The sequence below is a fragment of the Mesorhizobium sp. AA22 genome (assembly GCF_001672375.2).
Taxonomy (GTDB): Bacteria; Pseudomonadota; Alphaproteobacteria; order Rhizobiales; family Rhizobiaceae; genus Mesorhizobium; species Mesorhizobium wenxiniae.
Map to the genome: position 1 here is coordinate 4,158,741 of NZ_CP048406.1, position 111,918 is coordinate 4,270,658.

The following is a 111,918-nucleotide window of genomic DNA, read 5'->3' on the forward strand; positions in this document are numbered from 1 at the left end:
AAAGGCAAGGGAGAACACTCGATGTCCATCAATCTGAAGGCTACGAATCCAACTACCAAGAACCCGCTTTCCGTCCTGAAGAGCCGTTTTCACGCCGCGTGTGCTGCGACAGCACTGCTGCTGGCGACGGACAGCCTCGCCCAGGCTGCCGATCTCAATGCCTTGATCTGGTGCGATCACGCCGATCCGGCACTGCTGCAGTCTTTCGAGGAGGCCAACGGCGTCAAGGTCAATGTCAAGGAGTTCGAAGGCACCGGCGCCGGCATGGCGATCGTCGAACAGTCGCAGCCCGGCGACTGGGATGTGATGGTGATCGACAGCATCGACGTACCGCGCGGCGTCGAAAAAAGCCTGTTCGAGCCGTTGCCGGAAGACAAACTGCCGCTGGCCGACCTCTTTCCCCAGGTGAAGATGGACAGCTCCACCGTGGTCGACGGCAAGCGCTACGCCATCACCGAAAAATTCGGCTACAACACGATCGGCTACAACAAGACCAAGGTCGATCCGGCCGACATGCAGTCGATGGCTGCGCTGACCAGCGATAAGTACAAGGGCAAGATCGCCATCTACGACTACTATCTGCCGGTCATTGGCATGGCCGCACTGGCAATCGGCAAGAAGACCGCCGAGCTGACCGAAGCCGACCTTCCCGCCATCAAGGAAGAGCTGCTGAAGATGAAGGCCAACGCCAAGCTGGTCGGCGAGGTGACTGCCAGCCAGACCGCGCTGGCAACCGGCGAGGTCGACATTCTGGTCGGCGGCGGCGAATGGGTGACGGCCGGGCTGGCCAAGGAGAACCCTGCCCTCGATTTCTCAATCCCGAAAGAAGGTGCTGTGCTGTGGTCGCAGTCGCTGGCGATGTTCAAGGATTCCAAAAACAAGGATATGGCGCTGAAATTCATCCAGTACATCATGAGCCCTGAAGGCCAGGCGCGGCTCTCCACCTCGGCCTGCTATTGGGGCATGCCGGCGAACACCAAGGCGGCTCTGACCGATGAGCAGAAGAAGATCCTGCGCTTCGACGAGCAGCCGGATTTCCTGGCCCGCGCCCAGCCCTATCCGGCGCCGAATGCCGATCTCGACAAGAAGATGCAGGACGTCTGGACCGAAATGCTGCAGGCGCAATGACCGGTCGCCGGTCATGAACTCTGCCACGAACAGTGGACGTGCCCTGCCCTGGGCGCTGGTCACGCCGGCGCTCGGCTGGACGCTGCTGTTCTTCGTGCTGCCTTTCCTGGCCATGGCGCTTTCCAGCCTGACGGCGCATGATGGCGGCGGCTTCACCCTGTCAAACTACAGCCAGTTCTTCAACAATCCGGCCTATTGGCAGGCGATGGTGAACTCGCTGCAGGTCACCGCCATCGTCACCCTGATCTCGGTGCTGCTCGCCTACCCCTTCGCCTGGATCCTGGCCGAACAGGTGCCGGCGCGCTGGCAGCGGCTGGCGCTGATGCTGGCGGTGCTGCCGTTCTGGACTTCCTATGTCGTGCGCTCCTACTCCTGGCTGCTGGTGCTGGCGCAGAACGGCGTGATCAACCGCGCGCTGACCGGCTCAGGCCTGTTTGCGGAACCGGTGCAACTGGCCAACACACGGCTGGCCACGATCATCGGCTTCGTCCATTTCTTCGTCATGCTTTTGACGCTGACGATCTTCGCCAATCTGAAGCAGCTCAGTCCCAGCTACCGCAAAGCTGCCGCCGATCTCGGCGCCGGGCCGGTGCGCACGTTCCTGCATGTCGTCCTGCCGCTGACGTTGCCCGGCATGATGGTCGGCGCTTTTCTCACCTTCGTGCTGTGCATCGGCGACTACATCACACCGCAGATCCTCGGCGGCAACAACGAACTTTTGATGCCGCAGCTGGTGATGATGCAGATCGGCCGGCGCGGCGACTTTCCGCTCGCCTCGGCGCTGTCGATCATTCTGATGGCCGTGGTTACCATTGCCTATCTCGCCTGCGCCCGCTGGCTGAAGATCGAGCGGGCCTGACCATGCGCTCATCCACTGTGGCCAAAGCCATTCGCATCCTGTCCGGCCTCTACGCCATAGCCATCTATGGCTTCATTTTCCTGCCGGTGGTCGTGCTGGTGCTGTTTTCGCTGCAGGCGACGTCGTTTCCGATCCCGCCCTTCACGGGGCCGTCGCTGCGCTGGTACGACGCCGTGCTCGCCGACACCCGGCTGACTTCGGCGCTGGTCAATTCGCTTCTAGTCGCAGCCATCTCCTCAGCTGTCGCCGTCACGCTGGGTTTCCTCTCCGCCTGGGGTTTTGCACGCTTCGTCCTGCCCGGCTCAGGCCTGCTGCGCGGGCTGATCACGCTGCCGCTGACGGTGAGCTATCTCATCATCGGCATGGGACTGCTGGTGCTGTTCAACTGGGCCGGCGTGCCAAAATCGCTGCTTGCCGCCGGCACCGGCCATGTCGTGATCAACCTGCCGCTGTGCTTTGCCATCATCTACAGCCAGATGGGCGACCACCAGATCAACATCGAGCGCGCCGCGCGCGACCTCGGCGCGCCCGAGTGGAAGGTGCTGCTGCTGATCACAGTGCCGGTGATGGCGCCGGCGATCTTCGCCGGTTTCTTCCTGTCGATGACCTTCTCCTGGGACGAATTCGTGATTTCCTTCCTGCTGACGCGTTTCGACACGACGCTGCCGGTCGAGATCTGGAACCTGCTGCGCTCAGGCCTCAATCCCAAGACCAACGCCGTCGGCTCGCTGGTCTTCGCCGTCTCCATCGTGCTGGTGGTAATGTTCGAACTGATGCTGTTGCGGAGAAAGCCGGCATGACCGCGCCGCTGGTCGATATATGCTCTGTCTCGCATCGCTTCGGTCAGCAGACGGTGCTGAAGAACGTGTCGCTGCAAATCGAGCCGGGCAGCTACACGATCCTGCTCGGGCCGTCGGGCTCGGGCAAGACGACGCTGCTGTCCATTCTCGGCGGCTTCGTCACGCCGAGCGAAGGCAAAGTGCTGATTCGCGGCGAGGACTGCACCGCCGTGCCACCTGCCAAACGCCCGACGACCACGGTGTTCCAGGACTATGCGCTGTTTCCGCATATGAGCGTCGGCGGCAATGTCGGCTTCGGCCTGCGCATGCAAGGCATCGATGCCGCGACGCGGAACTCGCGGGCGCGCGAGGCACTGGCGCTGGTCGGGCTGGCCACCGCTTTCGACAAGAAGCCGCACCAGCTTTCCGGCGGCCAGCGGCAGCGCGTCGCATTGGCCCGCGCCCTGGTGGTCGAGCCGGCCGTGCTGCTGCTCGATGAGCCGCTCGGCGCGCTCGACCTCAAATTGCGCCGGCAGATGCAGGACGAGCTAAAAGCGATCCAGAAGCGGGTCGGCACCGCCTTCATCCATGTCACCCACGACCAGGAAGAGGCAATGGCACTGGCCGACCATTGCGTGGTGATGAATGATGGGCGCATCGAGGACGAAGGGCCGCCAGAGCGCGTCTATGCGCGGCCGGCGACGCGCTTTTCCGCGACCTTCATGGGCGAAAGCACGCTGATATCCGGAGCGGTGACGGCGGCTAAGGACGGAACAATCACTGTCGCTACGCAGGTCGGACCGCTTTCGCTGACCGGCGCATTGCCGGCCGGGACGACTGTCACTCTCGCCGTCCGTCCGGAACACCTTGTTCTCGGCGCGGCCGGCGGCGCTGTAGGGCTCGGCACGGCCAAGGTGAGCGACGTTGTGTTTCAAGGGAGCTTCAAGCGCGTGCTCGCCGTTTCTGCGCAGGACCCGGCGCTGCACTTCATCGCCAAGGTTGCCGCCGCTGCGGCCGTCCAGCCAGGCGACATGGTTGCCGTTTCGTGCGACGCTGGCGACATCATCCTTCTGGCGAGTTGAGCCATGGGCGCGCTTCCGGTCATCGACGCTCCGAATTGGTATGAAACCATCCGCATGGGCGATGGCGTGACGCTGATCCACGAGCCGTGGATCAAGCCGTTCTTCCGCTGCAACATCTGGCATGTGCGCGGTCGCGACCGCGATCTCCTGTTCGACACCGGCCTCGGCCATTTCAGCCTGCGGCGTCACGTGCCGCTGGTGACGGAGCGAAGGATCATTTGCGTTGCCAGCCACACGCATTTCGACCATATCGGCTGCCATCACGAATTTCCGGACCGCTGCGTGCATCGGGCCGAGGCAGAAATCCTCGCCGATCCGCGCAATGAATGGACGGTTGCCGACCGCTACGCTACCGACGCAATGTTCGATGGAATGCCGCTAGGCTGGGACGCCGCGCGCTACCGGATCCTGCCGGCGCCGGCCGATCGCTTGCTCGGGCAAGGCGATGTCGTCGATCTCGGCGACCGTGCCTTCGAGGGAATCCACACCCCGGGTCATTCGCCCGGCGGCATCGCGCTCCACGAGAGGAAGACCGGCATCCTGCTTTCCGGCGACATCGTCTATGACGGCCCGCTGATCGACGATGTCTATCATTCCGCCGTCGACGACTATGTCGAAACGCTGCTACGGATGCGCGAGCTCGATGTCGCGGTCGTGCATGGCGGTCACTTCCCGAGCTTCGGCAAGGCACGCTACCACCAGCTTATCGACGAGTATCTCGCACAAAAGCGGCAGGCCGGCTGTCATCTGCTGCAGGCGCGATAAGCACCGGTGTATCGCATCGCGAGAAGTGCTTGACGAATTCACAACGCCCTTTGCGGGCACGGCGTGCCGGCGGCATCGCCGCAGCGTGAAGCCGTGGGTTGGGGTCTCAAACTCGTCTCTTCCGACTGGCGCACCAGTTGGGCAAAGGCAAGAGCAAAACTTCCCAGCATCAGGAGGATGATAATCAGGCGTGTTACGGGCAATAGATCGGTCCGACTGGCTGGCCCCCACGCCGCCCATCCACTGCCGGCTAACATGATCGATCGGGCTTTACGAGAGTTTAATCCCCGTCTTAACCATCACATTCGCTTGTCACCCGATACGATGCGCGAGCGCCTGACCAGCGCTCTTCCCGGCGCTGTGTCTGGGGCAGCCCATGCCTCCCTTTGCAGATTTGCCGTCCCATGCTAACCCGGCGCTGGCGCGGCCCAAGCAACCGGTCGCCACCAACCGGTCGCCATCCACATCGCCAATGGGGAGCCATGAGCAAAGCCGCCAGCCGTTTCGCCTTCGTCTCGTCCGACACCGCCGACGCCAAGGCGGCGCTGGAGAGCCTTTCGGAGCGCTATGGCCAGACGTCCATCGAGGATGCAGAGATCGTCGTCGCCCTCGGCGGTGACGGATTCCTGTTGCAGACCTTGCGCGACACGATGAGCACGGGAAAAAAAGTCTACGGCATGAACCGTGGCACCATTGGCTTTCTGATGAACGAGTATCGCGCCAGCGGTTTGACCGGGCGCATCGCGGCGGCCGTTGCCGAAACGATCCGTCCGCTGGAGATGCAAGCGGTGACGGCAGAGGGCGAAACGATTTCAGCGCTGGCGATCAATGAGGTTGCGCTGTGGCGCCAGTCCTACCAGACGGCCAAGATCCGGATCACAGTCGACGGGCAAGTGCGGCTCGAGGAATTGAACTGCGATGGCGTGATGATCGCGACGCCGGCCGGCTCGACCGCCTACAATCTGTCCGCGCACGGGCCGATCCTGCCGCTCGACGCGCCGCTGCTGGCATTGACCCCGGTCAGTCCGTTTCGCCCGCGCCGCTGGCGCGGCGCGCTGCTTTCCAACAAGGCGACGGTTCGTTTCGACATTCTGGAGGCGGAAAAGCGGCCGGTGAACGCCGCCGCCGACCACACCGAAGTGAAGGCCGTAACCTCGGTGACGGTGCGAGAATCGCCAACGGTGACGGCGACGCTGCTGTTCGATCCGAGCCACTCGTGGAACGAGCGTATTCTTGCCGAACAGTTCCGTTACTGAGCCGGTACAGCGACGGGCAGCTCGATTAAGAACCGCGATTAAGGTTACGACTTCACAATCACACCATTCCCGCCCGTTTCTGTTGACAAATCGTGGGCTTGCGCCTACCTGCAATACCAATCTTGCAGGCGCGCGGCGCTTGCCGCGACTGCTTATGTTGCGCCCCCGAACCAGCCAAAGACAGCCAAACTTGTCCTCAGACGCCCAGATCGCTCAAGAAGCGTTGACCTTCACAGACCTCGGCCTGTCGCCGAAGGTCCTTTCCGCAGTCACCGATGCCGGTTACACCGAACCGACGCCGATCCAGGCCGGCGCCATACCGCACGCCTTGCTCGGCAAGGATATTTTGGGCATCGCCCAGACCGGCACCGGCAAGACGGCCTCGTTCGTGCTGCCGATGCTGACCCGGCTTGAAAAGGGCCGGGCCCGCGCCCGCATGCCGCGCACGCTGATCCTCGAGCCGACGCGCGAGCTTGCCGCGCAGGTCGAAGAGAATTTCATCAGATACGGCAAGAACCACAAGCTCAACATCGCGCTGCTGATCGGCGGCGTGTCGTTCGACGAGCAGGACAAGAAGCTGGAGCGCGGCGCCGACGTGCTGATCGCGACGCCCGGCCGCCTGCTCGACCACCGCGAGCGCGGAAAGCTTCTGCTCAACGGCGTCGAGATCCTGGTCATCGATGAGGCCGATCGCATGCTCGATATGGGCTTCATTCCCGACATCGAGCGCATCTGCGAGATGATCCCGTTCACGAGGCAGACGCTGTTCTTCTCGGCGACGATGCCGCCTGAGATCACCAAGCTCACCGAGAAATTCCTGCACGCGCCGGTGCGCGTCGAGGTTTCGAAGGCCGCGTCCGCCGCCACAAACATCATCCAGCGGCTGGTGAAATCCGGCTCGAAACCCTGGGACAAGCGCGAGACGCTGCGCAATCTGATAAGGGCCGAGGATGCGGAGCTGAAGAACGCCATCATCTTCTGCAACCGCAAGATCGAGGTCTCGGAGCTTTTCCGCTCGCTGCTGAAATATGATTTCGACGCCGGCGCGCTGCATGGCGACATGGACCAGCGCGCGCGCATGCAGATGCTGGCCAATTTCCGTGACGGCAAACTGCGCTACCTCGTTGCGTCGGACGTTGCGGCGCGCGGCCTCGACATCCCCGATGTCAGCCACGTCTTCAATTACGACGTGCCGATCCATGCCGAGGACTATGTCCACCGCATCGGCCGCACCGGCCGCGCCGGACGCTCGGGCAAATCCTTCACCATCGCCACCAAGTCCGACACCAAATACGTCGACGCGATCGAACGGCTGATCGGCAACAAGATCGAGTGGCATGACGGCGATCTCTCGACGGTCGTCGCCAGCGAGGGCGGAGAGGACGATGCTCCCCGCCGTGGCCGCGGCGTCCCGCGCCGCGCCGGCCGCAAGGACGATGACCGCAAGGACAGGGGCGAACGCAAGCCACGCGAACGCCACGCCAAGCAAAGCGAAGCTGCAGCACCGGCTGTGGCGCGCGAGGAACAGGCAGTGGCGGCCGAGACCGCGGTCGCCGATGCCGGTGAGCGACGCGCGCGCAAGGAAGCGATCCGCTCGGAAAATAGCGAGCGCCAAGCTTCGCCCGAACGTAAGGCTTCGCCCGATCGCAATCGCAACGAACAGCGTGCGCCGGAACGTGGCGACACCAGGCCGCAGCGCGACGGCAATCGCCCTGCCCGCCATCGCCAGGAAGACAATGACGCGACCGTCGGATTCGGCGACGACATGCCCGCCTTCATGCGCATCGTCGCCAAGGTCTGATCAGATACCAGTCCGCCTTAAATCCAGAATACCTAAACGGAAACGGCCCCTTGCGGGGCCGTCTTCATGTTCGGGTTCGTATCTGAACATGATCTTTTCGAACCCGAAGGTCCGGGATCATGGTCCAGCTCAGGTGAGCGGTGAAAGCTGAATTTCGACGCGGCGGTTCTGAGCACGGCCGGCGGCCGTCGCATTGGAAGCGATCGGACGCGTCTTGCCGAAGCCGGTGACGGCGAAGCGGCGGGAATCGACGCCCTGCCCGGACAGATAGTTGGCAACGGCCAGCGCGCGGCGCTGCGACAGGTCGAAATTGTGCTCGTCGCCACCGGTCGAGTCGGTGTGGCCGAACACGTCGACGGTGGTCTGCCGGAACTTGTTCAGCACAAGTGCGACCGAATTCAGCACTTGATAGAAGCCGGGCTTCACCGCGTCCTGGTCGACGTTGAAGGTGATGTCGGACGGCATGTTGAGGATGATCTGGTCGCCGGTGCGGGTGACGCTGACGCCGGAGCCCTGAAGCTGCCGGCGCAGTTCGGCCTCGTTCTGGTCCATCGTGGCGCCGATGGCGCCGCCGGCGAGCGCGCCGACGCCAGCGCCGATCAGCGCATTACGGCGATCGTTGCCGCCGGCAAGCAGGCCGAGCCCCGCACCAGCCAGCGCGCCGATGCCGGCGCCGGCCGCAGTGTTGGAAACTTTCTGCTCTCCGGTGTACGGATCGGTTGTGGTGCAGGCACTCACGAGCACAGCCGTCGCCACGGCGACGAGCACAGTCTTTTTCATGGGTAGTCCCTCTCCAAGCGTCGCGCCGACGGCGCGCCATATCAGCCCTTCCGGGCTCGTTGTAACATGAAATGCGGCGAAAAGCGGAACGGGAAAAGCGGCTGCCTGTGGCTTTTCCCGGGTGAATTCCACGGCCGCAATATTGCGCGATTTTGATCGGCTACCAGAGATTATCGGTTACCAGAGATTTTTGCCGTCGATGACAACGACCTCGACTTGGCCGAGGTCGAAATCGTCGAACAGACGCGAGTTCACGCTGATCTTCGGGTTGTCGAAATCCGGCTTGCCGGTCGACCAGTCCGGCGTTTCGGTAAAGGTGCCGCAGCCGCAGGTGGCGCAGAAACCGTGTTTGATCGTTTTCGACCCCCACCGGTAGAACGAGACATTCTTGAGCGGGCTGGTGAGCTTGAATTGTGATGGCGTGTAGTATGCCCACAACGAGCCGCGCTTCGAGCAGAAGGAGCAGGTGCATTGCGTTACGGTTTGCGGCGCTTCCGAAACTTCGAACGTCGTCGCCCTGCAGTGGCAGCTTGCCTTTATGGTCATGAACGCCTCCCTCACGATTGCCTGCCGCCCGCACGGCAAGACAAACATAGAGAGACGTTCCCGACAACTGCCTGTCAGCAGGTGCCCGCGTCGGACGCGTGGCGCGCTTCAATCTTTTTGATGCCTGTCGTTATCCCAAAACCGCTGCGCATCCTGGGTCAGGCCATGGCTCAGGCCCTTCGGCAAGCTTTTGGGCGACAAGCATTAAAACGAAGACGGTGGCACGAACAGGCAGATGGTCTTTCCGTCGTTCGCGCCGGCGACCGAGCACCAGTGATATTCGCCATCGGGCGAATTCTTGATCCGCGCATCGCTGTAGGCCACGACCTCACCTGTCCCCTTGATGACATAGCCCTCCGGACGTTCGCTGATCGACGTCTGCGAGACCGCGCGGCAATCGTAACCAGAACAACAGGAGAATGGGTAACTCCAGCCTTGCGGCCTCGCTGCAGTCGGCGTGGCGTCGTGCGCCAAAGCCGGCGCTGCAGATGCAATGATGGCGGCCGTCAGAGCCACCACCGCAATGATTGAATTCAGGAGGCGGCGCGCCGTCTGGACGGCTGAGGCCGATCGAGTGTTGAGAGCGGGCATGGGCGCAGTTCCTATCACCGAGTTATCAAGCGTTTCGCTTGCCCGTTCCCAGAACGTGTCTTCCCAGTGGCCGGATCGTCAGGTCGCAGATACGCCGCGTCCGGCCATAAATGCTTTTTCCCCCAGCCTTAGATGCTGGGCTGATTCCTTTGTTGGCGCAAGAAATTGCTGTGCAAACCGAGCGCCGACATCTGCAGCCGGAACCAGCCTGCCGGGGTGACGAGAGTGACTTCATCAACCCCGGCAGATGGGATCGCAGATAACGAGATTCAGCTCGCAGTGGTTCCGGGCTAGGCGCCGGCAGGCTTGCAACATCTAGCCCGAAGGAAGAAGTCGTTGTGGAAAATTGGATGAAAAAACAAAGTTGTAAAGCGACCGCTCAATTAGAATGAGAGCCTGTTACTCTAGCGTGATGTTCCTGCTGCTTGGGGCGTAGGAGCTTTAGTCGATATCGGCCACCACTTCGCCGGCGCCGCCCTCGATGCGCTGCGACAGCGACGCCTCCATGAAATCGTCGAGGTCGCCATCCAGCACGCTCGACGGGCTTGTGCTCTCGACGCCTGTGCGAAGATCCTTCACCAGCTGATAGGGCTGCAGAACGTAGGAGCGGATCTGGTGGCCCCAGCCGATATCGCTCTTCGACGCTTCGGTGGCGTTCGCCACCGCCTCGCGCTTCTTCAGCTCCTCCTCGTAGAGCCGCGAGCGCAGCATCTCCCAGGCCTTCGCCTTGTTCTTGTGCTGGGAGCGCTCGGCCTGGCAGGCGACCGCGATGCCGGTTGCGAGATGAGTGATGCGGACCGCCGAATCGGTGGTGTTGACGTGCTGACCGCCCGATCCGGACGAACGATAGGTGTCGATGCGGACATCCGATTCGGAAACGTCGATCTCGATCGTATCGTCGATCACGGGATAGACCCAAACGCTGGCAAAGGACGTGTGGCGGCGCGCATTGCTGTCGTAGGGCGAAATACGCACGAGACGGTGAACGCCGGATTCCGTCTTCAGCCAACCATAGGCATTGTGGCCCTTGATCAGCAGTGTGGCGGACTTGATGCCGGCCTCTTCGCCGTCATGCACTTCGAGCACCTCGACCTTGAAGCGCCGCCGCTCGGCCCAACGCGTGTACATGCGCAGAAGCATCGAGGCCCAGTCCTGGCTTTCGGTGCCGCCGGCGCCGGCATGGACTTCGAGATAACTGTCGTTGGCATCCGCCTCGCCCGAAAGCAGCGTCTCGATCTGGCGGGCCTTTGCTTCGCCGCGCATCGAGCGGATCGCCGCTTCCGCCTCGGCGACAACGCTCTCGTCGCCCTCTTCCTCGCCAAGCTCGATCAGGCCGATATTGTCCTCCAGCGCCTGGGTGAGGCCTTTGACCGCGGCGATGCCTTCCTCGAGGCCCTGGCGCTCACGCATCAGCTTCTGTGCCTCCAGCGGTTCGTTCCAGAGACTGGAATCCTCGGCACGCACATTAAGGTACTCAAGCCGCTTTAAGGCTTGATCCCAGTCAAAGATGCCTCCTCAGCAGGGTTATCGCCTGCCTGATTTCGTCGACAATGTTCTGCGTTTCCGAGCGCATGGCTAGTCGTTTTGTCCTGTGCTGAAAATGGGGCGCTGTTGCCTAAACAGAGCTGGGTTGGCGCGATACATAGGGACGGCACCGCCACCTGTAAAGCGAAATGGGCCGGCTTGAACGCCGGCCCAGAACACCATGTCCTATGTCAATATAACCCGCCGCCGCCGGACTGGATGGCTTGGTTGGCCTGTGGCGACAGCGCGCCGCCGGAGGCGTTGGAGCCGTCCGCACCCATGCCGATCACCCAATAGCTGTCGGCGGGGCCGGTGCCCGGCTTGAAAGCTTCGATAAAGGCGCCAGGGTCGCCTGGGTTGGCAGCCATGCCGGTCTTGCGATTGATGGCGATCAGCTTCATGCCTTCGGGAACCTGGAAATCGACATTGGGCGTGCCGTCCAGCGCCACGCGCATGAAGTCCTTGAAGATCGGCGCGGCGAGGCCGCCGCCGGTCGCGCCCTTGCCAAGACCTTTCGGCTGATCGTAGCCCATATAGAGGCCGACAACGAGATTGGGCGTATAGCCGATGAACCAGGTATCCTTCTCGTCGTTTGTCGTTCCGGTCTTGCCGGCGATGTGGCGGCCGAGTTCGGCGACCGTGGCGCCGGTACCGCGCTCGACGACGCCCTCCATCATCGAGGTGATCTGATAGGCGGTCATCGGATCGAGCACCTGCTCGGAATTGTCGATCAGTTCCGGCTCAGGCTGGTTCTGCCATTCGGCGGCGTTGCAATTTTCGCAGCCGCGTTCGTCCTGCCTGTACACCGTCTTGCCGTAGCGATCCTGGATGCGGTCGATCAGCGTCGGCTTGATCGACTTGCCACCGTTGGCCATGATCGAATAAGCCGACACCATGCGCATCACGGTGGTCTCGCCCGAACCCAGCGCCATCGGCAGATATGGCGCCAGACGGTCATAGACGCCGAAGCGCTCGGCATATTCGGCGACCAGCTTCATGCCCATGTCGTTGGCCAGCCGCACAGTCATCAGATTGCGCGACCTCTCGATGCCGGACCGCAACGTCGCCGGGCCAGCTGTCCTTCCATCGTAGTTCTTCGGCGTCCAGGTCGTGTTGCCGCTCTTGATGGTGATCGGGCCGTCCATGATCACCGAAGCCGGCGTATAGCCATTGTCGAGGGCGGCCGAATAGACGATCGGCTTGAACGACGAACCCGGCTGCCGCATGGCCTGCGTGGCACGGTTGAATTCGGATTGCGAGTAGGAGAACCCGCCGACCATGGCCAGAACACGGCCGGTATGCGGATCCATGGCGATCATGCCACCTTCCACCTCGGGGGCCTGGCGTAGAATATAGGCCCCGTCCGTACCCTCTTTCTTCTGCACGAAGATAACGTCGCCCGGCTTCAGCACGTCCGCCGGCGATTTGGCCTTGACGGTCTTGCCGTCGACCACATGGCGCATGGCGAAGCTCATGTCGTCGCGGCTGACTGTGCCTTCGATGCGATCCTTAACGAGTTCGCCCGAGATCTGCCGGGTCGGCCGAAGGCCGATGGACAGGCCGCTTTCCGAGCTGTCGAGCACGACGGCGAGCGACCATTCGGGCACGTCATCCAGTCCCTTGACTTCGCTCAAAGGCACGCCCCAGTCGCCGGATACGCTGATGGTCTTCACCGGCCCGCGATAGCCGCGCAGCGTATCGAACTTCATCAGACCGTTCTGCATGGCTTTACGGGCGATGAGCTGCATCTTGGGATCGAGCGTCGTACGGACGGACAGGCCGCCCTCGTAGAGCGCATTCTCGCCGTAGCGCGCGCTGATCTGGCGACGCACTTCCTCGGTGAAGTATTCGCCGGCGAACAGATAGGTGCCGGAGCGGCGTGGCTTGACGCCGAGCGGCTCGGCCTTGGCCTTGGCGCCTTCCTCCTGCGTGACGTAGCCGTTGTCGACCATCTGGTCGATGACCCAGTTGCGGCGCTCGATGGCGCGATCGGCATATTTGAAGGGGTGATAGTTGGAGGGACCCTTCGGCAAAGCCGCCAGATAGGCCGCCTCCGCCACGGTGAGTTCATTCACCGCCTTGTCGAAATAAGTGAGCGCTGCGCCGGCGACGCCATAAGCGCCGAGCCCGAAGAAAATCTCGTTAAGGTAGAGCTCGAGAATACGATCCTTCGAATAGGCCTGCTCTATGCGGAAGGCGAGGATCATCTCCTTGATCTTGCGCTCGTAGGTCTGGTCCGAGGACAAAAGGAAGTTTTTCGCCACCTGCTGGGTGATCGTCGAGGCGCCGACCTGGCGCTTGCCCGAGCCGAAATTCTGCAGATTGACCATGACTGCGCGGCCAAGACCGGTCACGTCGATGCCGGGGTGATTGTAGAAATTCTTGTCCTCGGCAGACAGGAAGGCCGCCTTGACACGATCCGGCACCGCCTGGATCGGCAAATACAGGCGCCGCTCGCGGGCATATTCGGCCATCAGCGCACCGTCGGATGCATGGATGCGGGTCGTCACTGGCGGTTCATACTTGGCCAGCACCTCGTAGTCGGGCAGATCCTTCGACAAATGGCTGATATAGATCGCCACGCCCGCCGCGACCAAAAGGGCCAGCGCGGTGCCGATGCCGAAGAAATAGCCAATGAGACGAATCATGCCCGCTCCAGTCCTTGGTTCGGGAATTTCCTAAACGAAGCCGCCTTTCGCGCAAGCTTTCGAGACGATCCCGACCGGTAATCGAAAACCCATGTCGCCACCATGTGGGCAAAATGCGGCAGCCTGGAATTTCGGCTTCGAATGGCCAAAATATAAGTGCAAAGTGTTGTCGTCGTGCAACGCTGCCTCTGGTTGTGGCGAGGGCCGGCGTCTCAGCCTCCGGTTCCGGCTCCGGCCTTGGTTGAAGCGAACAGGGCGATCGCATTGGTTATGCTCTGGGCCGCCTTGCCGCGCCAATCGGCGCTGAGCAGTTGCGCCTCGTCCTTGGCGTTCGACAGATAGCCGAGTTCGACCAGCACGGAGGGGACATCCGGCGCCTTCAACACTTTGAAGCTGGCCGAACGCTGCGGATTGTTGATGAGGCCGACACTGGTGGAAAGCTGGCCGACCAAAGTCTGGGCGAAACTCATCGAGAAACTATGCGTCTCGCGGCGAATCAGGTCGATCAGGATGTCGGTCACTTCCTTGTTGTCGTCCTTGATTTCCATGCCGGCAAATTGGTCGGAAAGGTTTTCACGGTCGGCGAGCGCCTGCGCTTCCGGGTCGGAAGCCTTGTCGGAGACCGTGTAGACGGTTGCGCCGCGAAGGCCCTTGACCCTGATCGTGTCGGCGTGGATCGAAATGAGCAGATCGGCCTCGTGCTGGCGGGCTATGCGCACGCGGTCGTCCAGCCGCAGGAATTGATCTGTCTCGCGCGTCATAAACACGTCGTATTTGCCGACTGCGGCAAGTCTTTCCCGCAATTCGGTGGCGAAGGCGAGCGTGACGTTCTTCTCGACCGTGCCGTTCAGGCCCTCAGCGCCGCCGTCGATGCCGCCATGGCCTGGATCGATGACGACGGTGAAGCGATGGCCTGGATTGGAGACCGGGCCGGTGCCGACCCTGCCACCCTTGTCGGAGGAGACCGTCGAGCCGGTGGTCAGCGCCTGATTGGCAAGAGCGGCGTCGAACTCCCGCGCGGACGCCGCCGACATCTCGATAGCGATGCGGTAGCCGCTGCTGTCATCGTTCTTGAGCACGTCGAGCCTGTCGACGGCGAACGGGCCCTTGCCGGTGAGAATCAGCCGCGACACCCCCTCGCCGAGATCGCCGTAGCGCACGCTCCTGACCAGGCCGCGCGCCTTTACATCCTTGGCATTGATGGCGAATTTCGTGCTTGGCAGGTCGACGACCAGACGGTGGGGGCCGCGCAGCAGAAACCATTTGACGTCGGGTTCGCGATCGAAATTCATGACGATGCGCATCTTGGTGGCGTCACCTGCCATTTTGTAGCTCGTCACCGCGAGCGGTGCGTCGGCAGCAAAGGAAACCGGCGAAAAGGCCAGGCAAGCGACAACCACCAACAGCAGACAAGCAGCGCGGAAGTAGGCAGCGTAGAAGAAAGTGCCTCCGGCGCGACCACTCCAGTGCATGAAGACTGCCAGTCCCATCTCTTTCCAGTCGCTCCGGTTTGGCGCCAGGCGCCCAATCTTGTTTGTCGGAGTGTCGGCGTCTTGTCGAATGCCGGTTAGGCCGCGAACTCAATTAACGATTGGTATCCAGAGAAGGTTAACCAAGCCTTTTCATGCAAAGGTTAAGCTGTGCTTCCGTTGCGGAACTGCTTTTTGCCGGCATCGGAAATCGGGGTTGCCTTCCAACCCGCCAAATCATAAAAGCGATGGTGGATCACTGCAATCCTGGAACCGTCCTTCTCCGCAGCTTCCTGCTACAGCTCAGATGAACGACGACTCCTTTCGCTTCAGACGAAAAAGGTATCAGGTGATCGCGACGAATTTCGCAGGTGCGAGCCCGTGGCGGGGGAAGCGCCTGCGTGAGGAAAACGGCCGGGATTGTCCCGCGCCGGCTCTGTATGAGCAAACAAGCTGGTCCGGTTTTCCCGGGCTTTGGTTCAAAAAGGTTCTGCTGGTTACGATGGCTTCAAGCGCAATCATGGAAAGGTCCGCAGCAAACCGCGCCATTATGGCTGCGGGCGGCACCGCCATGGCGCTCAGGCAGCGGCCGGCGGACATTCAATTGCCCGGCACCCATGTTCATCCACACTCACAGCGGCGGGCGTTGCCCCGCAAGCTGCGGCTGACGGCTGCCGGGGGGAAACGAAATAATGCCCAACAAGATGCTGATAGACGCCTCCCACCCGGAGGAAACACGTGTTGTCGTCGTTCGCGGTAACCGTATTGAAGAATTCGACTTTGAATCCCAGGACAAGAAGCAGCTCAAAGGAAATATCTACCTCGCCCGCGTAACGCGCGTCGAACCCTCGCTTCAGGCAGCCTTTGTCGAATATGGCGGCAACCGTCACGGTTTCCTCGCCTTCAGTGAAATTCATCCCGACTACTACCAGATTCCGGTCGCCGACCGTCAGGCGCTGTTGCGCGCAGAAGCGCAGGAGGCTGAAGACGAGGACGATGAGGATGGCGAAGGCGACGACCGCCAGAGCCGCGATCGCGGCCGGCGTGGACGCCGGCGCGGCGGCAAGAGCCGCGACCGGGGCGAGCACAAGCGTGATGCAGGTGCGGCCGATTCTGACGATTCTGTCGAGTCCAATGACAGCGGTTCCAATGAGGGCGGCGAACACGGCGAGGATGCGGTCGCGGATAACGCCGATGCCGTTTCGGAAAATGTCGACACGCCGTCCGATACTTCGGAACATGGCGAGGATGTCGCCAGTCATGCTGAGGCGAGTCATAATGAGACGAGCCATAACGAGACTGGGCCTTCCGAAGGCGGTCCAAATTCCCTCGCCGCCAGCATCGAAGCGGATGTGATTTCCGAAGCCGTGCCGCAGGCGGAGACGGCCGGCGAAGCCACGTCCACCGACAATGATCGCGGCATGCTGGAAGAGGTGCAGTCCTCGCATCCGGAGGACCATGAGGTCGAATCGGTCGGCGCCGAGGATGCGCTGGAAGAAGCGCGCAACCGCCGCAAGCCGGTGCGCCGCCAGTACAAGATCCAGGAAGTGATCAAGCGCCGCCAGATCCTCCTTGTGCAGGTCGTGAAAGAAGAGCGCGGCAACAAGGGCGCAGCGCTCACCACCTACCTGTCGCTTGCCGGCCGCTATTCGGTGCTGATGCCGAACACGGCGCGCGGCGGCGGCATCTCGCGCAAGATCACCAACGCACAGGACCGCAAGCGGCTGAAGGAGGTCGTCGCCGATCTCGAAGTGCCGCAGGGCATGGGCGTCATCCTGCGCACAGCCGGCGAAAGCCGTACCAAAGCCGAGATCAAGCGCGACTACGAATATCTGATGCGGCTTTGGGAAAACGTCCGCAATCTGACGCTGCAGTCCACGGCCCCTGCCCTGGTCTACGAAGAAGGCAGCCTGATCAAGCGCTCGGTGCGCGACCTCTACAACAAGGACATCGACGAGATCCTGGTCTCCGGCGAAGAGGGCTATCGCGAGGCCAAGGACTTCATGCGCATGCTGATGCCGAGCCACGCCAAGGTCGTGCAGCCGTTCCGCGACACGACGCCGATCTTCGTGCGCAATGGCATCGAAGCGCAGCTCGACCGCATGCTGCAGCCGCAGGTGACGCTGAAGAGCGGCGGCTACATCATCATCAACCAGACCGAGGCGCTGGTCGCCATCGACGTCAATTCGGGCCGCTCCACCAAGGAGCACTCGATCGAGGACACAGCGCTTCACACCAATCTGGAAGCGGCCGAGGAAGTCGCACGGCAGCTGAGGCTGCGCGATCTCGCCGGCCTGATCGTCATCGACTTCATCGACATGGAGGAGAACCGCAACAACCGCTCCGTCGAGAAGCGGCTGAAGGATCACCTCAAGAACGATCGCGCCCGCATTCAGGTCGGCCGCATCTCGCATTTCGGTCTGATGGAGATGTCGCGCCAGCGCATCCGTGCCAGCGTGCTGGAATCGACGATGAAGCCTTGCCCGCATTGCGGCGGTACCGGCCATGTGCGGTCCGATTCGTCTGTCGCGCTGATGGTTGTGCGGGCGATCGAGGAATTCCTCCTCAAGGATTCGCGCAGCCACATCACGGTGCGGACGCCGGCGGCGACCGCGCTCTATGTGCTCAACCACAAGCGCGGCACGCTGGTGGAACTCGAAAGCCGCTTCGGCCTGACCATCACCGTCGAAGCCGACGACACGGTCGGTGCCCAGCACTATGCGATCTTCCGCGGCGCGCTGGCTGAAAAGCCTGAAGGCTTCGTCGAGGTGCGCACCTTGCCCGCCTACGTCGAGCCGGAAGAGCCCGCCGACGAAACCGTCATCGAGGAGGAGGAAGACGAGGCCGTTGCACCGGCGGAGCAACCGCGCCAAGCTCAGCAGCCGCAGCAGCCAAGGCCAAGCGAGGATGGCGAAGGCCGCGACCGCAAGCGCCGCAAGCGCCGCAGACGGCGCGGCGGCAAGGATCGCGACCGCGAGCATGGCGCCCCCGTGGAAGGCGCGTCCCTCTCGGCCACAACCGATGGCGTCTCCGAAGCCTCAAGCGATGAAGGCGCTGAAGCAGACCACGAGGACCAGGTCGGCGTCACCGCGGTGGAAGCGTCGGATGACAGTCAAGAGCCTGATGAACGTCGGGGGCCGGATGAAGGTCAGGGCAAGAAGCGCCGGCGCGGCAAGCGCGGCGGCAAGCGCAATCGCCGTGAAGACGGCGAAGGCGAGGTCGATGCAGGCATTGCAGAATCGGCTGACGGCCCCGAAGGCGAAGTCTTGGAGGGCGCAACCGTCTCCAGCGAGCCGGTAGCAGCAATGCCGGTCGAAGAGCCTGTGGGCCTTGCTCCGGCCAATGACGACATGCCGAGCGCCGAAAAATCGAAGAAGCCGCGCCGCGCCGCCAAGCCGAAGAAGGCTGCGGCGGACGTCGTCGTCGAGACGCCGGTAGCCGAGCCGGAAACCTCTGCCAAGGCTCCCGCACCTGTTCCGGAGGAAACAGCCGTGGCCACCGTCGACGAGGAACCGAAGGTCCGCCCATCGCGACGCAAGCCTGTACCGGTAGATGCGCCGGTTGAGCCGATCGTGTCTTCGACTGTTGCCGAAGAGGAAAAGACCGAGGAAAAGCCGAAGCGTGCCGGCTGGTGGCAGCGGAAAGGTTTCTTCTAAGCTTTTCGGTGGTTTAGCCTGATCTTTTGACCAAGGAATCCCGCGCTGTCTTGTCGATAGCGCGGGATTTTTCTTATCTGAAGCGCCACAAGCTTTATGGCGCGAAGACCGACCAGTTCATCATCTTCGCCAGCCTTTCCAGCGCAATCGACCCCAGCCTGGAATTGCCGTTGGCGTTAAGGCCGGGCGCCCATACGGCGAGCGAGGCCACGCCCGGCACGATCGCCAGAATGCCGCCGCCGACGCCGCTCTTGCCGGGGATGCCGACGCGAAAGGCGAAATCGCCGGAGCCGTCATAATGACCGCAGGTCAGCATCATCGCGCCGATGCGGCGGGCGCGCTCGGCTGACACAACGGAATGGCCGGTCGCCGGGTTCTTGCCGCCGTTGGCGAGGAAGCGACCGGCCAACGCCAGTTGCCGGCAGCTCATCGCGATGGCGCAATGGTGGAAATAGACGCCCAGCGCCAGATCCGGCGCGTGGTTCAGATTGCCGAAGGATTTCATGTAGTTGGCAAGCGCCAAATTCCGAAAACCGGTAGCGCGTTCCGAAGCCGCGACCTCGCGGTCGATGATGATGGTCTCGTCGTCGGCCAGGAACTGGATGAAGCGCAGGATCTCGCCGATCGCCTCGCGCGGCTGATGGCCGGCGAGCAGAATGTCGGAAATGACGATGGCGCCGGCATTGATGAACGGATTGCGCGGAATGCCGTTCTCATGCTCGAGCTGGACGATCGAGTTGAACGGGTTGCCCGAAGGTTCGCGCCCGACACGCTGCCACAGCGCGTCGCCGACATTGCCGAGCGCCAATGTCAGCGTGAACACCTTCGAAATGCTCTGGATCGAAAACGGCTCATCGGCGTCGCCCGCCATCAGCACGCGACCGTCATTGGTCACGGCGGCAATGCCGAACTTCTTCGGATCGACTTTGCCGAGTTGCGGAATATAGGTCGCGACTTCGCCGCGATCCGTGCGCTCCGCCATTTCGGCGGCAATTTCAGTTAAAGCCTGTTCGAGTCCCGGCATGGCGCTACTTCAGCCAGCGTTCGAGGCGCATGATCGCCTCGACCATCTCATCGTGGCTGCCGGCGTAGGAAAAGCGCATGGTTCGATGGCCTTGGAGCGGATCGAAATCGCGGCCGGGCGTCGCCGCCACATGCGCCTCGGCCAGCATCTTGCGCGCAAAGGCCATGCTGTCGTTGGTGTGCCTGGTGACATCGCAGAAGGCGTAGAACGCCCCGTCCATCGGTGCCGCCAGCGCAAAGCCGAGTTCGGGCAGGCGTTTCATCAAAAGCTCGCGATTCCACGCATAGCGCGCCTTCACTGCCTCCAATTCCCCGGTCGCCTTGAATGCCTCGATCGCGGCGATCTGGGACAGTTCCGGCGGTGAGATATAGAGACTCTGGGCGACCCGCTCGACTGGCCGCACCAATGGTTGCGGCAGCACCATCCAGCCGATCCGCCAACCGGTCATGCAGTAATATTTCGAGAAGGAATTGATCACCGTCACGTCCTGGCCGTAGGCAAGCGCCGTCGTGTCCGGCGCAGCGTAAGCCAGCCGGTGATAGATCTCGTCGGAGATCACGGCGATGCCGAGCTCTTGCGCCGTCGTCACCAGCGCCGACAGCTCGTCGGCGGGGATAACCGCGCCGGTCGGATTGGCCGGACTGGCGAACAACACGCCCTTCAGCTTCTTTTCGCGATGCGCGGCCTTCAGATGTTCGGCGTGGAGATAGGCATCACCGTTGAGCTCGATCTCGACGATCTCGATACCGAGCGCGGCCATGATGTTGCGATAGGCCGGATAGCCAGGCGCGGCGATGGCGACACGATCGCCTGGATCGAACATTGCCAGAAAGGCCAGGTTGAAGGCGGCCGACGATCCGGTGGTGACGGCGATCCGGCCGGGTGAAACGGCAAGCCCGTAGTGGTCAGCATAGTGCTGCGCGATCGCCTCGCGCAGGCCCGCAAGACCCAATGCATCGGTGTAGCCGATGCGCCCCATCTTCAATGCGTTTGTCGCCGCTTGCCTGACCCCGGTCGGCGCCGGGTCGGACGGCTGGCCAACAGCCATGGAAACAACCGGCACGCCCTTTGCCTTCAGCCGATTCGCTTCCGCCAGAATGTCCATGGCGTGGAACGGCTCGACGTCGCCGCGACGCGAAAGCGATACAACCATTTGACCTCATTCCTTGCCGGCTGCGGGCGCCGAGCTCTGGCGTCCGCGCCGCACAAATGCCCGATTGATGTGAGGATCACAAGTTCGGTAAAGTTTCAGTGCCGACTTTTCATCCTCCGCCCGCTCGTCTACCAGTGGACCTGCCATGTTGAGCCGACCCAAATCGACGATAGCCAGGGCAGCACGCGCCTTCGCGACGCTTTCGCTTGCCGCGACGGTCGCTGTGACCAGCACCGTCAGCGCCTTCGCGCAAAACGTGCCGGTGGTGCGCGATGCCGAGATCGAAGCACTGGTGCGCGATTATGCGCGGCCGATCTTCCGGGCCGCCGGCCTGCCGGAAGACGGCGTCGACATCGTGCTGGTCAACGACCAGAGTTTCAACGCCTTCGTTGCCGGATCCCGCATGTTCATCAACACCGGTGCCCTGATGTCGGCGGAGACGCCCAACGAGATCATCGGCGTCATCGCCCATGAAGCCGGCCACATTGCCGGCGGGCACCAGCAAAAATTGCGCAACCAGCTCGAACGCGCCAAGACGATGGCCATCATCGCGACGCTGCTTGGCGCCGGTGCCATCGTTGCCGGCGCCACCACCAAAAGCCGTGGCCTCGCCGGCGCCGGCATGGGGGTTGCAGCCGGCGGCGGCGAGATGGCGCAGCGCAGCATCCTCGCCTATCAGCGCACCGAAGAGATGACCGCCGACCGCTCGGCGATAACCTATCTCAACGCGACCGGCCAGTCCGGCCTGGGCATGCTGAAGACCTTCGGCCGCTTTCAAAGCGCGCTCTCGCTGTCGGGGGCGCAGGTCGACCCCTACCGGATCAGCCATCCGCTTCCGCGGGAGCGCATTGCCAATCTCGAAGTGCTGGTCAAGCAGAGCCCTTATGTCGAGAAGGTCGATCCGCCGGCACTGCAGCAGCGGCACGACATGATGCGCATCAAGATCGCCGCCTATATGGGGGGCAAGGCCGCCGCATCGCGGCTGATGCGCAAGAACCCGGACAGCCTCGCCTCGCAATATGGCGACGCGCAGACGAGCTATCTTTTCGGCGATCTGGCCGGGGCGCTCGCCAAGACCAACGCGCTGATCAAGGCACAGCCGAAAAACCCCTATTTCCAGGAATTGCGCGGCGACATCCTGATGAAGGCGAACAGACCGAAGGCTGCCGCCGAAGCCTATGCCAAGGCGGTCAGCCTCGATCCGGCACGATCCGGGTTGCTGTCGGTCTCCTACGGCCAGGCGCTGATGGCCATTGGCACGCCCGATTCCCTGGAGAAAGCGGTGGTGCAGATCAACAAGGGCCTCGGGCGCGACCGGGAAAACGCCGTCGGTTACCGCCATCTGGCGCAGGCCTATGGCGAACTCGGCAACATCCCGGCCGCGGATCTTGCAACCGCCGAAGGCCATTTCTATTCCGGCGCCTACAAGGATGCCAAGATCTTCGCAATGCGCGCGCAGATGAAAATGAAGCGCGGCGAGCCGGGCTGGATCCGCGCGCAGGACATCATAAACTACGCACCATCAGGCAAGAAAAAGTGAACCTTCCGGCCGTGCGCGGCGACATGTAGTGAACCAATCGGGTCGGGCCGGAAACCAGGCAAGAGGATTAGGGATGATGAACAAGGCAATTCTGCTGGGCACCACGGGAGTGGCGGTCGCTCTCGCCATGCTGGGTTTCGGGTTCGTGACCGGAAGTCCGCAGACGGCAAAGGCCGATGCCGTGCAGATCGCCCAGGCGGCGCCCGCCGACACCAAGATCGACCGGGCCGAAGTCCAAGGCATCATCCGCGACTATCTCCTGAAGAACCCGGAAGTGCTGCTGGAGGCTCAGGAAGCGCTCGAGGCCAAGCAGAAGGAGGCGCAGCGCGTCGCCAGTCTCGCCATCATCAAAAATGCCAAGGACCAGATCTTCAACTCGGCCTTCGACGGCGTCGTCGGCAATCCGAACGGCAAGGTCACCATCGTCGAGTTCTACGATTACAATTGCGGCTACTGCAAACGCGCCATGGAGGACATGCAGACGCTGACGACAGCCGATTCGGACCTGCGCTTCGTGCTCAAGGAGTTCCCGATCCTCGGCCCGGATTCGCAGAAGGCGAGCGTCGTCTCGATGGCCTTCCACCTGATGATGCCGGAGAAATACGGCGAGTTCCACAACGCGCTGCTCGGCGCCCAGGGACGCGCCACCGAAGCGGCGGCCATCAAGGTAGCGCTTTCGCTCGGCGCCGACGAAGCGACGCTGCGCGAGAAGATGAAGGACCCGTCGATCGCCGAGGCCCTCTCCGAGACCTATGACCTTGCCAACAAGCTGGCCATCACCGGAACGCCTTCCTATGTGGTAGGCAACGAGGTGGTGTTCGGGGCGCTCGGCCAGGAAGTGCTGGCGGAGAAGATCGAGGCGGCCAAGGCCGCACTCTGATCGCCCGCTGGCTTTCGGCGCAAGCCATTTTCCGCCTGTTGTGGACAGCGAAAGAACCCACTTGCGCTCTTTTCGCAGGCGTCTAAGCCCATTATAGAGGTCCGGCGCGCCGACTGATGTCGGCGCTGATGTGGTGGATTTGAAGTTCCTGCTACTTTGGTGGCATCAGCGTTCAGGAACTTCAAATCCACCACATCAGAAATGTATAAATTGCCAGTGTGGCTTTGAATCCGAAATTCGTTCAAAGCGCTGCTCCAAGGTATTGCGAATTTCGGATTCAGAATCACACTGGGAAAGGTCGGCATTTTGAAAACGGTTTTCGTCCTGAACGGTCCCAACCTTAACGCGCTCGGCAAACGCGAGCCGGGCATCTATGGCGGCAAGACGCTTGCCGCGATCGCCGACGATTGCAAGCTGGCAGGTGCGGCACTTGGGCTCGAGATCGATTTCCGTCAGTCGAATCATGAGGGCGACCTCGTCGACTGGATACAGGAAGCCGCCGACAAGGCTGTCGGCATCGTCATAAATCCGGGCGCCTACAGCCACACCTCGATCGCTATTCACGACGCCATCCGCTCCGTCGCGCCATTACCCGTCGCCGAAGTTCATCTTTCCAACATCCATGCGCGGGAATCATTTCGCCACGTCTCCATGGTCTCGCCGGTCGCCGTCGGCATGATCTGCGGGTTCGGGCCGCTCGGCTACACACTGGCGCTGCAGGCGCTGGCCGCACGCCTATGACCGGCCAACAAACAGAAGGCTCGAAAATGTCGATAAAGAAGAATGGTGTTGACCAGCAGCTTATCCGCGATCTGGCGGGCATACTGAACGACACCAACCTCACCGAGATCGAGGTCGAGCTGGGCGACTTGAAGGTGCGCGTGTCGCGACAGGCGCCGGCCGTCCATGCGGTCGCCGCACCGCAGCCCGCCTATGCGCCGCCGGCAGCGCAGCCGGCTGCCGCAGCCGCCCCGGCAGCGGCCGACGTGTCCAAGAATGCGGTGGCCTCCCCCATGGTCGGCACCGCCTACCTGGCGCCGTCGCCCGACGCCAAGGCGTTCATCGAGGTCGGCCAGCAGGTCAAGGAAGGCCAGACGCTGCTGATCATCGAGGCGATGAAGACAATGAACCAGATCCCCTCGCCTCGTGCCGGCACGGTGACGGCGATCCTGTTCGAGGATGCGCAGCCGGTCGAATATGGCATGCCGCTCGTCGTGATCGAGTAGAGCCGGGAACAGCCGAAAAATGTTCCAGAAAATCCTCATCGCCAATCGCGGCGAAATCGCGCTGAGAGTGCTGCGCGCCTGCAAGGAGCTTGGCATCCAGACGGTGGTGGTGCATTCGACCGCCGACGCCGACGCCATGCATGTGCGGCTCGCCGACGAGAGCGTCTGCATCGGCCCGCCGCCGTCGCGCGACAGCTATCTCAACATCCACCAGATCGTCGCGGCCTGCGAGATCACCGGCGCCGACGCGGTGCATCCGGGCTACGGATTCCTGTCGGAGAATGCCAAGTTCGCCGATATCCTCGCCGCGCACAACATCACCTTCATCGGTCCGTCCGGCGATCACATCCGCATCATGGGCGACAAGATCGAGGCCAAGCGCACTGCAAAGCGTCTTGGCATTCCGGTGGTGCCCGGCTCCGACGGCGCGGTCACCGAGGAAAAGGACGCCAAACGCATCGCCGCCGAGATCGGCTATCCCGTGATCATCAAGGCGTCGGCCGGCGGCGGCGGACGCGGCATGAAGGTGGCGCGCAGCGAAGCCGATCTTGTGGTCGCGCTGCAGACGGCGCGCTCGGAAGCCGGGGCCGCTTTTGGCGACGACGCCGTCTATATCGAGAAGTATCTCGAAAAGCCGCGCCACATCGAGGTTCAGGTGTTCGGCGACGGTGCCGGCCGCGGCGTGCATTTCGGCGAACGCGACTGTTCGCTGCAGCGCCGCCACCAGAAGGTCTGGGAAGAGGCGCCCTCGCCGGCGCTCAATGCCGAGGAGCGCGCGCATATTGGCGGCGTCTGTGCGAGGGCGATCGCCGATCTCGGCTACTCCGGTGCCGGCACCATCGAGTTCCTCTATGAGAACGGCGAGTTCTATTTCATCGAGATGAACACGCGCCTGCAGGTCGAGCATCCGGTGACGGAGGCGATCACCGGTATCGACCTCGTGCATGAGCAGATCCGCGTCGCCTCGGGCGGCGGGCTTTCGGTGCGCCAGGAAGAGATCCGCTTTCAGGGCCATGCCATCGAATGCCGCATCAATGCCGAGGATCCGCGCACCTTCACGCCCTCGCCCGGCACGATCACCCACTTCCATACGCCGGGCGGCCTCGGCATCCGTGTCGATTCCGGCGTCTATTCCGGCTACAAGATCCCGCCCTACTACGACAGCCTGATCGGCAAGCTGATCGTGCACGGCCGCAACCGTGTCGAATGCATGATGCGCCTGCGGCGGGCGCTCGACGAATTCGTCGTCGACGGCATCAAGACGACACTGCCGCTGTTTCGCGATCTGGTCGGTAATCCCGATATCGCCAATGGCGAGTATGACATCCACTGGCTGGAAAAATATCTGGCGAAAGAGGATTAGGTCGTGAACTTATAGAATATAATGTCGCGATGACCCGTCCCTACGCGCCAGGCTATCGCATCCCGACCGACCTGTTGCTCAAGGCCTACGCCTCGGGCGTCTTTCCGATGGCCGAAAGCGCCACCGATCCCGAAGTGTTCTGGGTGCGGCCGGAGACGCGCGGCATCATCCCGCTCGATGGTTTTCACACGCCCAAAAGCCTGAGGAAGGCGATCCGGAAAGACCTGTTCGACATACGGTTCGATTTCGACTTCGAGGCGACCATCGATGGCTGCGCCGAGAAGCGCGAGGAACGCCGGTCGACCTGGATCAATGCGCCGATCCGCGAGGCCTATATCGAACTCCACCGGATGGGCCATTGCCATTCGGTCGAAGCCTGGCGCGAGGGTCGGCTGGTTGGCGGTCTCTACGGCGTGTCGCTCGGCCGGGTATTCTTCGGCGAAAGCATGTTCGCCAGGGAGACGGACGCGTCGAAGGTCTGCCTGGTGCATCTGGTCGAGCGCCTGAAGGAACGGCATTTTGCGCTGCTCGACACGCAGTTCACCACCGAGCACCTCAAACGCTTCGGCGCGGTCGACGTGCCAAGGGGCAAATATGAAAAGATGCTGGCCGACGCGCTGAAGGGCGAGGCGGTCTTTTTCCCGTGACCTGCGCCAGGGTCAGGTTTTTGCGCCAGGCTCAAGAGGCGTCTGCGCGTGGAACATCATCTTCCAGCCATTGACGCGATGGACATAGCCGGTGCTGACCAGCGCCGCATAAGGCTCGCCATTCTCGCGCGTCGCATGGGCCTCATAGGTCAGCACGACAATGTCGCTGCCCGGCTCGATGATGCCCTTGAGGTCGATGTCGAGATCGCGCCAGCGATTTGGGTCCGTCGCGGTTTCGGCCAGATCGGCGTTGCTTATCGTTTGCGCCATCTGTGGGAAAGCCACCAGGCATTCGGTGTCGGCGTTGGCTTTGAAATAGGCAGCATCGCCGTTCCAGAACCCTTTTTCGAGTTCGAGAAGCTCGCTTTTATTAGCCATCATAGCCACCATGGGAACATCTCCGTAACGCCAGCCATGACCAACGCACGGAGAATAAGGCGGTTCCGGAAGGCTCAGTAGGTGATTCCGAACAGGCGGTCCCGCACCCCAGGCATTCTAGTTGGTCTTGGCCGCGTCGGGTGCCGGCACCTCCGACTTCTGCTTGCAGCCCTTCAGCCAGACGTCGTAGACCGCGTGCTCGACGGCGTTGAGGCCGGGGCTTTCGGCAAACATCCAGCCGGTGAAGATGCGGCGGATCTTCCGATCCAGCGTGATCTCGTCGACCTCGACGAAGGAATCGGTTTTCGGCTCTTCGGTTTGCGGCCGCGAATAGCAGATGCGCGGCGTCACCTGCAGAGCGCCGAACTGCACCGTCTCGTCGATATAGACATCGAAGGTGATGATGCGGCCGGTGATCTTGTCGATACCGGCGAATTCGGCGACGGGATTGGTGATGCGTTGCGGCGCGGCCGGTGCCGCCGGCGCCACTGTCGCATCCGGTTCCATTGGCGCATCCGGGTCCACTGGCGCCCCCGGCTCCATTGGCGGCTCCAGCTCCATCGGCGCCCCCGGATCCATTGGCGGCTCCAGCTCCATCGGTGCCCCCGGTTCCACTGGCGCCTCAAGCGTCTGTGCGGCGACCATGCTAAAAGCCGCAAAAGCGGCGGCGGCCACCGTCAGTCCGCCCATCGAGATTCGGCTGAAAATGCTCATGCAAGGGTCCGGTGGTTTGCGCCCGGGGTGATTCTGTCGCGCCCAAGGCTAGTGGCTGCTGTCAGATCGGCAAGCAGCTAAACGCCAATTGTGGCGATAAAGGACCGATCCGCCGCGACGAGCGGTTACGAACCCGGCGTCCAGGCGTCGTAATCGCCCGTCACCTGCGGGCGGTGCTGGTTGGTGAGCACAGAGCCCTTGGGGCGATAGGCGGCGGCACTTCCGGTGAGGTTCGGCTGATGCGGCTTCTGCCAGTCGCGTAGCTTGTAATTGTCGCTCGGCGGCGCGATGTCGACGCGGTGATGCATCCAGCCATGCCAGCCGGGCGGAATCATCGAGGCTTCCGCATAGTCTCGATAGATGACCCAGCGGCGGGTGCGGCCTTCCGAATCGACACCACCCTCGTAGTAGACGTTGCCAGCCTCGTCCTGCCCGACTTTCTTGCCATGCCGCCAGGTGTGGAAGCGCGTGCCCAGCGTCTGGCTGTTCCACCAGGTGAAAAACTGCAGCAGGAAAGTCTTCATCCAAATCCTCGTGGCAAGCCCTCGCGGCGGCAGCGGCGGCGCCTGTTTCCTGCTTATGGCGTCAGGCCATCGCTAAGGCAAGGGTTTTGCCGCAAGCGCCGCGCAAATGGCTGTCAGAAAACCGATGCAAACCCGGCGGGCCTTTCGCGGCGGTCGAAGCATGCCTTGCCAAGGCTGCCCCGTCTTTCTAAAGCTCTGCGCGTCCCATGCAGGTATCCAGTCTGATTGACGGTTGAGGGAGGTAAAGATGGCCCCGGATTCATCCGACCCTGAGCTGCGAATCAGTGCCAGCTCCATTCGCCTGCGCAAGGGCGGCGTGCCGGTCGTCTGCCTCACCGCCTACACCTATCCCGTCGCTCGCCTGCTCGACGATCATGTCGACCTGCTTCTGGTCGGCGACAGCGTCGCCATGGTTCTCCATGGCCACAAGACCACGCTGGGCGCTTCGCTGGAGATGATGATCGCCCATGGACAAGCGGTGATGCGGGGTTCGGCCAGGGCCTGCGTGGTGGTCGACATGCCGGCCGGAAGCTATGAGGCAACGCCGCGCCAAGCCGTCGCCTCGGCTCGGCGGATCGTCAACCAAACCGGTTGTCAGGCCGTCAAGCTGGAGGGCGGCGTTACCGTTGCCCGGCAGATCGCGGCGATCGTCGCTGCCGGCATTCCGGTCATGGGACATATCGGCTTGCAGCCGCAATCGGTGGAAAGCGACGGCGGCTACAGGATCAAGGGCCGTACCGAGGAGAATGTGGCGGCGCTTTATCGCGACGCCCGCGCGGTCGAGAAGGCCGGCGCGTTTTCGGTAGTCATCGAAGGCACCGTCGAGACCGTCGCCGCCGACCTCACCCGGCACATTTCCATTCCAACCATCGGCATCGGCGCCAGCGGAGACTGCGACGGCCAGATCCTGGTCATCGACGATATGGTCGGCCTGACCGTCGACCGCGTGCCGAAATTCGTCAAGCAATATGCCGACCTGCGCAGCGTCATATCGCAGGCGGCAGCCAACTATGCAGCGGAGGTGCGAAGCCGGACATTCCCCGGCCCGAACCACGTCTTTTCGGCCGCAGCCGAACAAGGGCAAAGAATGAGTTGGGACAAAGAATGAGCCGAGACAAAGCATGAGCCGGCCTCTCATCGTCGACAGCGTCGCCGCCCTTCGCGCGCAAATCCGCGACTGGCGTCGCGATGGCCTCAGCCTTGCCATGGTGCCGACCATGGGTGCACTGCATGACGGCCATGTCTCGCTGATCGGGATCGCACTCGAAAAGGCCGATCGCTGCGTTGTCTCGATCTTCGTCAACCCGACGCAGTTCGCGCCGAGCGAAGACCTCGACAAATATCCGCGCCAACTCGCCCGCGACCTCGACCGGCTGGCCGAGACCGGCGCCCAACTCACTTTCACCCCTGGTGTGGCGGAGATGTATCCGGCTGGCTTCGCCACAAGGATCTCGGTCGGCGGGCCAGCCGCCGGGCTGGAATCGGATTTCCGTCCGACCTTCTTCGACGGCGTCGCGACGGTCGTGGCAAAGCTCTTCCTGCAGGCGTCGCCCGACTGTGCGGTCTTCGGTGAAAAGGACTACCAGCAGCTTTGCGTCGTCAGGCAGCTCTGCCGCGACCTCGATCTGCCGGTGGAAATCATCGGCGCGCCAACGGTACGCGACGCACATGGCCTCGCCATGTCCTCACGCAATGCGTATCTGAGCGAAGCCGAGCTGGAGGTGGCGCGCCAGCTTAACGCCATATTGCGCCGGACGGCGGCGGCACTAGCGGCAGGCGCGGATGAAGGCAGCGCGACCGCCGAGGCCAGCCGCGCGCTCGTCAAGGCTGGCTTCGACAAAATCGATTATGTCGCGGCGCGCGAGAGCCTGACGCTCGCCCCATGGCGGATAAACCGTGACGGACGCCTGCTCGCAGCCGCCTGGCTGGGCAAGACCCGGCTGATCGACAATGTGGAAGTTCCCTCCGCCTAAAGCGCGTCGCGTTTGGATGGATTCATGCGACGCGCTTTAAGTCCTTGTTTTGATGCATGTCGTTATCGCAAGACCGCTTCGCACTTTTGCGCGACGTGCATTAGGCCAATCAGGCGACCTTAAGATCCTTCATCGCCTTCTCGTAGACATCTTTGATCGGCTTGGATACATCTTCGGCGGCTTTCGTCGCGGCCGCCTGAAACTCCTTGCCCTGCTCGACGGTCTTTTCCACCTGCTTGCGCAGGAAGGCAGTCTGCAGTTCGATGAACTCGGAGGGCGATTTCACGGCAACCAGGGCTTCCAGGTGAGAAAAGCTGGCCTCAACATTTGCGCGCAGCGCGGCGATCGTCTTCAGCGACAGCTCATTGCCAGCGGTCTTGGCTGTTTCGAAGGATGACTCAAGAGCCTTTTGAGTCGCCTCGGCGCCGGTAGCCAATTTCGATAAGGCTTCTTTCGACTGCTCGACGCCCTTTTCGGCGACAGCGCGGAACTGATCGGTTGCCGCGGTCGGGACTTCTGCATTCTCGATGATTTCAGCAGTTTTATCAGCGGTCTTGGTCATAGTTTCCATCCTTTGCGGTGGGCGACCTTGTAGAAAAGCCGTCTCGTTCATCTAGCAGCGTGACGTTACGGCATCTGCAGTGCATTGCAATATTTTTGTGCGTCGCACCATGCCTTTTTTGCCTCAGCGTTAGCCACTGCTGAATTCTTACCGGGCGTGTTTTGCGGACGACAGCTGAGAAAGTATTCGGGCAAGAATTGCAAAACAGTGGCCCGCTTCATCGCGCCTGTCCGATACACGGTTCGCCCCGCGAATTACGGAATTACGGTGACAGTGCACTTTTATTTCCCCGCCTGCCGCGTTTTCCGGATTTCACGGTTTTTTCGGTTTTGCTCGGCAATCCGATCCAGAAGTGCTTCGCTGCCCACCGGCCAGCACAGCCGAGCAAACAGGGCAAACACTGCACTGTCACCCTAATTCACCCTAATTCCAATCTGCATATTTTTAGACCTTTGTGGACGACATCTTCAGAATCCAAGCTACCCGGCCGGCTCGGCTACAATTCGGCCAAAATCATGGTGCGGTCCTGCGCGCTCCAGGAGCGCAGCATCGATGCTCGGCTGGATGAGAACGTTTCCTGGCGCGGATCCCAACCTTGATACCGGCACATGTCGAGCGGCTGCTCCCCTATCTGTTCCTGCTTGCATTGACCTGCATCGCGGTCGCCTTCCGGCCGCTCCTGCCTGTCGATGAAACGCGATATCTCAGCGTCACCTGGGAGATGTATCTGAGCGGACAGATCTTCGTTCCGACGATGAATTTCGCGCCCTATCTGCAAAAGCCGCCGCTGCTGTTCTGGCTTATCGACCTGGCCTGGGACATTTTCGGCGCAAGTCGGGTTGCCGCGATGCTCGTCATCTTCGTCGCGTCGTCGCTCGTCATCTGGCTGACGACGCGTCTGACAAAAACCCTCTTTCCCAGGCGCGACGACATCGCAAGCCGTATCCCTTGGCTCGTCGCCGGAAGCACCATCTTCGTGATTTATTCGACGCTGATCCTGTTCGACATGCTGCTGACAATCTTCGTGCTCGCCGCGCTTTTGTCGTTGCTTGCCTTTGCCAAAAACGGCAACCATTGGCACGCCGTGCTGGCGGGATTGTTCATCGGACTGGGTGTTTTGACGAAAGGTCCGGTGGTGCTCATCCATGTCGGCGCCCCTATCCTGCTCTATCCGTTCTGGCGCGATCGGCAGGGCGGGCTGGCGATGCCGAAATTTTTTGCCGGGGCGGGTCTGGCAATTCTCGCCGCATTGATCCCGGTGGCGATCTGGCTGGTGCCGGCGACCATCCAGACGAAAGGCAACTTCGTCTACGACCTTGTCTGGAACCAGTCGGCAGGGCGTGTCACCGGCAACCTGCACAACTCCCATGGCCGGCCGTTCTATTTCTATGTCGTGCTGCTGCCGATCATGCTCATACCGTGGATCTTCATACCCGAAGTGTGGCGGCTGAAGCTGGGCGCCCGGATACGTGGCCTGATCGACACGAAATCGCCGGACCTGCGCGCACTGCGCCTGCTGTCGTTCTCGTTCGTCGCGGTTTTACTGGTTTTCAGCGCGATATCCGGCAAGCAACCTCACTATCTGGTGCCGATGCTGCCATTTGCGACCATCCTGTTCGGGTATTTCATGGCGGAGATTCCCCCCGCGAGGCTCAGAAACTCGGCCTTCGTCCTGCTCGCAATTTTCGGCATCGGCCATGCCGCAGCATCAGCGACCGCTTTCAGACGCGAAGATCTCATGCCGCTGGCCAATTTCATCGCCGAGCGAAAGAACGCCGACTGGGCCGTCGCCTTCGACTACCAGGACGAGGTCGGCTTCCTGGCCCGGCTGCAGAAGCCGTTCGAAAGCACCGACAATCCTGAGGAATGGCTTCGCTCGCATCCTGGTGGCTATGTCATCGACAAATCCAAGGACACTGGGACGTCGGAGCAAATCGCTTTCCGCCTTCACGTCGAACGAGGCTATCTTGTCGTCCTCAAGGGACAGCATTGAGGGCGCCGCAACCGACCGCGCAGCCCGTAAAACGCAACTGACTGCGACATATCCGGGCAGACAAATCTATCCGATCGCCTTCTCGCCGGCAGCCCTGAACCGCCGCCACAGTCGGCGGTGTTGCCGGCGGGCAAAAACCCTTTCGAGCGATAGAAGGCGACGGCCGGAGCGTTTGCCTCTTCCACTTCGACACGCAGCGTCCGCGCCTCCGGAAAGCTGGCCTCGACCTCTTCCAGCAGCGCCTGGCGATCCCTTGCCTCTGGCAGGTCGGATGCACGTAAAGCTGGTTCAGCATGACGATCTTCGCATCCGTGGTGGCTGCGGCGAAAGCCACGCCGCCGATGAGCCTGCCGTCGTCTGCGACCAGGAATTCGGAGTTCGGCCGTGTCAGCAGCGCTCTACAGCGCCGCGCCCCCTTTCGGACGCGCAAAGGACGCTGTAGCACTTTTGATTTTGCGCATGATCCTTTCCGAAATCGATCCCGATTTCGGGGCATGCCCTGAGCGAGGCGATCCAATGCCATTCGTCAGTGATCTCGGTGATTTTGGCAGCACCATAGATGGCGTCATAGGTGGCATGCCACGTTTCGACCAGCAGCGCCCGGATGGCAACCAGATCGCGTTCGCTGGCGGTGCGAACGAACATCGGTTTTCTCGCTGACGGCTCGGCTATGCTTCGACAGGTCTGCGTTTGAGATCGATCACGGCAAGCAGCACGACCCAGATGAGGAGCACCAGGCTGCCCGCCATGTTGGCCGCCATGGCGATATCGGAGAAACCTGTTGCCGCCGTGGCGACGCCGCCAATCAGGACGCCAACAGCCCCTGCGCTGCCGAGCAACGACATCCAGACTGGACAGTGCTTCGCCTGTTGCAGCGCGATGCTGGCGAGCAGGACGGTCAGGCCGAGCAGCACGGCGCTCACCGCGGCAAAGCCGATTTCGATCTGCCGCACCGCAAAGGCAGCGTTGAACAGCGATGCCTTTGCCGCATCGTCAGCCATGGCCCATGCGTTGACCATAGCCTTCAGGGCGATGCCGTCGACTGCCTGCAAAGCCGCCGCAGCCGCAAGCGACGCCGCGCCAAATACGATGGTGAGCAGAGCAAAGCCCCGCGCCGGACCGTCGAACAGACGGCCAATGATCAAAAGCATGCCGGCGATCATCGCCACGACACCGGCAAGTTGGGCCATGTGACTAAAAAGCCAATTGTGATCGGCGGAATACTCACCGAAGGCGCGAAGCGCATCACTCGGGTCCTCATGCATCGGATGCAACAGCGTGCCGACGAAAAGCAGCACGGCACCTGCGATCAGCAGCGCCGACGAGAGACCTGCCTGATTGCGCGGCCGTGGTCTTGCGTTCATTGCGCTATTCGATCCCGAGCTTGGCCTTGACGAGATCGTTGACCGCTTGCGGGTTGGCCTTGCCGCCTGTCGCCTTCATCACCTGGCCGACGAACCAGCCGGCCATGGTCGGCTTGGCGCGCGCCTGCTCGACCTTGTCCGGATTGGCTGATATCACCTCGTCGACCGCCTTTTCGATGGCGCCGCTGTCGGTGACCTGCTTCATGCCGCGGCTTTCGACCAACTGGCGCGGATCGCCGCCTTCGTTCCAGACGATCTCGAACAGATCCTTGGCGATCTTGCCGGAGATGGTGCCCTCCTTGATCAGGTCGATGACCGCGCCGAGCTGATCGGGCGAAACCGAAGCATTTTCAATACTCTTGCCGGCTCTGTTCACCGCACCCAGCAGATCGTTGATGACCCAGTTGGCGGCAAGCTTGCCGTCGCGACCAGCGGCCACCTTCTCGAAATAGTCGGCGACGGCCTTTTCCGACACCAGGATCGAGGCGTCGTAGGTCGACAGGCCAAGCGAGGAGATCAGCCGCGCCTTCTTGGCGTCGGGCAGTTCAGGCAGATCCTTTGCCAACGCATCGACATAGGCCTGGTCGAATTCCAGCGGCAGAAGATCGGGATCCGGGAAATAGCGGTAGTCGTGCGCTTCTTCCTTGGAACGCATCGAGCGCGTCTCGCCCTTGTTGGGGTCGAACAGCCGCGTTTCCTGGTCGATTTTGCCGCCATCCTCGAGGATGGCGATCTGGCGGCGCGCCTCGTAGTCGATGGCCTGGCCGATGAAGCGGATGGAGTTGACGTTCTTGATCTCGCAGCGCGTGCCGAATTCGCCGCCGGGACGGCGCACCGAGACGTTGACGTCGGCGCGCAACGAGCCTTCGTCCATATTGCCGTCGCAAGTGCCGAGATAGCGCACGATGGTGCGCAGCTTGGTGACATAGGCCTTGGCCTCGTCGGCGGAGCGCATGTCGGGCTTGGAGACGATCTCCATCAACGCCACGCCGGAGCGGTTGAGGTCGACATAGGACATCGTCGCATGCTGATCGTGCATCGACTTGCCGGCGTCCTGCTCCAGATGCAGGCGCTCGATGCCGACCTCGATGTCCTCGAATTCGCCCTGCCGGTCCGGGCCGACCGAGACGATCACCTTGCCCTCGCCGACGATCGGCTGCTTGAACTGCGAGATCTGATAGCCCTGCGGCAAATCGGGATAAAAATAGTTCTTCCGGTCGAAGACCGATTTGTGGTTGATCTCGGCCTTCAGCCCGAGGCCGGTGCGGATCGCCTGCTTGACGCATTCCTCGTTGATGACCGGAAGCATGCCCGGCATCGCCGCATCGACCAGGCTGACATTGGCGTTTGGCGGCGCACCGAAAGCCGTCGAGGCGCCGGAGAACAGCTTTGCTTGCGAGGTCACCTGCGCGTGCACCTCGAGGCCGATGATGATTTCCCAGTCGCCGGTGGCACCTGATATCAGGCGCTTGGCGTCGGGTGTGCGGGTATCGATGAGGGTCATAGTGGCCTGCGAGTTATCGGTGACGGAATTCACTTCTCAACGTGAATTCCGTCACGTCCGACGTGAAAGTCACTGGCTAGTGCAAACCACAAAAAGAGACAAGCGCAAAGCCAAAGCTGGCGCTCCACATCGAATCCAGCCGGCCGGCTGAAGAAATAAGGCGTCACGCCGTCGCGATGTAGGCCCTGATCTCCGCGGCCTCGCGCTCGACATCCTCGATGCGCCGCTTGACCACATCACCTATGGACACGATGCCGTCGAGCAGGCCGTCCTTTTCCACAGGCAGATGGCGGAAACGGCCACTGGTCATGATCTCCATGACCTCGTTGACGGTGTGGTTCTCATTACAGATCTTCACCTTGGGCGTCATTGCCGAACGCACCGCGATATCCAGTGCGGCGGCTCCTTCCCTGGCGAGGACCCGCACGACGTCGCGCTCGGAAAGAATACCGACGATCTTATGATCGCCATTGGTGATGACCAGCGCACCGATCCTGTGTTCGGCCAGGATGCGAATGGCCTCGCTCAGCTTTTCGTTCGGCCCGAGCGTCAACACGTCATGGCCTTTCTGCTCGAGAATTGCCTTAACAGTCATGGCGTCCTCCTCAGTTTTACTTGCCGGTTCCTGCCCTGACCGGCTTTCCTTTTGCGCATGACCCCGAAAATCGGCCCCGATTTTCGGAAGGATCATGCGAAGTTCTACAGCGTCCTTTGCGCGTCCAAGAGGACGCGCGGCGCTGTAGTGAACATCGTGCGCCGCGATCGATTGCATTTCAAGTGCGGCGATGCTTAAGCCGTGAACTCATCCGGCTGCTGCCGTCGATCGAAAGCGCGCAGGCCGAAGAAGCCGGCGACGAAACCGCCAATATGCGCCTCCCAGGCGATCTGGCTGTCGATGCCGGGCGCGAAGGCAACGAGGCCCGTGGCGAGATTGATCACCACCCAGATGGCAAGAAAAGTCACAACGCCGCGCGAGCGGAACACTGCCGCCATCGGCAGCGGCGCGCCGGCGAAGGCGGCTTTGCCGGACGAGCGGTCCGTGCGGAAGCCAAAGCGGGCGGCGGCCCCCATCATGCCGGAAATCGCCCCCGATGCGCCGACCAGCGGCGCCTGGCCGAGCGGATGCACGGCCCAGAACAACAGCACCGCCGCCAGCCCCGTCGCCGCGAAGAACAGGCTGAAACGAAGCGCGCCGAAGCGGTTCGCCAGCGGTGAGCCGAAAGCCGCCAGCCACACCATGTTTACGGCAAGATGAGCAAAGCCGCCATGCAGGAAGGCATAAGTGAAGGGGCTCGAAAACGCGTGGAAATCGAGGTCGAAGCGACCGGAATAGCGGATCGGGATAAAGGCGGTCCGGATCAGCAGGGAGAAATCCTGGTCCTCGGTGAGCCAGTAGAGCCGGATCAGATGAACGACGACGCAGATGCCGATCACCGCCAGCACAACCGGCGGCATGTTGAATACCGGCTCGCGAAGACGCTCCGGCTCGCGGCCGACAGGTCCGCCCTCGCCCTGTTCGATTTCCGATGGGCTTGCTGGTTCGTTCATTGGCTCGCACTCAGTCGCTGGATTCGACTTCGCGAGCATGTAGATCACGGCCACCCGATTCACAAAGGGGCGAATCGCCCCACGCAAATCACAACCGGGGGCGAATCAAAATTGGCGCGAATCAAAAAGAAGCCGTCCAAGGTTTTCCTTGAACGGCTGGTCGAGCCCCCATGCTCCCCCAAACTCTTGACTGAACTGCTGCCGATCGCTGCGAAACGACCGCTTCTGGAGTGGTTTTAGCGTGCCACGGGCGTGGCCGGGGCGCAACGTAAACCACTTGTTAACCTTAACGACCCCGACCCGTGAACAAGTGTTAACGATGCTGGCACGCATCCTGCTCCGCAACGCATGTAGGTCCTCGGAGGGCGCCCTTCTGTTCACCGATGGGACATCAGACGACAGATTGCGCGGAGCAGCATAACATGAACCAGAACGGATCGATCACGCTGTTCCATTATTGGAACCGGCTGCGTGACGGGCGCCCTGCCCCGAAGCGTTCGGAAGTCGAGCCAGCCGACATCAAGTCGTTGCTGGCCGACACATTCATCCTGGAAAAGGATACGCGCGGCGAAGCGGTATTCCGGCTCGCCGGCACCAGGCTTTGCGCGGTCTATGGCCGTGAACTCAAGGGGTTTTCCTTCCCCTCTCTATGGCGCGAGAAGGACCAGCGGCTTATCTCGAAACTGATCCACGGCGTCTTCGATCAGAAATCCGTATTGCTCATCACCTATGAAGGTTTCAGCCGCACCGACCGTTCCAGCAAGTTCGAGCTGCTCGCCCTGCCGCTCGACGGCGGCGTCGAAAATCCGCGCTGCCTCGGCGTGATAAGCGCTGCTGAAAAGCCCTTCTGGCTGGGCGCGGACCCGATCGCCGACGCCCTGATCGATTCGATCCGCGTCGTCGATCCGGAGAAGGAACCGATATTCGCCAAGAACCGGCCGGCCATCGACGTTCCCTCGCTTGTCCCGTCGGAACTCGATCCGCCCCAGACGATTTCGGCGCTCGGCCAGGCGCGCCGCATCCGCCATCTGGTCGTGTTCGACGGCGGGCGCGGGTAATAATCCAAAACTCTAAAGTAGCGGTGTCAGGCTTTCCCCTTTGTTAACCCGCTTCGCTGTAGCTTTCTGACGAAGTTCCTCGCATCAACGCGCGGAATACCAGACGGGGTGTAGGCAGTCATGAGGTCAGCGGCGGTCGACACCGCGCCGTCCCGAGCTGAAAGGCGTAACTTTCAGCGCGTTCGCGTGAAAATCTACGGACGCTTCATGCTGGAGGATCGCACCGAACATCCATGCCAGGTGGTCGATATGTCGCCGGGCAATGTAGCGCTTCGCACCGAGCGCATCGGCATGCCGGGCGAGAAAGTCATCGCCTACATCGATCACATCGGCCGCATCGAAGGAGTCGTCACCCGCATCCTGCAGGATGGTTTCGCGATGACGGTCATCGCCTCGGAACGCAAGAAGGACAAGCTTGCCGCGCAGTTGACCTGGCTCGCCAACAAGCACGAGCTTGATCTGCCGGAAGATCGTCGTCACGAACGCGTGGCGCCGCGCAATCCGACCAGTGTGCTTCAGCTCAGTGATGGGCGCCAGTACCAGTGCCGCATCATCGACCTGTCGCTTTCGGGCGCCGCGGTCGAGATCGACGTCAAGCCGGCAATCGGCATCCAGGTCATGCTCGGCACGATGCGCGGCCAGGTGGTGCGCCATTTCGAGGACGGCGTCGCCATCGAGTTCGCGGTCATCCAGCGGCCCGAAACACTCGATTCCGAATTCAACGCACCCGGCACCTGACAAACAACACGGTTTCCGCAATCGAACCGGCCCATTTCGGCCGGTTTTTTGTTGCCCCGATGCCGCGCCAAGGCGCCGCGCCGGCCGATACGGATCCGCGAGAACGCCTCAACATTTTGTACTGGAATGATTCAAATTTTATGTGTATTCTATAGGCGTTTTACTTAATGTCTACTTCGAGCCTTTGCGTCGAATAAATCCAATCGTGTCATTGTCTCCTCAAACGGGGAGACTGGACGATGAAGAAGACGAGGGGCAAGCTGTTGCTCTTGGCAATGGCGATGCAGCTTACCGCCTGGGGAACGGCGTATGCAGCGGGACCTGCCTTCATGCACACCGGCAGCCGTACCACACAGCCGGTCGGCCATTACGAGTTCTGTCAGAAGATTCCGCAGGAATGCAATCAGCGGACGCCGAAGCAGGCGCCGATCGAGCTGACCCGCAAGCTGTGGGCGAAGATCGTCAGCATCAACAATTCGGTCAACAGCAAGATCGCGCCACGCACCGATATGGAACTGTGGGGCAAAGAAGAAGTCTGGTCCTATCCCAACAGCGGCTTCGGCGACTGCGAGGACTATGCGCTGGAAAAGCGCCGCGCGTTGATGAACATCGGCGTTCCGGCCGGCGACCTGCTGATGACGGTTGCGCGCCAGCCGAACGGAGACGGCCACGCGGTGCTGACCGTGCGCACCAGCCTTGGGGAGTTCATCCTCGACAATCTGGAAACCAGGGTGCTGTCCTGGACTGCTACCGACTACACCTACCTGAAGCGACAATCGAGCCAGAATTCTGGTGCTTGGATAATGATCAACGACGGCCGCTCCGACGCGGTCGCCAGCGTCCGCTAAGGACGCCAATGCATGTCGCCCAAAAGTGCGCAGCGGTTTTGGGATAGCGACATGCATAAAACAGAGATTAAGCGCGTCGCATCATTTGAACGCGCCGCGCTTTAGGAGAAAACCCGGTCGAGCCCCACCCTCCCCGTCCCCAACGACCGGGTTTTAGGAGCCGGCCCCGTCCCCGGGCCGGCTCCACCATTTCAGGAGACACGGCCTTAGTCCGGCAGGCCCGCCTTGCGAAGGCCCTCGATATATCTGCTGCGATCGTCCGGTCGATGAAACGGCGGCAGCACCTCGGCGAGATTCGAAAGCCGCAGCGAGGGATCGAACGCGCACAGCCGGGCCATCATTTGCTGCGCTTCCAAAAGCCGCCCCGCCAGGGCATGACCTACGGCCGCAACGTGCATGGCGCTTGCGTAGTTCGGCTGGGATCGCAACGAGCTTTCTGCCCATTCGAAAGCGTCATCGTAGCGGCCAGCACAGAAGTGAGCGAGCCCCGTGCAGAACTGCCAGGCGAACAGACGCGGATCCAGTGGGCTCAGGCGCATGGCGCCCGCAGCGTGTTCGACGGCCCTGTCCGGCTCACCAAAGCAGGCTCTCACCCAGCTGCTTAGGCCCCAGGCAGCCGCTAAATTCGGATTGAGAACGAGCGCGCGATCGATGCAGACCGCACTGTTCTTGAGTTCGCCCCCAACATAACCAAGGACGTATCCACCATGGGAAAGTGCAATCGCATCGTCCGTGCCGAGTTCGACCGCTCGCCTCGCCGTCGATGCGGTAAATTCGGCGTACCACGCAAAGGATCAGCTGTCGGCAGCCTGCAACCGCTGCATAGTCGAGCTCGCACCAAACGCGCGGCTGGATTGTCGGCAGCTAAGAGACTGAAGCGGGATGAGATACTAACAAATGCAGCCGCAAGAACTTCTCTCCAATCGCAACCCGCCCATGAGGCTTTCAGGCAACTGCCAATGGGAGCAATATGGCGGCCGTTCAAGCTCCGGATCGCTGCGATGTTGGAAATCCCGGAAGATCGATGCGAGCGCCACCGCCTGTTCAAGGCCATCGATGACGCGTTCAAGGCGGGCGACTTCGAGGGCCTCGGCGTGGCCCTCGGCGGCTCACCCGGCTGGTTTGACGAGCAAATGCCGTTTGAACTCGGCCTTGGACACCCACTGGAATATGCGATCTATTGGAGTCCCGCCGCTTTCATCTCGATCTTACTGGATGCGGGCTCGGATCCGAACTATCACCACCACAGCGGTTTTCCGGCAATCATCGCGGCACTGTCCACCGACCGGGCTGACAGACTGGAAATCGTCCGAATCCTGATCGATGGGGGCGCAGACCCCAACATGCGGGGCGTAAACGACTGGACACCGCTTCACTATGCGGTCGCCATCCGTAGCGTCGATACCATCCGCCTGCTGTTGGCGGCGGGCGCCGACCCATCGCTCGAAACCCGCATCGACGACTATACGACAGCCCTCGAGGACGCCGACAATGCCGGTTTTGAAGCCGGCGCTTCGTTGCTGCGCGATGCGATGACCGGGCACGGCTCCAATGGACGGTGAGTTGGGCGACGATGCCGGTGAAACCATAGCCGAAGGTTTGAGCAAGGCTGGCCTCAGGCCTTCATCAGTCCCGCTTTGAAGCGTTTGCCGTTGGCGACGTAGTGCGCGGCCGAAGCGCGCAGCCTTGAGACCGCGGCATCGTCCAGCGCTCGCACCAAACGCGCGGGCGAGCCGATGATCAGTGAATTGTCGGGGAATTCCTTGCCTTCGGTGACCAGGGCGCCGGCGCCGACCAGCGAGTTCTTGCCGATTTTCGCGCCGTTCAGCACGATGGCGCCCATGCCGATCAGGCTGTTTTCGCCGATCGTGCAACCATGCAGCAAGGCGCGATGGCCAATCGTGCAGCCTTGCCCGATGGTCAGGGGAAAACCGGCATCGGTGTGCATGACCGTCTGTTCCTGCACATTGGTGTCGGCGCCGATGATGATCGGCTCGTTGTCGCCGCGAATGACGACGCCGAACCAGAAGCCTGCATTGCGGCCGATCTGTACGTCGCCGATCAGGGTGGCGTCGGGCGCGATCCAGTTGCTGTCCGCGTCCTCGAACACGGGGGCTTTTGCGTCGATCGCGTAGAGCGGCATTTTGATCTCCCGATTCGTCTCACACTGAAAAGTCAGCCGAACCTAGGAGCATGCCCGCAACGGATGCAATGTCGATCAGCACGACGCCCAACGCCAATGCCCAGACCGTCGCGGTGCAACCGCAGGAGATCAGCGCCGGAGCGGAAATGCGGCCTTGCCTCCAGGCGTCGAGGGCTTCGTTGGCGAACATCAAGGGTCCTGCGCAAGCCGTCGCGGCGAGCGAGCGCAGCACATGCGCCGGCGACACATAGGGCTCGACGAAGGCAAGCCGGCGGCCTGGCATCCGCTCCATCGCCGATCGGCCAGGCCGCACGCCGTCAGCCCAACCATAAAAGCAAAGAGTGTGTGTTCGACCGGACCCATCTTTACCTTCCATTTACCATGAAATCGCACAGTCGTGTTCGACAGGCGCCGTTGCAAGAGCCGTGCGCGCCACGTGTGCCGCCTAGAGACCCCAAGAGGGGACGTCCCAGGGGACGGCCATGGGACATCTTGCGACAGGCGGCCGAAAATTGGGGATCGCGATGAAGCAGGCAGCCACCGCCAACGGTCCGCAACTTACCGTCGTCGATTCCAAGCTGATGAAGCGGGTGTTCTACGTGTTCGCGGCGCTGGCAATGCTTTCGGTGACGATCAGCCTTGGCGGCAAATGGTTCGGCCGCTCGATCGCCATGGCCGGATACACCGACGACACGACAATCCACGAGGTGGTGATCGGCAACAACGCCATCGCCGTGCCGGCCAATGTCATCCGCTTCGACCAGGCCCGGCGCGACGGCATCGCCTCGCGGCTCGACCTCTATCTGCGCTATCCCGAGATGGACGGCTACAGCGAAGCCGCCCGCAACGATTTCAACCATACCGGATCAAGCAAGGACATCATTTTCCTATCGTTCGAACGGCAGATAATGTCGCGTGAGATGAGCGGCCGCTTCGCGCCGATCTACAGCGCACTGATCGTCCAGCCCGGCACGCCCGGCCCGGGCGGCACCACGCTCTACGGCTTCACCGAAAAATCAGGCTATTTCAACGAGGTGCTGGCGGTCGCCAATCGCCGGGGCAAGGACCCGTTCGTGGCCCGCTGCCTGAGCGGCCCGAGTGCTGCGCAATCGCTAGCGCCCTGCGAACGCGACATTCTGGTCGGCGACAGTCTCAGCCTCAGCTACCGCTTTCCCATGGAATTTCTGGGGAACTGGCAGGTGCTCGATGCAGCCATCGCCGCCGAGGCTGCGCGTATGCTGAAGACAGGGCGCTAACGCATTGTGTCTGAAGGGATTATGTGACGCGCTTTGGGGGCAAATCGCAAACGGCGGAGATTGGAGTCCCCTTCTCCGCCAGGGATAACGGCGCCTACCGGTAACCGAGAACCCCCGACTCAGGCCAGATCGATGTCGAGGATCGCCATCGAGAAGTTATAGTCGCCGTCGTCCTCGTCCTTGAAGACGATGCCGAGGAATTCGTCGCCCACATAGACCTCGGCCGAATCGTCCTTGCGCGGCCGCGCTTTCACTTCAAGCTTGGGGTTCTGGAAGACGCGCTTGAAATAGGCGTCCAGCTTTCTGATTTCGTCCGGCTTCAAAACTCTTCTCCGATCGTCGGTCTGCTCGTTCGAGCGCGCTTCTGGCACGTCGACAATGGCGATGTAAAGGCGAGCCGACCGGATATGCGAGGCAAACGGAGTTCCGTTGCCCGCCACGCGGACTTGAAATCAGATATCGAAGCTGACGACGTGGTCCATCGACTGCGATGGCAAAAGCTGGTCCATCTGCCGCGAAGGCTGGTCGCAGCCGGTCTCGCCGACGACACGAGCCGGCACGCCGGCAACCGTCTTGTTGTGCGGCACCGGCGACAGCACCACCGAGCCTGCCGCGATCTTCGAGCAATGGCCGACTTCGATGTTGCCGAGGATCTTGGCGCCGGCGCCGATCAGCACGCCGTAGCGGATCTTGGGATGGCGGTCGCCGCCGGCCTTGCCGGTGCCGCCCAGCGTCACACCGTGCAGGATCGACACGTCGTCCTCGATCACCGCCGTCTGGCCGACGACGAGGCCGGTGGCGTGGTCGAGGAAGATGCCCTTGCCGATGCGGGCGGCCGGATTGATGTCGGTCTGGAACACCGAGGACGACCGGCTCTGCAGGTAGAGAGCGAAATCCTGGCGGCCCTGGTTCCACAGCCAATGTGCCAGCCGGTGGGTCTGGATGGCATGAAAGCCCTTGAAATAGAGCACCGGCATGATGAAGCGGTCGCAGGCCGGATCGCGATCGTAATAGGCCTGGATGTCGACACGCACCGTCGACGACCAGTCCATGTCGTCGGCTGCCATCGCCTTGAATGTCTGGCGGATGAGATCGGAACCGATATCCTGATGGGCGAGCCGCTCAGCCAGCCGATGAATGACCGCCTCCTCCAGGCTTTCCTGGTTGAGGATGGTCGAATAGAGGAACGCCGCCAGCAGCGGATCGCGGTTGACCGCCTCCATCGCCTCGTCGCGGATCGAGCGCCAAATCGGGTCGATCGGCTCCACCATGGTCGGGCGGGCAATCGTAACGCTGTTCATTAATGATCTCCGGCCATCTAATGTCTCGGGCTTGGCGACTTGCCTATTCTCCGGCCGCATAATGCGAATCGCGATCGAAGTGATTCAGGCGATGCGCATTAAGTGCCTATTTTGAGCATGTCGTTGTCCCAAAACCGCTGCGCACTTTTGCGCGACATGCTCTATAAGCCAGATCATAACATGGTTGAACTCAATTTTCCTTAGTGCTTTGTCAAATGGATTTGGTTCACGGAAATTCAAGCGGCCATGGAAAACGAACCCTTGATCGACGAGCCGCTGAAGCACGAGCTTTCCGCGCTCTACCGAGCCGAAGGCCGCCACTATCACAGCCTTGCCCATATCGAGGCAATGCTGGCACTCACCGGCCACTATCAGGCATCCCTGTACGATCCCGAGGCGGTCGAGGCGGCGATCTGGTTCCACGATGCCATCTATGACAGCCGAGCCAAGGACAATGAGGCGAGGAGTGCCGCCCTTGCCGAGAAAAAACTCGCCGGCCGCTCGGATACGGAGCGCCTGGACCGCATCGCAGCGATGATCATCGCCACCGCCACGCATGAATTGCCGCACTTTGACGACGAGAATGCCGTCCGCGACGCAGCGCTGTTCCTCGATATGGACCTGGCAATCCTGGGTGCGACGCCGGATGCGTTCGACGCCTATGAACAGGCAGTTCGCCGCGAATATGGCTGGGTGGAAGAGCCAATGTGGCGTGCCGGCCGCAGTGCGGTTCTGAAGAGTTTCCTCGCCCGCCCGCATATCTTTCACACCGAGGAGTTCCGGCAGCGGTTCGAGGTTCAGGCTCGGCAAAACATGGCGCGTTCGCTCAAGGCGCTCGGGCTAAGCTGAATCCAAACAGGCGTAGTTATAAGCATCCATACGCTGCGCATCGATGCACTCACAGCGGATTTTCGGCATAGAATTCCAGCACCCGCTGCTTGAAGGTCTTGTCGCCGACGGCCAACATGTGGTCGCGGCCCTCGATGTGAAAGGCCTTGGCGTTCGGCATCAAGGCGGCCAGTTCGTCGGGCGAACCGCCGATATCGTCCTTGGTGCCGACGGCAATCAACGTCGGCTGGGCAATGCGCGCAATGTCGGCCTCAGCCAGCAATTCCCGCGAGGTGGCAATGCAGGCAGCCAGCGCCCGGCGGTCGCTGCGTGTCTGGTCGGCGAAGGCGCGAAACGAGCGGCCGCGCGGATGGCTGGTGGCATCAGGATCTTCGGCCAGAAGGGCGGCGGCGATCGGATCCCAGTCGCCGACGCCGTCGACCATGCCGACGCCGAGACCGCCGAAGACCAGCGTCGCCACCTTGTCCGGATCGGAAAGCGCCAGGAAGGCCGATATCCGCGCGCCCATCGAATAGCCTATGACATGGGCGCGTTCGATGCCGAGATGGGTCAGCAACGCTGCCCCGTCGGAAGCCATTTTTGCGGGGGTATAATCGGCCTCTTCATAGCTCTTCGACGAGGCGCCATGGCCGCGATTGTCGAAGGCGATGGCGCGGTAGCCGGCATCGTTAAGCGCCTTGAACCAGCCGGGCGACACCCAGTTGACGTAATGGGTCGAGGCAAAGCCATGGATCATGAGCACCGGATCGCCCTGCCCCGATGCCGGCTGGCGGTCGAGGAAAGCAAGATCAAAACCGTCATGGGAGAAAAACTGCATCTGCGCCGGATCCTGCGCGTTCAGTTGTGCGCAGTGCCGATTGCCGGGTGGCGCAACAAATCGCCGTCCGCGATGCCGCTCCTGGCGGCGGTGCCCGCCTTGAGCTCGAGCACGAAGCGTACCGGCTCGCCAGGCGAGATCATCGCCTCGGATTGCGGCTCGCCTTGCTTGATTGCCCGGATCCTGCCGTCCTGACCGACAAAGATCAGGTCGAGCGGCATCGGCGTGTTCTTCATCCAGAAGCTCACATCCCGAGGCCCCTCGAACACGAACAGCATGCCATGATCGTCGGCCATCTCCTCGCGAAACATCAGGCCGGCCTCGCGCTCGGCGGAGGTGTCGGCGATTTCGACGGAGAAAGAGCGTTCGCCGGCTTTCGTCACCGCGACCAGCGGCTGCGGGTCGACGGCAAGGGTCATCGCCCGGCCGTCTGCCGAAGCCGGTTGCTGCGAATGGAAGAAAGCGCCTGTGGCGACGACAAAGGCGATCGCGGCGCAGACTACGCCCGTTGTCAGCCAGTTCCTGTAAGTCATTCAGAATCCTCGGCCATCGTCCTAGACCATGATCCCGAACCTACGGTTCGAAAAAGATCATGGTCAAGCAGAAAGCACTAATTCGCATCCCGATTCGATCGGGATGGAACCTAGTGGGAGACCGGCAAGGTACCCATATCCGGGTGAATTTCGGCAGCCATAAGGCCTTTGTCGCCGCGCCCGAAGCGGACAAGCACGACCTGCCCGGGCCTAAGCTCGGTAATGCCGTAGCGACGCAGGGTCTCCATATGGACGAAAATGTCCTCGGTGCCCTCGCCTCGGGTCAGGAAACCGAATCCCTTGGTGCGGTTGAACCATTTCACCAGCGCCCGTTCGAGGCCGCTTTCCGGCGTCACCGAGACGTGGGTGCGCTGCTCCTGCATCTCCGCCGGATGGGTCGCCGTGGTGAGATCCATGGAGAGCACGCGGAACGCCTGCAATCCGCGCTCACCTTGCTTGACCAGGCAGACGACGCGCGCACCTTCCAAGGCGGTCTGGAAACCGTCCTTTCGAAGACATGTCACATGTAGGAGAATATCGCCGGAAGAGCCGTCATCGGGAAGAATGAAACCGTAGCCCTTGGCCACGTCGAACCATTTGATGGCGCCCGCAACCTCGACAAGATCGGCAGCGTCGCCGCTCTCGTCTCTTTGCAAGGCGTCGCGACCGGTTCCGTCCCGCCCCATGAAAGAGGCTTTTTCCCCCATAAGAACGCCCCCTTTTTGCAAGAATACCGCAACTGATTCTTGAGTTAGATTAACACTGCCGCTTCCGGTGTGTGCAAGACCTGAGCTGCCTTTTTTCACGGTTCATTGCAGGAATACCGGATTTGTTGTTTGTCGGCACGACCGGTTATCGGGAATTGCCCTTTGGCCGGGTGGCCCCTATGTTCCGCCGCAACGCAAACGTTTCGAGGAAATCACATGCGCTATCTTCACACCATGGTCCGTGTCGCAGACATCGATGCCTCGCTCGACTTCTACTGCAACAAGCTTGGCCTCAAGGAAGTGCGCCGCCACGAAAACGAACAGGGGCGCTACACGCTGATCTTCCTCGCCGCGCCCAAAGACGAGCAAAGCGGCATCGCCGACAAGGCGCCGCTGATCGAGCTCACCTACAATTGGGATCCGGAAGACTACAAGGGCGGCCGCAATTTCGGCCACCTCGCCTACGAGGTCGACGACATCTACGCCACCTGCCAGCAGCTGATGGACAAGGGTGTCACCATCAATCGGCCGCCGCGCGACGGCAACATGGCCTTCGTCAAGTCGCCGGACGGCATTTCGATCGAGCTTTTGCAGAAAGGCCCGGCCAAGGCCAAGGCCGAGCCCTGGGCCTCGATGCCGAATACCGGAAGCTGGTAACCAGTCACATTATCGGAGAGAATCCATTCATGCCGACCAGCCATGTCGATGTCGCCACCGAACATGCGAGCCGCTATCTGCAGCAGCTTTGCAAGCATTGGGCGCACAAGTTTCCCGTCGAGTTCGATCCGAACCACGGGACAATCGATCTCTCACTGGGTCGTGCGGTTCTGGATGCCGATGCGGCAGCGCTGCATATCGCGGTAACCGCTGACGAAGCCGGCTCGCTGGAGCGCCTGGAAACGGTCGTCGCCGACCACATCAAACGCTTCGCTTTCCGCGAAGAGCTGATCTTCGATTGGAAAAGGGCCTCGGCAGCGTAGGCGACCACGTTCAGCCGTCTCGGCCGGCTAACTCCAGCAGCGCCTGCACCGTGCGCCAGTTGCGCGCGGTGCAGGGCACTTTCAGCGTGCGCGGGATGAGGTTGGCAAACACCGATTTGCCGAGGCCATCCGGTGCGTGCAGATAAAGTACGTCGTCCCTGATCTCGAAGCTTTCAGGGCCGGTGCACTTCTGCGAAAGACGAGCCGTCTCCTCAGGCGTTGGCGCACGCTCCAGCGCATAGGCGTGAAGCTTTGTCGGCTCCCCGGCGACTTCCGGATAAGGATTTTCGATCACCAGCCGCTCGAACCAGCCGAGATCGCGCACCATGATGCGCGAGTGAAATCCCCATTTCTTCTCGAAAGCCGCTTCCAGTTGCTTGGTCAGCGTGGCCGCATCGCCTGTTGCCGACCGGAACACGACGTTGCCGCTCTGCACGTAGGTGGCGACGTCGCCAAAGCCGAGTTTCTCGAAGAACGACCGGAGTTCGGCCATCTTGACGATGCGGTTGCCGCCGACATTGATGCCGGAAAACAATGCAACGAATATCTTCTCCTCTTCACTCATGTTCGGGCGCTCATATGATGAACCCGGCGAGCGTCTCGTTGTCGGTGATGTCCTGATACTGAACGCCCTCGGCCTCGAAATTCGCGTTGAGCAGCTCGAAATTGCGGCGATCCTTGGTTTCGATGCCGATCAGCACCGAACCGAAATTGCGCGCCGACTTCTTCAAATATTCGAAGCGGGCAATGTCGTCGTCAGGCCCAAGCAATTCGAGAAAGTCGCGCAGCGCGCCCGGCCGCTGCGGAAAGCGGATGATGAAGTACTTCTTCAGCCCCTCGAAACGCAGCGCCCTTTCCTTCACATCCGGCAGCCGCTCGAAATCGAAATTGCCGCCCGACACCACCGCGACGATGGTCTTGCCCCTGATTTCCTTCTTCGAAAAATCCTTGAGCGCGTCGATCGCCAATGCGCCGGCCGGCTCCAGCACTACGCCTTCGACATTCAGCATCTCGATCATGGTCGCGCAGAGCCGGTTTTCCGGGATCAGCCGCACGGCCTCAGCGGCAAACTCCCTGAGGTGCCGCAACGGTTCGCGGCCGATCTCGGCCACCGCCGCGCCGTCGACGAAATTGTCGACTCTGGCAAGCTTGATGCGCTTGCCGGTGGCGAGGCTCTCGCTGAGGCTTGGCGCGCCGGCCGGCTCGCAGAAGACGAAGCGCGTGTCGCGGCGCTGGTCGGCGAAATAATGCGTCACACCCGCAGCCAGACCGCCGCCGCCGACCGGAAGCATGATGATGTCGGGCATCCGCGCGCCCGGCATCTGGCCTGATATCTCGTAGGCGACGGTCGCCTGCCCCTCGATGATGTCCTTGTGGTCGAACGGCGGCACCATGTGCGCGCCGGCGCTTTCGGTGAATTCGAAGGCGGCGCGGTAGCAGTCGTCGAAAAAGTCGCCGATCAGCCTGATCTCGACGAATTCGCCGCCGAACAGCCGCGTCTTATCGATTTTCTGCTGTGGCGTCGTCACCGGCATGAACACCACACCTTGTCTGCCGAAATGACGGCAGACGAAGGCAAAGCCCTGCGCATGGTTGCCGGCGGAAGCGCAGACGAACAGTTCGGCGTCGTTGCCGGCGTCGAGCGCCTTGCGGAAGAAATTGAACGCGCCCCTGATCTTGTAGGAGCGCACCGGCGACAGGTCCTCGCGCTTCAGCAGCACGCGCGCCCCGGTCTTCTTCGACAGGTAATCGTTTTCCTGCAGCGGCGTTTCCGGAAAAATCTCGCGGATCGCGCCGGCAGCGGCAGCGACGCGGGTGGAGAAACTGGTCATCGGAAAAATCACCCCGAATAGTCTGTGGTCTTCGCGTGCGATTGTCGGTCACGAAGCTAGCACACGCCGTACGTGTTTGATCAGGGCAATCGTTCTGGCTTTCGTGCAACAGTGCTTTGACTGTCGCAACGCGCTGAGCGCAATTCGGCTGGATATGACTTACTTCTGCCGCACTTCGACTGTCCGGGAGGGGTTCGCGGAGGTGGGATAGCCTTTCGGCCGGAGTGGAATTCTAGAGTTGAAGAAGATTTGTATCCTTGTCCTTACCTTGCTCGTTGCCGGCTGTGGCGGCCGGCAAACCGAGGAACTGCTCGGCAGCGCCATGGTGTCCGCGCCGGTGACGGAAATCGCCGGCAACCACAGCATCTTCATCGCCACGACGCGCAAGCGCTCCGACGATCCCAGCAAGGTTTTCGACCGTGAGCGCTCGGCCACGCTGAACTATGCCCGCGCCAACGTCACCGTGCCGGGGACCCACGAAACCGGTCGGATCGAGCGGCGTTCGCGCGGCAAGTCGAACGACCCGGCCAAATACTTCATGGCCTCCGACGTCGTCGGCTACGACACCGCGCCGAAATTCTCCAGCGCGCTCAGCACCGACATCGCCGCGCGCGGCGGCCGCGTCATGGTCTTCGTCCACGGCTACAACACCGGTTTCGACGCCGCCGTCTACCGCGTCACCCAGATCGCCCATGATTCCGGCTACCCGGGCACGCCGGTGCTGTTTTCCTGGGCGTCGGGCGCCAAGACCAGGGACTATGTCTACGACAGGGAAAGCGCCAGTGCTGCCCGCGACCAGCTGGAAGTGACGCTGAGGATGCTCGCGCAGACCGGCGCGCGGCGGATCGACATCGTCGCGCATTCGCTGGGAACCTGGGTTACCATGGAAGCGCTGCGCCAGCTCGCCATCAACGGCGACCGCGATCTCGGCGGCAAGCTCGGCGACGTCGTGCTGGCCTCGCCCGACATCGATGTCGACGTGTTCAAGAGCCAGATGCGCCGCTACGGCAAGCCGAACAAGCCATTCATCCTGCTCCTGTCCGACGACGACCGGGCGCTGCGGCTCTCCGGCCTGATCGCCGGCTCGCGGCCGCGCGTCGGCGACTACAAGGACGCCGCCGACCTCGCCGACTATGGCGTGAGCGTTGTCGATCTCTCCAGCGTCAAGGGATCGGACCGTTTCAACCACACCAAATTTGCCGACAACCCCGAGCTGGTGAAGATGATCGGCCAGCGGCTGCGCGAGGATGACGGATTTGCCAGCGACCGCGAGGTAACGGACCGCATCAGCCTGCTCGGACAGTGAGGTGCGTTCCACGCCCTGTTACTTTCGTCGTGCGTGTTCACGGTTGCGGCACCATCGAATCACTTTCAACTGGACCGGGCCGGACCTTGGCTTTATCGAAATAGCGAGCGACGTCACCAGCTTGACGTCCCCTTGCGGGAGCTTGCGTGACCGTGCGTTCGAAGATTTTTCTCGTCGTAGCGTTTGCGCTCGCCGTTACCGGCTGCGCCGGTGGGAAAACACACGACCTTCTCAACACGACGGCTGTCACAGTGCCTGCCTCCGACATCGCAGCCACGCATGAGATATTCGTCGCCACCACCCGGAAAAAGGCAACGAAAGATCCGCGGCAGGTGTTCGACGGTGACCGTTCACCGACCACCAGTTTTGCCAGTGTCGAGGTCACCGTTCCGAAGGTCCATCGGGTCGGCGCCATCGAGCGGGTCAGGAGCTCCGCCAACAGCAATCCGGCGAAGGATTTCACGGCAACGGAGGTCGAATTCTACGAAGGCGCCCCGCAATTCGCCAAGGCGGTCGGCGCCGACATCGCCATGCGCGGCGACCGCGCGCTGGTCTTCGTGCACGGCTTCAACAACGGTTTCGACGACGGCATCTATCGGCTGACGCAGATTGCGCACGACACGAAATATCCCGGCACGCCGGTGCTGTTCTCATGGGCGTCGAGCGGCAAAACCACGGGCTATATCTACGACAAGGAAAGCGCCAACGCTGCGCGCGACGATCTCGAAGAGACGCTGCGTATGCTGGCCAAGACGAAGGCCAAGAGCATCGACATTATCGCCCATTCGATGGGCACCTGGGTGACAATGGAGGCGTTGCGCCAGCTTGCCATCACCGGCGACCGCGATCTCAGCGACAAGCTCGGCTACGTCATCCTGGCCTCGCCCGACATCGATGTCGATGTGTTCAAGAAGCAGATGATCCGCTACGGCAAGCCCGACAAGCCTTTCGCCATCCTGCTTTCGGGCGACGATCGCGCCCTCAGACTCTCCTCCTTGATCTCCGGCGACAAGCCGCGCGTCGGCGACTATGGCGACGCGGCCGACCTCGCCAGCTACGGCGTGTCGGTGATCGACCTGACCAAGACAAAGGGCGGCGACCGTCTGAACCACGCCAAATTCGCCGACAACCCGTTCCTGGTGCAGTTGCTCGGCGACCGGCTGCGCGCCCCGGCCGGCCTGGCATCGGAGGAAGCCAATCCGGCGCAGCCGATCGACAATCTCGGCCAGGGCATCGGCAAGGCCGTCGGCTCGGTTGCCGAGATCGTCATCACCACGCCATTCAGGGTGCTGACCATCGCCACCGGCGGATGAGCAATTTGGGCTCGCCCTTGGTCGTTGTCAGACGAACAGGTCGACCTTTTGGAACGTCGTCACGTCGATCAGGCCGACATCGGAAATCCTCAGTTCCGGGATGACGACCAGCGCCAGCAGCGAGTGCTGCATGTAGGCGTTGTTCAGCGAACAGCCCATCTTGCGCATCGCCTCGGTGAGCTTGTCGGCCTTGGCCGCGACGATTTCGGCGCGCTCGTCCGACATCAGCCCGGCGATCGGCATTTCGACCAGCGCCAGTTCCTTGCCCTTGGAGAACAGCACGACGCCGCCACCGACCTCACCCAGCCGGTTGACCGCCAGTGCCATGTCCTGCTTGCTGGTGCCGACGACGATGATGTGGTGCGCATCATGCGCCACGCTGGAGGCTATGGCGCAGTCGCCCATATAGCCGAAGCCGGAGACGAAGGCATTGGTGACGCCGCCCGTGCCCTTGTGGCGTTCGACCAGCGCGATCTGGCAGACGTCGTTGCGACGGTCCATGGCGACCAGACCGTCCTCCACCGGAAGATCGGCCTCGAGCGCGCGCGTCGGCGCCTGGTTCTCGATCACGCCGATGACCCGCACCCGCACCTCGTTGGCGCCCATGGGTGCCACGATGTCGAAATCCCCTGACTTGAGCTTCCTGCCGAGCTTGACGGTGTTCTTCGACGTCTTCGGATAGTTATAGGCCGGAATGTCGATTTCGAGCTTGCCGCCCTTGGCCAGCCTGACGCCGCGGCCATAGACCTCATCGATGGTCATTGCGGCCAGATCGGAGACGATCAGCAGATCGGCAACCCGCCCCGGCGCGATCGAACCCAACTCGCGCTCCAGCCCGAAATGCTGGGCGGTGTTGAGCGTCGCCATCTGGATCGCCGTCACCGGCTTCAACCCCTGGCTGATGGCGTGCCGGACCACCCGGTCCATATGGCCTTCATGGACAAGCGTGCCGGAATGGCTGTCGTCGGTGCATAGGATGAAATTGCGCGGATCGAGCCCGCTCTCCGTCACCGCTTTGATCTGCGAGGCGACGTCGTACCAGGCCGAACCCAGCCTCAGCATCGCCCTCATGCCCTGGCGGACGCGGGCGATGGCGTCCTCGGCGCGCGTGCCTTCGTGGTCGTCCTCGGGTCCGCCGGCGACATAGCCATGGAACGGCAGGCCGAGATCGCGCGAGGCGTAATGGCCGCCAACCGTCTTGCCCGCCCTCACCGTCGCGGCGATCTCGCCCGACATCACCGGATCGTTGGCCGCGACACCGGGAAAATTCATCACCTCGCCAAGTCCGATGATGTTTTCCCACGCCATCGCCTCGGCGACATCGGCGACCGTCAGCTCGGCGCCGGCATGCTCCAGCCCAGGTGCGGAGGGCACGCAGGACGGCATCTGCACTAACACGTTGATCGGCATGGCGACGGCCTCGTCATGCATCAGCCGCACACCCGGCAGGCCGAGCACATTGGCGATCTCGTGCGGATCGATGAACATCGAGGTGGTGCCATGCGGGATGACCGCGCGGCAGAACTCCGTCACCGTCACCATGCCGCTCTCGACATGCATATGCGCGTCGCAGAGACCCGGCACCAGATAGCGTCCGCCGGCGTCGACCACCTTGGTGCCCTGCCCGATGGCGTGGCCGGCATTCGGTCCGCAATAGGCGAAGCGGCCGCCGGCAATGGCAATGTCGGTGCCGGCGATGATCTCGCCGGAGTGAACGCTGACCCAGCGCCCGTTGCGGATGACGAGATCGGCGGGCCTCCTGCCCATCGCGACGTCGACCAGATGCGTGGCCGCCTCGGCCCAGGGTTTTGGTTTCGTTGCGGTCTTCGCCATGAACAGACTCCTGTTTTCCCGACTGTGCCAAGCCGATGGCGTTTTGACCAGCGAGATCGGCGGATTGCCTGAGGGCTCCTCGGCCTTAACATCGACCGTGATTTTCGCGTCTGTTGCGAGCTCGCGATTCGTTATTTTGTGACGGCATTTATGTTATGGATTTCGCCATGGCGCTGATTTGCGCCAACGACCCGCCGCCGAGCGGGTTTTTGTTTCAGGCGCCGTCCACGGCAAAGTGCCCCAACCGGAAGACTGCTCCTCGCTAACCGATTTTTCTGAATCGACGTTCGGGGAGTTCGATGCCTCGCCCAACGGTCAGGGTAGTGGTCTAGGTCGAAAACTCAGATCAGAACGCGAACCGCCTGATCCGTCCGCTCAGAGGGTCATCGCACTCCACCATTGGAGCCTGCAGGCGGTTCAATCAATTTGATCCCCGAACTGTCATTTCTTGCTCGGATCATCCGCCGGATTGACGTAGGTGATCGTGAACGGCCCGTCGCCATTAACCTGGATAATCGTATCGCTTGTCGTCCACGCGAAGTGATTCATTCCGGCCGGCGCAATGCCGAAGCCGCCGGCAGTCAGTTCGGTGCCTTTCGTCTCGTCGAGCTTATCGCCCATTCCGATATGGAAGTTACCGGAAAGCACCGTTACATATTCCGAGACAGGATGATTGTGTGCGGCAATTTTGTAGCCGGCTGGCATCTTCAACCGCAGCACATAAGCGCCGTCCTTTGAAGGATCTCCAGCCATAACCGCCAGTTCCGCGCCAGCCGGAATGACAGCAGGAGCCGGGCCCCATTTGATACTGTCCGCGTTCATCGGCTTGTCATCGGCAAACAGAGGCGCTGTCCCAACAAGCAGTAGCGCCAGAGCAGAGGCGAGCTTGATCATGACAATCTCTCCATTTGGTTCAATGTCGAACCACTTTACCAATTGGAGCCTACCAATGCAGAACGCCCGAACGCATCCTCCGAACGGGGGACGCGCTTTCGCAGTGGCCTCGGAAGCCGCCGCTAAGTGTCCTCCCGCTGTTCCCTGTCGCGGCAGTTAAGAAGTTCGACCAGATCGTCGGCCTCTTCGATCGGCATGTCGATCAAGGGGACACCCACCTCGACAACCGGCAGCCCTGTGAACACATCGATGATGTCCCACGTGCCTTCAGGTGTCTTCTCAATGTCGTAGCGTTGAGTCATGGGGAGTAGTGAGCCATGGGGGTAGAGGGGAAGACCTGGCGCGTTTTACTCGATCATCGCTCGTTCGGGGTTCGGGAATGCGGAAATGGATCCCGCCCGGCCTGATCAAGCGCCTCAAGCAATGAGGCAAGGGGGCTGGGCAGTCGCAGGTCGACGGCAAGATCCAGCGCGTCGTGTAAATACCGGCGATTATCTTCGGAACGGATCAGTTGCCGAACGGCTTCGGCAACAGACTTCCCTCGTTCTGTGTCAAACTCTGCCATGTTCGGGATTCCAGTAGCTTTAGTGCGAAACTCAGCCACTACGAAATTGTTCCAGCTGGAAACGATCTTGTTTGAACCTCAGTGTTTGATTCCCTCGCTGGGAAGAGTTGCCGCCGGCCCGGTAACGGCAGCTATGCTGTTGACTTGGGCACGAATTTCGCGCCGACGATCCCGTATCCAAGGCGGGTCGCGCGTGCCATGATGCGGGCCGGAAAAAACGCTCTAGCCTTGAGGGATCGGTGACGAGCCCGCCCCGGCGAGGGGGGAATCCGGGACAGGCTCGGCTCCTCAGAACATGCCGGATTTCTCCGACTGGCCTCCAAACCACTGTACCCGCGCAAAGTTCCATTGCGTGGTGATCATTTTTCCTCGCGAAAGTCCTGCAGCGAGGCACGCCGAAGGTCTTCCTGCCACGCGGGTGTTGGCGATCCACGCAAGAACGAAGGCGACGATTTTTACATCTGCCCTATCTGTGCGCAGCCGGTCGATATGCGGGATCTCAGGCAAGTCATCTGGCACGACAAGCCGGTGCACGATCGGCTGGAAACGGACGCCTAGCGGCGCCTTTCTCGCCCGCGCCGTTATGACCGAACCGTAACCTCGACCGGCAAGGGGGAGCGCTGGTTTTGCAGCGAGGCAGAAGCGCGATCAGCGGGCTGGCGAAAAGCGCGACGGTGACGTCCGCCTTGCTCTTGTGCCGCAGCTATTGCGCGATTTTGGTTCCGTTGACGCCCGGCAATCATGGACGGCCCAGGGGCGAGCGGTCGAGTTCCGGTTCTCATAGCACACTAGCCCAGCACTAAGCCTGCAATCAAAACGGTAAACCCGATAGAAAGCGGGACCGCCAAAAGCCAGCCAGCCTCCAAAACACTATTTTCCTGCCGATCCATAACAGTCTCCTCTTTGACGCTGCCCCTGATTACGAAAGCTCTGGGGAGCGGATCGGTTCCGACGGATTTGCCGACAACCCGGAGAGATGGCACCACAGCGCCTCGCGTTCGCCCTCACCATTCGCGTCGGCGGCGATCGCATCGCGTGGCGTCAGGGCGACGAGCTCATGGATGGCACCGTTGATCTCACCGCGCTCCAGACGCTCCCACAAGGCGCCGCAGGACGATGTTGGAGCGGATTTCGTCGATAGCCTCGATGAAGGCGGCGGGCAGCATCGGGCTCGTACATCGCGACAAGCTGTTCGAACCGCTCGCGCGGTGATAGGCGTTGAGCATCTGAAGCCTACTTGAAGGTACCGCAATTGGTCATCGCGTTCGCCATATCTGCAGGTCTCGCACTGGTAACGGTTCTGATGCACTATGAGGTGCTGAATATCGCCGGAGCGATGAGGCGTCGTTTTTCACTTCCGATGCGGGTTGATCTGCTGCTCTTGGTCATCGCAGCGATCATTGCTCACGTCGTGGGGATCTGTCTTTTCGCGGTCGCCTATGCCTGGATGCACCAGCATCGAGACCTTGGAGCTCTCGCAGGCTTGTTTTCCGGGAGCGCAGCGGATTTCTTCTATTTCTCGATCACCTGTTACACGACCATCGGCTTTGGCGAAGTCTATGCCACTGGGCCGATGCGGATCGTTGCTGCCTTGGAAGGTCTCAACGGACTCGTCCTGATCACTTGGTCAGCATCGTTCGCATACGCATCGACTTCGGATTTGTGGAAGCGGAAGCAAGACTGACGCGTGCGTAGTGCTTTGAGCGCCTAAGCTTCCACAAACGCAATGAGGGCTCGCACGCGGCCTGGCCGCGGATGGAACCATCAACAATGCCGAGGTCGAGTTCCTTCAAAAATGGCTGGCAGCGAATGCGGAGATCAGCAATCAACCGATCATCCGAACCATGCAGCCCTCCCCCATTGGAACCCCGCGCAGCTAATCCCAATTGGAGATTAAGGCTGCACACTGCACGGGCTGCGCGTCACCTATGCCACCGCCATTCGGCGCGAGGCGCCGACGCGCTGGGGGCCGCTCTACGCGCTTGGGCGAGCACCATACCAAGCATGTCGAGAAAGAGGTTGGACGCTGCGAGCATGAACCAGAAAATATGGCAAAAACGGGCTCCGGCGAATGAAAAGGGGAACGCAGTTTTGCACAACACAATTTTCGGACTGCACAACGCCGATTGACGAAATCGCCTAAGTAGTTGAAACGAAAAGGGCGCGGACGTGGCGGAATTGGTAGACGCAAGGGACTTAAAATCCCTCGATCTCTGATCGTACGGGTTCGATTCCCGTCGTCCGCACCAGCACACCGACGGCGCTCCTCGGCGGCGTCCAGGTTCCGGCAGATCAAGCCCGGATCGGGTTCAGCTTCAGATGCTGGATCAGGATGATGGTCTTGGCGTCGATGATGCGGCCGTCGGCGATGCCGGCCAGAGCTTCATCGAGCGGCATCTCCAGAACCTCGATGTCTTCGCCTTCTTCCGGCGCGCCGCCGCCGTCCGAGATGCGGTCGGTCGGCGAATAGCGCGCGACGAAGAACCAGAGCCGCTCGGTCACGCTGCCAGGGCTCATAAAGGGCGAAAACAGCCGATCAACGTCCTTCAGGTGGTAGCCGAGCTCCTCTTCCGCCTCCTTGCGGATGCAGGTTTCGGGATCGTGTTCATCGAGCAGGCCGGCGCAGGCCTCGATCAGCGGCTCGCGGTGGCCGGTGACGTAGGCCGCGTAGCGGAACTGCCGAACGAGCAGAACCGTCGAGCGCTCGGGGTCGTAAGGCAGGATCACCGCCCCGTCGCCGCGATCGTAGGTCTGTCGGATCTGCGTCTCCCATTTCCCGTCGCGCCGGCGATAATCGAGGACGGTCTTTTTCAGGACTGCCCAATCATCGGAAAGGACTTCTTCCGAACGGATACGAATGCGGTCTTCCATGGTGAACTCCGTGCTGCCGGCGTGAGGACTACAGCGCCGCGCGTCCTCTTGGACGCGCAAAGGACGCTGTAGCACTTTTGATCTGCGCATGGTCCATTCCGAAATCGGAATCGATTTTTGCTGCGCTGACCTTCGGTTCGGGGTCATGCGCTAGCTGCGAACCGGCCCGTGCGCAATCCCAACAGCAATTGGTCCAGGGGCGCGCTTCACCGCCTCGTGTATGGCGCAGGCGCAATCCACTGCCTAAATAGCGACAGCCCCTCCCCGGAGTTTTTTGATGACCACATCCCTTTTCCAGCCGATCACGCTTGACGGCCTCGCCTTTCCCAACCGCATCGCGGTCGCGCCCATGTGCCAGTATTCCGCCGATGACGGTTCGGCCAGCGACTGGCACCTGTACCACTGGATGAACCTGGCGATGTCCGGCGCCGGCATGGTCACCGTCGAGATGACCGACGTCGAGCGGCGCGGCCGCATCTCGCATGGCTGCCTCGGCCTTTACTCTGACGACAACGAGGCAGCCGCCCGGCGCGCGCTGGATGCCGCCAAGCGCGTCGCCGCCCCCGGCACCAAATTCGGCACGCAGCTTGCCCATGCCGGCCGCAAAGCATCCAACCGGAAGCCTTGGGAAGGCGGCGGGCCGCTCGGTGCCGATCAGGATCCCTGGCCGATCGTGTCCGCCTCGGCAATCGCCTACGACACGGGCTGGCAGGTGCCGCGGGCGCTGAAGGATGAGGAGATACTGCACATCATCGAACGCTTCGCCGAGGCGGCAAGGCGGGCCGAGCGGGCCGGCTTCGATTTCATCGAATTGCATGCGGCACACGGCTATCTGATCTTCCAGTTCCTGTCGCCGCTTTCCAACCAGCGCACCGACCGCTGGGGCGGCTCGCTGGAAAACCGCATGCGTTTTGTCGTCGAGATCGCCAAGGCGGTGAGGAAGGCAGTGCCCAAGCTGATGCTCGGGGCGCGCCTGTCGGTCAAGGAATGGGTCGATGGCGGCTTCGATGTCGAGGACGCGATCGAAGTGGCCAAGGCGCTGAAGGCAGCGGGCGTCGCCTATCTCTGCTGCTCGAGCGGCGGCAATTCGCCCCTGCAGAAGCTGCCGACAGGTCGGGGCTACCAGGTGCATCTGGCGGAAGCCGTGCGCAACGGCGCCGACATCCCGACGCGGGCCGTCGGCCTGATCGACGATCCGAAGCAGGCCGAGGCGATCGTCGCCCAGGGCCGTGCCGACATGGTGGCTTTGGCCCGCGCCTTTCTCGCCGATCCGCGCTGGGCGTGGCGCGCCGCCGCCACATTCGGCGAGACGATCCACCCGGCGCCGCAGCTTGCCCGCTCGGTGACGACGATGCAGCACTGGATGAAGGCGGCGGGCTGAGCGGCCATTTCCAATGGCTGCTGCCCCAATAACCGCGACCCCAATGATTGCGACCCCAATGATTGAGACCCTTGAGACCTTTACGCGGAGGGACGTGCAACCAAATCGGCCGCTCCGCGTTGGCGGCGATGATGGACAACAAGCCTTTTGAAAAGCCGGTGGTGGTCGAACTTGGCCATGTCGGCAAATACCGTGAGATCCGCAGCACCCAGGAAGCGGCGGAGTGCCTGATGACGGTCTGGCCGCTCAATCGTGGTCCCCGGCATCGCGATGCTCTCGACACTTGCCTAAAAGTGCTGGAGGGTTATCGTTCGACGGCGGATGCGCGCCGCGCATTGGTCGAAGCCGCGAAGGAATCGGACGTGCTGGTTCCCGACGAGAGATTGTCCGACGGCAGGCTGCCCGAAGGCAAACTGCCCCAAAGCAGCAAACTGCATTGAGCAGACGGAGCTTTTCCCACTGGAGGATTTCATGGCGAAGCTGACCTACAAGATCGTCGAGCATGACGGGGGCTGGGCCTACAAGGTCGGCTCGACATTCTCAGAAACGTTCCCTACCCACGAGGACGCGCTCCGCGCGGCCGAGATCGCTTCGGCCGAACAGCAGGTCGCCGGCACCACGGACGGCATCCAGTACGAGGACGCCGACGGCAAATGGCACGACGAGCTCGCCGACGGCCGGGACCGGCCGCAAACCGAAGTTTCCGATTAGGCTGGTGTCGTTTACTGATGACTTCTCGCACCTCCGTTTTCAAGGGCTGGGGCTGGGCAAGTCATTTTCCTGCCAGGATCCCGGACATGGCAGATTTCAATCCCACCGGGAACAAACACGATCAGGACCAACGTAGAAGAGTGCTTGTGACGCAGGCGCTTTACAGGGCAGTCTGGTAGCGCTACCGTTTCATCATCGCGCGTGACCAGGGAGGAACTTTGGGAGCTGCCGCGGCCAGTTAGGAAAGCGGTTTCCTTCGAAGACGTCGCAGGAAGCATTCGGGAGGAAATCGATGGCGTCTGTCGCAATTGGCGATGTCTACAAATCATTCGGAACCGTCGAAATTCTCCACGGCGTCAGCGTCGATATAGACGACGGCGAGTTCGTCACGCTGGTCGGGCCGTCGGGCTGCGGAAAATCGACCCTTCTCAGGATGATCGCTGGCCTGGAAAAGATTTCGCGCGGCCAGATCGCGATTGGCGAGCGTGTCGTCAACAACGTTGCGCCAAAAGAACGCGACGTCGCCATGGTCTTCCAGAACTACGCGCTCTACCCGCACATGACCGTCGCCGAGAACATGGCGTTCTCGCTCATGCTCAAGGGTGTTTCGAAAGCCGAAAGCGCTGCCAGCGTTAAGCGCGCCGCCGAAATCCTGGGGCTGGTGCCGCTGCTGGAGCGCTATCCCCGGCAGCTTTCCGGCGGCCAGCGCCAGCGCGTCGCCATGGGCCGGGCGATCGTGCGCGATCCGGCGGTCTTCCTGTTCGACGAGCCGCTGTCCAATCTCGACGCCAAACTCAGGGTGCAGATGCGCGCCGAGATCAAGGAACTGCATCAGCGCCTGAAGACCACGACGGTCTATGTCACCCATGACCAGATCGAGGCCATGACCATGGCCGACAAGATCGTGGTCATGCATGACGGCCTCGTTGAGCAGATCGGGCCGCCATTGGAACTCTACGACCGGCCGAACAATCTCTTCGTCGCCAGCTTCATCGGCTCGCCCGCCATGAACATGCTGAGGGGCGAAATCGCAACTGATGGCGGCTCATCGTCTTTTCGCGGCTCCGGGGGGATTTCCCTGCCGCTGGCCGCAGTACCTTCGATCGGCAGCGGCGAACAGGTGGTGCTGGGGATACGACCCGAGCATCTGCGGCTGTCCGACGAAGATGGCATTCCGGTCACCGTCGTGGTGGTCGAGCCGACCGGGTCGGAAGTGCAGCTCATCGGCCGGACGGCCGGCGGCGAAGAGATCGTCGCCAATTTCCGGGAGCGCCATTCCTTCACGCCGGGCGAGACCGTACGGCTGACGGCCGAGCCCGGCCTCATCCACCTCTTTCATGGCGAAACCGGGCAGCGCTTCGAAATGCGCACCCGGCAGTAAGAACCACCGCGAGGAAATAAACAGGAGGAGACGAGCATGAAATTCACTAGACGTGACGTGATCCGCACCACCGCCGGCGTGGCGGCGGGAGCCTTGGGAAGCCGGTTCGTCGGCTCTTCCGCCTTTGCCCAGGAGGGGTTGACATACAAGCCCGAAGACGGCGCAAAGCTGCGGATGCTGCGTTGGTCGCCCTTCGTGCAGGGCGATGAGGATCAATGGCTGGCTAACACCAAGCGGTTCACCGAGGCGACAGGCGTCGAGGTCCGTGTCGACAAGGAAAGCTGGGAGGACATTCGCCCCAAGGCGGCGGTTGCCGCCAATGTCGGCTCCGGTCCAGATCTGATGTTGGTCTGGTTCGACGACCCGCACCAATACCCCGACAAGTTGCACGACGTGACGGAACTGGGTGAGTATCTCGGCACGAAATACGGCGGCTGGCACGAAGGGCCAAAGCAATATGCGACGCGGGAGGGGAAATTCCTCGGCCTGCCTCTGGCCACCATCGGCAATGCCATCGTCTATCGGGAAAGCTGGGTGAAGGAGGCTGGCTTCTCGGAATTTCCGAAGGACACGGCGGGCTTCCTCGAGCTTTGCAAGGCGTTGCAGGCGAAAGGGCATCCGGCCGGCTTCACGCACGGCCATGGCGTCGGCGACGGCAACAACTATGCTCACTGGCTGCTTTGGAGCCATGGCGGCCAGATGGTCGACGAGAGCGGAAAGGTGACGATCAACAGCCCCGAGACGCTCAAGGCGATCGAATACGCGCAGGAGCTCTACAAGACCTTCATTCCCGGCACCGAAAGCTGGCTCGACGTGAACAACAACCGCGCCTTCCTGGCCGGCGAACTGGGTGTCATCGCCAATGGCATTTCCGTGTATAACACGGCCAAGACCAACAAGGACAATGATCCGAAACTGACTGAAATCGCCAAGGACATGCGCACGACCAGCCTGCCGATCGGTCCCGTCGGGAAATCGGTCGAGCTGTTCCAGGTGACCACGGCCGTGATCTTCGACTACACGCCCTACCCCAACGCAGCCAAGGCCTATCTGCAGTTCATGTTCGAGGAACAGCAAATGGCGGAGTGGATCACCTCCTCAGCCGGCTACTGCTGCCAGACACTCAAAGCCTTCGACAACAATTCGGTGTGGACGGCCGACCCGAACAATGCCGCTTACGCCAAGGCCTCGGCGACGCTGCGTCCCAACGGCTATGCCGGGCCGCTCGGCTACGCCTCGGCGGCGACCATGGCCGACTATGTCCTGGTCGACATGTTCGCCAAGGCCGTGACGGGCCAGGCCACGGCCCAGGAGGCGATGGAAGAGGCGGAGAAACGCGCCAACCGGTACTATCGCGTTTGATCACAGCCGAGCCGAGCAGCCGCGACCGCGCTGCCCGGTCTGGTCCTGAAATCGCGTGGCGGCCTCTCAGGCCACCATGTCGGCAGACCGTATGAGGAGCCGTCCCATGGCCGTGTCGTCCGCCGCCGTTCAGCCGCGCCCGTCGATCCTGTCGCGGAGCCTGTCGCTCCTGGCCGACAGCCGGAACGCGCTTGGCTTCGGCTTCATGCTGCCGGCGGCAGCGCTGCTGCTGGTCTTTCTCACCTATCCGCTGGGGCTCGGCATCTGGCTCGGCTTCACGGATGCCCGCATCGGCCGCCCCGGTATCTTCATAGGCATCGAAAACTACCAATATCTGTCGGATGACGCCGTCTTCTGGCTCTCCGTTTTCAACACCTTGCTCTACACGATAAGCGCGTCGATCCTGAAGTTCGCACTCGGCCTCTGGCTGGCGCTTATCCTCAATCAGAACCTTCCCTTCAAATCGTTCTTCCGCGCGATCATCCTGCTGCCGTTTGTGGTGCCGACGGTCCTATCGGCCATCGCCTTCTGGTGGATCTACGATTCGCAGTTCTCCATCCTGTCCTGGGCACTTATGGAAATGGGGCTGATCGACCACCGCATCAATTTCCTTGGCGATCCGGAGAACGCGCGCGCTTCAGTGATCGCGGCGAATGTCTGGCGCGGCATTCCGTTCGTCGCCATCACGCTGCTTGCCGGCTTGCAGACGATTCCCCAGTCGCTTTACGAGGCCGCCACGCTCGACGGCGCCAGCCGCTGGCAATTGTTCCGTTTTGTGACGCTGCCGCTGCTGACGCCGATCATCGCCATCACCATGACGTTTTCGGTGCTGTTCACCTTCACCGATTTCCAGCTGATCTATGTGCTGACCCGCGGCGGACCGGTTAACGCCACCCATTTGATGGCGACGCTGTCCTTTCAACGCGGCATTTCCGGAGGCCAGCTTGGCGAGGGCGCCGCAATCGCGGTCGCCATGATCCCGTTCCTGCTTGCGGCGATCCTGTTCAGCTATTTCGGCCTGCAACGCCGCAAATGGCAGCAGGGCGGCGGAGACTGACATGGCCACGATCAAAAAAACGAAACGTCCCGAACTCGACGAGGGCGGCATGGGCTATCTTCAAAGCCTGCCGCGGCGCGTGGTGACAATTTATCTGCCGTTGCTGGTGTTCGTCATCGTGCTGTTGTTCCCGTTTTACTGGATGACGATCACGGCGATTAAGCCCAATCACGAGATGACCGACTACGCCAATTTCAATCCGTTCTGGGTCGTGCATCCGACCTTCGAGCACATCCGCTATCTCTTGTTCGACACGTCCTACCCGGGCTGGCTGCTCAACACGATCATCATCTCCACCGCCGCCACGTTCCTGTCGGTCCTGGCCGCGGTGTTCGCGGCCTATGCGATCGAACGGCTGAGGTTTTCGGGGGCGCGGCACGTCGGACTAGCGATCTTCCTCGCCTATCTCGTGCCGCCGTCGATCCTGTTCATCCCGCTGTCGGTGATGGTGTTCAACCTTGGGCTTTACGACACGCCCTTCGCGCTCATTCTCACCTACCCGACCTTCCTGATCCCGTTCTGCACCTGGCTGCTGATGGGTTACTTCCGTTCGATCCCGTTCGAACTGGAAGAATGCGCGCTCATCGACGGGGCGAGCCGGTGGCAGATCCTCACCAAGATCGTGCTGCCGCTGTCGGTGCCCGGCCTGATTTCCGCCGGCATATTCGCATTCACCCTGTCATGGAACGAATTCATCTATGCCCTGACATTCATCCAGTCGTCCGAAAACAAGACTGTGCCGGTCGGGGTGCTCACGGAGCTTGTCCGTTCCGACGTCTATGAGTGGGGAGCGCTGATGGCCGGAGCCCTGATCGGCTCCCTGCCGGTGGTCGTGCTTTATTCATTCTTTGTCGAGCACTATGTGTCCTCGATGACCGGTGCGGTGAAGGAGTAGCGCCTATGGGCACCGCACCTTCTCCCTTCTCCCTTGTGGGAGAATGTGGCCGCGCCCACGGGTCTTGCCTCCCGACGACAGCTTCGCGAGGTCGGATGAGAGGTGTCCAGCTTGGTACCGACGGCGTTCCGGCCAGCACCCCTCAACCGTTTTGGCGCTGCGCGCCAATCCACCTTCTCCCACAAGAAGGGGAGAAGGGAAGAGCCGTACCAGTGCGCGCCAATATCCTGGCGCATTGCCGACGGCCATTCGCCGCGCTATCTCAGGCGACCCTGTCTGCCCAGGCGACTCTGTCTGCCTAAGGCGACCTTTTGCCGGAGCTCCCATGTCTGAAATCGTCACCGCCGCCATGCTCGTCATCGGTGATGAGATTCTGTCCGGGCGCACCAAGGACAAGAATATCGGCCATCTCGCCGACATCATGACGGCGATCGGCATCGACCTGAAGGAGGTGCGCATCGTTCCCGACGAGGACGACGAGATCGTCGCCGCGGTGAACGCCCTACGTGCCCGTTACACCTATGTCTTCACGACCGGCGGCATCGGCCCCACGCATGACGACGTCACCGCGGACGCGATCGCCAAGGCCTTTGGCGTGCCCTGCGAGTACGACGCCAAGGCCTATGCGATGCTGGAAGAGAGCTACGCCGCGCGCGCCATCGAATACACCGAGGCGCGCAAGCGCATGGCGCGGATGCCGCGTGGCGCCGACCTTATCGACAATCCAGTGTCCATCGCGCCCGGCTTTCGCATCGGCAACGTCCACGTCATGGCCGGCGTGCCGTCGATTTTCCAGGCGATGCTCGACAATGTGGTGCCGACGCTGAAGGCCGGCACCAGAATGCTGTCGACCACGGTGCACTGTCCGTTCGGCGAAGGCCTGGTCGGCGGACCGCTTGGCGATATCCAGAAGGCGCATCCGGATACGATCATCGGGTCCTACCCGAAATATGGCGACGGCAAGTTCTGGACCGAGCTGGTCGTCCGTGCCCGCAGCCAGGAAGCGCTGGACGCCGCCCACGCCGATGTCGAGGCGATGGTCGCAGGCCTCGCCAGCGCGGCCAGCTGATCCGGGCCGGAACCAAGCATGGTGCAGTAACGTTTCATGCGGGCGAGTTTCGATCGCCGTAAATTGAGGGGTTACCATGCGATTCAAGACCATCGTTGCTATACTGCAGAACGAACAGGACGCGGTGCGCGTGCTCGAATGCGCCATTCCGCTTGCCGACAGGTTCCAGAGCCATCTCATCGGCATTCATGCCGAAGCGCTTCCCGTCCCCTACACCTCGGCCACCGGCTTTCCGGACACCGAGTTCCTGCAGGTTTCGGCCGACATGAACAAGGAGCGTGCTGAAAAATTGCAGGCGGTTTTCCTCAGGCATGTCGAGGATTCCGGCCTGTCCTTCGAGTGGCGCAGCCTCGAGAGCTTTTCCGGAGACAGCGCGCTGACCGGCATCCCAACCGTTCGCACCGCAGACCTCATCATCGCCGCGCAGCGCGAGTCGGGCGGCGATCCGAGCGCCGATGTCGACACGCTGGTCTATGACGCGGGCCGGCCGGTGCTGGTCGTGCCGCATTCGGGCCCGCTCGTGACCAGCTTCAAGCATGTGCTGCTCGCCTGGAACGGCAGCAAGGAAGCCGCGCGCGCCGCCTTCGACGCCCTGCCCTTCATCATCGAGGCCGAGAAGACCGATATCGTCGTCATCGACCCACCGGATACGCTCGACGAGGCTCCGGAGGCGGCCGGCGCCGAAATCGCCGCCGCCCTGTCCAGGCATGGCGCCACCGTCAGCGTCTCGGTGCTGCAATCGGGCGGCCACTCGGTCGACGACGTGATCCAGACCAGGGTTGCCGAAACCGGCGCCGACCTGCTCGTGCTCGGCGCCTACAGCCATTCCTGGCTGCGCCAGCTTCTGTTCGGCGGGGTCACGCGCACGGTGCTGCGCACGTTGCCGGTGGCAGCTTTCCTGTCACGGTAAATCCACAAGGGTAACTCCACAGGGGCGAGTCCACAGGGATCGCCTGCCGCCGCCCTTGCCAAGGCCAAGGCTTTCCAGTTAATTCCGCGCGCATTCCTTCAAGTGTTTGCGCGCGTTTTTCGCGCGCTGCGGAGTGCATGCAAAAATGTCCCTTCCGGAAAAGGCCTTTCCCGTCTCCTGGGATCAGTTCCACCGCGACGCGCGTGCGCTTGCCTGGCGGCTTGCCGGCGCCAACAAAGGCCAGTGGAAGGCGATCGTCTGCATCACGCGCGGCGGCTTGGTTCCGGCCGCCATCATCTCGCGTGAACTCGGCATCCGGGTCATCGAGACGGTTTGCGTCGCCTCCTATCACGACTACGCCAGCCAGGGGCAGCTGCAGGTGCTGAAGGAGGTCACGCCGGCACTGCTCGCCGATGACGGCGCCGGCGTGCTGATCATCGACGACCTCACCGATACCGGCAAGACCGCGGGCATCGTGCGCGCCATGATGCCCAAGGCGCATTTCGCCACCGTCTACGCCAAGCCGAAAGGGAGGCCGCTGGTCGACACCTTCGTCACCGAGGTCAGCCAGGACACCTGGATCTATTTTCCGTGGGACATGGGCTTCACCTACCAGAAGCCGATCGCCGACGATCACGTCGGCTGATTCGCGGCAACTGCTTTTTCTCCCGGAACATGCCGGCGAGCGTTGCTTGCCGGCGAGCACTTCTTGAAAGAGTGCCGCGGCGCACGATATTTCCTGAATGGACGCCTGTTGGTGTGGTTAACCAGTCCGTATGAGGTTTTTTACTTTTATTGCTCATGATTAGCCGTAAGATTCGCGAAACGGCAGATGATTCTGGAGGCTGGGGCAAGCTTCTCCGATGTTGACGAGGCCAGCAACGCACAACCATTTGGCCGAAAGGGTTCAGCGGCTCTTCGGCACAGCGCCGTGCCGCCTGCAGGTTGCAGCATTGCCCTGGCGCGATACCGGGCATGGCGTCGAGATCATGCTGATCACCAGCCGCGATACCGGTCGCTGGGTGCTTCCCAAGGGCTGGCCTGAGGCCAAGGAGCTGCTTTGCGAAGCGGCGGCGCGCGAGGCCGGCGAGGAAGCCGGACTGCGCGGCACGATCTCCCACCATGAAGCCGGCCGCTACTTCTATGCCAAGGCATTGGCTTCCGGCGAGGAAGTGCCTTGCGAAGTTCTGGTATTTCCGCTGCAGGTCGACAAGATCGCCGACCGGTGGAAGGAAAAGCGGTCGCGCATCCGCAAATGGGTCACCCCCGCCGAGGCCGTGCGCATGGTCAACGAGCCGGACCTTGGTCAGATCATCGCCTATTTCTGCGCCGACCCGCACCAGTTCTCCTGAGCAAGACTAGGCGCACCGGCCAAAGCTGCGCACCTGCCGCATCACCGGCGATGCTCTTTGGCGAAGAGAATCGATTTGACCACCACAGCTTTGGCGTGCGTTGTCATCACGGTCGATGGCTTGGACGTGGGTCAAAATAGAAATCCTCCGCGCCACTTCTATCCCCGTTATCCACATATGTGACACACAAGATGTTGGGGTCACAAAAGCTACGCAAACGAATCCTTGACGGCGCAAAACGAGTCGCCTTTTATGGGCCATGCGCTCCTGTTGAGAGTGCGACCGGAAAGTTCTGAGCCCGGTCTTTTTCCCGGACTATGTGCGTTTTGGCCGCATTTCCGCCTGTCTATGAGGCCGGCGGATGCGTTGGGGTTTTGGGGTTTTTGGGGGACGAAAGGGAAAAATGTCGGACTGGAATAAATTGTCTGTTAACACTATATTTAGTGTTTGCAGGTAAGTTCGACGCTAGATAATGTGAAAGTCCCCTCGATTGAGGGAGTCGCAAAAAAGTTTCAGTTTTGAGGGACCCGCAGAGTTCGTCGGCGCGTTGGACGACTACTTCGCAAGGAGTTCGGCCAGCAGGGCGGGCGGAGCCTGTGAAAGGGAGCCGGCCGTTTTCTAACGCTGGCAGACGGCGGACATGCGCGTTTCGCCAAGGGGCAGAAATCCCCTGGGAAAAGCGCTATATATAGACAAGCAAGGGATAGGACCAATGCGCATCGAGCGTCGTTTCACCAAGCAAGGGCTAGCAGGTCAAGAAGGGGCGGCTTATGCGGAGATCGAATTCCGCAAGGCGCTTTCGGAGATCAAGAATCCGGATGGCTCGGTGGTGTTCCGCTTGGACAATATCGATGTGCCGGCGCAGTTCAGCCAGGTTGCCGCCGACATCCTGGCGCAGAAGTATTTCCGCAAGGCCGGCGTGCCGGCCCGGCTGAAGAAGGTCGAGGAGAACAACGTCCCCTCCTTCCTGTGGCGCTCCGTCGCCGACGAGGCCGAACTGGCAAAGCTGCCCGAGGCCGAGCGCTACGGCTCCGAGACCGACGCCCGCCAGGTCTTCGACCGTCTTTCCGGCACCTGGACCTATTGGGGCTGGAAGGGCGGCTACTTCAATTCTGAGGAAGACGCGCGCGCCTTCCGCGACGAGCTCGCCTATATGCTGGCCACGCAGCGCGTTGCGCCGAATTCGCCGCAGTGGTTCAACACCGGCCTGCACTGGGCCTACGGCATCGACGGCCCGAGCCAGGGCCACTTCTATGTCGACCCGTTCACCGGCAAGCTGACCAAGTCGAAGTCTTCCTACGAGCATCCGCAGCCGCATGCCTGCTTCATCCAGGGCGTGCAGGACGATCTCGTCAACGAAGGCGGCATCATGGATTTGTGGGTGCGTGAAGCGCGGCTGTTCAAATACGGCTCCGGCACCGGCTCCAACTTCTCGTTCCTGCGCGGCGAAGGCGAAAAACTGTCCGGCGGCGGCCGTTCGTCCGGCCTGATGAGCTTCCTCAAGATCGGCGACCGGGCGGCGGGCGCCATCAAGTCGGGCGGCACGACGCGGCGCGCTGCAAAGATGGTCATCGTCGACGCCGACCATCCCGATATCGAGGAGTTCATCGACTGGAAGGTCAATGAGGAGCAGAAGGTCGCCTCGCTGGTCACCGGCTCGAAGATCGTCAAGAAGCACCTCGAAGCGATCATGAAGGCCTGCATCAACTGCGAAGGCCAGGACGACGATTGCTTCGACCCGGCGATCAACACCGCGCTGAAGCGCGAGATCAAGCTGGCCAAGAAGGACGGGGTGCCGGAGAACTATATCTACCGCGTCATCCAGTTCGCCAGGCAGGGCTACACCTCGATGTCGTTCAAGACCTACGACACCGACTGGGATTCGGATGCCTACCTCACCGTTTCGGGCCAGAACTCCAACAATTCGGTCTCGCTGAAGGACGATTTCCTGCGCGCCGTGGAAGAGGATGCCGACTGGCACCTCACCGCCCGCAAGGACGGCAAGGTGCTGAAGACGCTGAAGGCCAGGGATTTGTGGGAAAAAATCGGCTATGCCGCCTGGGCGTCGGCCGATCCGGGCCTCCACTTCAACACGACGATGAACGACTGGCACACCTGCGCCTCGGCCGGTGCGATCCGGGCGTCCAACCCGTGCTCGGAATACATGTTCCTCGACGACACGGCCTGCAACCTGGCCTCGATCAACCTGCTGCCCTATCGCAACGCCGACGGCACCATCGACTTATCAGCCTACGAACACACGGTTCGGCTGTGGACCATGGTGCTGGAAATTTCCGTCATGATGGCGCAGTTCCCGTCGAAGGAGATCGCTAAGCTCTCCTACGAATACCGCACGCTCGGCCTCGGCTACGCCAATATTGGCGGCCTGCTGATGACCTCGGGCATTCCCTATGATTCCGACGAGGGCCGCGCAATCTGCGCAGCACTCACCGCTGTTATGACCGGCACGGCCTATGCCACCTCGGCCGAAATGGCCGCCGAGCTCGGCGCCTTCCCCGATTACGACCGCAATGCGCAGAACATGCTGCGTGTCATGCGCAACCATCGCCGCGCTGCCTATGGCGACAAAGACGGCTACGAGAAACTCGCCGTCAACCCGGTGGCGCTGGTCGCCTCCGACCTGAAGCAGCCTGAGCTTGCCGCCCATGCCAAGGCTGCCTGGGACCGCGCCATCGAGCTCGGCGAGGAGCATGGCTACCGCAATGCGCAGGCGACCGTAATCGCGCCGACCGGCACGATCGGCCTGGTCATGGATTGCGACACCACCGGCATCGAGCCCGACTTCGCGCTGGTGAAGTTCAAGAAGCTGGCCGGCGGCGGCTACTTCAAGATCATCAACCGCGCCGTGCCGGAAGCGCTGCGCACGCTTGGCTATTCGGAAAGCCAGATCGCCGAGATCGAGGCCTATGCGGTCGGCCACGGCAATCTGAACCAGGCGCCCGCCGTCAACCCCGGCTCGCTCAAGGCAAAAGGCTTCACCGACGACAAGATCGCAGCGCTGAACGCAGCGTTGCAGTCGGCCTTCGATATCAAGTTCGTCTTCAACCAGTGGACGCTGGGTGCGGACTGGGTGAAGGAGACCTTTGGCTTCACCGACGAGCAGCTCAACGATTTCTCGTTCGAGATGCTGCCGGCGCTCGGCTTCTCGAAGAAGGACATCGAGGCCGCCAACATCCATGTCTGCGGTGCGATGACGCTGGAAGGCGCGCCGTTCCTGAAGGCCGAACACCTGCCCGTGTTCGACTGCGCCAGCCCGTGCGGCAAGATCGGCAAGCGTTCGCTGTCGATCAACAGCCACATCCAGATGATGGCGGCGGCCCAGCCCTTCATCTCCGGCGCCATTTCCAAGACCATCAACATGCCGAACGACGCGACGGTGGAAGACGCCAAGGGCGCCTACATGCTGTCGTGGAAGCTGGCGCTGAAGGCCAACGCGCTCTATCGCGACGGCTCGAAGCTCTCCCAGCCGCTCAACGCCTCGCTGCTTGCCGACGTCGAAGACGACGAGGACGAGGCGATCGAGCAGCTGGTCGCGGCGCCGGCCTCGCAGCGCGCCGTGCAGGTGACCGAAAAGATCGTCGAGCGCGTTGTGGAACGTCTCTATCGCGACCGCGAGAAACTGCCGAACCGCCGCAAGGGCTATACCCAAAAGGCGGTCGTCGGCGGCCACAAGGTCTATCTCAGGACCGGCGAATTCGACGACGGTCGCCTCGGCGAGATCTTCATCGACATGCACAAGGAAGGTGCCGCCTTCCGGGCGATGATGAACAACTTCGCCATCGCCATTTCGCTCGGCCTGCAGTATGGCGTGCCGCTCGAGGAATATGTCGAAGCCTTCACCTTCACCAAGTTCGAACCTGCCGGCATGGTGCAGGGCAACGACGCGATCAAGAACGCGACGTCGATCCTCGACTATGTTTTCCGCGAGCTTGCCGTGTCCTATCTTGGGCGCCACGACCTCGCCCATGTCGACCAGTCGGATTTCGACAAAACCGCGCTCGGGCGCGGCATTAACGAAGGCAAGGCGACGCCGTTCTCGAAGGGGCTGACCCGCGGCGCCTCGCCGGTCAAGCTGGTGTCGGGCATGGGTGCCGAGCCCAAGGGCTTTGGCGGTTCAAGTCCCTCTCCCGCTACCGTCCCCACTCGTTCGGCGCCGACGGCGTTCTCAGGCTCCAATGTGCTGGCGCTGAAGCCGGCCAGCGACGAAGCGATGGCCTATAAGCGAGACTACGAAGAGCGGGCCAGGGAACTGGTCGAGGACATCGTCTACGAAGAAGCAATCGACCCGACAGGGCTGTTCACCGATGATGCCGCGAAAGAAGCGGCCGAGGCCAAGGCGCTTGCCGCTACCCGGCGCCAGCAATCATTGATGCAGGGCTACACCGGCAACGAATGCTCCGAATGCCACAACTTCACGATGGTGCGGAACGGGACATGTGAAAAGTGCGACACCTGTGGAGCTACGAGCGGGTGTAGCTGAGATAGATGCCACCTCGGCTTACGGTCCGCGAAGTCATTCGCCTGCTGGAAACCGACGGCTGGTATCTGGTTGCAGTCATCGCCAATATAAGCATGAAATCAAAGCCGGCCGCGTCACCGTGGCCGGCAAGCCGTCTGAAGAGGTTTGCACCGGGAACACCTAATAGCACCCTCAAGCAGTCCGGTTTAAGGAGTGACGATATGCGTTACGCGGTGGGGATCGTGCCGGATCTACCCGGTTGCGTCGCGACCGGCGCGACGGTGCCTGACGTGGAAACCGAAATTCGCGACGCTATACGCTTTCATATCGAAGGCTTGCGTGCCGATGGGCTGGATGTCCTCAAAGGTCTTAGCTGGCGGAATACATAGAGGCGTAAAAGCCGCGCCTTCCCTTCTCCCCTTGTGGGCCCACAGGGGAGAAGGGAAGAACTGCCCTCAGTTCACAGCGCTGATGTTGCCCAGGCGGAGAAACAGCGTTTCGCCGGAAGAATCGTCGACGCCGTCATTGTCGGTGGCGACGAAGATATCGCCGTTCTTGTCGATGGTGAAACCTTCGACCTTGTCGGTGACATAGCCGTTGGTAGCTGATTTCAGGTCGCCGATGATGTCGCGCACCAGCGTCTTTTCGACCACCGGCAGTTCGCCACCGAGCTTGGCAGGTTTGAAGGCATCGAGCGCCACCGAATAGACGCGCTTCACCTTGGCCAGGTCGCCGATCTGGTTGTCGCGTTCGAGGATGTAGAGCTTGCCGCCATGCGCGGTGATCTCCGACAGGCCCATCCAGCCAGCTTCGGTCGCTTCGAGCGGATAGCGCACCGCCGACCATTCCTTGGCCTTCGGCTTGTAGGCCAAAAGCTTGACCTGGCCCTTGGGATCGTCGGCCCATTCGCGTTGTACCGCCATCACCAGCGTCAGGTCGTCGCCTTCGCCGATCGCGGTGATGCCTTCGAGGCCGAAGCGGGTCTGGTGGGCGAGCAGTTCCATCGGGAAGCCGATCTCCTGCTTGATCTCGCCGTTGTCGTTGACGTGCAGGATGGCGTGCGGGACGAGCTTTGCCGGATCGCCTTCATTGGCCAGCCAGAAGCCGCCTTCACCATCGGCGACAAGACCTTCGATGTCGAGCTTCTGTGCAGGATGGCCGCCACGCGTGACGATGGTCCTGCCGGTGATCAGCGCCGGCGTCTGGGTGGCATCGATCTCGAAGATCGACGGCGCGTTGGCGTAGAACGAGTCCGAGGCTGCGAAGAGCTTGCCGGCAGCGTCGCCGGCCGCGAGCGCCGAAAGCGCACCCCAGCCGAGCGGCGTGCCGTCTGCCGTGAGCTTTGCCGTGATCATCGGGTAAGTGGCGGGACCCTCGGAGCGCTCATAGATCATCACGTGCGAGCGGGCGAGCCCGTCCTCAACCAGGTCGGCCTCGTTTGCGGTGACCAGGAGATTGCGCGACGGAATCGCGACCAGGCCTTCCGGGCCGATGCCGGACGGCAGGATCTGCACGAACTGAGGCTCGGCACCCGTGTCCTTGTAGACGCCGACAACGGAGCCACGCTCTGAAGCGACGAAAATCAGTCTGTCCTCGCCGAAGGCGTCGGTATCGAGACCTTCCGGCTCGACGCCCTTCTTGTTGCGGTCGTCGGGATAATGGCCGGCATTGGCGACCTGGTACTCGAAGGACGGACCGGATTCGTAGAGAACCTCGCCCTTCTTGCTGACGATTGTGAAGCCGCGCGAGCCGCCCTTGTAGTCGCCTTCGTTGGCGACGACGAGACGGTCATTGTCGAGCCATTTCACGGCGTCGGGTTCGCGCGCGACGTTTTCCATTTTGCCATCGAAGGACAAGGCGCCGTTCTTCTTGGTGTCGATCTTGTCCAGCGTGACTGAGCCTGCGGTGAAGTGCGTGACGATCGCGCCGGTTTCGGCGTTGACTATGGCAATGTGGTTGTTTTCCTGCAGCGTGACCGCTATCTCGCCGGCCTCGTTGAAGGCGACGAATTCCGGCTCCGGATCTTCCGCCGCGACTTCGGCAATGCCCGCTAGGTTGACGGTCTTCATTGTCGCGCAATCAGGCTGGCCTTTTGCAAGCGTGAAGATCTTGAGGTCCCCCGCAGGCATCTGCGGAATTTCTCCGTCGTTCAGATCCTCGTCGCGCTCGTTCTCGATGGCGATAGCCAGGAACTTGCCGTCCTTGCTGAACGCAAGTGAGTCCGGCTGGCCGCCGAGGTCGCAGGTGCCTTCGATCGCCTTGGAGGCGAGGTCGATGATAGTAAGGTTGCCGGAAGGCTTGGCTTTGCTCTGGGACGTGTTGACGCCGGCCAGCACCTTGCCGCCGATGACCACAACCGAGGTCGGCTCGCCGTCGATCTTGACGATGCCGCCGACCTTGGGCGCCTTGGGATCGGCGATGTCGATGAAGCCGACCGCACCGAGTGGGCTATCGGAATAAACCAGCGTCATGCCGTCTTCGCTCGCCGTGATGATCTCGGACGAAGTCGGCGTGGTCTTCTCGACATCCGCCGGGAGGTTTCCGGCCACCGCGAAGCTCGCGACCCGGTTGAACATCATGTCGGCATGGGCCGGCAGCGAAACGGAGGCAGCAAGCGCTGCCGTCAGGACGAAAAGCGCGGAATGGCGGGGCACGGGCGGCGTCTCCTGTTCGAATGGAAGCCACCTGATTTGGGGGAACGACATTTCAAAGCGATGACGGATCGATGACACTTCCGCGACAGGCGGTCAGGGTCCGTCGATATTCACCTATACTGGCCTGCAAATGGCGGCTTTCTGCGGTCGCGATCAGCGCCCCCCCGGGCGCGAACAGCAAGAAGCTCCAGCCCCGGAAGGACGCCCTACTCCGCCTCGGCCAGCATCTGCCGCCCACCAACCCAGTTCCGCCAGGCTCTCTCGTCGCCGTGGAACACGTTGAGGTCGATGCGGCCTCTCACGCCGTGCGACAGGCCGGAGCCGGAATACTGCCAGAACACCCATTTGCGGCCGGGATAGACCTTTGACGGGTGCTGTGCCACCGCGCGCAGCCAGAACGGATAGTCGGGGAAAGCGCCTCTGAGATTGTCGCGGTAGAAATCGGGCGCGGTGTAGATGACGGGCCGCTGGCCGTAGTGGCGCTCGAGCTTGTCCATGAACACCTGCATCTTCTCCAGCACCTTTTGCCGCGACGGCCGCCGCTTGCAGCTGGATTCGCCGTTCCACTCGACATCGATCACCGGCGGCAAGGCGCCCTCGACCCTCGGCACGTTGCGGATAAACCAGTCGGCCTGCTCGCCTGCCGTACGGCACCAATAGAAGAAATGGTAGGCGCCGCGCTTGAGGCCGGCGGCGTCGGCATTGCGCCAGTTCTTCATGAACATCGGATCAAGATGATCGCCGCCATCGGTCGCCTTGATGTAGGCGAAGTTCGCGCCCTGCGCGCGCAGCTTTGCCCAGTTCACGTTGCCCTGCCAACGTGAAACGTCGACGCCGTGAACGGCGAGGTGCCTGGGCGAGGCCTTGCCGAAATTGATCGGCTTGGCGTCACGAAAACGGTAGCGCTGGACCGGCTCGGCGAGGATCGGTGCTGCTCGTGCCAGCCGCTTCGGCGCCACCAGGGCAATCGGCTCGACGGGTGGTTCGATGCTGTCGGCAGGCTCTGGAGTGGCCATCGCCACAGTCTGCTCCGTCGCCTCTTCCTGCTCAAAGTCGGGTGCGGCATCGGCCGCACCGACCGACGCCACCGGCGCGGGCGGCCGCACAACGGAGCTGGTCGTCTCGCTGGATGGCACTTGCAGCGCGTCGACGCCGGACGTGGATGTGCAGCCGGCAAGGCAAAGTGACGCGATCGAGAAGATGACGACGCCTGATAACCGCATCTGGACCTGTACGCAGAACACAACAGACCGAGGGCAAGACAACGCCGCCGGACAACCGATCCAGATTACTAACGAGAAATTGCCAACAAAGTTTGAATCAAATTGTTAGGACGAGAGTGGGGCAAACAGAATACATGGCGCCCGCTTTATCACCGTAGCGGTGAGAGCTTGGAAACGCCGGCAGGATGGAGACGGCGAGAAGGATCGCCGACGCCTGCAGGCCCGCTGCCTAGCCGCACAGCCATAACTTGTGGCAGCTTTCGGCTACCATGTGAGCGGGCGGTATGAAGCGGTCGGTGACGGGGCGATCGTTGACGACCGGTGCATCATCCCGGCGAACCTTTTCTTCAAGCAGCGAGCGAAGCTCGGCCGGCTGTACGCGGTCACGCTCCATCACGAGCTTGACCATCGGATCGCTCAAAAGCTCATCCAGGGTGTTGATTCTGTCTTTCATCCGTCGCCTCCTCGACTGCCGACCCGCACGTGATAGATAGGCGGCAATGATGGCTCGCCAATGACGCTTTGCCGGCTATCTCGTGTCCCGGATGAAAAAATTGGGCACGTTTTGCGCTCAGTTCGCCTGTGCTTCAGTTCGGGGGTGGCGCGCCTTCATATTGCGGCAGGCCGTCGTCAAGCTGCACCCAGGGCTGCTTCGAGGCGGTCCACATATGCATCTGCGGCTTGAATACCGAAGGGGCGTCGAGCGAGCCTGAGGTCACGCCGATGATGCCGGCGGAGTCGCGCCGGGAAAACATCGTCGTGCCGCAGCCCGGGCAGAAGCCGCGCTTGAGATCGGGCGAGGAATTCACCGTCGCCACCGGCCCGTCGATGGTCACGTCGTCGATGCGGAACAGCGAGCGTGCGTTGAAGGCTGCGCCCAGCGCCTTCTGGCAGAGCCGGCAATGGCAGACCCGCTCGTTGATCGGCGTGGCATCGGTGCGGTAACGCACCGCGCCGCACAGGCAGCCACCCTGATATTTCGCCATTACCTGCGCCCCTCTTTCTGAAGATTGTCGGCAAGGTAGCTGCCGGCACAGCAGCGTCAATTGAAAAGCCTTGATACGGCCATCTATGGCTGTGATGCGGGAGACGCCATTGGCCCCGAGGACGTGTGCCGGGATTGCCAATGCTTATCGTCGGCTTCAGAGGGATAAACCTGTCCAGCCATCTCGCGGGAGATGGGCCGGACAGGCCGTTGTCAGGTGGTTATTCCGCCTCGCTGATGACCTCTTCCCAGGTCTTGACCTTGGTCTCGCCATTGAGGAAGGGCAGAGTGACTACTGTCAGTTCCGGCGCGAAGAACACGTCGTAATGGGTGCGGTTCGGCAGGATGGCCAGCCGGTTCTGCGAAAGGTTCTCGCGCATCCAGCCGGCGTCCTTCAGTCCGCCGCCGAGCATCTGATAGAATTTGATCTCATGCTCGGGCCGGTACATGTCGCTGTCGCCAAAAACCAGCATGACCGGCATCTTCAGCTTGGGTACGTCGGCGGAGTAGTCGTAGTCCTTGCGCATATGGGCGCCCAGTTGATCGAGCAGCTTCGGAAAGTCCTGCGGATGCGGCGCGACCGCCACGTAGGACTTGTACATCGGCGTGTCTTTCATCATGTCGGCCATCGCCGCGCCGACCTGCGCCTGCTGGGCGCGCATGTCGGCATAGAAGCCATCCGAGGCATAGCCGGCCGACACCAGGACCAGCCGGCGCACCGCTTCGGGATGCTGGACGGCCATGCGGAAGGCGACGCCGCCGCCCAGCGAATAACCCATGACATCGACCTGCTAGTAGCCGAGCGCCTTGACGATCGCCGCCATGTCGTCGCCCATCGCCTCCAGGCTGAGCGGCCGGTCGCCGAGCGCGGTGCGGCCGTGACCGTGCAGGTCGACGCCGATGACGGTGCGGTTTTCGGCAAACTTCGGCAGGATCGGCGCGAACATGTCGGTGGTGCCGAGACCACCATGCAGCAGAAGCAGCGGCTCGCCCTTGCCGTAGACGGCGTAATAGTAGTTCAGGCCGTTGATCGGCAGCAGGCCGGATTTCGCCGGCTTCGGCATTGCTTTCGTTTCAGCGGTCATGACGGGCTTTGCTTCCTCGGCTTTGGTGGCGCCCGGCGCGGCGAAGAGCGCTGCAGCCGAAGCGAAAATGGCGAAAAACATCGCTCTGGACATCTCGGTCTCCTTCCGTCCCGCTGATATCAAAGCCGCTTGGCGACTTCTTCGAGCTGGTCGGCGCACTGGCCCCAGCCCTCGTGAAAGCCCATCTTCTCGTGCTCTTCGCGGTCAGTGACGGACCAATGCGCAACCCGGGCGATGTAGCGGGTCTTGCCCTCGCCCTCATCCTCGAAGGTCAGCACGAGCGTCATGAACGGCTTTTCGGACGGCTCCCACGCCTTCGTATAGGCGTCGGTGAGGACGATCTTCTTGCCCGGCACGACTTCGAGGAAGATGCCGGGGTTCGGAAATTCATTACCGTCGGGTCCCGCCATGACGACCAGGCTGGAGCCGCCGCTGCGCACATCCATTTCGGCGCGCGGCGTCGTCCACGGCTTTGGCGCGAACCATTGCGTCACGAGCTTCGGCTCGGTCCAGCAGCGATAGACGTTCTCGCGCGGCGCATCGATGATGCGGGCAAGAACCAGTTCGCGGTCGGAGCTGGGGGCGATGTCGAGCTTGGTGGTCATGATGGTCTCCTCACTTGCAAAAGAGTTGGCTTGAATGCCGGTTTCCGTCTCAAGGACGAGCGGGCAACGCGCAGCCCGACAGCGTCCGCGAAAATTTCACCAGGCCGATTCCGGCGAACGCCGAATGAGAGCTTAGTGGCGCTTGGCTTGCACCAGATAGGCGTCGATATCGGTCTCGCCGAGCCACTTCGCCGCTTCCAGCCGATGCAGGCCTTCGACCAGGACATGGCGCTTGCCGTCGTGGCGCACCTGGATCGGCGTCTTCATGCCGTTTTCCAAAATGTCTTCGGCCAGATGCCGGACGGTCTCGGGATGCAGTGTCTTCCTGCGCGCGGTCGGCACGTAGATGTCGTCCACCTTAACCTTTTGCACTCTCAGCATGTCGGCTCCCGTGGCGAAAAAGGCCACCCTTTGTGAGATAGTCGGTTTGGAAGGCAAGGCCAAGGCCGGCTGTGAGCATCGCTGGCCCGATCGTTTCCAATTGACGGTTGGCCGGCAGATGGTCGAAATGACGCGTTCGACCCTTCACAGGCGTTCATGACGAAGCTTCCTACCGAATTCCCCGATTTCGGACTGACGCCCCACCAGCGCCGGCAAGCCGTGCGCGGCCACTACTGGGAGTGGCCGGGCATGGATGGCGAACGCGGCGAGATCTGGTGCTACAGCGACCGTTTTTCATACCGCCGGGACGAGACGGTGGTGCTGCATGTCAGCTCGACGGCCTCCAGCTTTAGCATGTCGATCGTCCGCGACGGCGGCACCGAAACGAAAATGTTCGAGAAGGCTGGGATCGCGGCGCGCTGGCAGGATACACCCGACCAATGTTCGGTCGTGGGCTGCGGCTGGGGCGCTTCGTTTGAATTCCGGGTCGGCGACGACTGGCCGTCCGGAGCCTACCGCGTCACGCTGACGGCGGACGGCCGCGACGGCAAGCCGATCCGCTGCCAGCATCTTTTCATCGTTAGCCCGCAGCCCGGCAAGAAACGCGGTCGTGTGCTGCAGGTTGCAGCCACCGGCACCTGGCTTGCCTACAACACGTGGGGTGGCTCCAATCATTACGAAGGCATCACCGGCCCGAACCGCGACCAGTATGCCCCAATAGTGTCGAAGCAGCGGCCATGGTGCCGCGGTTTTGTTGTTCTGCCGAACGAGGCGCCGCGCGTGCCGCTCGAGGTCGCCGTGCCGCCCAAGACCGTGCCGCGCTATCCGCATATGGAATGGGCCTTCGCCACCGGCCATTCGAAGAAATACGCCTCGTCCGGCTGGGCAAGCTATGACAGCCACTTCTTTCGTTTTGCCGAGCGTGCCGGCTATGGGGTCGATCTCGCCAGTCAGCACGAATTGCATTTTTCCCCCGAAATCCTCGACGACTATGACTGCGTCGTCTTCGTCGGCCATGACGAATACTGGACCTGGGAGATGCGCGACACTGTCGACGCCTATGTCGAGCGCGGCGGCCATGCGGCGCGCTTCGCCGGCAATTTCATGTGGCAGACCAGGTTGGAGGACGAGGGCCGCCGGCAAGTCTGTTACAAATACCGCGCCCGCGCCGAGGATCCGGCCTATCGGGGCGGCGACGTGACCCGTGCCACGAACTCCTGGGAAGCACCTGAGATTGGCCGGCCGGGCGCCTCGACTTTCGGGCTCAATGCGACGAGGGGCCTCTACGCCGGCTGGGGCGGTTGCGCGCCGCGCGGCGTGCGCGGCTTTCCGGTCTACCGGCCGGAGCATTGGGCGTTCGCCGGCACAGGCATCTACTACGGCGACCTGCTCGGCGCCGACAGCCATGTCTATGGCTATGAGGTCGACGGGCTCGACCACGAGATCCGAGGCGGACTGCCCTACCCTACGCCCAACAGCGGCGCACCGGACGGGCTGCAAATTCTCGCGGTCGGCATGGCTGCCCAAGTCGAGGAGAGCGCCGATATTCCGTTCGAAGACCAGTTCCTCGGCGACGAGGACGGACGCTTCACCGCCGAAACGCTGTTCGGCGACGCGAGCGACGCCAATCTCGACAAGGTCAAGCGCGGCAACGGCATGATCGTCAATTTCCCGCGCGGCAAGGGCGAAGTGTTCCACGCCGGAAGCTGCGAATGGGTCGCCGGCCTGCTAAGGCAGGACCCGATGGTGGAGCTCGTCACCAAAAATGTTCTCGACCGCTATCTCGGAAAGTCCTGACATGCTGAAGTCCCAAACCCCTGCCCCGGACACCGAGACGCGCCCGCCATCGCATCTGTTCTATCTGTCCAGCCTGCGCCGGCCGCTGGTCGACCGCGCCGAAGGCATCTACATCTGGACGCAGGATGGCCGCCGCTTCATCGACGGATCGAGCGGACCGATGGTCGCCAATATCGGTCATTCCAACCGCAACGTGCTCGATGCGATGAAGCGGCAGATGGACCGCGCAACCTTCGCCTACCGGCTGCATTTCGAGAACGAGCCGGCCGAGGAGCTCGCGCGCGAGCTGGCCGGAAAGCTGCCCGAAGGCATGGACCGCATTTTTTTCGTCTCGGGCGGCTCGGAAGCGACGGAATCCTGCATCAAGCTCGCGCGGCAGTGGGCAGTGGCGACAGGCCAGCCCAAGCGCTGGAAGGTGATCACCCGCTTTCCCTCCTATCATGGCGGCACGCTTGGTTCGCTATCCGTCACCGGCGACGACGCCTTGGCCGAAACCTTCACACCGATGATGCAGGTCATGCCGACCGTGCCGGCGCCGGCCGCCTGGCGCGACCGCGACAATCTCTCGATGGAGCAGCGCGGCATCCGCTACGCCGACATGCTGGAGGAGAAGATCCTCGCCGAAGGGCCGGAAAGCGTGCTCGCCTTCATCATGGAGCCGGTCGGCGGCGCTGCCACCGCGGCGCTGGTCGCGCCGGACAGCTATTATCCGCACATCCGCGAAATCTGCGACCGCTACAGCATCCTGCTCATCCATGATGAAGTGATGAGCGGTGCCGGCCGCACCGGAAAATTCCTCGGTGGCGACCATTGGAACTGCAAGCCCGACATCGTCGCGCTGTCGAAGGGGCTGGGCTCGGGCTATGCGCCGCTCGGCGCGCTGGCGGCACCGATGCGGCTGGTGCAGCCGCTGCTCGCCTCCGGCGGCTTCCAGCACGGCCATACCTATGCCGGCAATCCGCTCGCCTGCGCCGCCGGGCTCGCCGTGCTTAGCGAGATGGATCGTCTCGGCCTGATCGCCAATGCAGCTGACATGGGCGATCTTTTGATGGCCGGGCTGAAGGGGTTGGCCAAGCGGTTTCCGTTCATCGCCGACGTGCGCGGCAAGGGCCTGCTCCTAGGTGCCGAGATGGTCGCCGACCCCAATACGCTGGGGCCGATCGCACCGGCGAAGAAGGCCACCCAGCGGCTGCTCGACCTCGCCTATGAGCGCGGCCTAATCATCTATGGGCGAAAGGTCAAGGGCGGCTTCGACGGCGACAATTTCATGGTGGCACCGCCGATGATCATTACCAAGGAACAGGTCGGCGAAATCGTAGCCATCATCGGCGACTCGCTGCAGGTGCTGGCAGGCGAGCTCGACCTGCCGGTCGAAGGCTGAAATGGCGCCGCGAAAAGTCATCGTCACCTGCGCCGTCACCGGGTCGGTGCACACGCCGTCAATGTCGCCGCACCTGCCGGTGACGCCGGACCAGATCGCCGCAGAGGCTATTGCCGCCGCCGAAGCCGGCGCCTCGATCTTGCATCTTCACGCCCGCGATCCCAATGACGGGCGGCCGACCGCCGATCCTGATGTGTTCATGCAGTTCCTGCCGCGCATCAAGCAGGCGACATCAGCGGTGATCAACATCACCACCGGCGGCTCGTCGCTGATGACGCTCGACCAGCGGCTGGCCGCACCGCTCAGGGCCGAGCCCGAAATGTGCTCGCTTAATATGGGCTCGATGAATTTCGCGCTGTTCCCGATGCTCGACCGGCCAAGAGAGTGGCATCACGAGTGGGAGCCCAAGCTGCTTGAAGCGACACGCGACACGATCTTCAAGAACACCTTTGCCGACATGGAGACCGTGCTCGAAAAACTTGGAAAGGGCTGCGGCACACGCTTCGAATTCGAATGCTATGATGTCGGCCACCTCTATTCTTTAGCGCATTTTCGCGACCGGGGGCTGGTGTCAGGACCTCTGTTCATCCAGTTCGTGTTCGGCATATTGGGCGGTATCGGCGCCGATCCCGACAATTTGGTCCATATGAAGCGTATCGCCGACAAACTGTTCGGCGACAGCTATCAGTTTTCGGTGCTGGCCGCCGGCCGCCACCAGATGCCGATGATCTCGATTGCGGCGGCGATGGGCGGCAATGTCCGCGTTGGGCTGGAGGATAGCCTGTACGACGGCCGCCAGCTGGCAAAGTCCAATGCCGACCAGGTGCGCCGTATCCGCAGCGTGCTCGACGGGCTTTCGCTGGACGTCGCCTCGCCCGCTGAGGCGCGTGAGATGCTGGCACTCAAGGGCGGCGACCGGGTGGCGTTCTGAGATGCGGCCGTGATCAACCCAGCGTCAAAAGACATTCGCATCCGGCCCGGCACCGTCGAGGACATCGAAACCATCCATGCCGCGATCCTGCGGCTTGGCGCCCATATCGGCGCGCCCGAGGAAATCACTTCTACGGCCGACGACCTTCGCACCTACGGCTTTGGCGAAAACCCTGCCTTCTCGACGCTGATTGCGGAAGTCGGCGGCGAGTTCGCCGGCCTGTGCCTGCATTTCCCGATCTTCTCGACCTGGATGGGCCGGCCCGGCGTTTATGTGCAGGACCTCTATGTCGAGGATCGGTTTCGCGGCCGCAGGATCGGCGAACGCCTGCTGCGCCGTGCCGCGCGAGAATGCCGGGAGGACGGCGGCGTCTACCTCAGACTGTCCGTCGACACTGACAATGAAACCGCCAAAGCCTTTTACGAAAGACTGGGCATTGCCTGGTCGAGCTACGAGCAGGTGCAGAAGATCGCCGGCGACGCGTTCTTTGCCTTCGCCGATGCACCCGATGATGAGGAGCCAAGATGAAAGCCTTTTATGCCTCGGAACAGAAGCGCCATGATCCCAAGGCATTCCTCTCCAGCGGTGCGCAGAAACCCAATCCGGAAAAGCCGGAACGCGTCGAACGGCTGCTCGCCGGCGCAAGGGCCGCCGGCTGCACGATCGAACGGCCGAGAGATCACGGGCTTGGTCCCATTGCAGCGGTGCATACGCCCGAATATCTCGATTTTCTCGAGCACATCTTTGTGCGCTGGCAGCGCATCGAAGGCGCTTCGGCGGAAGTGATCCCCAACATCCACCCGATCGCGCGGAACGGCTCCTATCCGGCCTCGGCGGTCGGCCAGGCCGGCTACCACATGGCCGACACCGCTTGCCCGATCTCAATCGAGACCTGGCAGAGCGCGCTGTGGAGCGCCTGGAGCGCGGTCGAGGCTGCTGAGGCCGTGATGTCAGGCGTACCGGCTGCCTATGCGCTCTGCCGTCCGCCCGGCCACCACGCCTTTGCCGATGTCGCCGGCGGCTTCTGTTTCATCAACAATTCGGCGGTCGCGGCACAGACGCTCCGCAAGAATGCGGCGCGGGTGGCGATCCTCGACGTCGACCTGCATCACGGCAACGGCACGCAAGGCATTTTCTATGCGCGGCCGGACGTGCTCACAGTCTCGCTGCATGCCGATCCGGTGCGCTTCTACCCGTTCTTCTGGGGTCATGCCGACGAACGTGGCGAAGGGGCCGGCCTCGGCTACAATTTCAACCTGCCGCTGGCGCGCAAATCCGGCGACGCCGCATTCCTCGACGCGCTGGATATGGCTTTCCAGCGTATCCGCGCCTTTGCGCCGGAAGCGCTTGTCGTGGCGCTCGGTCTCGACTCCTTCGAAGGCGATCCGTTCGGCGGACTGTCGGTAACGACACCGGGCTTCTCGCGCATCGGCGAGGCTATCGCCGGCCTCGGCCTGCCGATGGTCATCGTGCAGGAGGGCGGCTATCTCTGCGACGAGCTCGGCGACAATCTTACTGCCTTCCTCACCGGCTTCGGCGGCGGCAGGAAGTGGTAATATCAGCCGGATATCGCGTCAGAACCGCTCCTGTCGCAGCATGGCGACGACACGGCGCACGCTCTCCAGCGTCTCGTCGATCTCGGCCGCCGTGTTGTAATGGGCGATGCCGATGCGCACGACGCCCTGTTCGGCCGGAATGCCGAGCTGGTGAACGACCTCCCAGGCGTAGTTGTGGCCGGACCACAGGAAGATGTTTTCCGCGTTCATCTGCCGTACGATCGTCTCCGGCACGATGCCGTCGACGGTGAAGGAGACCGTCGGGACGCGCTCCCCGACACGCGCCGGATCGGTAATGCCATGGATGGTCAGGCCTGAGATAGCCGACAGGCCGTCGATCAGCCTTTGCGCCAGCGGGTTCTCATAAATTATTGATCTTTCGAATGCCTTGGCGATCCTGGCGCGGCGCGAGCCGCCATCGCCTGCAGCCGCGCCGAGTTCCGCAAAGTAATCGACCGCGGCCGTCAGTCCGGCCATCAGCTCGATCTGCGGCGTGCCGAGTTCGAACCGCTCCGGCAGAGCATTGGACGAACAGCGGCATTTGTACGGTTTCAGTCTGTCGATGACATCAAGCCTGCCCCACAATATGCCCATATGCGGCCCGAAGAATTTATAGGCCGAGCAGATCAGGAAATCGCAGCCAATATCCCTGACGTCGATCAGGCCGTGCGGCGCGAACTGAACGGCGTCGACATAGACCAGGGCGCCGGTCTGCTTGGCAACGCGCGTCAGCGCCTTCACCCGGTTGATCGAGCCGGTCAGATTGCTCGCGTAGTTCAAAGCGACCAGCCGGGTCCTGTCGGTGAGCAGCGTAGCAAGCGCCGCCTCCTCGATCTGCCAGCTCTGCTTGTCGAAAGACAGCCAGTGCACGACAAGGCCAAGGTCTTCGGCCAGCTGCAGCCACGGCGATACGTTACCCTCGTGGTCCATGCGGGTGAGAATGATTTCGTCGCCCGGTTTCATCGTGCGGCCGAGTGTGCGCGACATGTGATAGGTCAGAGTCGTCATGTTGGCGCCGATGATGATTTCCTGAGGGCTCGCAGCAGCCAGGAAATCGGCCATCGCCGCATGGGCGTCATCGACGATCTGTTGGGCCGCGATCGTGGTTTCGAAGAAGCCGCCGAGATTGGCGTTTGCGGTCAACAGGCAGCGTGACACCGCGTCGGCAACCGCTTGCGGCACCTGCGTGCCGGCAGGGTTGTCGAGGTAGATGCGGCGACGGCCATTGTCGGTCAGCCACAGGGCCGGAAATTTCTCGCGCACGACCTCAATCGGAAAATTCACTTATTCTCCCTCCCTCTTGTAATTATTTGGCAATCACACCTTACAGCGCAGGAAATCTGCTCACGGACACGGGTTGCCGACACGCTGGTGGATTGCATCGACCGCCTTCTGCATGTCCTCGGTCCAGACGACATCGGCGCAAGACAGCGCCATTTCGAGTTGCGAAATGGTCGTCGCGCCGATGATGCTCGAGGTGACGAAAGGCCGGCTCGTGACATAGGCGTTGGCAAACAATGCCGGCTCCATGCCGAAAGAGCGCGCCAGCTCGTTGTACTCAAGCTGCGCTTCCGCGGCGTTGGGCGTCTCGTAGCGCTGGCCCCGATTGAAGAGCTGCGAGCGTGAGCCTTGCGGCCGCGCGCCATGATCGTATTTGCCGGTGAGATAGCCCTGCGCCAACGGCGAATAGGGCAAAAACGAAACCTGTTCGCGCTCGCAGACTTCGGCGAGATTCACCTCGAAGCTGCGGTTGACGAGATTATAGGCGTTTTGCAGCGACACCAGGCGTGGACCGAGGCCCTTGTCAGCTTCGGCGATGAACCGCATGACGCCCCAGGAGCTCTCGTTCGACAGACCGAAATGGCGGATTTTTCCAACCTTCACTAGTTCGTCGAAGACGGCGAGTGTCTCGGTGATCGGCGTCTCGCCAGCCGGTGCGCCGACGGAATCGGCTCGCAGCGGCACGACACCGACACGGTTCGGGTTGGCGCCCCAAGGCACGTCCCGCTCCGGCCAATGGATCTGATAGAGATCGAAATAATCGGTGTTGAGCCTGGTCAGCGACTTTTCGACGGCATCGAAGATGTCGGCGCGCACCAGCTTCGACGGGCGCCCGCCGCGGAACCATGCATTGGCGGTGCGGCCAACCACTTTCGAGGCGAGGATCACTTGATCGCGATTGCGCTTCGCTTTCAACCAGCTGCCAATGATCTTCTCGGTCCAGCCCTGCGTCTCCGCCTTGGGCGGGATCGGGTAGAGCTCGGCGGTGTCGATGAAGTTGACGCCGCGCGAAAAGGCCAGGTCCATCTGGGCGTGGCCATCCGCTTCGGTGTTCTGCTGGCCCCAGGTCATCGAACCCAAGCAGATCTGGGAAACAAGAAGATCGGTCCGACCGAGGCGGCGCTTGTGCATGGAACTTTCTCCGGCGGGAATTCTTTGCGCGGCTGCGCGGGGAGGAAGCCGCAGCATACAGGAATGCGCGGGCTGTCTCCAAGCCCGCCGCAAATCGGCTAGCACTTTTCCGCGAGATCCAGTGAACGCAAGGCGCAAGTAGGCAAAAAGCCGACTGGATTTTCATGCAGTCCGGAATTCCGCCAGGAATGGCGAGGAAAAACCGGCCCTGTGCCGGCATTCAGCTATACGGTCAGCCCGCGCCGGGAGTTTCACCGGCGAAGTCGATTGTGGTCAAGAATTTCGGTGCGGCATAGCTGCCATGCAAATGCTGCACTGCACAATTGTCATGATTTGACTATATTTGGGACTCGGGGAGGACCAACCAGGGGCTTGAATCATGGGTTTCCTCACTGAAATGTTCGCCCGTCCGCGTCCGCAGGAACATCTGCGCTACCGCGCGGCGCTGGCGCTGCTTCATTCGATGAGCAATGCCGACCGTGCGGATATCGGCATCAAACCAGCCGACTTCCCGCGCGTCGCCCGCGAAATGTCCTCACGCTAGTCAGATCGCACGACATTCCGGCTCGACCGCCATTCTTCAACGCGACCCCATGAAAGTCGCCTTGCTTAACGGCACGCCATTGTGGCGCAGGATGTCGTAGGCGGTGGTCACGTGGAAATAGAAATTGGGCATGGCGAGATGCAGCAGATACTGCATGCCCGTCATCGAGAATTCGCGCTGGCCAAGCTTCAGCTCGAGCACCCTGTCATCCGAGCCGTCCATATCGGCAGCCGAGAATGTCGCCAGATGGTCGACGGTCTTGGCGATGCGCGCCTGGAGATCGGCAAAGCTCGCCTCGTTGTCTTCGTATTTGGGCACCTCGCGGCCGGCAAGCCGCGATGGCGCGCCCTTGGCGTGGTCGGTGGCGATCTGTACCTGCCTGGTCAACGCGTACATGTCCGGCGCCAGCCTCGACGTCAAAAACACCTGCGGGTCGATCTTGCGGTCAAGCGCATTCTGCTCGGCGATATCCAGCACGTTGGATAGCGCCTTCAACCTGGCCGAAAACACCGGCACGGCCGCTTCGTACATCGATATGGTCACGTGATTCTCCTATCCGGCGGGACGCCGACGGCGGGACCTAACGCCTCCGCGGGCGATTCTTCAAGCGTCACCACCTCGCCGCAATCGGTATGATAGGATTCGCATCAGGTGGAGATTCCCGATGAGAAGCGCCCTTTTCGCAGCGACCGCCTTTTTCTCCTTTACCGTGTCAGGCCAGCCAGTGCTCGCCGCCGATGCGCCCTATGTCGACGACAGGTCGGACGCCGAAGCGGTCATCCGCTCGCTCTATAGCGCCATCAACCGGCAAGAATTCGCGCGCGCCTGGGATTATTTCGGCGACACCAAGCCGGCCAAGGATTTCGACGCCTTCGTAAGGGGCTATGACGGCACCAACGCCGTCGAAGTCAAAACCGGTGCCGTGTCCGAAGACGGTGCTGCCGGCAGCATCTATTACAGCGTTCCGGTCGCCATCCGGGCGACAGCTAAGGACGGCAGCGAAAATGTCTTTGCCGGCTGCTACACGCTGCGCCAGGTCAACGCCTCGATCCAGGAACCGCCATTTCGCCCGATCTTCATCGACAAGGGCGCGCTGAAACCGGCGAAGACCGATTTCGAGGATGCTGTGCCGGAAAGCTGCGGCGACGGACCGCCGCAGCCGAAGAAGGATGCGGCGCTGGAGCAGGCCAAGGAGGCGTTTGCGGCCACCTATGGCGAACAATGCGACAAGGAGTTGCCTGGCGGCGAACCTTTGGGAGAGCCGGACGCCTACTCGCTCCGCTACAAGGATGCGGGCGCCGCGGCCGACGAGCCCGAACGCGAGACGCGGCTGTTCCGATTCTTCTGCTCCATGGCTGCCTACAATGAGAGTGCCGTCTACTATGTCTACGGCGAGGTATCCGGCGTCCGGCAGCTGCAGTTCGCCTCGCCGGAACTCGATATCCACTATGAGAACAACGATAGCGAAGGCAAGGTCGAGGCAATCAACGTCACCGGCTTCCAGACCGACGACCAGTTGGTCAATTCCGAATTTGACGACGCCACCAAGACGATCTCGTCGCGCAACAAGTGGCGCGGCGTCGGCGATGCCTCATCAGCCGGGACATATCTTTTTCGCAACGGCAATTTCTCGCTGGTGCAGTACGATGTCGACGCCTCCTACGACGGCGAGATCAACCCGCAGACGGTGGTGGACTACAACACCGCGCCTTGAGGCGCGGCGCGCTTCAAGTTTTTTCTTGATGCATGTCGTTGTCCCAAAACCGCTACACACTTTTGGGCGACATGCATTAGGGCGCCTTCGACAGCATCCAATTGAGCGTGCCGCGCCAGTCGGTCATGCGGATCGGCGTGCCGTGCGTGCCTGTCTCGAAACGAACAAAGCGGGCCGGATAGGTTTTCGATTTGGCCAGGATCGAACGGAAGAAGGCTTCCTGTTTTGCCACCGGAAATACCGGATCCTTGCTGCCGTGGCCAAAGAAGACCGGGACACGGCGCTTAAAGCCCGTGCTCGAGAAGAAACTTTCATCCCACAGCGAACCGAGCAGCAGCAACCCGTCGATGCGGCCGCCCGTATCCTTGCGGGCAGCAAGCTTCCAGCACAGTGCGCCGCCCATCGAGCCGCAGGCAACGAAGATCTTCGCGCCCGGCGACTGCTGGGCATAATGGCCGATCAGCGCGGCGATCTGGGCCGCCCCGGTGTCGCCGAAATCGGAAAAGTCCGGTGAGAGATAGAGGCCACCATTGCCGGCCATCAGGTTCTTGATGCGGTTAAAATTGCCGCCAAAGGTGAAGTCGTCAACGCCCTGCTTGCGGCTGCCACCCTGCCCGTGCAGATAGAGCACGATGATGCCGGCGCCTTGCGTGCGGCCGACGCCGACGTGGCGGATATTTCCGGCATCGGTCTTCAGCGACAGATCCCGCTGCACGTTACGCACACCGGTGTCGACATACTGCGCCTGCGCGCGGCGCTCCGGCACTTTGTCGCGGGCGTTGATATCGCGCAGCTCGCGATAGTCGACGACTGTATACGCGCCGTTGTTCTCGGATGAGAGCGTGCCCGGATAGGCAAACAGATCATCCTTGAAGGGCTTTAGCGGCAGCGTTTGGCCATGCGCCAAACCCGAAAACAAAAGAAACGTCGCGATCAGAAGGGGTAAACGGAAAGCCATGCCAAAGGCATCGTTTTTCGGCTTCGGTTTGTCAATCCTGCAGCACGCCGCCGGCGCCTTCCAGCGCCTCGCGGGTGTCGACGTCTATCGAAGCCGCCTTGCCGATCTCGACATCAACGACATCGAGCCCCTCGGCCTCGACCAGATGGCGCGCGCCAGTATCGCCTTCGAGATGAGCGATCGCCGCAAACAGCGAGCGCGGCAGCAGCACCGGGTTGCCTCGCTTACCCTCATGCGAGGCGCGTACGACCGATTGGCCCTCGGACTTGCGGAATGCGTCAATCAGCCTGTCGAGGTCGGCCGACGAGACGCCAGGCATGTCGCCGAGCATGATCATGGCGCCGGCGGCATCGTCGGCAACCCGGGCGATGCCGGCCTTCAGCGACGAAGACAGGCCCTCGGTGAAATCCGGATTATCGGCGAAGGTCACATCCAGGCCCGACAATGCGGCGTGTACGCGTTCGCGCTGATGGCCGGTGACAACGATGATGCCCGAAGCTTTCGAACCGAGCGCGCGCTCGGCGGTGCGGCGCACCAGCGGCTTGCCGTCGAACAGCGCCAGCAGCTTGTTCGGGCCGCCCATGCGGCTGGAGCGACCGGCGGCCAGCAGCACGACATCGACTTTCAACTCGGCCCTGGCCGGCAGCGGCTCGCGCGGCTGAGGCCGCGTCGGGATTTCCATCAACAGACCGCCGACACCCATGCCGGCAATATCCTTGGCCGTCACGTCGAGACCGGCAATCAACCTGTCGAGAACCCAGTCGAAGCCGTTCTCCTTGGGGCTGCGCGCGCAGCCGGGCGCACCGATGACGTGCTTGCCGCCAAGTGTGCCGAGCACCAGCAGATTACCGGGATCGACCGGCATGCCGGCGCGGATGACGATGCCGCCGGCCTTCTCGATCGCCGCCGGGACGACGTCGCCAAAATCGCTCATCGCCGAAGCGCCGAAGATCACCACCATGTCGTTGTAGCGCGCCAGCGAGGCCGCAGCTTCCGCAACGGGACCAACTTCATGCGGCGTGCGGCGCTCCGCCGTCAACCGGCCGCCCGAGCGCGCCAGGCGGGCTTCGGTGACACGCAACGTCTTGTCGAGCACGTTCGGCTTGATACCGGGCAGAACCGTCTGGATGACACCGACACGCACCGGCTGATAGGCATTGACGGCGAAGATCTCGCTGCCGGCGCAGATTCTTGCCACCGCATCGACCAGCACGGAGCCGACCGCGAAGGGAATGATCTTCACGGTCGCCACCATCTGGCCCTTTTCGACTGGTGCGTGCTGCGCCAGCGTGGCGATGGTGATGGTCGGGTCGACGGCGTTGATGGCGTCGATCATCGCCGCGTCGACAGTGAAGATGCCGCCCACCTCGGCGTGCAGGTTGACCCGGCCGGTCGCGGCGGGCTTGGCCTCGATGTTGCGATGGATCATGCTCTCGGCGATCTTTTCGGCGGCAGCGTCCTCGCTCAAATCGTCGGGAGCAAGAACAGCCGCGACAACCTCCGAAATCCCTGCCGCCTTGAGCAAAGATACATCATCGGCGCTCAGCCGATGCGCCTTGCGGAAGCGCCGTTCTCCGACCGTGGTGGCATGCGCCAGCACCGCGCCCTCGGCCGTGTCGATCGGGATCGGGCCGAATTTCACGCCGCCGCGTCCGTAGAGCGCCGCGCGTCCTCTTGGACGCGCAAAGGACGCTCACCTACTTTGAATCTACGCATCGTGCTTCTCCAAAATCGATTCCGATCTTTGGGCCGATGCGGAGGCTTCGAGGCCACGCGAGCGAAAGGCCTGGATCGCCTGCGCCAGCACCGCGACGGCGATCTCGGCCGGGCTCGCTGCGCCGATGTCGAGGCCGATCGGCGCGTGGATGCGGGCGATCTGGTCGGCGGTCGCGCCCAATGCCAGCAGGCGCTCGACGCGCTTCGCATGGGTCTTGCGGCTGCCGAGCGCCCCGACATAGAAGCAGTTGGCGTCGAGCGCCGCCTTCAGCGCGAAGTCATCGATCTTCGGGTCATGGGTCACGGCTGCCAACGCCGTATAGCTGTCGAGCGGCTGGCGCTTCAGAACATCCTCGGGCCATTCGGCATGCAGCGCGACATCGGGAAAGCGGTCTGCGGTGGCAAAGGCCGTGCGCGGATCGACGATCTCGACGGGAAAGCCGGCGATCTTGGCCATCGGGGCCAGTGCCTGGCTGATATGAACGGCGCCGATCACCAACAGGCGCGGCTGCGGCAGATAGGCGTTGAGGAAGAAAGTTCGCCCCTCCGCCTCGACCGACCCGGAACTGCCTGATCGAAACGCCTTGGCGATCGCAGCGCCCAGATCGCCGGCGACCTGGTCGCCCTCGCGCACGATACGGTCGCGGCCGTCGCCGAGATCGGTGACCAGGATCGCCGCGCGGCGGGCGCGGCGTTCGGCGTTCAGCGTCTTCAGCGCATAAGGATCCATCGGAATATCTCTTGTTTAAGCATGATTCTTGTCCGCAAACCGGTTCCCACTTTGCGGGATCATGCTTCTAACCCAACCGCTCGACATAGACTTTGATGCGGCCTCCGCAGGACAAGCCAACCTGCCAGGCGGTCTCATCGGCGACACCGAACTCCAGCATCTTTGCCTTGCCGCTGTCGATGACATCGATTGCCTCGGTGACGACCGCGCCTTCGACGCAGCCGCCAGAGACGGAGCCGTGGAAATTGCCTTCCGCGTCTATGACAAGATGGCTGCCGACGGGACGCGGCGCCGAGCCCCAGGTTTCGACCACGGTGGCAATGGCGACATCCTTGCCGTCCTTCATCCAGCCTTCGGCGATGATCAGGGGATCGCGCGCCTCATCGAGATAGATACTATTTTCCATCACCGTTTCTCCCGGAGAAAACATATGGCTATGCGGCGCTTCACGCGCCACCTTCAATCCATCTGCGTGGGTCCACCAAGCGCGTCGAATTCTTGTCCAGCGACTGGCAGAGATCAGCGAGCGCATCGAGATTGTGTACCGAGCGGAACTCGTCGACATGCGGCAGCATCGCCTTGACACCGCGGGCACGGGCCTCGAAACCGTCGAAGCGCAGCAGCGGGTTCAGCCAGATCAACCGCCGGCAGGATTTGTGCAGGCGCTCCATTTCCTCCGACAGGCCGGCGATGTCGTCGCGCTCCAGCCCGTCGGTGATCAGCAGCACCACCGCGCCCTGGCCCAGCACGCGCCGCGACCACAGCCGGTTGAATTCGGCCAGCGTATCGCCGATACGGGTGCCGCCCGACCAGTCCATCACCGCAGCCGAGCAATCGGCGAGTGCTCCGTCAGGATCGCGATGGCGCATCTGCCGCGTCAGATTTGTCAGCCTAGTGCCGAAGACAAAGGCATGCACGCGTCGGCGCTTTTCGGTCAGCGCATGCAGGAAATGCAGAAAGATGCGCGTGTACTGGCTCATCGAGCCGGAAATATCGGCAAGCACGACCAGCGGCGGGTGAACCTCGCGCGGTGACCGGAATCTTGGCAGGATCAGTTCGCCGCCTGTCCGCGCGGCCGAGCGCATCATGGCGCGCGGATCGATACGTCGGCCATGCGCGTCGGATTTGAAACGCCGTGTCCTGACCATATCGAAGGGCAGCCGCAATGCGGTAATCGCCTTCTTGGCGTCGGCCATCTCGGCGGCGTTCATCTGGGCAAAGTCCTTGCCCCTCAGCACCTCGTTGCCGGAACATGTGAAGCGGGCGTCGACCTCGATCTCGGGGATTTCCTGCACCGGCTGGTTCTTCTGGTGGCCCTCGAACATTGCCTGGCTGACGCGGTTTTCCGCAGCGCGCGGCTTCTGCTTCTCTCTGATATCAGGCGCAACCGGAGAAAAAATCGCCAGCATCTTTTCGATCAGTTCGTGCGAATTCCAGAACAGCCGGAACGTCTCGTCAAAGGTTGGGTGGTCCTCGTGCCGCGAGACGAGGACAGCGTGCAGCGTCCAGTAGAAATCGTCGCGGGAACCGATGCCGGCGGCCAGCACCGCCTCGATCGCGTCCTTGACCGAGGCCGGGCCGACCCGCATGCCGGCCTTGCGCAAGGTGCGGGCGAAATACACGATGTTGTCGGCGATCCGCCCGTCCGGCGTGGCCTCTTTCGGTTCGCGACGCGGCGTTGCCATCGCCCTACTCCGCCGCCGAAAGCTCGGCCTTCACCTCGTTGAGGATGCGCCGGCCTTCGCCCTGTTCTACACGGGCAATGTCGTCCTGGTATTTCAACAGCACGCCGATCGTGTCGGAAACGGTTTCCGGATCGAGCGCCACCTTGTCGAGTTCGGTCAGCGCGCCGGCCCAGTCGATGGTCTCGGCAACCCCCGGCAGCTTGAACAGCTCGATCTGGCGCAGCTTCTGGATGAACGAAACCACCTCTGCCGACAGCCGGCTGTTGGCCTGCGGTACTTTCCTACGCACGATCTCCAGTTCGCGCTCGGCATTCGGATAATCGACCCAGTGATAGAGGCAGCGCCGCTTCAGCGCGTCGTGGATCTCGCGGGTGCGGTTGGTGGTGATGATGACGATCGGCGGCTCCTCGGCCTTGATCGTGCCGAGTTCGGGAACAGTCACCTGGAAGTCGGAGAGGATTTCGAGCAGGAACGCCTCGAAGGCCTCGTCAGTGCGGTCTAGCTCGTCGATCAGGAAGACCGGGGCGCCCCCCGCCTTGCCGGTCAGCGCGTCGAGCACCGGGCGGCGGATCAGGTACTTTTCGGAAAAAACGTTACGCTCCATGTCGGAGCGGTCGACCTTGCCGGCCGCCTCCTCCATGCGGATCTCGATCATCTGCGCGGCGTAATTCCACTCATAGACGGCGGAGGAGACGTCCAGGCCTTCATAGCATTGCAGGCGGATCAGCCGGCGGCCAAGCGCTTGCGCCAGCACCTTGGCGATCTCGGTCTTGCCGACGCCGGCCTCGCCCTCGAGAAACAGCGGCCGCCTCATGCGCAGCGATAAGAACAGGACGGTCGCCAAAGACCGGTCCGCCACATAGTCCGCGCCGGTCAGCAGATCGAGCGTCTCGTCGATCGTCGCCGGCGCGGGGCGCGATTTCAACTCGGTCATTCTCTCTCCGTGGGTGCAGCCATCCAGAGTCTCTACAGAGCGTGATAGCCGCGGTCGTGATAGATCAGCGGCCGCAAATTATCGCCGGTGCGCAGGCCTGTCACCTTGCCAAAAAGCACACGGTGGGTGGCCAGATCCTTGGTGTCGATCAGTTCACAGTCGAACACGGCGAGCGCACCCTTCAGCGTCGGCGCACCGGTCGAGATCACGTCCCAATCGCCCAACGCGAAACGTTCCTCGACAGGCAGGCCGGTGAGACCGGAAAAGCCGACCGACAACGCCTCCTGGTCCGAAGCCAGCGTGTTCAAGGCGAACTTGCCGTTCTTCACGAACGGCTCGTTCTTGGGATTTTCGCGATTGAGACAAACCAGGATGGTCGGCGGCGTGTCCGAGACCGAACAGGCTGCAATGACGGTCGCACCGCGCCGGCCGGCGGGGCCATCGGTGGTAACCACATGGACGTGGCCGGCAAAATGGCTCATCGCGTCGCGATAGGCCTGCGGCCCTATGTCGTTCTTCTTCAGCACCGGCGATTTCCATTGGTTTGAAGCGAGGTGAACCCACCGTTATATATGGCGGCATATTGCATGCCACAAGCGAAGTGGTTGACATGCATCCTGAATTTCGCGTGTTGCGTGAAAGCTGACCAGCCTTTAGGTCTTGGCAGGAAGTGGCGCCGGCAACACGCGACCGGCGCGGAGGAATTCTTCGCACGCATGCGACCCCGGACAATAGGCACGACAACGACAATAGCGGTGCTGGCCTGGCTGTCTCTCGCCGGCGATGCGAACGCTGAGACGCTGCTGGTCGGTGTCGCAGCACCACTGTCGGGGCCCTCGGCGATCCTCGGCAGGCAGATCGAGGCGGGTGCTGGCCTAGCAGCGGAGGCGAACGATGCCCAGCTCAAGGTTGTCGATGACGCATGTACGGCCGATGGTGGGGCTGCCGCAGCGAGAGAATTCGTTGCGGCGAAAGTCGGCGCGGTCGTCGGCTTCCTCTGCACCGAGGCGATCGAGGCGGCACTGCCGATCCTGAAGGACGCCAACATACCGGTCATCACCGTCGGCGTGCGCACCGAAAGTCTGACCGACCGGCGCGCCAAGACCGGTTGGCCGATCTTTCGGCTTGGGCCGCGCGGCGATGACGAGCGCAACGCCGTCGCCTCCAATCTGACCCGCCGATGGCAGAACGAACTGTTCGCCATCGTCGACGACGGCACGATTTACGGCCGCGAAATCGCCGAGACGCTTCGGGCGGCAGCCGAGCAGGCGGCGCTGAAACCGGTGTTCGTCGACACATTCCGGCCGCAACTCGACAACCAGATCGGGCTGGTCGGTCGGCTGAGGAAAGCCGGCGCAACGCATGTCTTCGCCGGCGGCGACGGCGAAGACATCGCCATCATGGGCCGCGACGCCGGCCAGCTCGATGCCGGCATCACCTTTGCCGGCGGCGAAGCGCTGCGCACCCCGCCTGGCGACGTGCCTTATGCCACGGGCACCCTGATGATCGCACCGCCCGAATGGGATGATGTCGCCGCCCCCAAGGTGCTCGACAGCTTTGCCGCGCAAAAGATCGTGCCGGAGGGTTACATGCTGCCGGCCTATGCGGCGGTCGAGATCGCCGAGGCGGCGACGGCCCTGGCGGAAACCTCCAACAAGCCATTGTCCGATGCGCTCACCGCGCGCGACTTCAGCACCGCGATCGGACCGGTCCGCTTTGACGGCAAGGGCGACTTGACCGAAAACCTCTATCGGGTCTTCCGTTTCAACGGCGCAAATTTCGCGCCGGCGGAGGCCAAATGATGTTTCGGACAGGTTCGCGCAATCTCATCACCGATGTCGCCGGCCTGCGCGTCGGCAACGCTTCCGATGTGAGGCTGAGGTCCGGGGTGACCAGCATCGTCTGCGACGTACCTGCGGTGGCCGGTGTCCAGATCCTGGGTGGTGCGCCGGGCACCCGCGAGACCGACCTGCTCGAGCCGCACAATTCGATCGAGGCGATCCATGCTGTGGTGCTTTCGGGTGGTTCGGCCTTCGGTCTCGACGCCGCCTCCGGCGTACAGGCGGCACTGCGTGAAAGGGGCATCGGTGTCGAGGTCGGCGGCTTTCGCGTGCCGATCGTGCCGGCGGCGATCCTGTTCGACCTGCGCAATGGCGGCGACAAGGATTGGGGCCGATATCCGCCCTACCGCGATCTCGGCTATGAGGCGGCACAGGCTGTCGGCCTCGACTTTGCGCTGGGCACGGTCGGAGCGGGCACCGGTGCGTTGAGTTCCGGCCTCAAGGGCGGCCTCGGCTCGGCCTCGACGGTGCTCGACAGCGGCGTCACCATCGGTGCGCTCGCCGCCGTCAATCCGACCGGCTCGGTGACGATCGCCCAAACCCGCCACTTCTGGGCGGCGCCCTTCGAGATCGGCGGCGAGTTCGGCGGGCTTGGTTATCCCTCGCCTATGCCGGAGGACGCCAAAACGATCCTGCTGAAGTTTCGCGACAAGCATATCGAGAAACGGACGGAGGTCGGCGGCAACACGACCATCGCCGTCATCGCCACGGACGCCGTTCTCACCAAGGCCGCCGCCAAACGCCTGGCGATATCAGCGCATGACGGCTTCGTGCGCGCCATTTGGCCAACACACACGCCGGCCGACGGCGATCTGGTTTTCGCGCTGGCGACTGGCAAGAGCGGCATCGAGCTCGCGCCCAACGACGCCATCGAGCTTTACGCCGCGGCCGGCGCCACCATGGCGCGCGCCATCAGCCGTGGCGTCTTTGCCGCGACGCCAGCCGACGGCGACCTGTTTCCGGTCTGGTCGTCGCGCTGAATGCCGTAATCAAATGGACCGTAATTCAAATGTCGTGATCAGGTGCGGTCGGATTTTTCCTCCTCGAATGTGACCGCAACATCCGAATTTGCCGACAGCCGCACTTTCTGGCCCTCGACTTCGGCTACGAGGCTGAGCGGAATATAGTGGTGATGCCCCCTGTGAGCGCCCTCGCCGCTGTCGCGCTTGGTCAGCTTGATTCGTTGTCCCTCAACTTTGTCGACGGTGCCGACATGGACGCCGTCGGCGCCGATCACTTCCATATGTTCGCGAATGCTGGCTGCATCGGTCATTGTGGGTTCTCCATTTGAAGCTGCCGACATAAACAAATGAGAACGCGATTGGATGCATCGGCTTTGCGTCTCAGAGGCGCGACGTTTTGACGACGTCGTGATAGTGATCGAAACAACGCTGGCTGCTCAAACGGAAATCCGATGCAAATCTTTGTCCTGTTTGCCGTTTCCCTCCTCGCCCAGTTTGCAACTTCGCTCGACGCGCATGCCGGCGATGTCGCCGAGCTTGAAATCCTTGGCTTCACTGGGAATGGCGGCATCTTCGCCTTCGAGGAGTATGGCATCCAGGACGGATCGGGATTTCCCTATGCCAATCGCTATTACATCAACACAGCCGACGACAGTTTTCTCAAGGGCACACCGATCAGGGTGCGGCTTGACGACGAGAACGCAACGCTCGACGCGGCGCGCCTTGCAGCCCGGCAGAAAGGCGAAGCCATTATCAAGCAGGCGGAATTGACCGCGAATCGCGGCATCACCGCCGGCTTCAACCCGGTGACCGAACTTTCGGCCGATCCGTTCCGCATGGTAGTCAACCCGCGGCCGATCTTTTCGCCGGTCGATGATCCGCTCGAGTTCCGGCTCGACGAGATCGGTATGAACGATACCGAAAACTGCCAGAGCCTGGGCGAGATCAACGGCTTTCGCTTGCTGCGCATCGAAGCGAAAGACGGCGGCAAGACTGAGCTTCTGCACGAGGACAAGTCGATCCCCAAAAGCAGAGGCTGCCCGAACGGCTATCGGATCGGCGCTGTGCAGACATTTTCCTTGCAAAGCCTCAGCGCCTATGCCGTGCTGATCGCGGTGCGCCAATACGGCTTCGAAGGGCCGGACTATCGCTGGATCGCGGTGTCCGGCCGGCTGTGACGCCGCTCCCCGCCTTACACAACCGCCTGGATCGTATCCGCAGCGCTTTGCCATCGCCGGGCGTCGCGGTTTGCGGCGCCCTGCTGTGGGCCGCAGCGATGGGCGCCAGCGCGCTTGTCAATCTGCTGTTGGACGACTGGGAGACCCCGGCAAAGATCCGCTTCGTCTCGCTGCTCTATGCGGCCGGCGGTGCGCTCGCCTTTCCGGTGGGCCTGTTCCTGGCGCGGCTCGTCTCGCTCGGACGGCATTGGCAAGTTGCCTTGGCGGCCGCGTTTGTCTGCCTTCTTGCCGCCACGATCGGCTTCACTGGTGGGCTCTTTGCGCTGCAATACCGTTCCTACTATGCCCAGTGGCATGAACCTGCACTGACCATCGCCTGGTCCATCCAGTTCGTGCACACAATGGCGACGGCGTTCTATCAATTCATCGTTTTGGGCATCCGGCTTTATTTTCCGCTCGGTTTCATCGCGCTGGCTCTCGCCAGCATCTGGTTTGCGCCGCAGCAGCGTTGAGGATTTTGTCTGCCTCTGTTAGGACGCGGGCGAACGCCCTCGCAAGTCAGGACTGACGGATGATCCCTCGCTACTCCCGGCCGGAAATGGTGGCCATCTGGTCGCCCGAAACCCGATTCCGCATCTGGTTCGAGATCGAGGCCTACGCTTGCGATGCACTGGCCGAGCTCGGCGTCATCCCGAAGGAGGCCGCCAAAACCATCTGGGAAAAGGGCGGTGCCGCGAAGTTCGACGTCGATGCCATCGACGAGATCGAGCGTGTCACCAAGCACGACGTCATCGCCTTCCTCACTCATCTTAGTGAATTCGTCGGGCCGGATGCCCGCTTCATCCATCAGGGCATGACCTCCTCGGACGTTCTCGACACCTGCTTTGCCGTGCAGCTCACCCGCGCCAGCGACATCCTTCTGGCCGACATCGACGGCCTGCTTGCGGCGCTAAAGCGTCGCGCTTTCGAACACAAGGACACAATCACCATCGGCCGCAGCCACGGCATCCATGCCGAGCCGACCACCTTCGGCGTCAAGCTGGCGCAGGCCTATGCCGAATTCTCGCGCTGCCGCGAGCGGCTGGTGCACGCGCGTGAGGATATTGCGACGTGCGCCATATCAGGTGCTGTCGGCACTTTCGCCAACATCGATCCCTATGTCGAAGAGCATGTGGCGAAGAAACTCGGATTGAAGCCGGAGCCGGTGTCGACGCAGGTGATCCCGCGCGACCGCCACGCGATGTTCTTCGCGACACTCGGTGTCATCGCATCGTCGATCGAACGGCTGGCGGTCGAGATCCGCCATCTGCAGCGCACCGAGGTGCTGGAGGCGGAAGAGTATTTTTCGCCCGGACAGAAAGGCTCGTCGGCGATGCCGCACAAGCGTAACCCGGTGCTTACCGAAAACCTCACCGGGCTTGCGCGCATGGTGCGTTCCTTCGCGCTACCGGCGATGGAGAACGTGGCGCTCTGGCACGAGCGCGATATCTCGCATTCGTCGGTCGAGCGCATGATCGGCCCGGATGCGACCGTGACGCTCGATTTTGCGCTGTCGCGGCTGACCAGTGTCATCGACAGATTGCTCGTCTATCCCGACAACATGCTGAAGAACCTGAACAAGTTCCGCGGTCTCGTGCATTCGCAGCGTGTGCTACTGGCGCTGACCCAAGCCGGTGTCAGCCGTGAGGACGCCTACCGGCTGGTGCAGAGAAACGCCATGAAAGTGTGGGAGCAACGTGCTGATTTCCTTGACGAACTTTTGGCTGACAAAGAGGTCACCGCAGCCTTGCCCGAAGCCGAGATTCGTGAAAAATTCGACCTCGGCTATCATACCAAGTATGTCGAGACGATCTTCAAGCGTGTGTTCGGGGAACCGTGATGATTTCGGCGGCCGGAGATTTCGACTTTCTCGCCCTGCCGGGCCGCGGCAATTCCGGGCCAGATCACTGGATGTCGCATTGGTGCCGGGCGTTCCCCAATTCGAGTCGAGTGCTGCAGGCCGAATGGGACAGGCCCAACCCTGAGGACTGGATTGGCCGCATCGACGCCGCGATTGCCGCAGCACCTCGGCGCGTGGTGCTGCTTGCGCACTCGCTGGCGGTGGCGACGGCAGTGAAGTGGGCGGCTGGCGCCAGCGAAAGCCAACTCAACAAGGTTGCGGGCGCATTGCTGGTTGCCGCAACCAATGTCGAGAATCCTGATCCTTCCTTCGACGTTGTTCGTCCATTTGCGCCGATGCCGCTGAAACGCTTGCCATTTCCGACCTTGGTGGTGGCAAGCCGCACCGATCCGCGCGTCACCTTCGACCAGGCAACGGCCTTCGCCGCTGCCTGGGGCGCGGACCTCGCCGATGCCGGCGATCTCGGCCATATGGGAAACGAGACCCATCTCGGCCTTTGGCCGGCGGGCCTGCTCATGCTCGGCCGCCTGCTGGAAAAGGCCCGGCTCTAACAGGCTTCCGAAACGCTCAGGCCTTGCCGGGAACGGTCCTGATCACCGTGCCCCATGGATCCTCGCGGGTCGTTGCATCGGTCACGTTGCCCGAACGCATTTCGACCCAGGCCAGGCCGGACCGGGACGGATCGCGACGACCGGCGCCGGCGCTCTGCCACGCATTGGCGCCGATGTGGTGGTGGTAGCTGCCTGACGACAGGAACACCGCCGCACCGCCATATTTCGCCACCGTATCGAAGCCGAACTCCTGGTGCCACCACGTCTCAGCATCTTCCGGCCGACCGACGCGCAGGTGGACGTGGCCGATGATGCTGTTGTCCGGCATGCCCTGCCAGCCGGCATCGCCGGCCGGCACTTCTGCGACGACAGAGGGGATATTCATCCGTTCGGTCGCCATCGCCACCTTGTCGCCATTCCATTTCCAGTCCTCATGGCGGCGGTCGGCATAGATTTCGATACCGTTGCCTTCAGGGTCGGTCAGGTAAAGCGCCTCGCTGACCAGATGGTCCGACGCGCCTTCGATGTCGATCTTGTTGGCGATGGCATGATTGATCCAGCGACCGAGATCAGCCCGGCTGGGCAGAAGGAAAGCCGTGTGGAAGAGGCCGGCGCTGCGCGGATCGTCGGGGTTCGCCGCTGCATCCGCCTCAATGTCGAGCAAGGGACGATTGGCGGTGCCGAGCGTGATCACGCCGCCGGCGCGGCTCAGTTCCCGCAGACCGACGGCGTTGCGATAGTAAGCGGCCAAGCTTTCGGCATTTCGCGCGCGCAACCCGACGCGGGCAACGCTGACCGGGGTCGTGGCGGCAAAAGGCAGTTTGCTCATCAAAATCTCCGTTAGGGCGGCCCTCGACGAGATCCCCAAAGCCAGGACCCCTGTGCCACCGATCATTGTACGTCGTGTCAGTCCCAAAATCCTGGTTTCCTTACACGGCTGTTTCTTTTCCTGACGACAGATCGTCGATCGCGATCGTTCACACAAGGCGGCAAGAAGCGAACATGGTGTTCACAATTGTGGGCAATCGCACCGATAATCGCGGTTGCACGAAACCGTGTCGCTCGCTACATGCGCGCCATGAAAGTCAGGGATGCAGACATTCTCATCGTGCCGGGCTACACCAATTCCGGCCCCGACCATTGGCAGAGCCGCTGGCAGTCGAAATTGTCGACGGCGCGCCGCGTCGAGCAGGCGGAATGGTCGAAGCCGGTGCGCGAAGACTGGACGGCGAGCGTGGCGAAGGCGGTCAACGAGGCCGAACGGCCGGTCGTTATCGTCGCGCATTCGCTGGGCGTCGCCGCCGTAGTTCAGGCAATGCCGCAGTTCCAGCGCCGGGTCGCCGGAGCCTTCTTCGTGGCGCCGCCCGACGTCGCCAATCCTAGGATAAAACCCAGGCACCTGATGACCTTCGGTCCCTATCCGCGCGAGCCGCTGGCATTTCCTTCGGTGGTGATCGCCAGCCGCAACGACCCGTTCTGCACGTTCGAGGTGGCCGAGGACATTGCCGGCGCCTGGGGCTCACTGTTCATCGATGCTGGCGATGCCGGCCACCTCAATGCCGATTCCGGCTTCGGGCCGTGGCCCGAAGGATCGATGACCTTTGCCAAGTTCCTGACTGATCTTTAGGACCCGATCGAGTCCCTCACGCTCTTCAGCAGGGTCTTTGCCCCCAGACCGATCAGCGCATGCTCGGAGCCCATGGCCAGCAGCCGGTAGCCCATCGACACAACACGGCCGGCGATGGCCGGCTCGACGACGTAAATCGCGGCATACTTGCCTGCCTTGCGTGTCCGCTCGGCGATCGAGGCGACGGTTTCCAGCATGCTTTCGAGCGTCGAGTTGACGGTGGCGCCGTTCGACCAGGCAATCGAGAAGTCGGATGGGCCGAGGAAGATGCCATCGATACCCGGCGTGTCGAGGATGCCGTCGAGCGCATCGAGGGCGGCGCGCGTTTCGACCATGGCGAAGGCCATGGTGCGCTCGTTGCTGTCGCGCAGCCAGTCGGCATAGTCGCCCCTGCCATGACGCGGAAAGGCATAAGTCGGGCCCCAGGAGCGCTCGCCGAGTGGCGGATACTTCATGGCGGCGGCAAACAGCCGCGCGTCCGCCACCGAATTCACCATCGGCGCAATCACCGCCTCGGCGCCGAAATCGAGCGCGCGGCTGGCCATGTCGAAGCGGCCGACCGGAATGCGCACCAGGGCCGGTTTGTTGGCGGCCAGCACCGGCCCAAGGCCGCGCAGCACGCTGTCCTCGTGATGTCCGCCATGCTGCATATCGAGGGTGACGGCATCGAAACCTTGTCTGGCAAGAATCTCGACCGTCAGGGCATCAGGCACGCCGGACCATGCGGTGCACAACGTTTCATCGGCCGCAAGGCGTGACTTGAGGGACATGGGCGCCTTCCTTAATCGGCCTCGCATCGGCCCAAAATCGGCAAGCCCGACGCGAGGAGTCAAAGTTTGAGAGCGTACTTTGTGCGTCCGAATGGATGCATGTCGCTCTAATGCAGTTCAGCCGGAAACAGCTGCAAAGGCAAAGAAAAACCGCCCGGAGAGACAGGGCGGTCGATTGGTCCAGCGTATCGATTGGCTCAGAGCAAGGATCAGGTGTTCTTGATCTGCTCGATCGCCTGCGCCATCAGATCGTCCATGGTGCGGCGAATCTGATGGTCCGACTGGACGACCCCGGCCTCGTCGAAATCCTTGCGTATCTTGCGGAACACGTCGTGATCGCCGGCTTCCTCGATGTCGGCGAGGACCACCTGCTTGGCATAGGCTTCGGCGTCGTCCCCGGCCTTGCCGAGCTTTTCGGCGGCCCACAGGCCGAGCGCCTTGTTGCGGCGGGCCGCGGCCTTGAACCGGAGCTCCTCGTCGATTGCGAACTTGCGCTCGAAGCCCTCCTCGCGATCTTTCATGCTGCTCATGGCATCCCTCCGGTCAAATCCGATTCGTTGGCAGTTGGAATATGTGTATTGCCGCAGCACAAACCAAAAGCCCGCGGGCCGGTCAATATGGTATGTCACTTGCTGCGCTGCGGCATTTCATTCCCGAAAGCGGTTGATTGAAAGGATTTGCCGATTGAGCAAACAGTGCGATTGGGATAGACACCGGCATTGAACCCCTACCGTTGCCGCACTAATTTAGGCAGACGGACAGGAACTGGCCGCTTGCCGCCTGCCCGGAAATCCAGAGAAAAGATCAGATGAAAAATCGCCGCCGCATTTATGAAGGCAAGGCCAAGATCCTCTATGAGGGCCCTGAGCCGGGAACACTGATCCAGTTCTTCAAGGACGACGCGACCGCTTTCAACAAGAAGAAGCACGAAATCGTCGATGGCAAGGGCGTGCTCAACAACCGCATTTCCGAGCACATCTTCAACCATCTCAACCGGATGGGCATTCCGACTCACTTCATCCGCCGGCTCAACATGCGCGAGCAGCTGATCAAGGAAGTCGAGATCATCCCGCTCGAAGTGGTGGTGCGCAATGTCGCCGCCGGTTCGCTGGCCAAGCGTCTTGGCATCGAGGAAGGCACCGTGCTGCCGCGCTCGATCATCGAATTCTATTACAAGGCCGACGCGCTCGACGACCCGATGGTGTCTGAAGAGCACATCACCGCTTTCGGCTGGGCGAGCCCGCAGGAGATCGACGACGTCATGGCGCTGGCCATCCGTGTCAACGATTTTCTCTCCGGCTTGTTCATGGGCGTCGGCATCCAGCTCGTCGACTTCAAGATCGAGTGCGGCCGCCTGTTCGAGGGCGACATGATGCGCATCGTCGTTGCCGACGAGATCTCGCCGGACTCCTGCCGTCTGTGGGACGTGGCGACCCAGGACAAGCTCGACAAGGACCGTTTCCGCCGCGACATGGGCGGGCTGGTCGAAGCCTATCAAGAAGTCGCCCGCCGCCTCGGCATCATGAACGAAAACGAGCCGCCGCGTCCCGCCGGACCAGTGCTCGTCGCCTCTACCGATGGCGTCAAAGGCAAGCCGCACTGAGATTCTTTGCCGCTCAACACTTCGAACAGGAGCATGTCCAGCGTGATCAAGGCCCGCATTACCGTAACCCTCAAGAATGGCGTGCTCGACCCGCAAGGCAAGGCGATCGAGCATGCGCTGTCCGGGATGGGCTTTGACGGCATCGGCCAGGTGCGGCAGGGCAAGGTTTTCGACGTCGAGCTCTCCGAGAGCGACAAGGCCAAGGCCGAGGCTGATCTCAAGGCGATGTGCGACAAGCTTCTGGCGAATACGGTGATCGAGAATTACGCAGTGGAGATCGCCTGAGGTGAAATCAGCCGTCGTTCTTCTGCCTGGCCTCAACCGCGACCGCGACATGATCGCGGCGCTGACCAAGATTTCGGGAACGCCGCCGGTCGCAGTGTGGCAGACCGACACCGAAATCCCCGATGTCGACCTGATCACCATTCCGGGTGGCTTCTCCTTCGGCGACTATCTGCGCTGCGGCGCCATTGCCGCGCGTATGCCGGTGATGCGGGCGGTCGCCGAAAAGGCAGCCAAAGGCGTGATGGTCATCGGGGTCTGCAACGGCTTCCAGATCCTGGTCGAGGCCGGCCTGTTGCCAGGCGCCTTGATGCGCAATACCTCGCTGAAATTCGTCTGCCGGCAAGTCAAGCTGCAGATCGCCAACGCCAGCACGATGTTCACCCGTCGCTATCAGCCGGGCCAGATCATCCGCTCGCCGGTGGCGCATCACGACGGCAATTATTTTGCCGGCGCCGAGACGCTTCGCAGGCTCGAAGGCGAAGGCCAGGTCGTGTTCCGCTATGCCGAAGGCACCAATCCCAACGGCTCGATCAACGACATTGCCGGCATCATCAACGTCCAGGGCAATGTGCTCGGCCTGATGCCGCACCCCGAGAACCTGATCGAAGCAGCGCATGGCGGCAGCGACGGCCGGGCGCTGTTCGAAAGTGCCCTCGGCGTCGCCGCTTGATATCTTCATCCTTTTTCCAAATTCGAAATAGGCGCCGCATGAGCCCGAGACAGACGATCGCCCGCCTCGCTCTCGTCGCCACCGCCGGCCTTGTGCTCGCCTCCTGCCAATCGAAGCCGAAGAGCGCACCGGCACCTTCGGGCAAGAGTGCGGCGCTGCTTGCCATGGAACAGGTGGCGATCGCCGCTCACAAATGCTGGATCGCCAGCAAAGATCCCGCCTTCAGACCCTATCAGATGGCCAATGAGCTGAATTCGTTCACCGGCACGCCGCGCTTCCTGTTGGTCCCAGCCAAGCATTATGGCGCAAAGCCGTTGCTGGTCGTGCAGGCGCAAGGCAATTCACGCCGGGTGGACGTGTACGGTCCGCTGATGGCCGAAACGCTCGGTGCACGCATCGGCTCGGACATCGCCCGTTGGCAGACAGGCAACCCGGCCTGCGGTGTGGCTGCGTAGCGTGCCATCGACGCCGGAAGGTGATGCAGATTTACAGGACGAGCGCGGCCAGGCCTATGACCAGACCGGCGATTTGCAGGAAGCGGCCATGACGGCCTATGCACTGGCGCGGGCGCCGATATCAGGCGAAGAGTTTTAACGGCGCCGCCAGCGTCGCCGTCTCGGCGCTCGGCATCACCGGGCTTTTTCTGGTGCTGTGCATAGTCGCCGTACTTGCAGACCGCGGCGTCTCACGGATGAGGAGCCACGGTAACTATCAAGGCACGAAAAGGCGTCCTAAGATCGCGTCTTCTTAAGGATGCGCACAAGCTTGATGCATCTTTCAGTCCCAGAACCGCCTCAGACCCTCACGGTGGGCCTCGCAGCGCGAGATGCCGATATCCTTGAGCTGATCGTCGGTCATCTCCAGCAATGCCAGCCGGCTTCGCCGGCGATCCAGCTGGCTGTCGATCCGGCTCGCGAGTGACCTGACCGTGCGCACCAGGCGACGGACATAACCTTGCCGGCCCGACGGACCGACTCCGAGCAATTCAGCTCTCGTGTAACGGATTGTATCGATTGCAGCCATTTTCTTGCTACCAGAATTCGAGATTGTACCCTTTTGTTGCGCAATCCATATGTATTGACTCTCAATTCGGTGCAATATAGAAAATTGTCACCATGACAAATTGGCTACCCGACCTTACGTCCGGCTCCGGACCCCTCTACCAGCGGCTTGCAGATTCCATTGAAACCGACATCGACAGCGGCGTGATCGATGCGGGGGCAAAACTGCCGCCGCAACGCGACCTGGCTTATGACATCGGAACAACTGTCGGCACGGTCGGTCGGGCCTACCAATTGTTGCGCGAACGGGGGCTGGTAAGCGGCGAAGTCGGGCGCGGAACCTATGTTCTGGGCCGGCATGAGACCAAGACCGATCTGCTGGCATCCGACCCACATGTGGAAGGCACGCGCTATATCGATGCGCCTCGCGGTAAGTTGCGCTTCGACAGCACGGCTGCGCCGGATATTGGCCAGGGCGCCATTGTCGCCGATGTGCTCTCGCGCACGGCGCAGGACCATCCCTATGAGATTTCAAGCTATACGCGGGATTTTCCGGACCGCTGGTTCGAGGCCGGTTGCAGCTGGCTCTCGCGAAATTCGTTTCGCCCGAGCCCTGACGGCATCGTTCCGACGCTCGGCACCCATGCGGCGGTTATGGCGGCGATTGCCGCGCTCACCACGCCTGGCGACTATATCGTCTTCGAGCACCTCACCTATTCGCAGATTTCACGCAGCGCCGGCCTGATCGGCCGCCGGACCGCGCTGGTGACGTCTGACGACGAAGGACTAGACCCAGAGGATTTCGAGCGCGTCTGCGCGCAAAAACATCCGAAAATGATGTTCTTGATGCCGACGGCCAAGAACCCCACACTGGTGACGCTGTCGGCAACACGCCGCGAGGCGATCGCGCGCGTCGCGCGCGAATACAATGTCATCCTGATCGAGGACGATCTCTATGGCCATCTGACCGACGACCCGACCCCGCTATTGGCCGAATATGCCCCCGAACGGACCATCGTTGCCGGCGGCCTGTCGAAATCCGTCGCGGCTGGTGTTCGCGGCGGCTGGCTCGCCTGTCCACCGGCCTATCGCCACCGGATCCGGGTCGCTCACAAGATGCTGACGGGTGGCCTCCCCTTCCTGCTGGCGGAAGTGTGTAGCCGGCTGGTTCTGTCCGGCCAGGCCAGCGAGATGCGCAATCGCAGCATCGTCGAGATCAACGCGCGCATCGCCATCGTGCGCGAGACGCTGGCCGGGTTCGACTTCAAGGCAGTGGACAATGTGCCCTTTGTTTGGCTCACCCTGCCTGATCCATGGCTTTCCGGCACCTTCAAGAATGCCTGTCTCGAACATGGCGTGCTCATCGATGATGAGGACGAGTTCAAGGCGGGCCGTTCCGAGCAGGTTTTCCACGGCGTGCGTTTTGGCGTTTCGCAGCCGACTCGGCGAGAGGACATCGCGGGCGGCGTCGGCGTGATAAGGCGGCTTCTCGACGAGGGCCGCGCCGGATACGACAGTTTCTCCTGAACCGGCTTGAAACCAGCGGGTCGAGTGGCGATCTTTCGCTGGTTGCTGCCCCTGTGGCTTTCCATCGTTTTTCGGCGCTTGAAGGGTGTATCGGCCTTCGCGCTTGCGATAAGAGGGGATTCGACCCCAAGGATATAAATTGCCGCCCATGACCATTTCCAATTCCGTGCCGATCACTCCGGAACTCATTGCCGCGCACGGGCTGAAGCCCGACGAGTATCAACGCATCCTCGACCTGGTCGGGCGCGAGCCGAGCTTTACCGAGCTTGGCGTCTTCTCGGCGATGTGGAACGAGCATTGCTCCTATAAATCCTCGAAGAAGTGGCTGCGCACGCTACCGACCACCGGACCGCAGGTCATCCAGGGACCGGGTGAGAATGCCGGCGTGGTCGACATCGGCGACGGCGACTGCGTCGTCTTCAAGATGGAGAGCCACAACCACCCCTCCTACATCGAGCCCTATCAGGGGGCGGCGACCGGCGTCGGCGGCATCCTGCGCGATGTCTTCACCATGGGCGCGCGGCCGATCGCGGCGATGAACGCGCTGCGCTTCGGTGCGCCGGACCATCCCAAGACCAAACACCTCGTTGCCGGCGTCGTTTCCGGCGTCGGCGGCTACGGCAATTCCTTCGGCGTGCCGACGGTCGGCGGTGAGGTCAATTTCGACGCGCGCTACAATGGCAACATCCTGGTCAACGCCTTCGCGGCGGGGCTCGCCAAGACCGATGCGATCTTTCTGTCGGAGGCGAAGGGCGTCGGTCTGCCGGTCGTCTATCTCGGCGCCAAGACCGGCCGCGACGGTGTCGGCGGCGCAACCATGGCCTCGGCCGAATTCGACGACAAGATCGACGAGAAGCGGCCCACCGTTCAGGTCGGCGACCCGTTCACCGAAAAATGCCTGCTCGAAGCCTGCCTCGAGCTGATGGCGTCCGGTGCCGTCATCGCCATCCAGGACATGGGGGCTGCCGGTCTCACCTGCTCGGCGGTCGAGAT

Annotated in this window: 116 protein-coding genes, 1 tRNA gene and 2 pseudogenes (1 of these 119 cut by a window edge); 63 read left to right on the forward strand and 56 right to left on the reverse strand. The window is 62.1% G+C overall.

Annotation, left to right across the window (positions count from 1 at the left end; genetic code table 11):
* The first annotated feature begins 21 nt into the window (after positions 1–21).
* The 7 genes from A9K68_RS20080 to A9K68_RS20110 all read left to right on the forward strand — a co-directional run bounded on the left by A9K68_RS20080 (position 22) and on the right by A9K68_RS20110 (position 7,670).
* Positions 22–1,128 (forward strand): spermidine/putrescine ABC transporter substrate-binding protein, encoded by a 1,107-nt coding sequence (locus A9K68_RS20080; protein WP_065008223.1) that lies wholly within the window; start codon positions 22–24, stop codon positions 1,126–1,128.
* A gap of 13 nt (positions 1,129–1,141) precedes the next feature.
* Entirely contained in the window at positions 1,142–1,987 is an 846-nt protein-coding gene (locus A9K68_RS20085) for an ABC transporter permease (RefSeq protein ID WP_065008222.1), read from the forward strand.
* 17 nt (positions 1,988–2,004) lie between these two features.
* Entirely contained in the window at positions 2,005–2,787 is a 783-nt protein-coding gene (locus tag A9K68_RS20090; RefSeq protein WP_082982374.1) for an ABC transporter permease, read from the forward strand.
* Positions 2,784–3,848 carry an ABC transporter ATP-binding protein gene (locus A9K68_RS20095; protein ID WP_065008220.1) on the forward strand — a complete coding sequence of 355 codons (1,065 nt, stop codon included), beginning with the start codon at positions 2,784–2,786 and terminating at the stop codon, positions 3,846–3,848. Before A9K68_RS20090 ends, A9K68_RS20095 begins: the two co-directional genes overlap by 4 nt.
* A 3-nt stretch (positions 3,849–3,851) precedes the next feature.
* Complete coding sequence (locus A9K68_RS20100) at positions 3,852–4,613, forward strand: MBL fold metallo-hydrolase (protein ID WP_065008219.1); 762 nt, start codon at positions 3,852–3,854, stop codon at positions 4,611–4,613.
* 482 nt (positions 4,614–5,095) lie between these two features.
* Positions 5,096–5,869: an NAD kinase gene (locus A9K68_RS20105; protein ID WP_065008218.1), complete on the forward strand. Its 774-nt coding sequence runs from the start codon at positions 5,096–5,098 to the stop codon at positions 5,867–5,869.
* A 190-nt stretch (positions 5,870–6,059) separates the two neighbouring features.
* Positions 6,060–7,670 carry a DEAD/DEAH box helicase gene (locus A9K68_RS20110; protein WP_065008217.1) on the forward strand — a complete coding sequence of 537 codons (1,611 nt, stop codon included), beginning with the start codon at positions 6,060–6,062 and terminating at the stop codon, positions 7,668–7,670.
* Between the two features lie 129 nt (positions 7,671–7,799).
* Here A9K68_RS20110 and A9K68_RS20115 read toward each other — a convergent pair whose 3' ends face one another.
* The 6 genes from A9K68_RS20115 to A9K68_RS20140 all read right to left on the reverse strand — a co-directional run bounded on the left by A9K68_RS20115 (position 7,800) and on the right by A9K68_RS20140 (position 15,231).
* A complete protein-coding gene (locus tag A9K68_RS20115) occupies positions 7,800–8,450 on the reverse strand; it encodes an OmpA family protein (RefSeq protein ID WP_065008303.1) in 651 nt (216 codons plus the stop codon).
* A 177-nt stretch (positions 8,451–8,627) separates the two neighbouring features.
* On the reverse strand, positions 8,628–8,996 hold the full coding sequence (locus A9K68_RS20120; protein WP_065008302.1) for a GFA family protein: 369 nt from the start codon (positions 8,994–8,996) through the stop codon (positions 8,628–8,630).
* Positions 8,997–9,200: 204 nt separating this feature from the next.
* Entirely contained in the window at positions 9,201–9,587 is a 387-nt protein-coding gene (locus tag A9K68_RS20125; RefSeq protein ID WP_065008216.1) for a hypothetical protein, read from the reverse strand.
* Positions 9,588–10,028: 441 nt separating this feature from the next.
* Positions 10,029–11,160 (reverse strand): peptide chain release factor 2 gene (gene prfB / locus A9K68_RS20130; protein ID WP_127211857.1). Its coding sequence is split into 2 segments (ribosomal slippage): positions 10,029–11,093 and positions 11,095–11,160, totalling 1,131 coding nucleotides; the frame shifts between segments, so codons are not numbered across the junction.
* A 142-nt stretch (positions 11,161–11,302) separates the two neighbouring features.
* Complete coding sequence (locus tag A9K68_RS20135; protein WP_065008214.1) at positions 11,303–13,759, reverse strand: penicillin-binding protein 1A; 2,457 nt, start codon at positions 13,757–13,759, stop codon at positions 11,303–11,305.
* A gap of 212 nt (positions 13,760–13,971) precedes the next feature.
* Complete coding sequence (locus A9K68_RS20140) at positions 13,972–15,231, reverse strand: N-acetylmuramoyl-L-alanine amidase (protein ID WP_156768323.1); 1,260 nt, start codon at positions 15,229–15,231, stop codon at positions 13,972–13,974.
* A 689-nt stretch (positions 15,232–15,920) separates the two neighbouring features.
* Here A9K68_RS20140 and A9K68_RS20145 point away from each other — a divergent pair.
* On the forward strand, positions 15,921–18,884 hold the full coding sequence (locus A9K68_RS20145; RefSeq protein ID WP_065008212.1) for a ribonuclease E/G: 2,964 nt from the start codon (positions 15,921–15,923) through the stop codon (positions 18,882–18,884).
* Between the two features lie 94 nt (positions 18,885–18,978).
* Here A9K68_RS20145 and A9K68_RS20150 read toward each other — a convergent pair whose 3' ends face one another.
* Together A9K68_RS20150 and A9K68_RS20155 are read right to left on the reverse strand one after the other, a co-directional pair.
* Positions 18,979–19,908 (reverse strand): glutaminase, encoded by a 930-nt coding sequence (locus A9K68_RS20150; RefSeq protein ID WP_065008211.1) that lies wholly within the window; start codon positions 19,906–19,908, stop codon positions 18,979–18,981.
* Between the two features lie 4 nt (positions 19,909–19,912).
* Positions 19,913–21,061 (reverse strand): aminotransferase class I/II-fold pyridoxal phosphate-dependent enzyme, encoded by a 1,149-nt coding sequence (locus tag A9K68_RS20155; RefSeq protein WP_065008210.1) that lies wholly within the window; start codon positions 21,059–21,061, stop codon positions 19,913–19,915.
* Positions 21,062–21,206: 145 nt separating this feature from the next.
* Between A9K68_RS20155 and A9K68_RS20160 the strand changes: the two genes are divergently transcribed.
* The 6 genes from A9K68_RS20160 to aat all read left to right on the forward strand — a co-directional run bounded on the left by A9K68_RS20160 (position 21,207) and on the right by aat (position 26,717).
* Entirely contained in the window at positions 21,207–22,601 is a 1,395-nt protein-coding gene (locus tag A9K68_RS20160; RefSeq protein ID WP_065008209.1) for a M48 family metalloprotease, read from the forward strand.
* A 76-nt stretch (positions 22,602–22,677) separates the two neighbouring features.
* A complete protein-coding gene (locus A9K68_RS20165; RefSeq protein WP_065008301.1) occupies positions 22,678–23,481 on the forward strand; it encodes a DsbA family protein in 804 nt (267 codons plus the stop codon).
* A 306-nt stretch (positions 23,482–23,787) separates the two neighbouring features.
* A complete protein-coding gene (gene aroQ / locus A9K68_RS20170; RefSeq protein WP_029353818.1) occupies positions 23,788–24,222 on the forward strand; it encodes a type II 3-dehydroquinate dehydratase in 435 nt (144 codons plus the stop codon).
* Positions 24,223–24,248: 26 nt separating this feature from the next.
* Positions 24,249–24,707: an acetyl-CoA carboxylase biotin carboxyl carrier protein gene (gene accB, locus A9K68_RS20175; protein ID WP_029353815.1), complete on the forward strand. Its 459-nt coding sequence runs from the start codon at positions 24,249–24,251 to the stop codon at positions 24,705–24,707.
* Between the two features lie 19 nt (positions 24,708–24,726).
* A complete protein-coding gene (gene accC / locus A9K68_RS20180; RefSeq protein ID WP_065008208.1) occupies positions 24,727–26,070 on the forward strand; it encodes an acetyl-CoA carboxylase biotin carboxylase subunit in 1,344 nt (447 codons plus the stop codon).
* A 29-nt stretch (positions 26,071–26,099) separates the two neighbouring features.
* The gene (gene aat, locus A9K68_RS20185) at positions 26,100–26,717 is read left to right on the forward strand and encodes a leucyl/phenylalanyl-tRNA--protein transferase (RefSeq protein ID WP_065008207.1); all 618 of its coding nucleotides are present in this window, start codon (positions 26,100–26,102) and stop codon (positions 26,715–26,717) included.
* Positions 26,718–26,729: 12 nt separating this feature from the next.
* Here aat and A9K68_RS20190 read toward each other — a convergent pair whose 3' ends face one another.
* The 3 genes from A9K68_RS20190 to A9K68_RS20200 all read right to left on the reverse strand — a co-directional run bounded on the left by A9K68_RS20190 (position 26,730) and on the right by A9K68_RS20200 (position 28,333).
* Entirely contained in the window at positions 26,730–27,098 is a 369-nt protein-coding gene (locus tag A9K68_RS20190) for a hypothetical protein (RefSeq protein ID WP_203546934.1), read from the reverse strand.
* 114 nt (positions 27,099–27,212) lie between these two features.
* Positions 27,213–27,638 (reverse strand): DUF2155 domain-containing protein, encoded by a 426-nt coding sequence (locus A9K68_RS20195; protein WP_065008300.1) that lies wholly within the window; start codon positions 27,636–27,638, stop codon positions 27,213–27,215.
* A gap of 296 nt (positions 27,639–27,934) precedes the next feature.
* Positions 27,935–28,333 carry an NADH:ubiquinone oxidoreductase subunit NDUFA12 gene (locus A9K68_RS20200; RefSeq protein WP_065008205.1) on the reverse strand — a complete coding sequence of 133 codons (399 nt, stop codon included), beginning with the start codon at positions 28,331–28,333 and terminating at the stop codon, positions 27,935–27,937.
* A gap of 247 nt (positions 28,334–28,580) precedes the next feature.
* On the opposite strand from A9K68_RS20200, the gene panB reads away from it, so the two are divergent.
* Both panB and panC read left to right on the forward strand, forming a co-directional pair.
* Complete coding sequence (gene panB, locus A9K68_RS20205; RefSeq protein ID WP_065008204.1) at positions 28,581–29,441, forward strand: 3-methyl-2-oxobutanoate hydroxymethyltransferase; 861 nt, start codon at positions 28,581–28,583, stop codon at positions 29,439–29,441.
* A gap of 13 nt (positions 29,442–29,454) precedes the next feature.
* Positions 29,455–30,306, forward strand: a complete 852-nt coding sequence (gene panC, locus A9K68_RS20210) for a pantoate--beta-alanine ligase (RefSeq protein WP_065008203.1) — start codon at positions 29,455–29,457, stop codon at positions 30,304–30,306.
* A 109-nt stretch (positions 30,307–30,415) separates the two neighbouring features.
* Here panC and A9K68_RS20215 read toward each other — a convergent pair whose 3' ends face one another.
* Positions 30,416–30,868: a phasin gene (locus A9K68_RS20215; protein ID WP_065008202.1), complete on the reverse strand. Its 453-nt coding sequence runs from the start codon at positions 30,866–30,868 to the stop codon at positions 30,416–30,418.
* A gap of 595 nt (positions 30,869–31,463) precedes the next feature.
* Here A9K68_RS20215 and A9K68_RS20220 point away from each other — a divergent pair.
* A complete protein-coding gene (locus A9K68_RS20220; RefSeq protein WP_065008201.1) occupies positions 31,464–32,861 on the forward strand; it encodes a glycosyltransferase family 39 protein in 1,398 nt (465 codons plus the stop codon).
* An 83-nt stretch (positions 32,862–32,944) separates the two neighbouring features.
* On the opposite strand, the pseudogene A9K68_RS20225 reads toward A9K68_RS20220, so the two are convergent.
* From A9K68_RS20225 to A9K68_RS20245, 5 genes and pseudogenes are all read right to left on the reverse strand, one after another.
* Positions 32,945–33,506 (reverse strand): annotated as a pseudogene (locus A9K68_RS20225) (GNAT family N-acetyltransferase); the annotation flags it as partial.
* Between the two features lie 23 nt (positions 33,507–33,529).
* Entirely contained in the window at positions 33,530–34,225 is a 696-nt protein-coding gene (locus A9K68_RS20230; protein ID WP_065008199.1) for a hypothetical protein, read from the reverse strand.
* 4 nt (positions 34,226–34,229) lie between these two features.
* Entirely contained in the window at positions 34,230–35,729 is a 1,500-nt protein-coding gene (gene gatB, locus A9K68_RS20235) for an Asp-tRNA(Asn)/Glu-tRNA(Gln) amidotransferase subunit GatB (RefSeq protein WP_065008198.1), read from the reverse strand.
* 163 nt (positions 35,730–35,892) lie between these two features.
* Complete coding sequence (locus A9K68_RS20240; protein ID WP_023798170.1) at positions 35,893–36,324, reverse strand: CBS domain-containing protein; 432 nt, start codon at positions 36,322–36,324, stop codon at positions 35,893–35,895.
* Positions 36,325–36,518: 194 nt separating this feature from the next.
* Positions 36,519–37,277 (reverse strand): rhomboid family intramembrane serine protease, encoded by a 759-nt coding sequence (locus A9K68_RS20245; protein ID WP_065008299.1) that lies wholly within the window; start codon positions 37,275–37,277, stop codon positions 36,519–36,521.
* A gap of 422 nt (positions 37,278–37,699) precedes the next feature.
* Between A9K68_RS20245 and A9K68_RS20250 the strand changes: the two genes are divergently transcribed.
* The 3 genes from A9K68_RS20250 to A9K68_RS20260 all read left to right on the forward strand — a co-directional run bounded on the left by A9K68_RS20250 (position 37,700) and on the right by A9K68_RS20260 (position 39,921).
* Positions 37,700–38,335: a PAS domain-containing protein gene (locus A9K68_RS20250; protein ID WP_065008197.1), complete on the forward strand. Its 636-nt coding sequence runs from the start codon at positions 37,700–37,702 to the stop codon at positions 38,333–38,335.
* Between the two features lie 120 nt (positions 38,336–38,455).
* The gene (locus tag A9K68_RS20255) at positions 38,456–39,073 is read left to right on the forward strand and encodes a PilZ domain-containing protein (RefSeq protein WP_065008196.1); all 618 of its coding nucleotides are present in this window, start codon (positions 38,456–38,458) and stop codon (positions 39,071–39,073) included.
* 239 nt (positions 39,074–39,312) lie between these two features.
* Positions 39,313–39,921, forward strand: a complete 609-nt coding sequence (locus tag A9K68_RS20260; RefSeq protein ID WP_065008195.1) for a transglutaminase-like cysteine peptidase — start codon at positions 39,313–39,315, stop codon at positions 39,919–39,921.
* 206 nt (positions 39,922–40,127) lie between these two features.
* Here the strand turns inward: A9K68_RS20260 and A9K68_RS31825 are convergent, their stop codons facing one another.
* Positions 40,128–40,460, reverse strand: coding sequence for a hypothetical protein (locus A9K68_RS31825; protein WP_246811203.1), 333 nt, complete (start codon positions 40,458–40,460; stop codon positions 40,128–40,130).
* Positions 40,461–40,922: 462 nt separating this feature from the next.
* Between A9K68_RS31825 and A9K68_RS20270 the strand changes: the two genes are divergently transcribed.
* On the forward strand, positions 40,923–41,483 hold the full coding sequence (locus A9K68_RS20270) for an ankyrin repeat domain-containing protein (RefSeq protein WP_065008298.1): 561 nt from the start codon (positions 40,923–40,925) through the stop codon (positions 41,481–41,483).
* A gap of 53 nt (positions 41,484–41,536) precedes the next feature.
* Here the strand turns inward: A9K68_RS20270 and A9K68_RS20275 are convergent, their stop codons facing one another.
* On the reverse strand, positions 41,537–42,064 hold the full coding sequence (locus tag A9K68_RS20275; protein ID WP_065008193.1) for a gamma carbonic anhydrase family protein: 528 nt from the start codon (positions 42,062–42,064) through the stop codon (positions 41,537–41,539).
* Positions 42,065–42,083: 19 nt separating this feature from the next.
* Positions 42,084–42,347: a hypothetical protein gene (locus A9K68_RS20280; RefSeq protein ID WP_348640690.1), complete on the reverse strand. Its 264-nt coding sequence runs from the start codon at positions 42,345–42,347 to the stop codon at positions 42,084–42,086.
* A 241-nt stretch (positions 42,348–42,588) separates the two neighbouring features.
* On the opposite strand from A9K68_RS20280, the gene A9K68_RS20285 reads away from it, so the two are divergent.
* Complete coding sequence (locus A9K68_RS20285) at positions 42,589–43,320, forward strand: hypothetical protein (protein WP_065008192.1); 732 nt, start codon at positions 42,589–42,591, stop codon at positions 43,318–43,320.
* Positions 43,321–43,439: 119 nt separating this feature from the next.
* Here A9K68_RS20285 and A9K68_RS20290 read toward each other — a convergent pair whose 3' ends face one another.
* Positions 43,440–43,643, reverse strand: a complete 204-nt coding sequence (locus A9K68_RS20290) for a DUF3126 family protein (protein WP_013531334.1) — start codon at positions 43,641–43,643, stop codon at positions 43,440–43,442.
* 129 nt (positions 43,644–43,772) lie between these two features.
* Positions 43,773–44,621 carry a serine O-acetyltransferase gene (gene cysE / locus A9K68_RS20295; RefSeq protein ID WP_065008191.1) on the reverse strand — a complete coding sequence of 283 codons (849 nt, stop codon included), beginning with the start codon at positions 44,619–44,621 and terminating at the stop codon, positions 43,773–43,775.
* A gap of 246 nt (positions 44,622–44,867) precedes the next feature.
* Between cysE and A9K68_RS20300 the strand changes: the two genes are divergently transcribed.
* Positions 44,868–45,470, forward strand: coding sequence for a hypothetical protein (locus tag A9K68_RS20300; RefSeq protein ID WP_065008190.1), 603 nt, complete (start codon positions 44,868–44,870; stop codon positions 45,468–45,470).
* Between the two features lie 49 nt (positions 45,471–45,519).
* Here A9K68_RS20300 and A9K68_RS20305 read toward each other — a convergent pair whose 3' ends face one another.
* From A9K68_RS20305 to A9K68_RS20315, 3 genes are all read right to left on the reverse strand, one after another.
* Positions 45,520–46,287: an alpha/beta hydrolase gene (locus A9K68_RS20305; protein WP_065008189.1), complete on the reverse strand. Its 768-nt coding sequence runs from the start codon at positions 46,285–46,287 to the stop codon at positions 45,520–45,522.
* Between the two features lie 20 nt (positions 46,288–46,307).
* Entirely contained in the window at positions 46,308–46,820 is a 513-nt protein-coding gene (locus tag A9K68_RS20310; protein WP_065008188.1) for a DUF192 domain-containing protein, read from the reverse strand.
* 110 nt (positions 46,821–46,930) lie between these two features.
* Positions 46,931–47,506, reverse strand: a complete 576-nt coding sequence (locus A9K68_RS20315) for a cold-shock protein (RefSeq protein ID WP_203546853.1) — start codon at positions 47,504–47,506, stop codon at positions 46,931–46,933.
* A gap of 237 nt (positions 47,507–47,743) precedes the next feature.
* Between A9K68_RS20315 and gloA the strand changes: the two genes are divergently transcribed.
* Together gloA and A9K68_RS20325 are read left to right on the forward strand one after the other, a co-directional pair.
* Positions 47,744–48,184, forward strand: coding sequence for a lactoylglutathione lyase (gene gloA / locus A9K68_RS20320; protein ID WP_065008186.1), 441 nt, complete (start codon positions 47,744–47,746; stop codon positions 48,182–48,184).
* A gap of 29 nt (positions 48,185–48,213) precedes the next feature.
* On the forward strand, positions 48,214–48,507 hold the full coding sequence (locus A9K68_RS20325; protein WP_065008185.1) for a DUF2218 domain-containing protein: 294 nt from the start codon (positions 48,214–48,216) through the stop codon (positions 48,505–48,507).
* A gap of 10 nt (positions 48,508–48,517) precedes the next feature.
* Here the strand turns inward: A9K68_RS20325 and A9K68_RS20330 are convergent, their stop codons facing one another.
* Entirely contained in the window at positions 48,518–49,072 is a 555-nt protein-coding gene (locus A9K68_RS20330; protein WP_065008184.1) for a DUF1697 domain-containing protein, read from the reverse strand.
* Positions 49,073–49,082: 10 nt separating this feature from the next.
* The gene (gene ilvA / locus A9K68_RS20335) at positions 49,083–50,339 is read right to left on the reverse strand and encodes a threonine ammonia-lyase IlvA (protein ID WP_065008183.1); all 1,257 of its coding nucleotides are present in this window, start codon (positions 50,337–50,339) and stop codon (positions 49,083–49,085) included.
* 238 nt (positions 50,340–50,577) lie between these two features.
* On the opposite strand from ilvA, the gene A9K68_RS20340 reads away from it, so the two are divergent.
* Both A9K68_RS20340 and A9K68_RS20345 read left to right on the forward strand, forming a co-directional pair.
* Positions 50,578–51,645, forward strand: a complete 1,068-nt coding sequence (locus A9K68_RS20340; RefSeq protein ID WP_095521603.1) for an alpha/beta hydrolase — start codon at positions 50,578–50,580, stop codon at positions 51,643–51,645.
* Positions 51,646–51,791: 146 nt separating this feature from the next.
* Positions 51,792–52,958 carry an alpha/beta hydrolase gene (locus A9K68_RS20345; protein WP_065008181.1) on the forward strand — a complete coding sequence of 389 codons (1,167 nt, stop codon included), beginning with the start codon at positions 51,792–51,794 and terminating at the stop codon, positions 52,956–52,958.
* Positions 52,959–52,985: 27 nt separating this feature from the next.
* Here the strand turns inward: A9K68_RS20345 and ade are convergent, their stop codons facing one another.
* From ade to A9K68_RS20375, 6 genes are all read right to left on the reverse strand, one after another.
* Complete coding sequence (ade, locus tag A9K68_RS20350; RefSeq protein WP_065008180.1) at positions 52,986–54,791, reverse strand: adenine deaminase; 1,806 nt, start codon at positions 54,789–54,791, stop codon at positions 52,986–52,988.
* Positions 54,792–55,232: 441 nt separating this feature from the next.
* Complete coding sequence (locus A9K68_RS20355; protein ID WP_082982351.1) at positions 55,233–55,685, reverse strand: cupin domain-containing protein; 453 nt, start codon at positions 55,683–55,685, stop codon at positions 55,233–55,235.
* Between the two features lie 122 nt (positions 55,686–55,807).
* A complete protein-coding gene (locus tag A9K68_RS20360) occupies positions 55,808–55,987 on the reverse strand; it encodes a hypothetical protein (protein ID WP_029353754.1) in 180 nt (59 codons plus the stop codon).
* A gap of 53 nt (positions 55,988–56,040) precedes the next feature.
* Positions 56,041–56,250: a hypothetical protein gene (locus A9K68_RS20365; protein WP_127212041.1), complete on the reverse strand. Its 210-nt coding sequence runs from the start codon at positions 56,248–56,250 to the stop codon at positions 56,041–56,043.
* 288 nt (positions 56,251–56,538) lie between these two features.
* Positions 56,539–56,757 carry a hypothetical protein gene (locus A9K68_RS20370; RefSeq protein ID WP_156768308.1) on the reverse strand — a complete coding sequence of 73 codons (219 nt, stop codon included), beginning with the start codon at positions 56,755–56,757 and terminating at the stop codon, positions 56,539–56,541.
* Positions 56,758–57,169: 412 nt separating this feature from the next.
* Positions 57,170–57,352: a hypothetical protein gene (locus tag A9K68_RS20375; RefSeq protein WP_065008179.1), complete on the reverse strand. Its 183-nt coding sequence runs from the start codon at positions 57,350–57,352 to the stop codon at positions 57,170–57,172.
* A 150-nt stretch (positions 57,353–57,502) separates the two neighbouring features.
* On the opposite strand from A9K68_RS20375, the gene A9K68_RS20380 reads away from it, so the two are divergent.
* Complete coding sequence (locus A9K68_RS20380; RefSeq protein ID WP_065008178.1) at positions 57,503–57,934, forward strand: potassium channel family protein; 432 nt, start codon at positions 57,503–57,505, stop codon at positions 57,932–57,934.
* A 479-nt stretch (positions 57,935–58,413) separates the two neighbouring features.
* Positions 58,414–58,499, forward strand: a tRNA-Leu gene (locus tag A9K68_RS20385).
* 43 nt (positions 58,500–58,542) lie between these two features.
* Here the strand turns inward: A9K68_RS20385 and A9K68_RS20390 are convergent.
* Complete coding sequence (locus A9K68_RS20390; protein ID WP_065008177.1) at positions 58,543–59,121, reverse strand: NUDIX domain-containing protein; 579 nt, start codon at positions 59,119–59,121, stop codon at positions 58,543–58,545.
* 277 nt (positions 59,122–59,398) lie between these two features.
* On the opposite strand from A9K68_RS20390, the gene A9K68_RS20395 reads away from it, so the two are divergent.
* From A9K68_RS20395 to A9K68_RS31830, 13 genes are all read left to right on the forward strand, one after another.
* Positions 59,399–60,502 carry an NADH:flavin oxidoreductase/NADH oxidase gene (locus tag A9K68_RS20395; protein ID WP_065008176.1) on the forward strand — a complete coding sequence of 368 codons (1,104 nt, stop codon included), beginning with the start codon at positions 59,399–59,401 and terminating at the stop codon, positions 60,500–60,502.
* Between the two features lie 128 nt (positions 60,503–60,630).
* Positions 60,631–60,942 carry a DUF982 domain-containing protein gene (locus tag A9K68_RS20400; protein ID WP_065008175.1) on the forward strand — a complete coding sequence of 104 codons (312 nt, stop codon included), beginning with the start codon at positions 60,631–60,633 and terminating at the stop codon, positions 60,940–60,942.
* Between the two features lie 31 nt (positions 60,943–60,973).
* Positions 60,974–61,213 carry a DUF2188 domain-containing protein gene (locus A9K68_RS20405; protein ID WP_065008174.1) on the forward strand — a complete coding sequence of 80 codons (240 nt, stop codon included), beginning with the start codon at positions 60,974–60,976 and terminating at the stop codon, positions 61,211–61,213.
* A gap of 292 nt (positions 61,214–61,505) precedes the next feature.
* Positions 61,506–62,594 carry a sn-glycerol-3-phosphate ABC transporter ATP-binding protein UgpC gene (gene ugpC / locus A9K68_RS20410; RefSeq protein ID WP_065008173.1) on the forward strand — a complete coding sequence of 363 codons (1,089 nt, stop codon included), beginning with the start codon at positions 61,506–61,508 and terminating at the stop codon, positions 62,592–62,594.
* Positions 62,595–62,630: 36 nt separating this feature from the next.
* Positions 62,631–63,956: an ABC transporter substrate-binding protein gene (locus A9K68_RS20415; RefSeq protein ID WP_065008172.1), complete on the forward strand. Its 1,326-nt coding sequence runs from the start codon at positions 62,631–62,633 to the stop codon at positions 63,954–63,956.
* Between the two features lie 106 nt (positions 63,957–64,062).
* Positions 64,063–65,013, forward strand: a complete 951-nt coding sequence (locus A9K68_RS20420) for a sugar ABC transporter permease (RefSeq protein ID WP_065008171.1) — start codon at positions 64,063–64,065, stop codon at positions 65,011–65,013.
* Position 65,014: 1 nt separating this feature from the next.
* Positions 65,015–65,908, forward strand: coding sequence for a carbohydrate ABC transporter permease (locus tag A9K68_RS20425; protein ID WP_065008170.1), 894 nt, complete (start codon positions 65,015–65,017; stop codon positions 65,906–65,908).
* A gap of 325 nt (positions 65,909–66,233) precedes the next feature.
* Positions 66,234–66,977, forward strand: a complete 744-nt coding sequence (locus A9K68_RS20430) for a competence/damage-inducible protein A (protein ID WP_065008169.1) — start codon at positions 66,234–66,236, stop codon at positions 66,975–66,977.
* Between the two features lie 76 nt (positions 66,978–67,053).
* On the forward strand, positions 67,054–67,887 hold the full coding sequence (locus A9K68_RS20435) for a universal stress protein (protein ID WP_065008168.1): 834 nt from the start codon (positions 67,054–67,056) through the stop codon (positions 67,885–67,887).
* Positions 67,888–68,032: 145 nt separating this feature from the next.
* The gene (gene gpt, locus A9K68_RS20440) at positions 68,033–68,533 is read left to right on the forward strand and encodes a xanthine phosphoribosyltransferase (RefSeq protein ID WP_029353723.1); all 501 of its coding nucleotides are present in this window, start codon (positions 68,033–68,035) and stop codon (positions 68,531–68,533) included.
* Between the two features lie 217 nt (positions 68,534–68,750).
* Complete coding sequence (locus A9K68_RS20445; protein WP_065008167.1) at positions 68,751–69,239, forward strand: NUDIX hydrolase; 489 nt, start codon at positions 68,751–68,753, stop codon at positions 69,237–69,239.
* Positions 69,240–69,951: 712 nt separating this feature from the next.
* Complete coding sequence (locus tag A9K68_RS20450; RefSeq protein ID WP_065008166.1) at positions 69,952–73,740, forward strand: vitamin B12-dependent ribonucleotide reductase; 3,789 nt, start codon at positions 69,952–69,954, stop codon at positions 73,738–73,740.
* Positions 73,741–73,745: 5 nt separating this feature from the next.
* On the forward strand, positions 73,746–74,108 hold the full coding sequence (locus A9K68_RS31830; protein ID WP_156768307.1) for a type II toxin-antitoxin system HicB family antitoxin: 363 nt from the start codon (positions 73,746–73,748) through the stop codon (positions 74,106–74,108).
* A 66-nt stretch (positions 74,109–74,174) separates the two neighbouring features.
* On the opposite strand, the gene A9K68_RS20460 is transcribed toward A9K68_RS31830, so the two are convergent.
* The 7 genes and pseudogenes from A9K68_RS20460 to A9K68_RS20490 form a co-directional block, all read right to left on the reverse strand.
* Positions 74,175–76,373, reverse strand: a complete 2,199-nt coding sequence (locus A9K68_RS20460; RefSeq protein ID WP_065008296.1) for an esterase-like activity of phytase family protein — start codon at positions 76,371–76,373, stop codon at positions 74,175–74,177.
* A gap of 206 nt (positions 76,374–76,579) precedes the next feature.
* Positions 76,580–77,596: a GH25 family lysozyme gene (locus A9K68_RS20465; RefSeq protein WP_065008165.1), complete on the reverse strand. Its 1,017-nt coding sequence runs from the start codon at positions 77,594–77,596 to the stop codon at positions 76,580–76,582.
* Between the two features lie 229 nt (positions 77,597–77,825).
* Positions 77,826–78,050, reverse strand: a complete 225-nt coding sequence (locus tag A9K68_RS20470; protein ID WP_029353718.1) for a hypothetical protein — start codon at positions 78,048–78,050, stop codon at positions 77,826–77,828.
* 133 nt (positions 78,051–78,183) lie between these two features.
* Positions 78,184–78,582: a GFA family protein gene (locus A9K68_RS20475; protein ID WP_065008164.1), complete on the reverse strand. Its 399-nt coding sequence runs from the start codon at positions 78,580–78,582 to the stop codon at positions 78,184–78,186.
* A gap of 220 nt (positions 78,583–78,802) precedes the next feature.
* Positions 78,803–79,759, reverse strand: a pseudogene (locus A9K68_RS20480) (alpha/beta hydrolase).
* A 26-nt stretch (positions 79,760–79,785) separates the two neighbouring features.
* Positions 79,786–80,271, reverse strand: a complete 486-nt coding sequence (locus tag A9K68_RS20485; protein ID WP_029353716.1) for an SRPBCC family protein — start codon at positions 80,269–80,271, stop codon at positions 79,786–79,788.
* Positions 80,272–80,403: 132 nt separating this feature from the next.
* Positions 80,404–80,652 carry a ParB N-terminal domain-containing protein gene (locus tag A9K68_RS20490; protein WP_065008163.1) on the reverse strand — a complete coding sequence of 83 codons (249 nt, stop codon included), beginning with the start codon at positions 80,650–80,652 and terminating at the stop codon, positions 80,404–80,406.
* 156 nt (positions 80,653–80,808) lie between these two features.
* Here A9K68_RS20490 and A9K68_RS20495 point away from each other — a divergent pair, with 156 nt between their 5' ends.
* From A9K68_RS20495 to A9K68_RS20515, 5 genes are read left to right on the forward strand one after another with little or no spacing between them, the layout of a single operon-like run.
* Positions 80,809–82,449, forward strand: a complete 1,641-nt coding sequence (locus tag A9K68_RS20495; protein ID WP_065008162.1) for a N,N-dimethylformamidase beta subunit family domain-containing protein — start codon at positions 80,809–80,811, stop codon at positions 82,447–82,449.
* Between the two features lies 1 nt (position 82,450).
* Positions 82,451–83,830 (forward strand): aspartate aminotransferase family protein, encoded by a 1,380-nt coding sequence (locus A9K68_RS20500; RefSeq protein ID WP_065008161.1) that lies wholly within the window; start codon positions 82,451–82,453, stop codon positions 83,828–83,830.
* A gap of 1 nt (position 83,831) precedes the next feature.
* A complete protein-coding gene (locus A9K68_RS20505) occupies positions 83,832–84,761 on the forward strand; it encodes a 3-keto-5-aminohexanoate cleavage protein (RefSeq protein WP_065008160.1) in 930 nt (309 codons plus the stop codon).
* A gap of 9 nt (positions 84,762–84,770) precedes the next feature.
* Complete coding sequence (locus A9K68_RS20510) at positions 84,771–85,289, forward strand: GNAT family N-acetyltransferase (protein ID WP_163603054.1); 519 nt, start codon at positions 84,771–84,773, stop codon at positions 85,287–85,289.
* Positions 85,286–86,317: a histone deacetylase family protein gene (locus A9K68_RS20515; protein ID WP_065008159.1), complete on the forward strand. Its 1,032-nt coding sequence runs from the start codon at positions 85,286–85,288 to the stop codon at positions 86,315–86,317. Before A9K68_RS20510 ends, A9K68_RS20515 begins: the two co-directional genes overlap by 4 nt.
* Before the next feature lie 18 nt (positions 86,318–86,335).
* On the opposite strand, the gene A9K68_RS20520 is transcribed toward A9K68_RS20515, so the two are convergent.
* Both A9K68_RS20520 and A9K68_RS20525 read right to left on the reverse strand, forming a co-directional pair.
* The gene (locus tag A9K68_RS20520; protein ID WP_065008158.1) at positions 86,336–87,601 is read right to left on the reverse strand and encodes a cysteine desulfurase-like protein; all 1,266 of its coding nucleotides are present in this window, start codon (positions 87,599–87,601) and stop codon (positions 86,336–86,338) included.
* A gap of 60 nt (positions 87,602–87,661) precedes the next feature.
* On the reverse strand, positions 87,662–88,729 hold the full coding sequence (locus A9K68_RS20525) for an aldo/keto reductase (protein WP_065008157.1): 1,068 nt from the start codon (positions 88,727–88,729) through the stop codon (positions 87,662–87,664).
* Between the two features lie 379 nt (positions 88,730–89,108).
* On the opposite strand from A9K68_RS20525, the gene A9K68_RS31375 reads away from it, so the two are divergent.
* Complete coding sequence (locus A9K68_RS31375) at positions 89,109–89,273, forward strand: hypothetical protein (protein ID WP_023798224.1); 165 nt, start codon at positions 89,109–89,111, stop codon at positions 89,271–89,273.
* Between the two features lie 36 nt (positions 89,274–89,309).
* On the opposite strand, the gene A9K68_RS20530 is transcribed toward A9K68_RS31375, so the two are convergent.
* Positions 89,310–89,816, reverse strand: coding sequence for a DUF1993 family protein (locus A9K68_RS20530; RefSeq protein WP_065008156.1), 507 nt, complete (start codon positions 89,814–89,816; stop codon positions 89,310–89,312).
* Positions 89,817–89,937: 121 nt separating this feature from the next.
* Between A9K68_RS20530 and A9K68_RS20535 the strand changes: the two genes are divergently transcribed.
* On the forward strand, positions 89,938–90,987 hold the full coding sequence (locus tag A9K68_RS20535) for a DUF1176 domain-containing protein (protein WP_065008155.1): 1,050 nt from the start codon (positions 89,938–89,940) through the stop codon (positions 90,985–90,987).
* Between the two features lie 76 nt (positions 90,988–91,063).
* Here A9K68_RS20535 and A9K68_RS20540 read toward each other — a convergent pair whose 3' ends face one another.
* The 7 genes from A9K68_RS20540 to A9K68_RS20570 all read right to left on the reverse strand — a co-directional run bounded on the left by A9K68_RS20540 (position 91,064) and on the right by A9K68_RS20570 (position 97,537).
* On the reverse strand, positions 91,064–91,945 hold the full coding sequence (locus A9K68_RS20540; protein ID WP_065008154.1) for a phospholipase: 882 nt from the start codon (positions 91,943–91,945) through the stop codon (positions 91,064–91,066).
* Between the two features lie 31 nt (positions 91,946–91,976).
* Positions 91,977–93,587: a molybdopterin-binding/glycosyltransferase family 2 protein gene (locus tag A9K68_RS20545; RefSeq protein ID WP_065008153.1), complete on the reverse strand. Its 1,611-nt coding sequence runs from the start codon at positions 93,585–93,587 to the stop codon at positions 91,977–91,979.
* A 66-nt stretch (positions 93,588–93,653) separates the two neighbouring features.
* Entirely contained in the window at positions 93,654–94,391 is a 738-nt protein-coding gene (locus A9K68_RS20550; protein WP_036267953.1) for an XdhC family protein, read from the reverse strand.
* A gap of 67 nt (positions 94,392–94,458) precedes the next feature.
* Positions 94,459–94,797 (reverse strand): XdhC family protein, encoded by a 339-nt coding sequence (locus A9K68_RS20555; RefSeq protein WP_065008152.1) that lies wholly within the window; start codon positions 94,795–94,797, stop codon positions 94,459–94,461.
* Between the two features lie 40 nt (positions 94,798–94,837).
* Positions 94,838–96,076 carry a VWA domain-containing protein gene (locus A9K68_RS20560; protein ID WP_065008151.1) on the reverse strand — a complete coding sequence of 413 codons (1,239 nt, stop codon included), beginning with the start codon at positions 96,074–96,076 and terminating at the stop codon, positions 94,838–94,840.
* Positions 96,077–96,080: 4 nt separating this feature from the next.
* Positions 96,081–97,010: a MoxR family ATPase gene (locus tag A9K68_RS20565; protein WP_065008150.1), complete on the reverse strand. Its 930-nt coding sequence runs from the start codon at positions 97,008–97,010 to the stop codon at positions 96,081–96,083.
* Positions 97,011–97,042: 32 nt separating this feature from the next.
* A complete protein-coding gene (locus A9K68_RS20570; RefSeq protein WP_065008149.1) occupies positions 97,043–97,537 on the reverse strand; it encodes a flavin reductase in 495 nt (164 codons plus the stop codon).
* 189 nt (positions 97,538–97,726) lie between these two features.
* Here A9K68_RS20570 and A9K68_RS20575 point away from each other — a divergent pair, with 189 nt between their 5' ends.
* Both A9K68_RS20575 and A9K68_RS20580 read left to right on the forward strand, forming a co-directional pair.
* A complete protein-coding gene (locus tag A9K68_RS20575; protein ID WP_065008293.1) occupies positions 97,727–98,812 on the forward strand; it encodes a branched-chain amino acid ABC transporter substrate-binding protein in 1,086 nt (361 codons plus the stop codon).
* The gene (locus tag A9K68_RS20580; RefSeq protein ID WP_065008294.1) at positions 98,812–99,831 is read left to right on the forward strand and encodes a P1 family peptidase; all 1,020 of its coding nucleotides are present in this window, start codon (positions 98,812–98,814) and stop codon (positions 99,829–99,831) included. The genes A9K68_RS20575 and A9K68_RS20580 overlap by 1 nt, the downstream gene beginning before the upstream one ends.
* Before the next feature lie 38 nt (positions 99,832–99,869).
* Here the strand turns inward: A9K68_RS20580 and A9K68_RS20585 are convergent, their stop codons facing one another.
* Positions 99,870–100,124: a DUF2171 domain-containing protein gene (locus tag A9K68_RS20585; protein WP_065008148.1), complete on the reverse strand. Its 255-nt coding sequence runs from the start codon at positions 100,122–100,124 to the stop codon at positions 99,870–99,872.
* A gap of 141 nt (positions 100,125–100,265) precedes the next feature.
* On the opposite strand from A9K68_RS20585, the gene A9K68_RS20590 reads away from it, so the two are divergent.
* From A9K68_RS20590 to A9K68_RS20605, 4 genes are read left to right on the forward strand one after another with little or no spacing between them, the layout of a single operon-like run.
* Entirely contained in the window at positions 100,266–100,991 is a 726-nt protein-coding gene (locus A9K68_RS20590) for a DUF2259 domain-containing protein (protein WP_065008147.1), read from the forward strand.
* Complete coding sequence (locus A9K68_RS20595; RefSeq protein WP_065008146.1) at positions 100,988–101,503, forward strand: hypothetical protein; 516 nt, start codon at positions 100,988–100,990, stop codon at positions 101,501–101,503. The genes A9K68_RS20590 and A9K68_RS20595 overlap by 4 nt, the downstream gene beginning before the upstream one ends.
* Positions 101,504–101,562: 59 nt before the next feature.
* On the forward strand, positions 101,563–102,870 hold the full coding sequence (gene purB, locus A9K68_RS20600; protein ID WP_065008145.1) for an adenylosuccinate lyase: 1,308 nt from the start codon (positions 101,563–101,565) through the stop codon (positions 102,868–102,870).
* Entirely contained in the window at positions 102,870–103,442 is a 573-nt protein-coding gene (locus A9K68_RS20605) for an alpha/beta hydrolase (protein ID WP_065008144.1), read from the forward strand. The genes purB and A9K68_RS20605 overlap by 1 nt, the downstream gene beginning before the upstream one ends.
* A 16-nt stretch (positions 103,443–103,458) precedes the next feature.
* Here A9K68_RS20605 and A9K68_RS20610 read toward each other — a convergent pair whose 3' ends face one another.
* The gene (locus tag A9K68_RS20610) at positions 103,459–104,271 is read right to left on the reverse strand and encodes a VOC family protein (RefSeq protein ID WP_065008143.1); all 813 of its coding nucleotides are present in this window, start codon (positions 104,269–104,271) and stop codon (positions 103,459–103,461) included.
* A 249-nt stretch (positions 104,272–104,520) separates the two neighbouring features.
* Between A9K68_RS20610 and A9K68_RS20615 the strand changes: the two genes are divergently transcribed.
* Entirely contained in the window at positions 104,521–105,069 is a 549-nt protein-coding gene (locus A9K68_RS20615) for an alpha/beta hydrolase (protein ID WP_029353674.1), read from the forward strand.
* Here the strand turns inward: A9K68_RS20615 and A9K68_RS20620 are convergent.
* Positions 105,066–105,839 carry an HpcH/HpaI aldolase/citrate lyase family protein gene (locus A9K68_RS20620; protein ID WP_065008142.1) on the reverse strand — a complete coding sequence of 258 codons (774 nt, stop codon included), beginning with the start codon at positions 105,837–105,839 and terminating at the stop codon, positions 105,066–105,068. The two genes, A9K68_RS20615 and A9K68_RS20620, sit on opposite strands and share 4 nt — an antisense overlap.
* Before the next feature lie 209 nt (positions 105,840–106,048).
* Positions 106,049–106,369, reverse strand: coding sequence for a DUF1476 domain-containing protein (locus A9K68_RS20625; protein WP_029353671.1), 321 nt, complete (start codon positions 106,367–106,369; stop codon positions 106,049–106,051).
* A 278-nt stretch (positions 106,370–106,647) separates the two neighbouring features.
* On the opposite strand from A9K68_RS20625, the gene purC reads away from it, so the two are divergent.
* The 5 genes from purC to A9K68_RS31835 are packed head-to-tail and all read left to right on the forward strand — an operon-like array spanning position 106,648 to position 108,991.
* Positions 106,648–107,442: a phosphoribosylaminoimidazolesuccinocarboxamide synthase gene (gene purC / locus A9K68_RS20630; RefSeq protein WP_023674725.1), complete on the forward strand. Its 795-nt coding sequence runs from the start codon at positions 106,648–106,650 to the stop codon at positions 107,440–107,442.
* A gap of 42 nt (positions 107,443–107,484) precedes the next feature.
* The gene (gene purS, locus A9K68_RS20635) at positions 107,485–107,727 is read left to right on the forward strand and encodes a phosphoribosylformylglycinamidine synthase subunit PurS (protein ID WP_065008292.1); all 243 of its coding nucleotides are present in this window, start codon (positions 107,485–107,487) and stop codon (positions 107,725–107,727) included.
* A gap of 1 nt (position 107,728) precedes the next feature.
* Positions 107,729–108,397, forward strand: coding sequence for a phosphoribosylformylglycinamidine synthase subunit PurQ (purQ, locus tag A9K68_RS20640; protein WP_065008141.1), 669 nt, complete (start codon positions 107,729–107,731; stop codon positions 108,395–108,397).
* Between the two features lie 38 nt (positions 108,398–108,435).
* Entirely contained in the window at positions 108,436–108,852 is a 417-nt protein-coding gene (locus A9K68_RS20645) for a hypothetical protein (RefSeq protein ID WP_065008140.1), read from the forward strand.
* A gap of 1 nt (position 108,853) precedes the next feature.
* On the forward strand, positions 108,854–108,991 hold the full coding sequence (locus A9K68_RS31835) for a hypothetical protein (protein WP_246811205.1): 138 nt from the start codon (positions 108,854–108,856) through the stop codon (positions 108,989–108,991).
* Positions 108,992–109,174: 183 nt separating this feature from the next.
* Here the strand turns inward: A9K68_RS31835 and A9K68_RS20655 are convergent, their stop codons facing one another.
* Positions 109,175–109,420 carry a DUF1127 domain-containing protein gene (locus tag A9K68_RS20655; RefSeq protein ID WP_065008139.1) on the reverse strand — a complete coding sequence of 82 codons (246 nt, stop codon included), beginning with the start codon at positions 109,418–109,420 and terminating at the stop codon, positions 109,175–109,177.
* Between the two features lie 92 nt (positions 109,421–109,512).
* On the opposite strand from A9K68_RS20655, the gene A9K68_RS20660 reads away from it, so the two are divergent.
* A complete protein-coding gene (locus A9K68_RS20660; RefSeq protein ID WP_065008138.1) occupies positions 109,513–110,925 on the forward strand; it encodes a PLP-dependent aminotransferase family protein in 1,413 nt (470 codons plus the stop codon).
* A 148-nt stretch (positions 110,926–111,073) separates the two neighbouring features.
* On the forward strand, positions 111,074–111,918 hold the 5' end (the start) of the coding sequence (gene purL, locus A9K68_RS20665; protein ID WP_065008137.1) for a phosphoribosylformylglycinamidine synthase subunit PurL. Its footprint extends 1,396 nt past the window's final position; only the first 845 of its 2,241 coding nucleotides appear in the window; the start codon lies at positions 111,074–111,076; its stop codon lies off the right edge, out of view.

Coding starts and splice junctions, on each gene's coding strand:
- A9K68_RS20080 (WP_065008223.1), top strand. CDS start 22: ATGTCCATCAATCTGAAGGCTACGAATCCAACTACCAAGAACCCGCTT.
- A9K68_RS20085 (WP_065008222.1), top strand. CDS start 1,142: ATGAACTCTGCCACGAACAGTGGACGTGCCCTGCCCTGGGCGCTGGTC.
- A9K68_RS20095 (WP_065008220.1), top strand. CDS start 2,784: ATGACCGCGCCGCTGGTCGATATATGCTCTGTCTCGCATCGCTTCGGT.
- A9K68_RS20100 (WP_065008219.1), top strand. CDS start 3,852: ATGGGCGCGCTTCCGGTCATCGACGCTCCGAATTGGTATGAAACCATC.
- A9K68_RS20105 (WP_065008218.1), top strand. CDS start 5,096: ATGAGCAAAGCCGCCAGCCGTTTCGCCTTCGTCTCGTCCGACACCGCC.
- A9K68_RS20115 (WP_065008303.1), bottom strand. CDS start 8,450: ATGAAAAAGACTGTGCTCGTCGCCGTGGCGACGGCTGTGCTCGTGAGT.
- A9K68_RS20120 (WP_065008302.1), bottom strand. CDS start 8,996: ATGACCATAAAGGCAAGCTGCCACTGCAGGGCGACGACGTTCGAAGTT.
- A9K68_RS20125 (WP_065008216.1), bottom strand. CDS start 9,587: ATGCCCGCTCTCAACACTCGATCGGCCTCAGCCGTCCAGACGGCGCGC.
- A9K68_RS20135 (WP_065008214.1), bottom strand. CDS start 13,759: ATGATTCGTCTCATTGGCTATTTCTTCGGCATCGGCACCGCGCTGGCC.
- A9K68_RS20140 (WP_156768323.1), bottom strand. CDS start 15,231: ATGCACTGGAGTGGTCGCGCCGGAGGCACTTTCTTCTACGCTGCCTAC.
- A9K68_RS20145 (WP_065008212.1), top strand. CDS start 15,921: ATGCCCAACAAGATGCTGATAGACGCCTCCCACCCGGAGGAAACACGT.
- A9K68_RS20150 (WP_065008211.1), bottom strand. CDS start 19,908: ATGCCGGGACTCGAACAGGCTTTAACTGAAATTGCCGCCGAAATGGCG.
- A9K68_RS20155 (WP_065008210.1), bottom strand. CDS start 21,061: ATGGTTGTATCGCTTTCGCGTCGCGGCGACGTCGAGCCGTTCCACGCC.
- A9K68_RS20160 (WP_065008209.1), top strand. CDS start 21,207: ATGTTGAGCCGACCCAAATCGACGATAGCCAGGGCAGCACGCGCCTTC.
- A9K68_RS20165 (WP_065008301.1), top strand. CDS start 22,678: ATGAACAAGGCAATTCTGCTGGGCACCACGGGAGTGGCGGTCGCTCTC.
- accB (WP_029353815.1), top strand. CDS start 24,249: ATGTCGATAAAGAAGAATGGTGTTGACCAGCAGCTTATCCGCGATCTG.
- accC (WP_065008208.1), top strand. CDS start 24,727: ATGTTCCAGAAAATCCTCATCGCCAATCGCGGCGAAATCGCGCTGAGA.
- aat (WP_065008207.1), top strand. CDS start 26,100: ATGACCCGTCCCTACGCGCCAGGCTATCGCATCCCGACCGACCTGTTG.
- A9K68_RS20190 (WP_203546934.1), bottom strand. CDS start 27,098: ATGATGGCTAATAAAAGCGAGCTTCTCGAACTCGAAAAAGGGTTCTGG.
- A9K68_RS20195 (WP_065008300.1), bottom strand. CDS start 27,638: ATGGAGCCGGGGGCGCCAGTGGACCCGGATGCGCCAATGGAACCGGAT.
- A9K68_RS20200 (WP_065008205.1), bottom strand. CDS start 28,333: ATGAAGACTTTCCTGCTGCAGTTTTTCACCTGGTGGAACAGCCAGACG.
- panB (WP_065008204.1), top strand. CDS start 28,581: ATGGCCCCGGATTCATCCGACCCTGAGCTGCGAATCAGTGCCAGCTCC.
- panC (WP_065008203.1), top strand. CDS start 29,455: ATGAGCCGGCCTCTCATCGTCGACAGCGTCGCCGCCCTTCGCGCGCAA.
- A9K68_RS20215 (WP_065008202.1), bottom strand. CDS start 30,868: ATGACCAAGACCGCTGATAAAACTGCTGAAATCATCGAGAATGCAGAA.
- A9K68_RS20230 (WP_065008199.1), bottom strand. CDS start 34,225: ATGAACGCAAGACCACGGCCGCGCAATCAGGCAGGTCTCTCGTCGGCG.
- gatB (WP_065008198.1), bottom strand. CDS start 35,729: ATGACCCTCATCGATACCCGCACACCCGACGCCAAGCGCCTGATATCA.
- A9K68_RS20240 (WP_023798170.1), bottom strand. CDS start 36,324: ATGACTGTTAAGGCAATTCTCGAGCAGAAAGGCCATGACGTGTTGACG.
- A9K68_RS20245 (WP_065008299.1), bottom strand. CDS start 37,277: ATGAACGAACCAGCAAGCCCATCGGAAATCGAACAGGGCGAGGGCGGA.
- A9K68_RS20250 (WP_065008197.1), top strand. CDS start 37,700: ATGAACCAGAACGGATCGATCACGCTGTTCCATTATTGGAACCGGCTG.
- A9K68_RS20255 (WP_065008196.1), top strand. CDS start 38,456: ATGAGGTCAGCGGCGGTCGACACCGCGCCGTCCCGAGCTGAAAGGCGT.
- A9K68_RS20260 (WP_065008195.1), top strand. CDS start 39,313: ATGAAGAAGACGAGGGGCAAGCTGTTGCTCTTGGCAATGGCGATGCAG.
- A9K68_RS31825 (WP_246811203.1), bottom strand. CDS start 40,460: ATGCGCCTGAGCCCACTGGATCCGCGTCTGTTCGCCTGGCAGTTCTGC.
- A9K68_RS20270 (WP_065008298.1), top strand. CDS start 40,923: ATGTTGGAAATCCCGGAAGATCGATGCGAGCGCCACCGCCTGTTCAAG.
- A9K68_RS20275 (WP_065008193.1), bottom strand. CDS start 42,064: ATGCCGCTCTACGCGATCGACGCAAAAGCCCCCGTGTTCGAGGACGCG.
- A9K68_RS20280 (WP_348640690.1), bottom strand. CDS start 42,347: ATGCCAGGCCGCCGGCTTGCCTTCGTCGAGCCCTATGTGTCGCCGGCG.
- A9K68_RS20285 (WP_065008192.1), top strand. CDS start 42,589: ATGAAGCAGGCAGCCACCGCCAACGGTCCGCAACTTACCGTCGTCGAT.
- cysE (WP_065008191.1), bottom strand. CDS start 44,621: ATGAACAGCGTTACGATTGCCCGCCCGACCATGGTGGAGCCGATCGAC.
- A9K68_RS20300 (WP_065008190.1), top strand. CDS start 44,868: ATGGAAAACGAACCCTTGATCGACGAGCCGCTGAAGCACGAGCTTTCC.
- A9K68_RS20305 (WP_065008189.1), bottom strand. CDS start 46,287: ATGCAGTTTTTCTCCCATGACGGTTTTGATCTTGCTTTCCTCGACCGC.
- A9K68_RS20310 (WP_065008188.1), bottom strand. CDS start 46,820: ATGACTTACAGGAACTGGCTGACAACGGGCGTAGTCTGCGCCGCGATC.
- A9K68_RS20315 (WP_203546853.1), bottom strand. CDS start 47,506: ATGGGGCGGGACGGAACCGGTCGCGACGCCTTGCAAAGAGACGAGAGC.
- gloA (WP_065008186.1), top strand. CDS start 47,744: ATGCGCTATCTTCACACCATGGTCCGTGTCGCAGACATCGATGCCTCG.
- A9K68_RS20325 (WP_065008185.1), top strand. CDS start 48,214: ATGCCGACCAGCCATGTCGATGTCGCCACCGAACATGCGAGCCGCTAT.
- A9K68_RS20330 (WP_065008184.1), bottom strand. CDS start 49,072: ATGAGTGAAGAGGAGAAGATATTCGTTGCATTGTTTTCCGGCATCAAT.
- ilvA (WP_065008183.1), bottom strand. CDS start 50,339: ATGACCAGTTTCTCCACCCGCGTCGCTGCCGCTGCCGGCGCGATCCGC.
- ade (WP_065008180.1), bottom strand. CDS start 54,791: ATGGCGAAGACCGCAACGAAACCAAAACCCTGGGCCGAGGCGGCCACG.
- A9K68_RS20355 (WP_082982351.1), bottom strand. CDS start 55,685: ATGATCAAGCTCGCCTCTGCTCTGGCGCTACTGCTTGTTGGGACAGCG.
- A9K68_RS20360 (WP_029353754.1), bottom strand. CDS start 55,987: ATGACTCAACGCTACGACATTGAGAAGACACCTGAAGGCACGTGGGAC.
- A9K68_RS20365 (WP_127212041.1), bottom strand. CDS start 56,250: ATGGCAGAGTTTGACACAGAACGAGGGAAGTCTGTTGCCGAAGCCGTT.
- A9K68_RS20390 (WP_065008177.1), bottom strand. CDS start 59,121: ATGGAAGACCGCATTCGTATCCGTTCGGAAGAAGTCCTTTCCGATGAT.
- A9K68_RS20395 (WP_065008176.1), top strand. CDS start 59,399: ATGACCACATCCCTTTTCCAGCCGATCACGCTTGACGGCCTCGCCTTT.
- A9K68_RS20400 (WP_065008175.1), top strand. CDS start 60,631: ATGATGGACAACAAGCCTTTTGAAAAGCCGGTGGTGGTCGAACTTGGC.
- A9K68_RS20405 (WP_065008174.1), top strand. CDS start 60,974: ATGGCGAAGCTGACCTACAAGATCGTCGAGCATGACGGGGGCTGGGCC.
- ugpC (WP_065008173.1), top strand. CDS start 61,506: ATGGCGTCTGTCGCAATTGGCGATGTCTACAAATCATTCGGAACCGTC.
- A9K68_RS20415 (WP_065008172.1), top strand. CDS start 62,631: ATGAAATTCACTAGACGTGACGTGATCCGCACCACCGCCGGCGTGGCG.
- A9K68_RS20420 (WP_065008171.1), top strand. CDS start 64,063: ATGGCCGTGTCGTCCGCCGCCGTTCAGCCGCGCCCGTCGATCCTGTCG.
- A9K68_RS20425 (WP_065008170.1), top strand. CDS start 65,015: ATGGCCACGATCAAAAAAACGAAACGTCCCGAACTCGACGAGGGCGGC.
- A9K68_RS20430 (WP_065008169.1), top strand. CDS start 66,234: ATGTCTGAAATCGTCACCGCCGCCATGCTCGTCATCGGTGATGAGATT.
- A9K68_RS20435 (WP_065008168.1), top strand. CDS start 67,054: ATGCGATTCAAGACCATCGTTGCTATACTGCAGAACGAACAGGACGCG.
- gpt (WP_029353723.1), top strand. CDS start 68,033: ATGTCCCTTCCGGAAAAGGCCTTTCCCGTCTCCTGGGATCAGTTCCAC.
- A9K68_RS20445 (WP_065008167.1), top strand. CDS start 68,751: ATGTTGACGAGGCCAGCAACGCACAACCATTTGGCCGAAAGGGTTCAG.
- A9K68_RS20450 (WP_065008166.1), top strand. CDS start 69,952: ATGCGCATCGAGCGTCGTTTCACCAAGCAAGGGCTAGCAGGTCAAGAA.
- A9K68_RS31830 (WP_156768307.1), top strand. CDS start 73,746: ATGCCACCTCGGCTTACGGTCCGCGAAGTCATTCGCCTGCTGGAAACC.
- A9K68_RS20465 (WP_065008165.1), bottom strand. CDS start 77,596: ATGCGGTTATCAGGCGTCGTCATCTTCTCGATCGCGTCACTTTGCCTT.
- A9K68_RS20470 (WP_029353718.1), bottom strand. CDS start 78,050: ATGAAAGACAGAATCAACACCCTGGATGAGCTTTTGAGCGATCCGATG.
- A9K68_RS20475 (WP_065008164.1), bottom strand. CDS start 78,582: ATGGCGAAATATCAGGGTGGCTGCCTGTGCGGCGCGGTGCGTTACCGC.
- A9K68_RS20485 (WP_029353716.1), bottom strand. CDS start 80,271: ATGACCACCAAGCTCGACATCGCCCCCAGCTCCGACCGCGAACTGGTT.
- A9K68_RS20490 (WP_065008163.1), bottom strand. CDS start 80,652: ATGCTGAGAGTGCAAAAGGTTAAGGTGGACGACATCTACGTGCCGACC.
- A9K68_RS20495 (WP_065008162.1), top strand. CDS start 80,809: ATGACGAAGCTTCCTACCGAATTCCCCGATTTCGGACTGACGCCCCAC.
- A9K68_RS20500 (WP_065008161.1), top strand. CDS start 82,451: ATGCTGAAGTCCCAAACCCCTGCCCCGGACACCGAGACGCGCCCGCCA.
- A9K68_RS20505 (WP_065008160.1), top strand. CDS start 83,832: ATGGCGCCGCGAAAAGTCATCGTCACCTGCGCCGTCACCGGGTCGGTG.
- A9K68_RS20515 (WP_065008159.1), top strand. CDS start 85,286: ATGAAAGCCTTTTATGCCTCGGAACAGAAGCGCCATGATCCCAAGGCA.
- A9K68_RS20525 (WP_065008157.1), bottom strand. CDS start 88,729: ATGCACAAGCGCCGCCTCGGTCGGACCGATCTTCTTGTTTCCCAGATC.
- A9K68_RS31375 (WP_023798224.1), top strand. CDS start 89,109: ATGGGTTTCCTCACTGAAATGTTCGCCCGTCCGCGTCCGCAGGAACAT.
- A9K68_RS20535 (WP_065008155.1), top strand. CDS start 89,938: ATGAGAAGCGCCCTTTTCGCAGCGACCGCCTTTTTCTCCTTTACCGTG.
- A9K68_RS20540 (WP_065008154.1), bottom strand. CDS start 91,945: ATGGCTTTCCGTTTACCCCTTCTGATCGCGACGTTTCTTTTGTTTTCG.
- A9K68_RS20550 (WP_036267953.1), bottom strand. CDS start 94,391: ATGGATCCTTATGCGCTGAAGACGCTGAACGCCGAACGCCGCGCCCGC.
- A9K68_RS20555 (WP_065008152.1), bottom strand. CDS start 94,797: ATGGAAAATAGTATCTATCTCGATGAGGCGCGCGATCCCCTGATCATC.
- A9K68_RS20560 (WP_065008151.1), bottom strand. CDS start 96,076: ATGGCAACGCCGCGTCGCGAACCGAAAGAGGCCACGCCGGACGGGCGG.
- A9K68_RS20565 (WP_065008150.1), bottom strand. CDS start 97,010: ATGACCGAGTTGAAATCGCGCCCCGCGCCGGCGACGATCGACGAGACG.
- A9K68_RS20575 (WP_065008293.1), top strand. CDS start 97,727: ATGCGACCCCGGACAATAGGCACGACAACGACAATAGCGGTGCTGGCC.
- A9K68_RS20580 (WP_065008294.1), top strand. CDS start 98,812: ATGTTTCGGACAGGTTCGCGCAATCTCATCACCGATGTCGCCGGCCTG.
- A9K68_RS20585 (WP_065008148.1), bottom strand. CDS start 100,124: ATGACCGATGCAGCCAGCATTCGCGAACATATGGAAGTGATCGGCGCC.
- A9K68_RS20590 (WP_065008147.1), top strand. CDS start 100,266: ATGCAAATCTTTGTCCTGTTTGCCGTTTCCCTCCTCGCCCAGTTTGCA.
- purB (WP_065008145.1), top strand. CDS start 101,563: ATGATCCCTCGCTACTCCCGGCCGGAAATGGTGGCCATCTGGTCGCCC.
- A9K68_RS20605 (WP_065008144.1), top strand. CDS start 102,870: ATGATTTCGGCGGCCGGAGATTTCGACTTTCTCGCCCTGCCGGGCCGC.
- A9K68_RS20610 (WP_065008143.1), bottom strand. CDS start 104,271: ATGAGCAAACTGCCTTTTGCCGCCACGACCCCGGTCAGCGTTGCCCGC.
- A9K68_RS20615 (WP_029353674.1), top strand. CDS start 104,521: ATGAAAGTCAGGGATGCAGACATTCTCATCGTGCCGGGCTACACCAAT.
- A9K68_RS20620 (WP_065008142.1), bottom strand. CDS start 105,839: ATGTCCCTCAAGTCACGCCTTGCGGCCGATGAAACGTTGTGCACCGCA.
- A9K68_RS20625 (WP_029353671.1), bottom strand. CDS start 106,369: ATGAGCAGCATGAAAGATCGCGAGGAGGGCTTCGAGCGCAAGTTCGCA.
- purC (WP_023674725.1), top strand. CDS start 106,648: ATGAAAAATCGCCGCCGCATTTATGAAGGCAAGGCCAAGATCCTCTAT.
- A9K68_RS20645 (WP_065008140.1), top strand. CDS start 108,436: ATGAGCCCGAGACAGACGATCGCCCGCCTCGCTCTCGTCGCCACCGCC.
- A9K68_RS20655 (WP_065008139.1), bottom strand. CDS start 109,420: ATGGCTGCAATCGATACAATCCGTTACACGAGAGCTGAATTGCTCGGA.
- A9K68_RS20660 (WP_065008138.1), top strand. CDS start 109,513: ATGACAAATTGGCTACCCGACCTTACGTCCGGCTCCGGACCCCTCTAC.